This window comes from Pseudomonas sp. SJZ074 (assembly GCF_007828215.1).
GTDB lineage: Bacteria > Pseudomonadota > Gammaproteobacteria > Pseudomonadales > Pseudomonadaceae > Aquipseudomonas.
Window position 1 is genome coordinate 228,682 of sequence record NZ_VIUE01000001.1, and the last position, 115,343, is coordinate 344,024.

The following is a 115,343-nucleotide window of genomic DNA, read 5'->3' on the forward strand; positions in this document are numbered from 1 at the left end:
TGGCGACGATGTACACCGCCAACCACTTCCCGGGCGTGAAGGCGATCATCGCCCTGACCGAAAGTGGCTATACGCCGCTGATCATGTCGCGCATCCGTTCTTCGGTGCCGATCTACGCGTTCTCCCCGCACCGCGAAACCCAGGCCCGTGCCGCCATGTTCCGTGGCGTCTACACCGTGCCGTTCGACCCGGCCGCCCTGCAACCGGGCGAAGTCAGCCAGGCGGCGGTCGATGAGTTGGTCAAGCGCGGCGTGGTGCAGACCGGCGACTGGGTCATCCTGACCAAGGGCGACAGCTACCACACCATCGGCGGTACCAACGGGATGAAAATCCTGCACGTCGGCGACCCGATGGTCTGAGTACCCGGTTGCTGAAATAAGAAAGCCCTGCCATGTGGATGGTGGGGCTTTTTTATTTCTGTCTTCAGGGGTGGGATGGCTGTTCGGACCTCATCGCGAGCAGGCTCGCACACAGGGGCCTTCAGTGGACACAAGTTTTCTGTTCACAGCGGACCATTGTGGGAGCGAGCCTGCTCGCGATGAGGCCCTAACAGCCACCACAAAAACTCAACCCCGGCTAAGAAACACATCCGCCAACAGTTGGTTACGCGGCAACCCCGCCAGGTACAAGCGCTTGGCAAAAGCCTCGACCCGCTCGGGATGGCCGCAGGCCAGGGCCAGGGTCTGCCGGGACGTTAGCCGCAGTTTCGCCAGCGCCGATGGCGCTTCGGCCGAGGTCAGCAACTCGACGGTGAGGTTCTGGTGCTTGGCCGCCAGCGCTGCCAAGGGCTTGTCCAGATAATGTCCCGCCGTGTCATGAGCGACATGCACAAGATGAATCGGCCCTCGATGCTGCTGGCGCAGAGCCTCGCGCAGGATGCCGAACAACGGCCCCAATCCGGTACCGCCAGCCAGCAGCCACAGTGGCTTGTCGTGCCAGGCGGGATCGTAATGCAGCGCACCGCCGCGCAGTTCGCCCAGGCGGATGGGCTCCCCCACGTTCAGGGAGCGAGCCCTGTCGACAAATTGTCCGGGCTGGCGGCAGTCGAGGTGAAACTCCAGGAAACGGTCTTCCTCCGGCAGGCTTGCCAGGGAATAAGGCCGGGCGACATCGCCGAGCCACAGCACCAGGTGTTGCCCGGCCTGGTAACGCAGCGCCCGTTCAGGAGTGACGCGCAAACGCAGCACGTCGGGGCCCAACCAATCCGCCGCCACTACCTGGGCCGCCTGGCCGTCGCGTTGCGGGTCGAACGTGTGGACCTGCACATCCTCGACCACCTGGCATTGGCAGGCCAACCGCCAGCCCTGATCGCGCTGTGCCGGGCTCAGGGCATCGGGCCGAGCGTCGCGCACATCACCGCCGGTGCATTGCACCAGGCAGGCGTGACAACTGCCGGCGCGGCAACTGTAGGGCACCGGCACCCCGGACTGATTCAACGCGTCCAACAGGTTACTGCCGGGCGCGACGGTCCATTGCCGGCCGGCGACCGTCAGCTCAGGCATCGACACTCTCCCAGGCGGCGGCACATCGATTCCGGCCGTCTCGCTTGGCACGGTACAAGGCCTGGTCGGCACGTTGCAATGCGCTGTCCAGGTCATCGTCCATTTCCAACAGTGTCATGCCCGCCGACAGGCTGAGAGGCCCCACCCGTAGACCGGTCAACTCGACGCCGGCAAACGCCAGGCGCAGCCGCTCGCAACAAGCGGTCAGGCGCGCGGGGTCACAGGCGGGCAGGAGCATGACGAACTCTTCGCCGCCATAGCGCGCCAGCACGTCGCCTTCGCGCAGGCAGGATGTGGCAACGCTGGCGAAGGCCTGGAGCACCTGATCGCCGGCGGCGTGGCCATGCAAGTCGTTGATGCGCTTGAAATGGTCAAGATCGATCAAGGCCAGGCCATGGGCCATGTCAGGCTTGAGCGTATTGAGTTCACGGGACGCCAGGCGCAGGAAATGCCGGCGATTGAACAGGCCGGTCAGTTCATCGGTGGCCACCAGGTCTTCGAGCTGGCGCATCATGCCGCGCAGGGTGTCCTGGTGCGCCTGCAAGGCAAAGCGCCGCTGACGCATGCGCTGGCGCGACGTCTGGACATAGCGGGCGTACAGCACCAGCCATACCAGCACGATAAACAGCACACACACCTGCAAGCCGGCCAGCGTGGGGTCAGAGAGCCGGAAGAACCAGGCGTCCCACAAGGTGAGGCCGGTGAAACTGAAGAACACCAGCATCGCACAACGCACAAAGGCATGGCGGGACAGGTGAAACAGCCCGAATAGCAGGATCAGTACATAGAAGACCAGGAACAGGCCCCGGGCCTGGTCCAGGTGCCCCATCATCCAGGTCTGCCAGCCCAGGCCGATCAGGACTTGCACTTCCGTGAGGCTGGGGTCGGCGAACCGCAGGTTGCGACCGCTGATGAACACTGCGAACAGCGCCCCCTGGCACAGCACCACCAAAGCGCTGCCAATGATGACGCCGCGTAACGAATCGAGGTAATGCCCACTGAAAAATGCCAGCCACAGCAACACCAGCGCCAGCGCGTAAGTCGCGGCCGCCAGAGCGAAGCGTTTGAGCAGGAGACGTTGAATGGCGTTATGGGTCAATCGTTGACTCACCATGGGAAAGGAAACTGACAGGAGGCGTCCTACGCTACAGGCCAGACGCCACTTTAGTGGCGTGTAGGACAAATGACCATTCAATTCTGGAGCAGAAAAATGGCGTCAAAGCAATGGCCCGGATTGACGCAGGGGTTTCTTGCTCGACGCCCCCCCCACTTGGGCTGAGGGATTTATCTGTGGCGAGGGGATTCATCCCCTCGCCACAGATAAATCCCTCAGCCCAGATTAATCCCCTCGCCACAGGGCAGCTCGCTCCCACAGGGTGTCCGCCTGCGATATACTGCCGCGCCTTTTTAGCGTCGCGCCAGCATGCCCGGCGTGCCTTGACCTGAAGGTCAGCTGCAAGCCGCAAGCTCCAAGCGACAAGCTCAGAGCAGTACGCATACTGCTTCAGCTTGCTGCTCGAAGCTTGCGGCTTGAAGCTGCCTTATAGAATGTTCCCGTTTTAGAGAGGAGCGCGACTCATGACCGTGATCAAGCAAGACGACCTGATTCAGAGCGTTGCCGACGCCCTGCAGTTCATTTCCTATTACCACCCCGTGGACTTCATCCAGGCGATGCACGAAGCCTACCTGCGCGAAGAATCGCCGGCGGCCCGTGACTCCATGGCGCAGATCCTGATCAACTCGCGCATGTGCGCCACCGGCCATCGGCCGATCTGCCAGGACACCGGCATCGTGACCGTGTTCGTACGGGCGGGCATGGACGTGCGCTGGGACGGCGCGACCATGAGCCTGGACGACATGATCAACGAGGGCGTGCGTCGCGCCTACAACCTGCCGGAAAACGTCCTGCGCGCCTCCATCCTGGCCGACCCGGCGGGTGCGCGCAAAAACACCAAGGACAACACCCCGGCGGTCATCCACTACTCCATCGTCCCGGGCAACACCGTGGAAGTGGACGTGGCGGCCAAGGGCGGCGGCTCCGAGAACAAGTCGAAAATGGCCATGCTCAACCCGTCCGACTCCATCGTCGACTGGGTGCTCAAGACCGTTCCGACCATGGGTGCCGGCTGGTGCCCTCCGGGCATGCTCGGCATCGGCATCGGCGGCACCGCCGAGAAGGCCGCGGTCATGGCCAAAGAAGTGTTGATGGAATCCATCGACATTCATGAGCTCAAGGCCCGCGGTCCGCAGAACCGCATCGAAGAAATGCGCCTGGAGCTGTTCGAGAAGGTCAACCAGCTGGGCATCGGCGCCCAGGGCCTGGGTGGCCTGACCACGGTGCTCGACGTGAAGATCATGGATTACCCGACCCACGCCGCCTCCCTGCCGGTGTGCATGATCCCCAACTGCGCCGCCACCCGTCACGCCCATTTCGTGCTGGACGGTTCGGGCCCTGCCGAGCTGCAAGCGCCACCGCTGGACGCCTACCCGGAAATCGTCTGGGAAGCCGGCCCGTCGGCTCGTCGCGTGAACCTCGACACCCTGACCCCGGAAGAAGTGCAGAGCTGGAAACCGGGCGAAACCGTGCTGCTCAACGGCAAGATGCTCACCGGTCGCGACGCGGCGCACAAGCGCATGGTCGAGATGCTGAACAAGGGTGAAACCCTGCCGGTGGACCTCAAGGGACGCTTCATCTATTACGTGGGCCCGGTCGACCCGGTAGGCGACGAAGTGGTTGGCCCGGCCGGTCCGACCACCGCCACGCGGATGGATAAATTCACCCGCCAGATCCTCGAACAGACCGGCCTGCTGGGCATGATCGGCAAATCCGAGCGTGGCCCGACGGCTATCGAAGCGATCAAGGACAACAAGGCCGTCTACCTGATGGCCGTTGGCGGCGCCGCATACCTGGTGGCTCAGGCGATTCGCAAGTCCAAGGTCCTGGCATTCGCCGAACTGGGCATGGAAGCGATCTACGAGTTCGAGGTCAAGGACATGCCGGTGACCGTTGCGGTCGACAGCAAGGGCGAGTCGGTGCATATCACCGGCCCAGCCATCTGGCAGAAGAAGATCAGTGACAGCCTGGCGGTAGAAGTGCAGTAACCGGCACCTTCGCACCGTTAAAAGGCCGGTGGGCGACAAGCCCACTGGCCTTTTTTGTTGCGCGCTGGAACGCCTACCACTTATCGGCCTGCTCGCACACCTGTCGGATCTGACAGGTTACCCATCGTTCATCTCTTGGCATCCTCATGTTCAGCCGGGTATCCCCTGATATTGCCTAACAAGAAGATTTCCTCGATGGCAGAACAAACGCCTCTTCAGATTGTGACCCCCACCATCGCCAACAGCGCATCCATTGCCACGATGGGTAGCCGGATCGGCCCAGTCGGCACACGAGGGGCGGCCTCTTTCGAATTACCCTTGCCTCTTTCCGGCGCCCGCCACCTGACACCGGCGCTGGCGTTGCACTACAACAGCCAGAGTGGCAACGGCACCTTCGGCATCGGCATGCAGCTGTCCCTCGCCAGCATCGCCCGCCGTACCAGCGAAGGCGTCCCGCACTATGCCGATGACGACGTGATGATCGATGCCGACGGGGTCGAGCGCTGGCCTGAGTTCAACGAAGGCATGCCGGTCATTCGCACCCTGGCCGGGCCCGGCAGCCGGGCCTGTTCGGTGGTGCGCTATTACCCCAGGATCGAAAGTGCATTCGATGTGTATGAACTCTGGAGTCCCGACGATGGCCAGGCGCCGTTCTGGCGGGTCCAGGGCAGCAATGGTCATTTGTATTGCTACGGCAACAGCGAAGCGTCGCGCATCACCGCGCCCCACACCGATCCGCAAGCGCCGATCCGCATCGCCGAATGGTTGCTGCTTGAAGAACTCGGCCCGTCCGGCGAGCACATCTTTTATGAATACGAAGCCGACCCCGGTCCATTCGACGGGCCCCATGATTATCGCGCCCAGCGCTACCTGCGGCGGGTGTGCTACGGCAACGCCACGGCCAGTGACGACTTCTACTGCTTCGAAGAGATCGATCCGGCCAGCAGGCACTGGCATTTCCATCTGCTGTTCGACTATGGCCAACGCACCCTCGACCTTGCGCAGAAACCGGCTTGGCACGTCCCGGAAGAAGCACCGTGGCAACTGCGCAGCGACCCGATCCATACCTACCGGTACGGTTTCGAAGTCGGCACACGGCGCCTGTGCCAACAGGTCCTGATGTTCCATCACTTCCCCGCCGAAGCAGGCACCGAACCTGCGCTGGTCGCGCGGCTGTTGCTGGAATACAGCGCCACCACACTGGGCTACAACCTGCTGACCGCAGCTCATTATCAAGACTGGGACGCCGAGGGCCGGGTCGATTACCGTCCTCCCGTCGAACTGCACTACAACGATTTCGAGCTCAATCTGACACCAGAGCCGTTCTTTGAACTGCAGACGATGCCCGCGATGGAAGACGGCAGGCACTACCACTGCGTCGACTTGTACGGCGAGGGCGTTCCGGGTTTCCTGTGCCGCTACACCCATGGCTGGTATTACCGCGAACCGGAACGCGGCGAGGCCGACGACAAAATTGCCTACGGTCCGTGGTCACGCCTGGATAACGTACCGATCGCCGCCGACAACCCGACGGTGTTGCAGGTGCTGACCGACCTGACGGGCAGGGGGCGCCTCAATTGGCTCATCGTCCAGCCCGGCATGAGCGGGTTCTACACCCTCAACCCGGACCGCAGCTGGTCCACCTTCACGGACTTCAAGCGTTTTCCGACGGAGTTACTGCACCCGTCCGCGCAACTGGGGGACCTGAACGGTGACGGTTTGCGCTCCCTGGCCATGATCGGCCCCAAGAGCGTGCGGTTGTATGCCAACCGCCGCGAAGCAGGGTTTGCCCCTGGGGTGGATGTGCCCCACGAACCGGACAGCGCCCTGCCCTTGTTCAGTGACTCGCATAACGAGCTGGTGATGTTCGGCAATTTGCTGGGCAGCGACGGTACCGAGCTGTGCCGCATCCGCTGCAACGAGATCAAGTGCTGGCCGAGCCTGGGCCGTGGGCGCTTCGGCGCAGGCTTTGTCATGAGTGCCCTGCCCTTCAGCTACAGCCAGTTCGATGCCGAACGGGTCCGCATCGCTGACCTGGACGGGTCCGGGGCGCCGGCGCTGATCTACCTGCAGAGCGAATGCTTCGAGATCTACCTCAACCGTGGCGGCAATGGACTTGAACAGACACCCGTGCGAGTACCATGGCCCGAAGGTGTGCGGTACGACAATCTGTGCCAGGTTACCCTGGCCGATCTGCAGGGCCTGGGATGTGCCAGTCTGATCCTGAGCAAGCCGCACATGACGCCTGACATGAAACCCGGCCATTGGCGCTATGACTTCGTCGCGGCCCGCCCCTATCTGCTCAATGCCATGAACAACAACATGGGCTGCAGCAGCTCCCTGAGCTATCGCAGCAGTGCGCAGTACTGGCTGGATGAAAAACAGCAACGCGTGGCCAGCCGGGAACCACTGACCTGTTACCTGCCCCAGGCCCTGCCGTTGGTGGCGTGGCAACGACAATTGGACGAAATCACCGGCAACTGCCTGACCCAACGCTTCACCTACTTCGAAGGCGACTATGACAGCCATCACCGGGAGTTCCGGGGCTTCGGCCGGCTGTACCAGGTCGACAGCGAAGCGCCCGAAGGCGAGACACCAACCGGTTTCACCGCGCCGGTACTGGTCAAGACCTGGTTCCACACCGGCCGCACCGTGGATCAACCCCTCAAGGACTGTTTCGCAGGCGACACCGATGCGGTGCCGCTGGGCCCGACGCTGCTGACCCGCTTCCATGAAAGCGACGAGGCCAACGAGATCATCAGCCCCGATCCGGACACCGCACGGGAGATGGCTTATGCCTTGGGCGGCCATATGTTGCGCAGCGAAACCCATCCCGCCGAACCGACCAGCACGGCCGGACCTTACACCGTGACCCAACAGCGCTACCTGCTGCGCCATCCCCACATCCACCACAAGAGCCTGCTGGTGCTGGAACTGGAGACGATCACTTATCAATACGACGGGTTTATCGACGATCCGCAGGTCCAGCATGGCCTCAACCTGAAGTGGAACCTGTTCGGCCAGCTTATCCACGGTTTCGCCGTCCACTACGCCAGGCGCCTCACCCCACTCGACCCACCGCCCTTCGACGATGACGACGAAAACGGCTGGTGGCGCGACGCCCATGACGACCAGCAACAGGTGTTCCACATCGTCGAGAAGCGCGCCGAGCACCTGCACCTGATCGATGACGACAGGCAACGGCAGCGACTGAACCTGCCATGGCGCTCCAGGGCCAACGGGTTGCAACGTCCAAAAGGTGACCTGCCGTTGGGGCTCTCCCCCCGGCAGGTCAGCTATGAAAGCTTCCTCGAACATCAGGACTCCCCATCATGGGACGCCGCCCGGCAATTGATCGCGCTTCAGGAACAGAACTATCTGCTGGACGAGCACGACGACATAGCCTTCCCGGCACTGCGTGGCCCACTGGAAGTGGCCGAGTTCGATAAGCATGCGTTGCAAGCCTATGATGATCTGCCTCCCCCCTTCGACATCCGCGAGCAGTTGGAAACCATAGGCTTCGAGCCCATGAAACTGTTTCTGCCGGACGACCCGGACGAGGACGAGCGCGAAAATCTCTGGTCCAGGAAAGTCGGGTTTGCGACCTATGAACCCCTCGAAGGCTTTTTCCAACTGACAACCCTGCAGGAAACCCAAAGCCACGGGGTGACCACCGTCGAACACGACCCTTATCACTTGATGACCACTGCCGTGACCTTGCCGGACGGCTGCACGACCCAGGTCGAGTACGATTACCACGCGTTACTGCCGCGCAAGATCGTCGATGCCAATGACAATATCCAGCAGGCATTCTATGGCCCGGCGGGCACTCCGCTGGGCGTGACCTTCCATGGCACCGAGGGCGGCGCGCCGGCAGGCTTCGACGACATCGCCACTTACCAGCCGCCCGCGGACCTGTCGCCGGGCCATGCCATCGATTATCCACAAGATACCCTGGGCCGGATCGCCAGTGCCGTGCGCACCGACTCACTCAGTTGGATGGGAACGCTCGATCTCGCCCTGGTACTCCCCGCACAGCGCGAGGAGTGGATCAGCGAGCGCTATCTGCTGCCCGACGGCCACATCCGCGCCTCGGCGCGCACGCGCCTGGCGCGACTGAGCGAACGCAGTGCTGCTCAGGAACTCCTGTGGGTGCTGATACAGGGCGTGACCCGGGAACCGATCCACAGTGTCGCGCTGAACGCCGATCGTTACCCGGACGATCCGTTGCAACAGATCCGCATCACCGTCAATGCCGTCGACGGATTCGGCCGTGCCCTGCAAAGCAAACAGCAGGTGGAAGCCGGGCAAGCCTATGCCGTGGCCGAAGACGGCTCGCTGGTGTTGCAGGACGGGCAGCCGCTCCAGCACCTGGCCGAACGGCGCTGGCGGGTGAGCGAAAGGGTCGAGTACGACAACAAGGGATTGGTCACCCGGGTCTACCGCCCCTATTTCGCCGATGCCTGGCGCTACATCAACGACGCTTCGCTGCGCGTGCATGGTTATCACGACCAGCAGTTCTATGATCCGGCGGGACGCCTGGTCAAGGTCATCAATGCCAAGGGGCACGAAGCCTGGCACGTCTATCACCCTTGGTACCAGTGCGACTTCGATTACAACGATACGGATCCAGGGGACTGAAATGTGTACAGGCAGGCCCACGCCATGAGCACGGTACATGTGCGTACGCCGGATCTGACCGTCGTCGAGAGTCGTGGCCTGCCGGCTCGGCAGATCGTTTATTTGCGCGACCAGGTCGCGACTCCGGCCAGGGCGCTGATCTCCCGACGCCGCCACGATGCCGCCGGCCGACTCATCGAGCAATGGGACGCGCGTCTGTTCGATAGCGCGCCCAAACCCAACCAGGCCACCCGCTATGGTATGAGCGGGCATCTTTTGCGCACCGACAGCGTCGATGCAGGTTGGCGCCTGGTTCTACCGGGCCTGGCGAGTGAAATCCGACAACGCTGGGACGAGCGCGGCAGCCACTGGCGCACGAGGCACGATGAGCAACTGCGCCCGGTGGCTCTGGAGGAGAACGGCCAAGCCAATGTGGATACCTTCACCTATGCCGACAGTACCGCGGATGCCGGTCACAACCTGCGCGGACATTTGTTCGAACAAACCGACCCCTCGGGCAGCCTGCGCCTGGACAGCTACGGCCTGCTCGGCCGACCGCTGCGCGAAACACGCACATTCGAGGATGACAAAGCCTTTACCAGCCTCTACCTCTACGATCCGCTGGGCGCCGTCCTGGAACAGACCGACGCCGGCTTGCATCGCAAACGCTGGCGCTACGACCTGGCCGGACAGCTTGCACAGGCCCAATTGCAGCTCATGGGGCAGACCGAATGGCTACCGATCCTGGAAAATGCCTGCTACAACGCCGGTGGGCAAATCATCGAACAACGGATTGGCAATGGCACGGTCAGCCACTGGCGCTACGATCCGGCCGATGCGCGCTTGCAGCGTCAATGGACGCTGAGCAACCAGACAGCTCTGCAGGATTTCGAATATGCGTATGACCCGGTGGGTAACATCACCCGTATCCTTGATCAGGCTTTCACGCCCAGTCATTTCGCCAACCAGCGGGTCGATGGCCACCGCGTGTTCAGCTATGACTCGTTGTATCGCCTGCGCAGCGCCAGCGGATACGACGATCGCCCGCCCTCGGACAATCCTGGCCTCCCGCAGCCGACCGATCCCAATGACCGGCGCAACTACGTGCAAACCTACGAATATGATCACGGCGGCAATCTGGTCAAACTCCACCACGCGCGCGACGGTGCCAGCCACACCCGCCAGATGTTCATCGACCCGCACAGCAACCGGGGCACGCGCTGGGAGCCGGGTGATCCCGCACCATCGTTCGATGCGCTGTACGACCGTCACGGCAACCTCCTGGCACTGCAACCCGGCCAGGACCTGGAATGGAACGCCCGTGATCAGTTGGCGACCGTGACACTGGTCAAGCGTGACGCCGCCCCCAACGACGAAGAGCATTACCACTACAGCCAGGGCCTGCGGGTCTATAAACGCCACGACGCCTACGCCGGCGCCACCCGTCATTTCCATGCGGTGCACTATCTGCCTGGCCTGGAAATCCGCACACGCGACTCAGGCGAGGCGTTGCACGTCATCCAGATCGCCGCCGGGCCCGTCAGCGTACGTTGCCTGCACTGGATCACCGGCAAACCGGCCGGAATTCCCGACGATCAGTTGCGCTACAGTCTGCAGGATCATCTGGGCTCGAGCCTGATGGAGCTTGATCAGCAGGCCCGGTTGATCAGCCACGAAGGCTATTATCCGTTCGGGGCGACGGCCTGGATGAGCGCACGCTCGACCCTGGAAGTCGGGTACAAGACCCGGCGCTATTCGGGTCGGGAAATGGACGTCAGCGGTGTGTATGCCTACAACGAACGCTACTACGCACCATGGCTGCAGCGCTGGATCGCCGCCGATCCAGCGGGGGATGTGGATGGGTTGAACCTGTATGCGTTCCTGGGCAATAACCCATTGTGCTATGTGGACAGCGGAACGAACCGAATCGAGTGGCAGGTCCTGAACTATTCGGATTTCATTTCAGAACTCGGGAAAGAAGCCGCAACGGCGCTGGCGCAGATCGACAACATCATCAACAAGACCAACATCGCCAAGGAAATGCTGAAAAACCTGGCAGGTGAAACCCTCGGCGCCGTGGTCGGTTTTTCGGGTGGCTACGTGGGGGCGGAGGGGCTCGGTTCCATGGTTCCATTGCTCAATGAGGTCCCTTATATGAGTGGCCTCACCGGTGGGAACATAGGCGCCGACATCGCGGACGTGACAGCCGACATCAGCCTCCCGACGGCCCGCCTGCTGCGGCCGCTCATTCCGCAGACATCGGCCATGTCGATCAAGGCGATCGATAGCCGGTTAGGGCTCGCTCGGGACGACTCCCTGGGCGCCTCGGTCCAGGAGTTCTCGAATTTTTTCCTGAATCGCGTCGTAGGCACGGTGGTACCCGGCCTCAACTTGCTGAAACTGGGCGTTCGGGCCCAGGAAGCCGAGGACATCAAGATGGGGCTGACCCCCGTCAAGATCCAGAAGATCGAAGCCATGCTCGCCGAATGGAAAAGCACCGTGCAAGAGCGTTGGAGTGCAACGGACGCCACTTTCAAGGCCCTGGGTCAATCGGTCATTTACCCAGGCGACTTGTTGCCCAACGTCAACCACATGACCCCCCGGCAAACCCTGACACCGATCCACCATTCGGTCTTGCAGAGAAAGACCCAGCTCACGCTCGACTACATCGAACGGGCACAAACAGGCATGACTTGGTACAAAGAGATGAGTACCACGGATAATCAATTCCTGTTGAAGCGCTCCCGCACCAGGGCCGCAAGAGGATGACGCGATGGATCGGCTTGCCCCTGATGGCTTGGATCGAAGCGACGTCCCCTTGGAGGCCGTCGACCGATGAGTTCCGTCCACTACCGTACTCCCAACGTCATCGCCATCGACACTCGCGGCTTGCCGACGCGACAGAATGTCTATTTGCGCAGCCAAGTCGCATCCCCCGCCACCGCATTGATATCCCGCCAGCGCTACAACGTCGCCGGCCACCTGCTGGAACAATGGGACCCACGGCTTTTCGGTCAAGCGCCCAAAGCCAACCAGGCCAGCCTGTATACCCTTACGGGCAGCTCATTACGCTCCGATAGCGTCGATGCCGGGTGGCGCCTGGTATTACCGGGCCTGGCGGGTGAAATCCGGCAATTGTGGAACGAGCGGGGCCATCATTGGCGCATCACTTATGACCCTCGATTGCGTCCGCTGCGCCTTGAGAAAGACAGCCAGGAAGAATCCGAAACCGACACCTTCATTTACGCCGACGCCACGGCCGACGCCACTCATAACCGGCGCGGAGAATTAATTGAGCAGATCGACCCATCGGGTGTAGTGCACCTGGACAGCTATGGTCTGTCGGGCGAATCCTTGCGCCAGGTACGTCGCTTTGCCGACACCACGGCCTACACCACCGAACTGACCTACGACGCCCTTGGCACCCCCATAGGCCGCGCTGACGCCGGCGGCCACCGACAGTCTCTGCAACTGGACATCTGCGGACAGCTCAAGCGGGTGGATTTGCAACTCAAAGGACATGCTCACGCGCAACCGATTCTGCTGGACGCTCACTACAACGCCGCCGGCCAGATCGAGCGGCAAGACACAGCCAACGGGGTGACCTCTCGCTGGACCTACGACCCGGCCGACGACCTGCTGAGCACCTTGAAGACCGGGAAACCCGATGAAGCTTTGTGCCAGAACCTCGCCTATGCCTACGACCCCGTGGGCAACGTGCTGCGCATCGAAGACCACAGCGTCGCCACGGTGTACTGTGCCAACCAGCGCGTGGATGGGCATCGCGATTTCACCTACGACTCGCTTTACCGCTTGACCAGCGCCAGTGGCCTGGAGGGAGACCTACCGCACCTGCAGCCCGGGCTGCCACCGCCGCTCGTTCCCATCGATCCCGGTCGCCGTTTCAACTACACCCAATGTTATGACTACGACACCGGCAACAATCTGACCCGCCTGCGTCATGTGCGTACAGGCAACAATCACACCCAGACGCTCCGGATCGATCCCTACAGCAACCGCGGCGTGCGCTGGGCCGAAGGCGACCCCGAGCCGGTTTTCGACGCACTGTTCGACGCCCACGGCAACCAGTTGCATTTGCAACGCGGTGCACAGCCGCTGGTGTGGGACGCTCGCGACCAGCTCAGTAAAGTCACGCTGCTCAAACGCGACAACGGTCTGCCGGACGATGACGAAACCTACCTCTACAGTCAGGGTGAACGGGTCAGCAAAACCCAGACCCGCGCGGGCACCCGCCATGAGACACGCTACCTGCCAGGCCTTGAAATCCGTCTCGCCCACAACGGCGAAGAGCTGCACGTGATCACCTGTCTGCTGACCCACGGCCAGGTCCGTTGCCTGCACTGGGAAAGCGGCCAACCCAGCGCTATCGAAGCCGATCAACTGCGCTACAGCCTGGATGACCACCTGGGTTCCAGCGCCCTGGAACTGGACCGTAACGCCGCACTGATCAGCCAGGAGCACTATTATCCTTTCGGTGGCACGGCCTGGCACGCCGCCCGCTCCGAGGTGGAAGCCGGTTACAAAACGCTCCGCTATTCAGGTCAGGAGCTGGACGCCAGCGGGCTGTATTACTACGGCGCACGCTACTACGCACCGTGGTTGCAGCGCTGGGTCAGCTCAGATCCGGCGGGAGACCTGGATGGCCTGAACCTCTATGGGTTCGTCGGCAACAACCCGATTATCTTCACCGATTTCAGCGGACTGATGCTGGAAACACCGGCACAACGGGCTGCCAGGAAAGCCCTGGCCGCTACGCAATTGCAGCGCTGGAAGACCCTATCCCGGCTGAACAGGGAGGTCGAAAAATTCATTTACATCATGAAACTGACCTCACGCAGGGCCAGCGAAGCGCAATCTCAATTGGCCAACCACCGCTCGGCGGCGGACCACGCCCAATCCGCCGCGGTACGTATCGGCGCTCATGTGGGTGCCCAGGTCGTCAGCTATGGCATGGGCGTGGCGGTGGGGATCGGCAGCGCCGCGTTGGGCAGTGCCGCGGGTCCCCCGGGCATCGTCATGGGTGCCGCGTTGGGGTTCGTGACCAGCAAAGCCGTGAGCGTTGGCCTGGACTACGCCCTGGAAAGGCTGAGCCTGAGCGCGGCGGTGAATTTCAAATCGCGCAAGCTGGATCCTGATCGAATCGTGAGGAGGGGCGAATACAGAACCATGGACTTGTCGTCCTACGCGCAGATAAAAGCCCGGCACCTGGTCGAAGCCATGTATGCCCCGAGCCAGAAAAACGTCTTGAAGTTGGGTAAGGAAGCGACGGTCATCGGTACCAAGGCAGCGTTGAAAGCCACCGGAAACATTGCCGCCAACGAAGTCGGCGCGGTGGTCAACGCCGTTACGGGCACCCTTGAAATCATTCATGAAATCGGCGCGGCGGGCCAAAGCCTTTCCGAAGAAAAACTGGCCCGGGCAGAGACGCACATTACCGACATGATCAGCGTATTGAACGTGCAGATGGACTATGTCGATACCTTGTTTGACGAAGCGGGGGTTGAAGCGATCGATACCTACCGGCCATTGAGCAAGATGTTCGGCCCCTCTAACGGCATCACACGTCGAGGCCTGCGCAGGGAAATGGAGGCGACGATCAGCCGACTGAGGCAGACACAAGCAGCGCTGCGATAGCCCGGTACGAGGTGCATTACGACACACGGGCGGCATGCTATGGTGCCAGTCCCGTCGGCCCTTGAAGCGCTCACATGCTCGCAATGCCTCGCCCCTTGCGCCTGTCCCTTGCCATTGTGCTGATTCTTGCCGGTGCCGTTGGCGCCGCCGCCCTGGCCATACACCACGCCGAACACCAGGCGCTGGAAGAGGACGCCAGCCGTGCGAACCAGCAACTGGCGTTGTACGCCAATTCCCTGCATACCCTGATCGACCGCTACCGCGCCCTGCCCGCCGTATTGGCGCTGGACCCTGAGTTGCGTGCGGCCCTGGCGGGACCGATCAGCGCGGCGCAACAGGACACGCTGAATCGCAAACTGGAGAAAATCAACGACACCGCGCAGTCCTCGACTCTGGAATTGCTCGACCGTACCGGCCTGGCCGTGGCGGCCAGCAACTGGCGCCTGCCCAGCAGTTACGTCGGCCACAACTATGGCTTCCGGCCCTATTTCCTCCAGACCCGCACCCAGGGCACCGGGCGTTTCTACGCGGTGGGTGTGACCAGCGGCATTCCGGGTTATTTCCTCTCCAGCGCGGTGACCGGTGATAACGGCGAATTCCTCGGGGCAATGGTAGTGAAGCTGGAATTTCCGGAGCTTGAACGTGAATGGCGCCAGGGCAGCGACACCCTGCTGGTCAGCGACGCCCGGGGCATCGTGTTCATCGCCAACCGGCCGGGCTGGCGCTATCGCCATCTGCAGCCTCTGAGCGACAGCGACCGCGCCGAACTCAAGGCCACCCGCCAATACGACAAGCAACCGCTGCAACCATTGAGCTACGAGGCGCTGCGGCGCTTTGACGATAACAGTCATCTGGCCCGGGTCGATTCCCCCGACGGCACGGCGGACTACCTGTGGGAATCCCTGCCGCTGACAGCCGAAGGTTGGACCCTGCATTTGCTGCGGCGCCCGCAGATCGCTTTCGAAGACCGTCGCAACGCCGGGCTCGCCGCCGCCGGATCGTGGTTGGCGCTGGTGTTTCTCCTGTTGTTCCTCAACCAACGCTGGCGCCTGGCGAAGCTGCGTCAGCGCAGCCGCGCAGAGCTCGAACGCCTGGTGGAAGAGCGGACCCGGGAGTTGCGTACCGCCCAGGAAGGCTTGGTGCAGTCGGCCAAACTGGCGGCCCTGGGGCAGATGTCAGCGGCCCTGGCTCATGAAATCAATCAGCCTTTGACGGCCCAGCGGATGCAATTGGCAACCCTGCGCCTGCTGCTCGATCACGGCCGGGTCGACGATGCCTACAAGGCGCTCAAACCGGTGGACGACATGCTGACCCGCATGGCCGCCCTCACCGGCCACCTGAAAACCTTTGCCCGCAATAGCCCCAGCGGCCTGCGCGAACGACTGGACCTGGCGGCGGTGGTGGATCAGGCCCTGCAACTGCTGGACGCTCGCCTGCGCGACGAGCAGGTCAGCACCGTGCTGCACCTGACGCGTCCGGCGTGGGTGCGTGGCGATGCGATCCGCTTCGAACAGGTGCTGATCAATCTGCTGCGCAACGCCCTCGACGCCATGGCCGACCAACCCTTGAAACGCCTGGAAGTGCGCCTGGAAGCCGACGAGCAACTGTGGCGCCTGACGGTCAGTGACAGCGGCACCGGGATCGCCGAGGAACACCTGGCCCAGGTCTTCGATCCGTTCTTTACTACCAAGGCGGTGGGCGACGGCCTGGGCCTGGGGCTGGCGGTATCGTTTGCCATCATCCATGAGTCCGGCGGGCGGCTGACGGCAGACAATCATGAAGGTGGCGCCGTATTCTGCGTGGTATTGCCCATCGATCAGGAGACCCGGTCGCATGCTTGACTCTGTCATGGTCGTCGATGACGAAAGCACTATCCGCAACGCCGTCGAACAATGGCTGAGCCTGTCGGGTTTCCAGGTGCAATTGTTCAGCCGCGCCGAAGAGTGCCTGGCCGCGTTGCCGGCGCATTTTCCGGGGGTGATCCTGAGCGACGTGCGCATGCCCGGGCTCAGCGGCCTGGAGCTGCTGGTCGAAGTACGCAGGCGCGATGCGGATCTGCCGGTGATCCTGCTGACCGGGCACGGCGACGTACCGATGGCCGTGGAAGCCATGCGCTATGGGGCCTACGACTTTCTGGAGAAACCCTTCAGCCCTGAAGCCCTGCTGGGTAGCCTGCGCCGAGCCCTGGACAAGCGCTCCCTGGTGCTGGAAAACCGCCGGCTGCATGAGCAGGCCGACGCCAAGGCCCGACTCGACGGGACGCTGTTGGGGGTCTCCCGGGCGCTGCAAAACCTGCGACGCCAGGTATTGGACCTGGCGGCCCTGCCGGTCAATGTATTGATCCGCGGCGAAACCGGCAGTGGCAAAGAGCTCGTCGCTCGTTGCCTGCATGACTTCGGCCCTCGGGCGAACAAACCCTTCGTGGCATTGAACTGCGCGGCCATTCCCGAACCACTGTTCGAGGCGGAACTGTTCGGCCACGAAAGCGGGGCCTTCACCGGCGCCCAGGGCAAGCGCATCGGCAAGCTCGAGTATGCCCATGGCGGAACGCTGTTTCTCGATGAAATCGAGAGCATGCCCCTGGCCCAGCAGGTCAAGCTGCTGCGGGTCTTGCAGGAACAGAAACTTGAACGCCTGGGCTCCAACCAGAGCATCGCCGTGGACCTGCGCATCATCGCCGCCACCAAACCCGACCTGCTGGACGAAGCCCGGGCCGGGCGTTTTCGCGAAGATCTGGCGTATCGCCTGAACATCGCTGAACTGCGCCTGCCGCCGTTGCGTGAACGGCGCGAGGACATCCCCTTGCTGTTCGAGCACTTCACCCACAGCGCCGCCGAACGCCTGGGTCGCCCAGCCGCACCGTTGAGCGGCCCGCAATTGAGCCATCTGCTGAGCCACGACTGGCCGGGCAACGTGCGCGAACTGGCGAACGTCGCCGAACGCCAGTTGCTGGGGCTGGATCATTATCATGCCCAGGAGACGGCCCCCGGCCAGTCCCTCGCTGCCCAGCAGGAAGCCTTCGAAGCCCAATGCCTGCGCGCCGCCCTGACCCGCCACAAAGGCGATGTGAAAGCCGTGCTCGAAGAACTGCAACTGCCCCGCCGCACCTTCAACGAAAAGATGCAGCGGCATGGGTTGAGTCGGGAGATGTTTGTCTAGCCCGGGGGGTTGCGGCGCCTGGACTAACGCCATCGCGAGCAGGCTCGCTCCCACAGTGTTTTGGGGTGTCTGCAAAAATTGTGGGTCTGCACACATCTCCTGTGGGAGCGAGCCTGCTCGCGATAGCTCCAAGGAATAAGCGGATTTCCGCCCACCCAAAACCCCAAACAAGCAATTTTCCGCTCATCCAAACCAGCCCCCCCCTCTAAACCGGCCCTCAACCAACTGGCACAGCTCCTGCTATAGCCCTGTCAGGCTGCGTTCCTACGCGCTCCACAAAAACAATTAAACGAAGGATCCTTCAATGGATAACTCCAACGCCCTGCCCCTCGGGTCGGCTGCCGTGCCCGCCCGCGAAAGAACCACCGCCAGCCGGATCAAATCGATCTTCAGCGGTTCGGTCGGCAACATGGTTGAGTGGTATGACTGGTACGTCTACGCCGCTTTCTCGTTGTACTTCGCCAAAGTCTTCTTCCCCAAGGGTGACACCACCGCCCAGTTGCTCAATACCGCCGCGATTTTCGCCGTGGGCTTCCTGATGCGTCCCATCGGCGGATGGTTGATGGGCCTCTACGCCGACCGCGCCGGTCGCAAGCGGGCGCTGATGGCCTCGGTCTACCTGATGTGCTTCGGCTCGCTGATCATCGCCCTGAGCCCCGGTTATGAAGCCATCGGCGTCGGCGCACCGATCCTGTTGGTCTTCGCCCGCTTGCTCCAAGGCCTGTCGGTGGGCGGCGAGTACGGCACATCGGCGACCTACCTGAGCGAAATGGCGACCAAGGAGCGTCGCGGCTTCTTCTCCAGCTTCCAGTACGTGACCCTGATCTCCGGCCAGCTCATCGCCCTTGGCGTGCTGATCGTATTGCAGCAGTTCCTCACCAGTGACCAGCTATACGCCTGGGGCTGGCGCATTCCGTTCGCCATCGGGGCCTTGTGTGCGATCGTGGCGCTGTACCTGCGGCGTGGCATGGAAGAAACCGAGTCATTCACCAAGAAGGAAAAAGCCAAGGAAAGCGCCATGCGCACCTTGCTGCGCCATCCGAAGGAATTGATGACCGTGGTCGGCCTGACCATGGGTGGCACCCTGGCGTTCTACACCTACACCACCTACATGCAGAAATATCTGGTGAACACCGTCGGCATGAACATTTCCGACTCCACCACGATTTCCGCCGCCACGCTGTTCCTGTTCATGTGCCTGCAACCGGTGATCGGCGGGCTGTCGGACAAGATCGGGCGCCGGCCGATCCTGATTGCCTTCGGCATCCTGGGGACGCTGTGCACCGTGCCGATCCTCACCACCCTGCACACCATCCAGACCTGGTGGGGGGCGTTTTTCCTGATCATGGCCGCGCTGATCATCGTCAGCGGCTATACCTCGATCAACGCGGTGGTGAAAGCCGAGTTGTTTCCCACTGAAATCCGCGCCTTGGGTGTCGGTCTGCCATATGCGCTGACCGTATCGATCTTCGGCGGCACGGCTGAGTACATTGCCCTGTGGTTCAAGAGCATCGGCATGGAGACGGGCTATTACTGGTACGTGACGGCGTGCATCGCGGTGTCGTTGCTGGTGTACATCACCATGAAAGACACCCGCAAGCATTCGCGGATCGTGACGGACTGATGGTGCTCCGACAGTCACTGCTTGGGTGACTGTCATGGCCCTTTCGCGAGCAAGCCCGCTCCCACAGGATTTACGCTGAACCTGTGGGAGCGGGCTTGCTCGCGAAGGGAACGACTCGGTCTTAGCTCAACTCCGCCGCACGCTCCCGGTCGCCATAACGATTCTGCGCATACGCCGCTCCAGCGATCATCACCACCAGTATCCCCGCCAGCACCGCCGACGAACCGATGGTGCCGAAGTCCAGACCGCCCTGTTCATGGGATTTGGTCATCAGGTCACCCAGCGTTGCTCCCAACGGACGGGTCAGCACGAACGCGATCCAGAACAACACCACTGTCGAGATGTTGGTGAGGTACTTGAGCAGCACGACCAGGGCAATGGTCGAGCCGATCAGCAATGCACCGCCGCCAAACCCAAGACCCGAATCATCCGCTAGGTAGTCGCCAAGCGCCGTGCCCAGGGTGTTGGAAAACAGGATCGCCATCCAATAGAACATCTCGCCACGGAAGGTCTGCACCTTGGTGACATTGAGCGAATCGCCGCTCAGGCGCCAGGCCGCGAAGATCGCCAACAGAATCGCAATCAGGATCATCGACCCGGTGGCGTAGCCCAGTTCCAGGGTGCGATCCATGAAGTCGGACATGGTGGTGCCGGCGGTGCTGGTGGACAGAATCACAATCCAGTACAGCAGCGGCTTGTAGGTCTTGGCCATCAACTGCGTGACCAGGGTCAGGACGAACACGCTGATCAGGATCAGCGAGCTGAGGGCATAACCAACATCGAGGGTCATCGACAGCAAGTCCCCTGCGGTTTCGCCCAGGGTCGTCGCGCAGATTTTCATGACCCAGAAGGCCAGGGTGATTTGAGGCAGTTTATTCATCTCAGGCAAAGCTCCAATGTGAGGCGACCGCCCTTGGGTACAGGGCTTGGAGAAAGGCTGGCGTTCTGCCGGTGAAAAACAGGTCGGCAATACATGAAAAATCTGTCACATCCGTCTGAGCTCGAATTAATCGCCGATTAATGTTGGCTTGGCATCCTCATCTCACTTGAATCGATACGTTCGCGATCTTCGCAGTGGCGAGTAACGCCTGATGCGTCTCGACCTTAATATCGAATTAATCGATTCTTTTTAGCATTATTTTGCGCTTTTTAATCAAGTTTGCATGAGTAGAATTAAACCCATGCAAGACACGCCCCCTCAACGATTCGGAGTTACGACCATGAAAACCAAACTGATCCTTGCCTTGACCCTGTCCGTACTGGCTGCCAACACCTTCGCCGCCGACGGTTTCGAGCGTACCGGTTCGGCTATCGCCGCCGATGGTTACGAGCGCACCGGTGCCGCCACCGTTGCTGCAGATGGTTATGACCGTACCAACGGCGCTACCGTCGCTGAAGATGGCTTCGACCGTACCAATGGCGCTACCGTCGCTGAAGATGGCTTCGACCGTACCAATGGCGCTACCGTCGCTGAAGATGGCTTCGACCGTACCAATGGCGCTACCGTCGCCGAAGATGGTTACGACCGTACCAATGGCGCTACCGTCGCTGAAGATGGCTTCGACCGTACCAACGGTGCCTCCATCAGCTGATTCTCCAAAGGCGTCCTTACAGCCCGGCTTCGGCCGGGCTTAGTCATTCAAGCCCTGGCAAGCGCCATCCTGATGTAAAAGAATTCCTGCCAAGCCCCTGCGGTACTGACAAAAACGACACGGCCCGGCACTATTCTCGAATCCCACCCATCCCCCAGGATTTGAGCACTTCCATGCCCGACGATATCCACTATTACGAACCCGCCAACGGCCATGGCCTGCCCCACGATCCGTTCAACGCCATCGTCGGCCCACGCCCTATCGGCTGGATCTCTTCCCAGGACGCCGAAGGTCGCCTGAATCTGGCGCCCTACAGTTTCTTCAACGCGTTCAATTACGTACCGCCGATCATTGGTTTTTCCAGCGTCGGGCGCAAAGACAGCCTGAACAACATCGAACAGACCGGCGAGTTCGCCTGGAACCTGGCCACACGCCCGTTGGCCGAGCGAATGAACCAGAGCTGCGCGATGGTCGCGCCCGAGGTCGATGAATTCGAATTGGCGGGGCTGACACCAGCGACGTCACGGGTGATCCAGGTGCCGCGGGTGGCGGAAAGTCCGGTGTCCTTCGAATGCAAGGTCACCCAGATCATTCAGTTGCAGCGAGCGGACAAGAGCTTGGTGCCGAGCTGGCTGATCCTTGGCGAAGTGGTTGCGGTGCATATTGCCAAGTGGCTATTGAAGGACGGCGTCTACGACACGGCCGCCGCCGAACCGATCTTGCGCGGTGGCGGGCCGGCGGATTACTTCCAGTTGGGGGCTGAGGCGCTGTTCAGGATGCATCGCCCGCAATAAAGGTACACAACCCCTGTGGCGAGGGGATTTATCCCCTCGCCACAGAAAAGCTCTATGGCTGATTAGGGTTACCAGAGCAACCCACCCTCTTCATTGACGCCCTTCAGACGGGTCAACTGCACAGCGGCAGCTTCATCGGCCTTGGCAGCCGTCTCGAAATGCTGCTTCTCAAGTAGCTTGTTGAAACGCGGCGCACCCGAGCCACCGATGGCTTTAGTGGCGATGGCCGCATAATAGCCGCCACCCTCCCGGGGCATGACGGCGGAAACAGCTTCAAAGGGTCCAAAGACTTTACGTGCCATATTGCGCATCCTGGCGATGAGATGGGCGGTCATTAAACCTTCATCCGGCCAGTTTGTGTACCGTCGCCAAAGTCGCCTGGACGGCGGACACTTCCCTGAACGTATGAAAATCCAGGCTGCTGACCACCAGGTCCTGCACCAGCTCGGCGAAGATCCCCATGGCCGGGGAATCGAAGTACGCATCCATCGCCTGCTGATCGACCCAGAGTCCGGACATCAGCCACAGATCGGCATCGCATTGCGATTGTTGCAAGGCAAAGTGCACACAGCCGGGGGCTTGGCGCGAAGGCGCGATGAGTTTGCTCAGTCGCGCGCCCAATAATTTGGAGCTTCCGGCGCGGGCCCGCACAAAAGCCATGTGACTGACGGGGATCTGTGTAGACATGTTCAACCCTCCCAGGTCATCCATTGGGCAGCCGGGGACAGCTGCGACAGGATTGAAGGTTAAGCGTCGCGACGCCAGGGTCGTTAGTCGATTTCTGCCGACGCCTTGCACAATCCTGCGCAAAAGTAGATCGCGAAGCGGCAGCGCGTCGATTGGAACCGACAAATTTGAGACAAAAGGTTTCAAGCAAGTTTCGGCCCCATTGCAACGATCCGGCACGATGGCCGTGCAGGATCAGGCAAGCTTTCAACAGGATGTGACTACCACCGCGCCTTGCACAAACATAAGCTTTGTCCATCGCTTCTATTTCCGAGGATCCTGGCATGTCGCCGCTCGACCACGCCCACGTCCCCCTGGACCCGCATCTGGAACAACAGCGCGCCGAACTGGCGTCGATCATCGACCGCAATACCTGCGAAGACGGCAGCTACACCACGGCCATCGGCGCATTGAATCTGTCTCGTCACAGCAAGCCCCATAAATTCGCACCGGTGCTGGCGCAACCGGCGCTGTGCATCATGGCCCAGGGCAACAAACAGGTGCGGCTGGCGGACGAACTGTTCAACTACGACCCGCTCCATTACCTGGTGGTCTCGGTGTCGATGCCGTTGAGCGGGTGCATCGCCGACGTTTCGCCGGAACACCCGATCCTGGCCCTGCGCCTGGACATCGACCCGGCGGAAATCACCGCGCTGATCGCCGATGCCGGCCCGCTGGGCGTGCCAACCCGCCCCGCCGGCCGAGGCCTGTATGTCGAACGCCTGGACACTTCGATGCTCGATGCGGTGCTGCGCCTGGTACGCCTGCTGGACCACCCCAAGGACATCACCATGCTCGCGCCCTTGGTGCGACGGGAGATTTTGTACCGACTGCTACGCAGTCCCCAGGGCTACCGGCTGTACGAAATCGCCATCGCCAACAGTCAGAGCCATCGCATCGGCCAGGCAATCAAATGGCTCAACGGTCATTTCGAACAGCCGTTGCGCATCGACGAGCTGGCCCGGGAAGTGAACCTCAGCGTCTCGACACTGCATCATCGCTTCAAAGCCATGACCGCCATGAGTCCACTGCAATATCAGAAACAATTGCGCCTGCAGGAAGCCCGGCGACTGATGCTGGCCGAAGGGCTGGAAGCTTCGGCGGCGGGGTATCGGGTGGGTTATGAAAGCCCTTCGCAGTTCAGCCGCGAGTACAGCCGGCTGTTCGGGGCACCGCCGCTGCGGGATCTGGCGCGGTTGCGGTTGTCGGTTTGAGCTGGGATTTTGATTGACCCTACCGGCCTCTTCGCGAGCAAGCCCGCTCCCACATGGGATCTTCGGCGAACATGAATTCTCTGTTCACCACCGATCAATTGTGGGAGCGGGCTTGCTCGCGAAGAGGCCAGCCCGGGCAACCCATCTCTCAAGAATCAGGCCCCCAGCAACCGACACGCCTCCGCCGGTAAGGTCACCGATACCGCATGCCCGATGCCCAGGTCCATTCCCTGGCAAGGCGTACTCAGCGCAGTGAATGAAACCCCGGAACACTCCACCGTGGTTTCGATGGTCGCGCCAATGTCACGCACGAATGTCACCTTGCCCAGCAAGCGGTTACCTGCCGTGGCCTGGGGCGCAGATAGCTGCACGTCTTCCGGGCGCACCAGCAACTTGATCTTCTCGCCAACTACGGGGCTACGGCTGGCCGGCACATCCAGCGCGTCTCCGCCCGGTAGGCCGACGCGCCCAGGACCCAGGGTGGTCGCAGGAAAAATATTGCCTGAGCCGATGAAGTCAGCAACGAACTCGTTGGCCGGGTGCCGATAGATCTCGATCGGCGTGCCGACCTGCTGCACCCGGTGCTCGCCCAGCACCACCACGATATCGGCCATGGTCATGGCCTCGCGCTGGTCGTGGGTCACCAGAATGGTGGTGATGTTCAGCCGCTGTTGTAGCTGACGGATTTCCACCTGCATCGATTCACGCAGCTTGGCGTCGAGGGCCGACAGCGGTTCGTCCAGCAGCAGGATCTTCGGCCGCGCGGCAATCGCCCGGGCAATCGCCACACGCTGACGCTGGCCGCCGGACAATTTCGCCACGGGCCGGTCGATCATGGCCTGGAGCTGAATCAGTTCCAGCAGCTCCACCACCCGCGCCCGCTGCTCGGCCTTGCCCACGCCGCGCAGTTTCAGTGGATAGGCAATGTTCTCGCCGACGGTCATGTGGGGAAACAACGCCAGCGATTGAAAGACCATGCCGAAATTGCGCAGGTGCGCCGGGGTATGACCGATGTCATCGCCATCCAGGCGGATCTCGCCGCCGCTGAGGCTTTCCAGGCCTGCGATCATCCGCAGCAGCGTGGTCTTGCCACAGCCCGAAGGCCCGAGGAAACACACCAGCTTGCCCTCGGGCAAATGCAGGTTCACGTCCTTGACCGCGCAGGCCGAGCCGTAGTGCTTCTCGACGTTTTCCAGTATCAGTCCAGTCATGTCTTCACCTCGAAATCAAAAGGAAACGCCGCCCTCGCCCACCAGCTTCTCCAACGCCCAGATCAGCACGAAGTCGATCAGCACGATGAGCACGGCAAACGAAAAAACGGTGGGATCAAGCGACGACACGGTGCGGCTGTACATCCAGATCGGCACGGTCATGACGTCGACGGTGTAGAGAAAATAGGTCACGGTGAATTCGTTGAACGAGACAATGAATGCCAGGAGCATCCCGGCAAGGATTCCCGATTTCATCAACGGCACCACCACATCGACGATGGCCCGCTGCGGTGACGCCCCGAGCATCCGCGCGGCTTCCTCGACTTCGCTGCCGATGCCGAGCATGGCGGCGGTGCAGTTCTTCACCACGAACGGCAGGGCAAGGATGACGTGGGCAATGACCAGCCGTGAGGTGGTCATCTGGAATGGCAGGCTGTCGAATACCAACAGCAGGGCCAGGCCCAGCACCACCATGGGGAATACCAGCGGCAGCGACATCAGTTGCAGCGCCACGGCCTTGCCGCGAAATTCACAGCGGGTCAGTGCATAGGCCGCCGGTACCGCGATCAGGGTGGCGAAGATCATGGTCAGGCACGCCACCAACAGACTGGTGCCCATGGCCTGGCCCAAGCTCAGTACGTCACTGGTATCCGGGGAGACGAAGGTCTGCCAGGCGACTCGATACCATTGCAGGCTGTAGCTGCTTGGTGGGAAATCCAGGTTCGCCGCACCGCTGAACGACATGACGATCATGGTCAGGATCGGCAACACCGCCAGCAACAGAATGAAACCCGACAGCAGCCCCGCGATCCGACCGGTTTCACCGGGCAACAGCGACTGGCGTTTTTGGCTCAACGCGCTCATTGAGAAGCCTCCAGCATCCGCCGACGGCGGCCGGTGAAATATTCGGACAGGGTCATGATCAGCAGCGTGGTGACGATCAACACCACCCCGGCGGCGGACGCGGCCGGCCAGTTCATCAGCGGGGCAATCTGGTCGTGGACCATCACTGCCAGCATCGGCACTCGCCTCCCGCCCAACAACAACGGTACGACGAAGCTGCTGGCGTTGTAGGCGAACACCAGTGTCGCGCCGGTGATGATGCCCGGCAGGCTCATCGGTAGCACCACCTGACGAAACACCTGGAAACGGCTGGCGCCAAGGGTGGCAGCCGCCTCTTCATAGCTGCGGGCCACCCCGCGCATGGCGCTGGCGATGGGCAACACGGCCAGGGGGAACGCGGTCTGCACCAGGCCCATCAGCACGCCGTTCTGGTTGTACAGCCACATGATCGGCCGCTTGATCAGCCCCAGGCCCGTCAGCGCCTGGTTGAGCATGCCGGCCGGGCCGAGGATTACCAGCCAGCCGTAGCTTTGCAGCAGCAGGTTGACCAATAACGGCAACAGCACTGCGGCCAAGAACACCCGTCGCAACAATGGCGAGGACAAACGCGACATGGTGTAGGCCACGGGAATCGCCAGTAGCACGGCAATCACCGCGCTGATCAGCGCCAGGCGCAAAGTCAGCAGCAGGGATTTGAGGTAATAGGGTTCCAGCAATTGACCATAGCTGGCCAGGCTGAACCCACTCCACTCCGCGCCCTTGGTGCCGACGCTCATGCGCAATACCAACAGACTGGCGGCAATCAACACGCCGAGAAACAGCATCGACGGCGACAGGAAAAACCACGCCCGCGTCGTGGGCGAAATACTCCGGCTGGAACGCACTGGCGCAACGCTCTGCGGATGAGTTAAAGGTTGGTGTTCCATGGCAAGGTCTCGTCAGTGGAAAACGACAGCACAAACACAACTTTTTACTGTGGGATTACTGTGGGAGCCGAGCTTGCTCCCACATTGGATTGTGGTGAACGCAGTATCCATTAACACCATGGAACCAATGTGGGAGCGGGCTTGCTCGCGAATACGGCGGCACAGGTGACATCTCCATCAACTGATCCACCGCTTTCGCGAGCAAGCCCGCTCCCACATTTGGATCTCCGGACGACCGCAGAATCCATGCGTTCCCAGTCACAATGTCCTTCAACTCATGAAGAGAAAATCTCCGTATACCGACGAATCCACTGGTCATGCACCGTCGCCAGGAAGGCGTTGTCGTGCATGATCGCTTTCTCGGCGATTTGCTCCGGAGTGAGGATGTACGGGCTCTTGCGCGCTTCGGCGGAGATGATGGCCTTGGCGTTGACCGGGCCGTTGAAGATGTCTTCGGCCATCTTGCCCTGCACCAGCGGGTCGAGGGAGTGGTCGATGAAGGCGTAGGCCAGGTCGGTGTCGCCCGGGCGGTTCTTGGGCATGACCGAGAGCATCAGGTCGGTGTAGAAGCCTTCCTTCATGCCGAACGTCGCCCCCAGGCCATAGGCCGGGTCGCGGATCTGCTTGGGGAAAAACGCCGGTGCATACAAGCCGCCCATGTCCAGGGAACCGGTGCGGAACAGTTCGGCGATCTGATTCGGGTTTTCCCCCAGGGTCACCACCCGCTCCTTGAGTTCGGCGAGTTTCTTGAAGCCCGGTTCGATATTGTGTTCGTCACCGCCAGCCAGCCTGGCAGCGATGATGATCAGGTCCATGGCCTCGGTCCAATTCGGTGGCGGTAGGAAGATGTTCGGCGCCAGGTCGGCGTCCCAAAGCGCGGCGTAACTGTCCGGCGCCTGCTTCATGGTGCGAGTGCTGTAGACCAGGCTGTTGCACCACAGCAGGTAGCCGATGCCATGGCCGCCGGCACCTGTGCGGTATTGCGCCGGCACGTCCACCAGATTGGGGATGCGGTTCAGGTCCGGCTTTTCCAACAGGCCCGCCGCAGCCAGGCCCTCGGCGCCGACGCCGGCCAGGGTGATGATGTCGTACTGCGGCCGGTCGCCACCGGCCTTGAGCTTGGCAACCATTTCCGAGGTGCTGCCGGTGCGATCGGCGATGACCTTGGCGCCGGTCTTGGCCTCGAAGGTCGCGGCGATGTTGCGCAACGCCGCCAGCCCGGTGTCGTCGGACCAGGTCAGCAGGCGCAGGGTCTTGCCGACGAATCGCGTATCGCTGGCCCGGGCGCTGATGAAAGGCACACTCATGGCGGCGGCCGCGACCGACACTACGCTTGCGGTCTTGATGAATTGACGTCTGTTCAGATCATGCTTGCCCATGGAGGACTCCCTTTGTTCTTCTAAGTATGAGGTGGCTCAAAACCCTTGCGCCCGCGCCGCTGGAAACCGGTCAAAGCCCCGTATTGCAAGGGCTTGGTCGCTGTCCAGGGCTATCCTGAGGTCGTGCAAAATCCCTGACTATCGAAAAAAACTCATTGAAGCCATGTTCCTGGCGCATGCCTTTTTTCGAGGCATGCGTGACCCGATAACGTGCTGTCAGACCGCCCGGATCACATGCTTGATTTCCTGGAACGCGGCCAGTCCCCACGGCCCCAGCTCGCGGCCCAGGCTGCTCTGCTTGTAGCCGCCCCAGGCCGTTTGGGGAAAGATCACCTGGGGCGCGTTGATCCACACCAGGCCCGCCTGCAAAGCGTTGGCCACCTGCTCGGCAGCGTCGGTATCACGGCTGACCACGCTGGCCACCAGACCGAAACGACTGTCGTTGGCCTGGGCGATGGCCTGTTCCACACCGCTGAAACGCCGTACGCACAGCACCGGTCCAAAGATCTCCTCGCACCACAACGCACTGTCCAAGGGCACGTCGGTGAAGATTGTCGGCTGCAAAAAAAAACCTCGCGCCAGATGCGCCGGGCGCTGACCACCGCAGACCAGGGTCGCCCCGTCACTCAAGCCGCGGTCGATGTGCCCGAGTACCCGCTGGTATTGCGCCTGGTTGACCAGCGCGCCCATCTCCACATACGGGTCGAACGGATCGGCCACGCGGATCGCCTCGGCGCGAGCCTTGAGCCGTTGCAGGAATTCATCGGCCAACTCATCGGCGACCAACACACGACTGGTGGCTGAACACATCTGCCCGGCATTGAAAAAACCGCCGCCACAGGCCAGCTCCACCGCCAGTTCCAGGTCGGCATCGGCCAGCACCAACAGGGACGATTTGCCGCCCAGCTCCAGGCTCACGCCCTTCACCGTTTCCGCCGCCCGTTGCATCACCTGCACACCCACCGCGTTGCTGCCGGTGAAGGAAATCTTCGCCACTCGCGGATCCGCCGCCAACGGAGCGCCAACCGCCAGGCCGGTGCCGCACACCAGGTTGAACACGCCGTCCGGCAAGCCACACTCGGCAATGATCGAGGCCAGTTCCAGCTCCGGCAACGGCGTGACCTCCGACGGCTTGAGCACCACGCAGCAGCCGGCGGCCAGGGCCGGTGCGAGTTTCCAGGCGGTGGTGACCATCGGGAAATTCCACGGCACGATCAAGCCGACCACACCGCAAGGTTCGCGACGCAGGCGGGCGCTGAAATCATCGCTGGGCAGGGCAAGCGAACTGTCCTGCCGGAGGTCCAAGCCTTCGGCCAGCTCGGCGTAGTATTCGAAGGTCGCCACCACATCATCGACATCGATGGCGGCCTCGAACAACGGTTTTCCGTTGTTGCTCGATTGCAATTGCATCAACTGCTCACGACCGGCCCGCACGCCAGCGGCGATTCGGCGCAGGATCGCGCCACGCTCGGCCCCCGTCGTTTTCGACCATGGGCCAAAGGCCTGGATCGCGGCGTCCAGGGCTTGATCGACCGCGCGTTCATCACCGCCCTGAACAGTGGTAAGCAATGCCTCGGTCGCCGGGTTGATCACCCGCAAATACTGCTCACCGCAAGACCACTGGCCGTTGATGTACAGCCCCTCCATTACCGTAGGAAGCGTCATTGCGACACCCCGCTCATCCAGCGCGCCTGATCGATTTCTATCAGCGTCGGGCCTTGCCGGTCTCTGGCCGCGAGCAGTGCGGCTTGCAGCTGCGCCACTTCATCGATGGTTTCGGCCGCGCAGCCCAAGGCCTTGGCGACACCGATGAAGTCCGGGGTATAGATGTCCACGCCCACCGGTTCGATGGCGCGGTTGACCATGTACTTCTTGATCTCTTCGTAGCCTTGGTTATTCCACAGCAGCACAATCACCGGTACCCGCGCCTCTACGGCGCTGGCCAGTTCCGGCAGGGTAAATTGCAAGCCGCCGTCACCGATCAGGCACACCACCGGGGGGCGGCCATGGCCCTGGTCCTTGCCGCCAAGCCAGGCGCCAATCGCCGCCGGCAACGCATAGCCGAGGGTGCCGTAGCCAGTGGACGAGTTGAACCAGCGCCGCGGATGCTCCGGGTTGAACGTCAGGTTGCCGGTGTACACCGGTTGGGTGGAGTCGCCGACGAATACCGCCTCAGGCAGCGTTTGCAAAACGCTGTCAAGAAAAACGCTCTGGGCGCGAACCGCAGCGTCCCAGCTGCCTTCCAGCTCAGTACGCAGCCGCGTAGCACGAACAGCGCCCCAATCGTTGCTGCGCTCGGCCAAAGGCTGTCGGTTCAACTCGTCAAGCAAGGCCCGGGCGGCGGTGCGGGCATCGGCCACCAACGCCAGGCGCGGTGGATAGTTGCGCACGGTCTGGTCCGGGTCGATGTCGATGCGCAGCAGCGCACCTGGGAGCTCGAAGCCACCAGCGAAGGTGATGTCGTAGTCGGTTTCGGCCAGTTCGGTGCCGATGGCCAGCACCACATCCGCTTCGGCGACCAATGCGCGGGTGGCTACCAGGCTCTGGGTAGAGCCGATCAACAAGGGGTGACGGGACGGTAGCAGGCCCTTGGCGTTGATGGTCAACGCCACCGGTGCCCCCAAGCGTTCGGCCAGTTCGGTCAATTCGGCGGCGGCGTCGATGGCGCCACCGCCGGCCAGGATCAGCGGCCGCCTGGCCGAGGCCAGCATCGCCGTCATCTGTTTCACCGCTCCCGGCGCGGCACCGGCGCGATCGATGCTCACAGGCGTGCTGGCGAGCCAGGCATCGGCATCCTCGACCAGGACGTCCAAAGGGATTTCGATGTGCACCGGCCGCGGACGCCCGGCCTGGAACACAGCGAAGGCCCGGGCCAGTACGCTGGGCAATTCAGCGGCAGACATCAGCGTGTGGGAAAACGCCGCGACCCCGCCCACCAGCGCAGCCTGATTCGGCAATTCATGCAACTTGCCGCGTCCGCCACCCAGCTGGCTGCGCGATTGCACGCTGGAGATCACCAGCATCGGGATCGAATCGGCGTAGGCCTGGCCCATGGCGGTGGTGATATTGGTCATGCCGGGGCCAGTGATGATGAAACACACGCCGGGTTGACCGCTGACGCGGGCGTAACCGTCGGCCATGAAGCCGGCGCCCTGTTCGTGACGCGGCGTCACATGGCGAATGCTTGAACGGGCCAGTCCGCGATACAGCTCGACGGTGTGCACGCCGGGAATGCCGAACACCTGCTTCACGCCATAGCCTTCGAGTAACTTGACCAATACTTCGCCACACGTTGCCATTGCCACTGCCCTTCTTCTTGTCTTGGAATGGCCTCATTGAACGGTGTGGCCATAGCGGCAACAATGGATAAAAAGTCATACTAGCCATGTCCCCACGTCATGGCTTGGCTGCAAATGAAACGACTTCCCCCGCTTCCAGCGTTGCACACGTTTCTGATCACGGCCCAATGCTGCAACTTCACCCGTGCCGCCGAACAACTGCACATTACCCAGGGCGCGGTGAGCCGGCAGATCGCCGGGCTGGAGGAGCATCTGGGTTACGCGCTGTTCCAGCGCCAGGCCCGCGGACTGAGCCTGACGCCTGAAGGGGCGGCGTGGTTGCCTCGGGTACAGCAGGTGTTCCGCTTGATCGGCGACGCGGTGGAGCAGATCGGCGAGAAGCGCCAGACTTTGCAACTCAAGGCACCGACCTGTGTGATGCGCTGGTTGCTGCCGCGCTTGCTGCAATGGCAGAAGGAACGGCCGGACGTGCCGGTGGAACTGACTACCACCGTCAGGCACGGCGTGGACTTCCAGCGCGAGGCCTTCGACGCGGCCGTGGTCTATGGCCCGCCACCCGACACCTCATTGGCGTGCTTGCATCTGTTCGATGAGCAACTGACGCCGGTCTGTTCCCGCTCGGTGCTGGAGGGCTCCGTGCCGCTACGCGAACCCGCCGACTTGCAGCAACACCTGCTGTTGCACCCCACCTGCGATGAGCGCGACTGGACGGCCTGGCTGGATGCCGCCGACGTGCACTTGAGCAATGTCAGCAAGGGCCAGCACTTCGAAACCCTGGACCTGGCGATGTCCATGGCCTCACAGGGCACCGGCGTAGCGATAGGTGACTGGTCGCTGATCGGCGATGACCTGAGCGCCGGGCGGTTGGTGATGCCGTTCGAGCTGAAGGTCAGGACCGGGTTGGGTTATCACCTGGTGTTCCCGCGCAGGGCCCAGGCATCGGGGCCGTTGCAGGAGTTGATGGGGTGGTTGGTGGAGCAGGCCCAAACTCGATAGGTGTTGCAGCAAGCCCCTGTGGCGAGGGGATCACTACAACCTTCGAATCCTCTATCAAAGCAGATTCGGCGCCTGCGCCGGTTCGACTTGCGCCCAATGCGAGGTGTCTTCGCGATGCTGTTGCAGGTAAGGCAACACCGCCCCCAGTAATGGTTCCTTGAATGCTTCCTGAAAACGATGGGCCAGGCCCGGGATCAATTTCAACTGACTGCCGCGGATATGCGCGGCCAGATGGACGCCATGCATTACCGGTAATAGCGGGTCGGCGGTGCCATGGACCACCAGGGTCGGCACCTGCAATTGATTGAGCAACTCGACCCGACTCGGTTCGGCCATGATCGCCATGATCTGGCGTTGCACACCCTCGGGGTTGAACGCCCGATCGTAGGCCACAGCCGCCTGATGCAGCAGCGCCTGGCGGTCATCGACCACCATGGGGCTGCCCAGAGCGGCCAGCAGGTCAGCCTGCTGCTCCAGCGCCACCTCGCGATTCGGCGCACTGCGTCGGGACAGCAATCGCACCAGCGTTGCGCTGGGCGCCGGTAACCCAGCGGCGCTGGAGCTGGACATTATCAGGGTCAGGCTTTCAACCCGTTGCGGCGCCATGGCCGCCATGTGCTGGGCGATCATGCCGCCCATGCTTGCCCCCAGCAGATGAAAGTTCTGCACGTGCAACGCATCCATCAATCCCAGGCCGTCATTGGCCATGTCGGTGAGGGTATAAGGCGCGTCGACCGTCAAACCCAGTTTGTAACGAAGCGCTTCGAACGTCAGGTTGGCGCTGCCCGGCGCCTGCCGCCAGGTGGATAAACCCACGTCCCGGTTGTCGTAACGGATCACCCGAAAGCCCTGCTCGCACAGGGCGACCACCACCTCATCCGGCCAATGGATCAATTGCCCGCCCAGCCCCATCACCAGCAACAAGGCCGGATCGGAAGCACGACCGATGCTCTGGTACGCCAGGCTCACCTGTTCCAGATCGACCCGTCGGGTCGGGACGTTGACATCACAACGAGACGCCGCAATAGACTGCAGACCGAACAACAGGACGGCCAGGAAAATAAACACACGCATGAAGAAACACCAAAACGCAGAACCCCAGTAGAGCGCGAGTCTGATGAAATTCGTTGAAGCGCGCTGCCACAGTTGCGTGACAGTTTGATGAAGATTGCCGAAAGGCCAGACACCTCACTTTTGTGGCGAGGGGATTTATCCCCTCGCCACAAAAGTGTTCACCTGCAGAGGAGTCGAACCGCTCAGGCCAACTGCCCACGCAGTTGCCTTGCCGCCGCGACCATGTTCACCAGCGCCGCTTCGGTTTCCGGCCATGCCCGGGTCTTCAGGCCGCAGTCGGGGTTGATCCATAGGTGTCCAGCGGGAATCCGCTTCGCGGCCTTGTTCATCAACCCGACCATTTCGGCCGTGTCCGGCACCCGCGGCGAATGGATGTCGTAGACACCCGGGCCGATATCGTTCGGGTAGTCGAACGCTTCGAACGCCTCCAGCAGCTCCATGTCCGAGCGTGAGGTTTCAATGGTGATGACGTCAGCGTCCATGGCCGCGATAGCCTGGATCAGATCATTGAACTCGCTGTAGCACATGTGGGTATGGATCTGGGTTTCGTCACGCACACCCGATGCGCTCAAGCGGAAGGCTTCCACCGCCCAATCCAGGTATTGCTGCCATTGCTCGCGCCGCAACGGCAGGCCTTCGCGAAAGGCCGCCTCGTCGATCTGCACGATGCGGATCCCGGCCGCTTCCAGATCCATCACTTCGTCACGCAGGGCCAGGGCGAGTTGCTGTGCCTGGACCCGACGCGACACGTCTTCGCGGGGGAACGACCACATCAGCATGGTCACGGGGCCGGTGAGCATGCCCTTCATGACCTTGTCGGTCTGGTTTTGCGCATAGCGGATCCAGTCGACGGTCATGGGCTTCGGCCGGCTGATGTCGCCGTAGATGATCGCCGGCTTCACACATCGCGAACCGTAGCTCTGCACCCAACCGAAACGGGTGAAGGCGTAGCCGTCCAATTGCTCGGCGAAATATTCCACCATGTCGTTGCGCTCGGCTTCGCCATGGACCAGCACATCCAGGCCGAGGCGTTCCTGGATCTGCACGGCGTGACGGATTTCGGTGTGCATGGCGTCCTGATAGTCGTTGGCCGACAGTTTGCCCTGCTTGTAGGCCTGACGCGCCAGGCGAATCGCCGGGGTTTGCGGGAAAGAGCCGATGGTGGTCGTGGGAAAGGCCGGTAATTTCAGGCGTTCCCGCTGCCGTTCGATGCGCTGGGCAAACGCTGAACGCCGCTGGCAGTCCTGCGGCTTGATGGCCGCCAGCCGGGCCTGGACCTCGGGCTTGTGAATGCGCGTCGAAGCGGCGCGGCTCGCCTGCACCTTGCGACTGGCGGCCAGCGTCTGTTGTACGCCGGGGGCTTGCGGATCGTTCAAGGCGTCACGCAACACCGCCACTTCGCCACACTTCTGCACCGCGAAGGCCAGCCAGCTTTTGAGCTCGGGGTCGAGCCGGTCTTCACGCTCCAGGTCCACCGGGCTGTGCAGCAACGAGCACGACGTGCTGACCCAGAGGTTGTCGCCAAAGCGTTCCTGGGCCGGCTGCAATTGCGCCAGCGCCTGTTCCAGTTCGCAGCGCCAGACGTTACGGCCATTGACCAGGCCCACCGAGAGGATCTTGTAGGTCGGCAGGCGATCCAACACCTGGCCCAGTTGCTCCGGCGCGCGTACCGCATCGATGTGCAAACCATCCACCGGCAGGCTCACGGCCAGGCCGAGATTGTCTTGCAGGCCACTGAAATAAGTCGCTATCAGTTTCTTCAGCGGCGAATACTGAAGGATGTGATAGGCCCGCTCGAAGGCACTGCGCCAGGCCAGGGGCAGGTCAAGGGTGAGGATCGGCTCGTCGATCTGTACCCACTCCACGCCTTGGGCCTTCAGGCGATTGAGGATTTCACCGTAGACCGGCAGCAGGCGCTCCAGCAGCTCGAGCTTGTCGAAATCCCGCCCCTTGGCCTTGCCCAGCCACAGATACGTCAGCGGACCGATGATCACCGGTTTGATCCGGTGCCCCAGGACATGAGCCTCGTCCACTTCATCGAACAGCTGTTCCCAGCTCACGGCGAAGGTCTGGTCGATGGAAAACTCCGGGACCAGGTAGTGGTAGTTGGTGTCGAACCACTTGGTCAGTTCCTGTGCATGTTGGGTCTGGCCGTGGTCGGCATCGCAGCAGGTCGGCGTGGCGCCCCGGGCCATGGCGAACAGGGTATCGAGGGTCGGTCGGCCTTGGAGGTTCAAGGTGTCGTGAAATCGCGCCGGCACCGCACCCAGGGTCAAGGTGTGGCCGAGCACCTGGTCGTACCAGGCGAAATCCCCTACCGGCAGCAGGTCGATCCCGGCATCTTTCTGCAGTTGCCAGTGCCGGGCCCGCAGTTCACGACCGACGCTCTGCAACGCGGTCGGTGCCAGATCGCCCTTCCAGTAGGCTTCGAGGGCTTTCTTCAGTTCGCGGTCGGCGCCGATGCGGGGAAAACCGAGGGTGTGGGCCAGGGCCATGGTAAGAGTCCTCCTGTAAAAGATGACGCCATTGTCGACAGCCGACCCCACATGAGACAAACTCAACCTTTTCGTGTTGATCACAAGTTTTCTTCATGGAGCAACTTCGGTGCTTGAACTCCGCCACCTCAAGACCCTGCACGCCCTGCGCGAAGCCGACAGCCTAGTAGAGGCCGCCGAACGCCTGCACCTGACCCAGTCCGCCCTTTCCCACCAGTTCAAGGAGCTGGAAGAGCGCCTGGGGATGCAATTGTTCGTGCGCAAGACCAAACCGGTACGGTTCACCAGCGCTGGCCTGCGCTTGTTGCAACTGGCCGACGCCACCTTGCCGTTGCTGCGCAGCGCCGAGCGGGACATCGCCCGGCTGGCCGGTGGCACCGCCGGCCGTTTGCACATGGCCATCGAATGCCATAGCTGTTTCCAGTGGTTAATGCCGACCATCGACCAGTTCCGCGATGCCTGGCCGGAAGTCGAACTGGACCTGGCCTCGGGCTTTGCCTTCGCCCCGTTGCCGGCCCTGGCCCGCGGCGACCTGGACCTGGTGGTGACGTCCGACCCGCTGGAACTGGCGGGCATCACCTACGTGCCGCTGTTCACCTATGAAGCGATGCTCGCCGTGGCCAACCAGCATCGGCTGGCGGGCAAACCCTATATCGTGCCCGAAGACCTGCTCAGCGAAACCCTGATCACCTACCCTGTGGAACGGGATCGACTGGACATCTTCACCCGCTTCCTCGAGCCGGCCGACATCGAACCGGCCCAGGTCCGCACGTCCGAACTGACGGTGATGATGATGCAGTTGGTGGCCAGCGGCCGGGGCGTCTGCGGCATGCCCCACTGGGCCCTGCATGAATACAGCTCACGGGGTTACGTGAAAGCCAAGCGGCTGGGGGAGAAAGGCCTGTTCGCCACACTGTACGCGGCGGTTCGCACCGACATGCTCGACGCACCGTATATGCGCGACTTCCTGTTGACGGCCAAGGACACGTCGTTTTCGACGCTGGATGGGGTCAGTGCGGTTCGCTGATACAGGAAGGCCGCTATCGCGAACAGGCTCGCTCCCACAGGGAACGGTGGTGGGCTCAGATTCCGAGTACACCCACGATCCCTTGTGGGAGCGGGCTTGCTCGCGAAGAGGCCGTGCCTGCCGCCACAAGTGGCACTGACCCACCGCCTTCGCGAGCAAGCCCGCTCCCACACTGGATGTGTGGTGGGCACAAATTCTGAGTACACCCGCGAGTCCCTGTGGGAGCGAGCCTGCTCGCGATGGGGCCTTAGAGCTCACGCCACATGTGGATCTTGTCGAGATACCCGTCATCCACTCGTATCGCCATCGGCTCCAGGCCATAGAGCACGAAACCGCAACGTTGATAGAGCTTGAGCGCCGGATCGTTGCCCGCGGTGACGGTCAGTTGAACCAGGCGCAAGAAGCTATGCCGACGAGCTTCGTCAAGCGCGGCCTCCAGCAATTGCTGGCCAAGCCCACGGTAACGATGGTCATCGACGACATACATGCCGAACAACGTCGCCTTGTGCCGGGCTTTCTGCCGCGGCTCCAGAGACAGGCCGACGATACCGGCCAACTCATCCTCGACGAACGCCCCCAGCACCACCTCGAACCGGCTGGTCAGGCGAGACTCCCACCAGTTCATGGGCATCGTCGCCCGCTCGCTGACGCTGGAGGTGAAGGCCTGTGGATGCAGCCCATAGGCCTGGAGCATCAGCTCGCGATAGGCCGATGCATCGCCGGCCCGCAGCCGCCGGATGTTCACGCGGCCCGCCGTTGCTCAAGCATCAACCGCAGCGCCAGCGCGCCCAGCACGAACCCCATGAAATAGCGCTGCAGCGCCAGCCAGGTGGGATTGTGGACGAACCACGCGGCAATACCCGCGGCGAACAGGGCAATCAGCAGGTTGACGCTGAAACTGACGCTGATCTGGACCAGCCCGAGAATCAGGCTCTGGGTGAACACTGAGCCATGTTCCGGGCTGATGAACTGGGGAAATACCGACAGGTAGAACACCGCAATCTTCGGGTTCAGCGCACTGGTGAGAAAGCCCATGGTGATCAACTTGCGCGTCGAGTCCGCGGGTAGCTGCTGTGCCTGGAACGGCGAGCGAGCACCCGGTTTCACGGCCTGCCAGGCCAGCCACAACAGGTACAGCGCACCGGCCCATTTCAGGACTTCATAGGCCATGGGCACGGCCAGGAACACCGCCGTCAGCCCCGCCGCCGCTGCGAATACATGCACGAAGAACCCCGCCACCACCCCCAGCAAGGAGGTAACCCCGGCCTTACGGCCCTGGCAGATCGAACGGGAAATCAAGTAGATCATGTTCGGGCCGGGCGTAAGCACCATCAGCAACGCGGCGGCGGCAAACACCAGCAGGTCCGGCAAGGGAATCATGTGAGTCAGTCCTTGAGGCTTGGGTGCGACAGCTCTGAGGTTCGATAAAACGGCAGGATCACCTCACCTGTCAATGGTGCCAGCGGCAACCCGCCGTCGCCGGCCGGGTCGATCCAGCGAACCTCTTCAATTTCGGCAGCAGGGAGCACAGCGGTGTCGATGATCAACAGGAACACCTCGGCCTGGACGACAAAGCCCGGCTCGTTGGCGGCCGGCGCGCTGAACGGGCCCAGGTAGCGAGCCTGTGCCGGATCGATTGTCAGTCCCAGTTCTTCCTCCAGCTCCCGGGCCAGGGCCTGGGCCGGTTGCTCGTGGGGCTCGATCTTGCCGCCCGGCTGCATGAAGGCCCGGGTACCGCGCTTGCGCACCAGCAGGGTCCGACCGTCCGGCCCGATCAGCAGGGCGGCGGCGATATGGATGAGGAGGGTGGTCATGGATGTCGGCCTTGGCGGAAAAATGCCGAGGGAGATTACAGACCACAATGGACTCAACACAAATCCCTGTGAGAGCGGGCTTGCTCGCGAACGCGGAGTGTCAGGTCATATAGATGCAACTGATACACCGCCTTCGCGAGCAAGCCCGCTCCCACAGGTTGATTTGCAGAAGCCCTCACCCCAACATCGGCTTCGGCGCCGAAGGATCCAGCTCCTCCTCGGGTGTCTTGACGAACACGCTGTACCGGGCCCCTTCCATCGCTTCGAAGGCGATGAGTTTCTCCACCAAGGGACCGCTCAATACCTTGCCGGCATTGAGCAACAGCATGCCGTTGTCGGCGTTGAGGTTGCGGGCCAGGACCATGCCGGCGGCCAGTTCGCGGGTGTCCATGACTTTCACCGTCGGGTCGGACAGGGTCACGTCTTCCAGGTACTCGCCACACGCCTTGATGAAGTCCTCCACCATGTTCGGGTCATACAGCTTGCCGGCGTATTTGCGGATGTAGACCAGTGCCTCGTCGCTGTTCATCTGCCGTTCGAGAATCAACCCGCGCTGCAACTCGATGAAGTCCACCGCCAGCTTCAACAGCCTGGAACCGAACGGAATCGCCTCGCCCTTGAGGTGATCGGGGAAACCACTGCCGTCCCAGCGTTCCTGGTGATGAAGAATGATTCGCGCCGCGTCCTTCATCGGGTCCAGGGTCATCAGCAGCGACTCGCTCTGCTTCGGATAGGAGCGATACAGGTCCAGTTCGTTGTGATGCAACATGTCGACCGGCGTGACCATCATGTTATCGGTCCAGCTCAGCTTGCCGATGTTGTAGAGCGCCGCGGCCATGGTCAGGTCGCGGTCGGTGGACTCGTCGAGAAAGTGCAGCCGGCTATAGACCCGGATCAGTTCGATGATCTGCCGGTTGGTCTGCTTGGCCTTGGGCAGGCGCAGGTTGGCGATCAGCGAGAACACCTCGGTGCCGGTCACATAGCTGCGCTTGAGCTCTTCATAGGCCAGGTCGAGCATGTCGGCGGTCTGCTGCAGCTCGGCGGTACGTGACGCCACGCGCTTTTCCAGGGTGGCGTTGAGGGTCTTGAGCTGCTGATTCTGCTCGCGGTTCAGCGCTTCGAGGCGCTGGCGTTCGCTTTCCGAATGCTGGTGGGCCAGGGCCTGGCGCAGGGCCTGTACCAGTTCATCATCGTTCCATGGCTTACTGAGGTAGCGATAAAGCCCCCCTTCGTTGATAGCCTTGGTCATCATGTCCACATCGGCGTAGCCGGTGAGCAGGATGCGCAGGGTCGACGGATAGAGCTTGCGGATCTGGGCCAGCAGCGTCGCACCGTCCATGTTGGGCATGCGCGCATCGGTCATCACCAGATCCACCGGCCTTTCCTTGAGGATTTCCAGGGCCTTGGCACCGCTGTCGGCCAGCAGGATTTCATAGGGCTGACTGCGCAACAACCGACGCAGGCTATTGAGAATCGACTCTTCATCATCGACCAACAGCACCGTCGGCTTCATGACCGGAACGTCCGGCGATTGATCTTCCATTACTACCCCCTCCTGTAAGACGACTACAGTTCTACCTTACCCCCAAATGACAGGCTAGTAGATCGCAAGAATTTAGACATGATTTGCCATCACTGACCGAGCGCATCCCGATCAGACGACTATGCTGTACCCCATGAAGGGCCAAGTACAGGCCAGAATACTCATGCCAGCGAAAGGGATATCAGATGTACCCACGGTTCTGTAGTCAGCATCACCTTGGTGCACGGCCATGAGCCAGCCCTTGGAGAGAGCCAACCGGCGGATCCTGATCGTCGACGACACCCTGACGATTCATGAGGATTTTCGAAAGATCCTCAGCCCCCAGGCACCTGCCGAAGACCACCTGAGCAGTGCCGAAGAGGCCCTGTTCGGCGCACCAGTCGCGGTCGCTACCCAGAGTTTCGTGCTCGATTCGGCCTTCCAGGGCATGGAAGCCTTGAACAAGGTCGAGACAGCGCTGGCCCAGGGGCAGCCCTATGCCATGGCCTTCATCGACATGCGCATGCCTCCGGGCTGGGATGGCCTGGAAACCATCGAAAGGCTGTGGCGCGCCGACCCCAAGCTGCAAGTGGCGCTGTGTACCGCTTATTCGGATTATTCCTGGGAAGACATTGCCGACCGCCTCGAACTGGGCGACCGTCTGCTCATCCTGAAAAAGCCCTTCGACGCCATCGAGATTCGCCAGATGGCCAGCACCCTGACCGTCAAATGGCAGATGACCGAAGACGCGGCACTGAAGATGGACATGCTCGAACAAGCGGTGGAGGAGCGCACCCGGGAACTGGCCGATGCCAACATCATCGTGCAGAACAGCCCGACCATCCTCTATCGCCTGCGCGGCGAACCACCGTTCCCATTGATGTACATCTCCCACAACATCACCAAGTTCGGTCATGTCGCGGCGCAACTGGTCAACTCACCCGATTGGGCGCAGGCGCTGATCCACCCCGATGACCAGTCCAAGATCGACCAGGCCATGGTCCGGGTGCTGGATCGCGATACGGCGGGAGCGTCGATCGAGTTCCGCATGCGCACCGGCGACGGCGCGTTCCGCTGGGTGGAAAACCGCTATATCCCGGTGCGCAACGAGCAAGGCCTGTTGCTGGAGGTGGAAGGCATCATCCTGGATATCACCGAACGCAAGCTCGCCGAGGAAAAGATCGCCCTGCTGGCCCGTACCGACGGCCTGACCGGGCTGGCCAACCGCGCCACGGTGATCGAACGGCTGCACCAGGCATTCGCCGCAGCGCGACGGGGGGCGCCGGCGTTCGCGATGTTCTACCTGGACCTGGACCACTTCAAGCGGATCAACGACACCCTGGGCCATCCCATCGGCGACCTGCTGTTGCAGGAAGTCGCCACCCGCATCAAGGGCTGTACCCGGGAAAACGACGTGGTCGCGCGCCTGGGCGGCGACGAGTTCGCCATCCTGCAGCTGGATGTCCACGAGCCGACCCAGTGCGCCGCCCTGGCGGCCAAGATCCGCGACACCCTGGTAGCGCCCTACTCCCTGGACGGCAACGATGTACGAATCTCCGTGAGCATCGGCATCGCCCTGTACACCCCTGAAAGCCAGAGCGCCGACAGCCTGATGGCCCAATCCGACATGGCTCTGTACCGCTCCAAGGAAAAGGGCCGCAACCAGTACCACTTCCACAACGAAGAGATCAACCAGGAGGTGACGGACCGGGTCGCCCTGACCAATGACCTGCGCCAGGCCATCGAGAACCACGAACTGCATCTGCACTACCTGCCGGAGGTCGACCTCGGCACCGGCAAGATCCTGGGCATGGGCGTGCAGGTTCGTTGGAAGCACCCGGAACGGGGCTGGCTGGAGCCGTCCACGTTCATGCCGGCGGCCGAAAAAACCGGGCTCATCATCGCCCTCGGACATTGGGTACTGGACCAGGCCTGCCAACAGATGCGCCAGTGGCGCGACCAGGGCATGGCGCCGCCGGTGATCGCCCTCGACCTCTCCCTGACCCAGCTCAAGACCGGGCCGGAACTGATCTATGACGTCCTGCGCACCACCGCCCGCTGGGAACTGGCCCCCTGGGACCTGCGTTTCGATGTCACCGAAGCCACCCTCGCCCAGACCAAATGGACCCACAACGACGTATTGCCGCGCCTGTGTGAACTGGGAGTTCAGGTGGCCATCGATGATTTCGGCACCGAGTATTCCTCCTTCGATTACCTCAAGACCTATCGGGTCAATCACCTCAAACTCGCCCAGCGCCTGCTCGACAGTGCCAACGACGACCCTGACAACGCCATGACCCTGCGGGCGATCATCAACTTTGCCCGGGACGTGGGCATCGGCATCATCGCCGAGGGCGTCGAGACCCAGGAACAACGCACCACGCTGATGTCCACCGGCGGAGCGATGCAAGCCCAGGGGCATTATTTCAGCACGGTGGTGGACAGCGGCCAGGCCGCCGAACTGCTCAAGGCCGGTACCATCGTTCCCGTGGTGGATCACTGGACCCGGCCGGCGAGCCAGCTATCGGAGAGCAACCCATGAACCCCATGTCGGTACCTGCCAACCGGCGGATCCTGGTGGTGGACGATACGCCGGCCATCCATCAGGACTTTCGCAAAATCCTCAGCCCCGGCAACGGCAGCGATGATTCGCTGGACGACACCGAGAGCCTGTTGTTCGGCACGCCCCAGGTCAACCGACTGCAATTTCAGATCGACTCGGCCTACCAGGGCGAAGAAGCCCTGGAGCTGGTCAAGCGCGCCCAGGCCGAAGGCCAGCCCTATGCGCTGGTGTTCGCCGACATGCGCATGCCGCCGGGCTGGGACGGCCTGCAAACCATCGAGCGCTTGTGGCAAGCCGACCCGCGCCTGCAAATCGCCCTGTGCACGGCTTTCTCGGACTACACCTGGGAAACCATGTCCGAACGCATCGAGTTCGACGATCAACTGCTGATCCTGAAAAAACCCTTCGATACCCTGGAAATCCGCCAGATGGCCAGCGCCATGACCTGGAAATGGCAGTTGGCCCAGGATGCGGCGAGAAAAATGCGCAGCCTGGAACGCACCATCGAGGAGCGGGTCCAGGAATTGCTCAAGGTGTCCCACCTGCTGCAATACGACGTGCTCACCGAATTGCCCAACAGCATGTTGCTCGGGGATCGCCTGACCCAGGCCATGGCCCAGTGCCGGCGCCATGACCGGCAACTGGCGGTGATGTTCATTGGCCTGGATCGCTTCAAACGCATCAACAATGCCCTCGGCCATCCGGTGGGCGATGAAATGCTCAAGCGCGTGGCCCGAACATTGGCGACGGTGGTGCGTGAATCCGATTCAGTGTTTCGCTACGGCTCCGATGAATTCGTGGTGGTGCTGGGGGATATCACCGACCCGCAGCAGATCAAGGGCGTGGCGGAAAAACTGCTGACAGCCATCAACTCGCCCCAACCGATCGATGGCCATGACCTGACCGTCACCGCGAGCCTGGGTGTCAGTGTGTATCCGGCCGACGGTTTCGACGCCGTAGCGTTGATCAAGAAAGCCGAGACGGCGATGCGCAACGTCAAGGAAACCGGTCCCAACGACTACCGTTTTTTCACCGAAGACATGAATCGGCGGGCCCGACAGCAACAGACCATCGAATCCGGCTTGCGACTGGCCCTGCAACGCAAGGAGTTCGTGCTGCATTACCAGCCCAAGCTGGACCTGCGCAGTGGCAAGGTGGTCGGCGCCGAGGCACTGCTGCGCTGGAACCGGCCGGGGCACGGGCTGGTCCCTCCGTCGGATTTCATCCCGGTGGCCGAGGACAGCGGGCTGATTGTGCCACTGAGCCAATGGGTGCTCCAGGAAGCCTGCCAGCAGGCCTGCGCCTGGCAAGCCCAGGGCATGCGGCCGCTGTACCTGTCGGTCAACGTCTCGGCCATCGACTTTCGTCAACGCAGCTTCGTCGAAGGCATCGCCCGCACCCTCAAGGAAACGGGACTGGACCCGACACAGTTAGAACTGGAGATCACCGAAAGCGTGCTGATGCAAAACATCGATACCACCGTCGCCATCCTCAAGGCCATCAAGCAACAGGGGATCCGGCTGGCCATCGACGACTTCGGCACGGGTTATTCGAGCCTGAGTTACCTGCAGAAATTTCCGGTGGATGTGCTGAAGATCGACCAATCGTTCGTCGGCGACCTGAGCATCGACAGCAACGACGCCAAGCTGGTGAGCACCATCATCAACCTCGGCAAGGGCCTGAACCTGCACATCATCGCCGAAGGGGTGGAAACCCGCGAGCAACTGGAGTTCCTCAAGGTTCACCAGTGCGAGGAGGCCCAGGGGTACTACTTCAGCAAGGCGGTGGAGCCGCAGGCTTTTGTCCAGTGGATGGCCGAGTGGGAACGACGTCCGAATCCACTTTCATGACCCCCTCATCAACCACGAGATTCAAGGAAGCACCCGATGGCGTCATCTGGACTGTTACTCGCTCTCGGCCTGCTCATGGGCTTGTGCGTGACCGCTCACGCCGCACCACTGGACGAGCCGCTCAAACCGCTGCCCCCTGTTCCGGCCCTGGACCCCAAGCGCGTCCAGTTGGGCCAACGGTTGTTCTTTGACCCTCGGCTGTCGGTCAACAACACCCTGTCCTGCGCCAGTTGCCATCACCTGGACAAGGGCGGGGCCGACGACAAACGGTTTTCCCTGGGTTTCGATGGCAAACCGGTGGAAGTCAATACACCCACCGTGTTCAACGCCAGCCTGAACTTCCACCAGTTCTGGGACGGACGCGTCGATACCCTGGAAGAACAGGTGCACACCGTGGTGACCAGCCCCACGGAAATGGGTAATACCTGGGAATCGGTGGTCGAGCGCATCGCCGGTGACCCAGGTTATGCCAAGGATTTCGCCAGCGCCTATCCCGACGGCGTCACCGAGTCCAATATCCAGGGGGCCCTGGCCGATTTCGAGCGCACCCTGCTGACGCCCAACTCGCGCTTCGACCAATATCTGCTGGGCAACACCGACATCCTCAGCCCCCGGGAGAAATTCGGTTACCAACGCTTCAAGGAATACGGCTGCATCGCTTGCCACCAGGGCGTGAACATCGGCGGCAACATGTTCCAGAAGTTCGGCGTCATGGGTGACTACATTGCGGACCGGGGCAATCCCACCCGGGTCGATGAGGGTCGCTTCAACATTACCGGCGATGATGCCGACCGTCAGGTCTTCAAGGTTCCCAGTCTGCGTAACGTGGCCGTCACCGCACCGTATTTCCACGACGGATCCGCACCGACCCTCGAGCGCGCGGTGGAGGTGATGTTCAAATACCAGTTGGGTCGTGAGCCCTTGAAAAACGACACGGAGCTGATCGTCGAATTCCTCAAGACCCTGACCGGCGAACGGGAGGGCAAGCCATTATGAAGACCCTTCGTCGCTTCGGCCTGTTCTTCATCGGCGCCCTGCTCGCCTCGGTGCTGCTGTTCATGTACGTCAATTCGAGCGCGCAGCAGGCTGCCTCGTACATCGAGTCCCGGGACTTGATCCGCCAGCTCAAGCAGCAGGACGCCATCTGGGACAACGAGGTCCTCAAATCCCGGATCGCCTTGAGCCACAACTATGACCCCCTGGTTTCCCCATTGCATGAGATGTCCCGTCTCTGGCAGCGCCTGGACGCCATCGAGTCGGAGCCGGGTCGCCACGCGCCCTCGCTGTGGGAGACCCAGCGCGACGAATACCTCAAGGCCATCAAGGAAAAGACCAGCCTGGTAGAACAGTTCAAGTCGCATAACGCGGTGCTGCGCAACTCCCTGGCGTTCCTGCCCACCGCCGAGGACGACATCCAGGCCGAGTTCACCCAACTGTCGGACGATGAAAAACTGCAATTGCAGAGCGTCGCCATCGACACCTACGACCTGCTGCTCAGCAGCATGGAGTTCTCTCTGCTCACCACCCGCGAAATTGCTGCCGAGGTCCTGCTGGGCCTGAACCGGCTCGATGTCAACAAGGAGCGCATGCCGGTGGGCCTGCATGACTCCATCGATATCCTGAGCCGGCACATCGCCCTGATCCTTCGCGAACAACCGCGGGTCAATGAGTTGCTGGAGGGCATCGAAGCCGTTCCCGTCTCGGATCATCTCGACACCATCACCCGCCTGCTCGAGAAGGACCAGGAAATAGCCGCCGAAAAATACCAACGCAATCACGTGTACTTGCTGGTGTTCGCCACGCTCCTGGTGTTGATATTGATCTGGCTGGCCATCCGGCTGATACGCAGCTTCGCCGAGATCAAGCGCGTCAACAAAGCCCTGCAAACCGCCAACGACGAACTGGAACAACGGGTCGAAGAGCGCACTCGCCAGCTCAAGGATACCCAGAGCGAGTTGATGGACACCGCCCGCCAGGCTGGCATGGCGGAAATCGCCACCAACGTACTGCATAACGTCGGCAACGTGCTCAACAGCGTGAACATCTCCGCCGACCTGGTCAGTCGCAAGTTGCGCAGCAGCAAGGCCCAGGGACTGGGCAAAGCAATGAGCCTGATCAACGAACACCCCCATGACCTGGGGCATTTCCTCACCGAGGACGAGAAAGGCAAGTTGCTGCCGGGCTATCTCAACCAGCTGGTGGAGGCCATGGCGGTGGAGCAGCAGAGCCTGATCGATGAATTGACCCAGTTGAGCAAGAGCGTGGACCACATCAAGGACATCGTCTCCACGCAGCAATCCTATGCCGGGGCCAACAGCATGATGGAACCGCTGGTGATCGGCGAACTGCTGGAAGATGCCCTGCGCATGAACTCCGGCGCCCTGACCCGGCACCATGTGACGGTGATCAAGGAGTATGGCAACTTGCCGCGGATCATGGGCGACAAGCACCGTTTGCTACTGATTCTGATCAACCTGATCAGCAACGCCAAATACGCCATGGCCGGGGTCTCGAATCATGCGCGGAACATGACCCTTAGTGCGCGGGTCGTAGATGGCGAGACGTTGCAGATCAGCGTCAAGGATGAAGGCGAAGGTATTCCGGAAGAAAACATGACACGCATCTTTGCCCACGGTTTTACTACGCGCAAGGAAGGCCACGGATTCGGCCTGCACAGCTGTGCAACGGCTGCCATCGAAATGAACGGTCGCCTCACCGCCCACAGTGAGGGCCCCGGCAAGGGAGCGACGTTTGTGCTACATGTGCCCCTGAAACTTGCGGAAGAGGATTCATGAACAATTTAAGTAACCGGCGAATCCTGTTGATCGACGATACGCCCGCCATTCATGAGGATTTTCGCAAGATTCTCACCCCCGAGGACGACAGCAACGCCGACCTGCAAGACATGGAAAGCGCGCTGTTTGGCGAAGCACCGAAACCGGTTGGCACGGTGTTCGAGCTCGACTCGGCCTATGGCGGTCAGGAAGGCTTGAGCAAATTGCAGGCGGCAGTGGCGAAGGACCGCCCGTATGCCCTCGCCTTCGTCGACATGCGCATGCCAGAGGGCTGGGACGGTGCCAAGACCATCGAGGAATTGTGGAAGTGCGACTCGCAGTTGCAAGTGGTGGTATGCACGGCCTATTCGGATTATTCCTGGGATGAACTGTTGGATCGACTGAACGGCCACGACCGCCTGCTGATCCTGAAAAAACCCTTCGATAACATCGAAGTCCAGCAGATGGCCAACACCCTGACCACCAAATGGGAAATGACTTCGCGCGCGCAGTTGAAGATGAGCAAGCTAGAGGAACTGGTGCAGCAACGCACCCAGGCCTTCAAGCAAGCCAGTACCCTGCTGCAGATGGAAATCGACGAACGCAAGATGCTCGAAACTCAGTTGGTGCAATCGGAAAAGCTCGCCTCGCTGGGACAGTTGGCCGCCGGGGTAGCTCATGAAATCAACAACCCCATCGGTTTCATCTCCTCCAACCTGGGAGCGCTGGACGGCTATTTCAACAAGCTGGAGGAAATGCTCCTGGCCTACGGCAACGCCGAGGAAGCCATCGCCTCGCCGGAACTGGTGCTGTACTTGGTCAAGCTGCGCGAACAAGTGGAGCTGGATTTTCTCGTCGAGGACATTCCACTGCTGATCAAGGAGTCCAAGGACGGCATCGCCCGGGTCGGACAGATCGTCAAGGACCTGAAGGACTTCTCCCGCGTGGACTCCAACCAGGAATGGCAGATGGCGAACCTGCAGCAGGGCATCGACTCGACCCTGAACATCGTAGCCAACGAAATCAAGTACAAGGCCGACGTGGTCAAGGAGTACAGCCCGCTACCAGAGGTCGAATGCCTGCCGTCGCAAATCAACCAAGTGATCATGAACCTGATCGTCAACGCCGCCCAGGCCATCGGCCCCGAACGGGGCACGATTACCCTGCGCAACGGCGTCGACGGTGACACCGTGTGGATCGAAGTTGCCGACAACGGCTCGGGCATCCCGCCGGAAACCCTGCAAAAAATCTTCGACCCGTTCTTCACCACCAAACCCATCGGCCAGGGCACGGGGCTTGGGCTGTCGTTGTCCTATGGCATCGTGAAGAAACACAACGGCGAGATCACCGTGCGCAGCGAAGTGGGGGTGGGTACGACGTTCCGGGTCGAGTTGCCGATGCGGCAGATGAAGCTGGCGGAGTGACGCAGAGTTATCTGTGAATTGAGTCCCTGTGGCGAGGGGATAAATCCCCTCGCCACAGCTAAAGCCCTCAGCACATGAAATCCTCTCATCACCGGTTGCCCAGCCTTTCGCCACCAGCGCAGAATGGCCCTTCGCCCCTCCCCCAAGGAAACCGCATGAGCCTGTCGCTACTGAGCCGTTACGCCTTCTTTGCTGGCTGTGTGCTGTTCACCCTCGCCAGCCTGCCGTTCCTCGCCCATGACTGGCTATGGCCGATCGCGCTGGTGACAGGCCTGCTGAGCCTGCTGGGGTTGTTCGACCTGCTGCAAAAACGCCACGCCGTGCGGCGCAACTATCCAATCCTGGGCAATATCCGCTACCTGGTCGAAGGCATTCGCCCGGAGATCCGCCAGTACCTGCTCGAATCCGACAGCGATGCCCTGCCCTTCTCCCGCGCCCAGCGCTCTCTGGTGTATTCCCGGGCCAAGAACGAAAGTGCCGACAAACCCTTCGGCACCTTGATCGACGTCTACCAGGCCGGCTTCGAATTCATCGGCCACTCCATGCGCCCGGCTCCGTTGAGCGACCCCAGCGGGTTTCGCGTAACGGTCGGTGGCCCGCAGTGCACCCAGCCTTACTCGGCTTCGGTGTTCAACATTTCCGCCATGAGCTTTGGCTCCCTGAGTGCCAACGCTATCCGGGCGTTGAACCAGGGCGCGAAGCTCGGCAATTTCGCCCACGACACCGGCGAAGGCAGCATCAGCCCCTACCACCGTGAACACGGTGGCGACCTGACCTGGGAGCTGGGCAGCGGCTACTTCGGCTGTCGCACCGCGGACGGCCACTTCGACCCGGATCGGTTCGCCGCCCAGGCCCGGGACCCACAGGTGCGGATGATTGAAATCAAGATGAGCCAGGGCGCCAAGCCCGGCCACGGCGGGATCCTGCCCAAGCACAAGGTCACCCGGGAAATCGCCGAAACCCGCGGCATCCGCATGGGCGAAGATTGCGTTTCACCGTCCTGCCACAGCGCGTTTTCCACGCCTATCGAGTTGATGCAGTTCGTACAACAACTGCGTGAGTTATCCGGGGGGAAACCGGTAGGCTTCAAGTTCTGCCTGGGTCATCCCTGGGAATTCATGGGCATCGCCAAAGCCATGCTGGAGACCGGCATCCTGCCCGACTTTATCGTGGTGGACGGCAAGGAAGGCGGCACGGGCGCAGCGCCGGTCGAATTTACCGACCACATCGGCGCGCCGTTGCGCGAGGGCCTGCTGTTCGTCCACAACACCCTGGTGGGCCTGAACCTGCGGGACAAGATCAAGCTTGGCGCCAGCGGCAAGATCGTCAGCGCCTTCGACATCGCCAGCGTACTGGCCATCGGCGCCGACTGGGCCAACGCCGCCCGGGGCTTCATGTTCGCCATTGGCTGCATCCAGTCGCAAAGCTGCCACACCAACAAATGCCCCACCGGCGTCGCCACCCAGGACACCTTGCGCCAGCGCGCCCTGGTCGTCCCGGACAAGGCCCAGCGGGTCTACAGCTTCCACCGCAACACCCTCAAGGCCCTGGCCGAAATGCTCGCCGCCGCAGGTCTCGAACACCCTTCGCAGCTGCAACCCAAGCACCTGGTTCGGCGGATGTCAGCGACTGAGATCAAGCTGTTTTCGCAGTTGCATGTGTTTTTGAAGCCGGGGGAGTTGCTCACCGGTGAGGTGAATGGGGCGTTTTATTCACGGATGTGGCAGATGGCGCGGGCGGACAGTTTTGAGCCTTTGGAGGTGGAGGTTGCGTGAACAATCGCGCAGCGAACCACTTCTAGGCTGCGCAATTTCAAGGCAACCGTAAGAACAGGCGATGATATGACTATCGAGCCAAGTCACCACGTTACAACACGACGAGTGACCCACACAGGCTCTTTCAAAACGATGAAACCATAGTCGCCCAATAGATAAATCCGATAATTCCGGTTGTCCACGACAGGCACATAACCTAAAAAACCAACATAGGTCGCGTTGTGCCGGTCATTTTCCCACGCTACGTTGGTGATACCCATTGACGACAAATTTTCCGGGAGCATGAAGTAATAGACATTTAACAGATAAGGCAGAACAGGCAATTCTTGAAACGAGCCGCGAGCACTTGCCAGCCAGTGATAGGAAGGGGTTGCCGATAGATAAATCCGCTTGGCTTCGTACAGCTCCCGGTGTGAAGTGATGTCATACGCCAGACTGTAAAGCGCACCGTTGCTGAAGGTTTTTTGGAAGGTCAGCACCCGGCCATAAGCGAAGGAAAGTGAAAGCGTTGCCAGAAGCGGGATGATCAGCAACAGCGGCAGGCGGGGATGGATGGGTGCAAGGGCCAGAAAAGCAAGATAAAACAACGACATCAGCAACACACCGAAGCCCATCAAGGTGCGAGCGCATTCGTTGAAATCACGAAAAAACAGCGCGATGCCAGGTATTAACAGGATCAACAAGGGCAACGTCAGCAATCCCCCCAGGATCAACACGGCAGTCTTCCAACGTTGTTCCTTACGCTCCAGTATCCGGCAGCCCAACCGCATGGCACCAATAATTGCCCACAAGATCAGCGCGGCCAATAGCCAGGTGTATCCACCGTGAAACAGTAGCGCGACTTTTTCCACCACTCGCCCGATATTGATGCCAATCTGCAGCAGCGGATCGACTTTCCAATTCAACAATGCAGTTCGCTCCGTTCCCATCAGAAAGACGGCGGAGACCAGGTAAATCAGAACGGCCAAGCCAAATTGAGCCACCTTCCAACCCAACATTTTAAGCAACTGGAAGTATGGTTCCCGTTTGTATGCCGCCCTGAGCAGTTCCAGGCAACACAGGCCCAGGAACACGTTGACGCTGATCTGATAGAGCCCGAATGACACCATCAACAATCCGGCTGGCACGCACCACTGACGCATTCGCGAAGCCCCCTGAAAGGTCACTGCGTAAATGACAGCGACCAGACTTAATGCCATGGCGGGACCATCGTATTGATACGACAGGTTCTGCAACAGGAAGGGGTTGTACCAGATAGGTAACGGGACCAAACAACAGACCAGCGTCGGCTGAGGGAAGTAATGAAAGGTCAGGCGAGTCAAAGCCAGCGACATGGCCAATGCGGCGAGTAATAGCGGCAGCGGGAAAATGTCTGGTGCGGCGCCGGTGAAGGACAGCACTTGGTACAACAGATCAACGAACCAGCGCCCTTGACCAGTCCAACCCATTCCAGCTTCCAACGCTCGCCAGTTATCGTCTATGTAGCGAAAATCAGCAAGGATCAACGGCAGGACGTAAAGCAAGATTGCGGCTAAGAAAAACAGCGCAATCTGGCGACGATTGAGCTCGCGATAGAAAAAATCGTTCACCGTTATTCCTCCCGGGACTTCAATCTGCCTTGTCGGATCATTTCCTTGATGACATACCGAGGCCGATGCTTGGCCTTCAGATAAATTCCCCCGACGTACTCACCCAATACTCCAATACCGAGCAACTGCACCCTGCCCACAAACGGGAGTTGCTTTCATAATCATCATTGTTCTCCTCGTCAGCGACCAGGTAACGATCGTTCCCGCCCGATCAAGAAGACAGCCCCCAGCCCCACCGCCAGCCACAACGTCACCACCCGCAACAGAATCGTCGCGGCAATTGCACTTGCCGTCGCAACGGCACCAGACACCAGTAGAGCCACCATTACCGCTTCGGTACTGCCCAATCCGGCGGGTATGAAACTCAGGGCACCAATCAGCATGGAAATGGCATAAATGAACATGACCGATGTGAGAGGTACGTCCGCTGCCACAGCCCTCAAAATCCAGTCGAACGCCAACACTTCGAGCCCCCAGGCCATGAGACTCAATAACGTCGCGACAATCTGTCGACGTGGGGTATGACATCTGCGTGCCTGGAGCAATACCCGAACGAGATAGCGCAGCATCCGGGAAATCCAGCTACGTCCCTTGCCGATGCGGCGGGCAATGTTGCCTATCAGTTCCGGGTGCACCATCAGCAGTACGCCGCAGACCAGCAACGCCAGAGTGGCCGCCATCATCGGCAGCCATTTGGGGTGAGCACTCAAGCCCAACAGCGCCAAAACAACTATCGCCAGCAAATCCGAAAACCGCTCACTCAATAGCGCAGCAAAACTGTGTGCATAAGGCACATCCCAGCGTTTTAACAGGACTCCACGTAATGCCTCGCCCGCCTTGCCAGGTGTTGTAGTCAATGCAAATCCCGACAGATAGATTTTCAAGCTGGGCCAACAAGGCAATGTATGTCCCAAGGCCCTGAGATAAACCTGCCAGCGCAAAAAACGCAGCCCATAGCCAAGCAGAACCAAAACGATTATTTGCGCCCCGTCCCCCCACCCTACCCGACTGACCGCCCCGCTCACCGCCGCCCACCCACCCCAGAGGGAAATGGCGAGGTAAACCAGGGCGGAGCAGATCGCCGAACCGATCAACAACTGATAGCGCCATCCAGCCAAAGTCGCGGCCTGGTTCACAGGTTGAGCCTTTTGAACAGTGACTGCGGCAATGCCCGTATCAGGTACATGATCAACGCCCAGAACGCCGGTACATAAAGCACCGAGGCCTTGCGTTCGATACCCGCCACAATTCGACGAGCGACTACCTCCGGTTGCGCTACCAGGAAAGCCGGCATCGCCAATCCGCGGGTCATTGGCGTATCGACAAAGCCGGGCTTGATGGTGATCACATGCACGCCGGACTTGGACATCCGCGCGCGCAGACCTTCGCAGAATGTGGAAACGGCCGCTTTGGCTGCGCCATACACGTAGTTGGAGGGACGCCCGCGATCCCCCGCCACTGAAGAAATAACCGCCAGCGTGCCACCGCGCTGAACGATCATCAGACTCGCCAGACGAGTCAGCAAGGCAATTACCGAACTGCCATTGTTGGCAAACTCGGCCATGGCCGATTCAGCACTTCGCTCACATTCGTGTTGATTTGGCAAAGATCCATAAGCAATCAAACAGATATCCATCGATTGCATCACAGCCAGGCACTGCTCCAGCATGATGCTTTGTGCATCAACATTGCCAAGGTCCATCACGCAGGGGGTAACCCTGCTTGCACCTCGCGCCTTAAGATCAGCACAGGTTTGCAGCAGTTTTGACTCATCCCTGGCAACCAGAAAGAACTCGCTCTGCTCAATCGCCCACAGTCGTGCGCAAGCACAGGCAATGGCAGAAGTAGCCCCCGCAATCAGGATTTTTTTCATTGTGTCACTCGCTGCCAAAACCGGGACATCAATGCCGGGTCGCGCATTGCCTCCAAACGCTCCCAAGCGGGATAGGCCTGGCGAAAATCGCGGGCACTCATGTGCGCGTCCTTGGCCGGGTACAACCGACCGCCAGCCTCATGGACAATAGTGTCCAGCCGCGGCAGCAAGGTGGTGTTCAGGGCGCCGTTTTGGGGAAAGTCCAGCGCCAGCGAGGTCCCGGGCATCGGAAAGGACAACAGTCCTGGGGAGGCGATATCACCACAACGCTTGAGTACCGCCAGGAAAGATCCCTGTCCGCTACGGGCAATGACGTCGAGCAATTGCACCAAGGCGTCCTCGGCAACCGCTTGTGGTACTACGCACTGGAACTGTTGGAATCCTTTGCGGCCGTAGATCCGGTTCCAGTGCTCAATGCTATCCAGCGGGTAAAAAAACGGACGGTAAGCAATCGTCTGGTTTTTCCTGCTGGCCGGCTGCATGTGCCAGTAACAGCGGTTGAACAATCCCACCATGAATGGGTTGACCAAGGACGCTGCTGGCTGAGCGTGTAAAGTCATGGCACGGGTCGTCGGCACTTCCAACGGTCCGTGCTCACAGTGGTCCCCTACGATCATGACACCGCGCCCCAACGCAGAGCCCTTGGCCTGGCAATCAATCCAGGCCACGCTGTATTCATGGGAAGCATCAAGCTCTGTCGCCAGTGCGAAAAAGTCACTTAGTCCACCAAATCGCACCCGGGTCGTATCGATCCGACTGGATTGGATTCTGCGCAGACGAATTCTGACCCAGCTGATAATGCCCGTCAGACCTAGTCCGCCGAGAGTAGCCGCAAACCACTGGGGATTTTCCCTTGGCGAACACACCGTCAAAGGTTGCTCGGATCTGTGTAATCCGAAACTCAAGACCGAATGAGCAAACGTCCCACGGCAGTGGTGATTTTTACCATGGACATCGTTGGCCACCGCTCCGCCCAGTGTCACATGGCAGGTTCCAGGTGTGACTTGCAAAAACCACCCGCGAGGAACCGCCAGTTGCAACACTTCACCCAAAGTGACCCCTGCCTCGGCGCAGATCTCTCCCGTTTGCCAGTTGGCGTCGATGAACCGACTCAACGGGCGCATGTGCAATACATGGCCGTTACTGGCCAAGCAACTGTCGCCATAGCTGCGGCCATTACCGAACGGCAATGTCGAGCCATGCATTTTACTGACCCGCAACCACTGATCATCCAGATCATTTCGCCAGGCACAGGGATGAGCGATTTGCGGTTCTGCGGGATATTGCCCCCACGAACTCAACGGTAAGCTCATAGCAGGCACGACTGCGCGGTATCAACGAGCAGGCCCCCGGCATCAAAACGATCGTTCATGTCGCACTCCAGAAAATCAGGCAAAACAACACCCCTACGACAAGGCTCAATCGGTCCTTTAGCGCAAACACCACCGGGTCCTCCTTCATTAATCCGCGATGAGTCAGCATCCAGAGCCGAGTGATCCAGAACAGCAACAAGGGGCACGCAAGCCAGATGATTTGTGAACGCTCATACAGGGCAACGGTTGCGCTGTCGCGGATGTACAGTGCCAAAACCAATACCGCGAGATAGCCGGAAGCCGCGCCTAGCGATGAAAGCATCGCCATATCGCCTGGGTAATAATCCCGACCGCTAGCTTTACCGCTAACCCCGTTGCGCGAGACCACCAGGAGTTCGGTATAGCGCTTGACCAAAGCGAGGCTCAGGAAAATAAACATGGAAAACGCAAGGATCCACGGCGTCAGTTCCAAATCGAAGGCCGCGCCACCAGCGATGATTCGCAAGGTGTAGAGCAACGCCAGAGTGATCACGTCCAGGGGCATGATGTGCTTCAACTTGAACGAATAGACCAGCGTCAAGGCGTAATAAAAAGCCAATACCGAAACGAACCGTGGAGGTAGCCACCACCAAGCGCCGCCAAGCGATATGATCAATAGCACTGGACAAATCGTCAGGCCCGACCTGATCGACAGGCATCCGCTTGCAAAGGGTCTGTTCCGTTTGGTTGGATGCCTTCGGTCGTCTTCCAGATCCAGCAGGTCATTGAGTATATAAACGCCGGAAGCGCATAATCCGAACAATATGAATGCCAGCAAGCCATGCCATAGCAACATTGGGTTGGTGATCTGATGCGCGGCCAGCAACGGCACGAAAATCAGCGCATTCTTTGCCCATTGATGCAGGCGCAAGGCCTTCCGCCATTCGCTAAATCCCGTCGTGTCGGAGCGGATCAGTCGCACCACATTACCCAGCTTCAAGATGGCCAGTTCGACAGGTGCTGAAGGATTGACCACATAAGCAAGCCTGGCCGAGCGCCAGATCACAAGGTCGTCCAGTGCGTTACCGACGTAATCGAAGCCTCGTTGACCGAACAATTCAATCAATCGGTCACGCTTGCGCGGACCTGACAGATTGCATTCCAGGCGAGTCGCTAATATTTCATCGAACACCTGCAAGTGTTCGCCGATCCTTTGCGCCAACGAATGATAACTGGCGGTGGCCAACACGATCTTGCGGCCTAGCCTGCGCTGCTCGTCGATCAGGGTCAGCACATCCTGATCGTAGGGCAATAGGCTGACATCGACATCCGTCGATTGAGCCAGCTGTTTCTTCAGATAGGCCTTTCCGCGGAGCACCCAGGCCAAAACTTTCAGGCAGCGCCAAGTCTGGTTGCGGACAAACGCCATGGCGCATTCAAACATCAGATCAGATTTGAGCAGCGTGCCATCCAGGTCGACAACAAAGGGCAGCGAAACTGAACGGTCCTCCGTCATGGGCTGCAATACCTGGTCGCAGGCGTTCATACTGGATGACGGTCACGAAACACGACAAACCGGAAAAAACTGTAGCCGATTGCCAGGTTCAGCAACGAAAACGAAACCAACACCCCCCATCCAGGCAGGTTTCGGGTATCGCCGACAGCTCCAATGCCGTAGCTCAAGCCAGCTATTGAAGCATTGAGCGGCAAGTAACCACGCCGAGGCGCCCCAGGCTCAAAGATATAGAGCGCATTCACATAGAATGAAAATGCTGTGGCAACACAAAATGCCGTCAGGTTGCTGACCGCCTGGCTCAGCCCGACAGCGCTACGCAACACGAAAAAGACCTGCCAATGGATCAGTCCATTGGCCAGACCGATAACCATCAATGCAGAGAATCCCTTCATCATGGAGCCTGCGTTTACCCGTTGTTAGCGGGTTTCAAAGCTAGGGCCACCATCCAGGATGGTCTACTGTCAGAACTTACAGGTCCGCAGCTGTTTCCGACAGGCGGTCAATTTCTACCGCTTGGCGTCGTTACAACACCGGAAGCACCGCGCCTTGTTGATCAGCCCTTGGCCGCAACTTGAAGATATAAAACAACACCGTCGACAACACCAGAAGCGCCAGCACCACCAGAATCGACTCGACCGTCATCGGTCCGTTGACGAACTGTTCTACCAGTTCCTTCGGAATCGAGGGCAGCTCTTTGATCTTATTGGCCGGTCTTTTTATTTGGCATGGCATGCCCCCCAAACGCATGTGATGCCCGAACACAAAATCACTGACAGTCCCGGCTTCGCCGCTCCTCTCCTGTTAACTCTGACAGTAGACGGCCGCGCCTCTGCAATTGAACATCCCTCAGACGTTCAATTCAGGGAACAGACTATGTTGACCCGACGCGATCTGGTGAGCTTCACCTCGCTCTGTGCAGCTGCTGCCTCGTTGCCCATGCCTATCCCCGCGTTTTCCAGCGACCTGAAGCCGGACACCTCGCTCCCCTTCAGTTTTGACACACTGATCCGGCTCGCCGAAGCGACGGCGCTCAAGCCCTATGTCAAGTCGACCGCCCTCCCCAAGTACCTGCTCTCGAATATCGACTATGAGGCATTGGGCAAGATCCGATTCGACAGCGCACGTGCTCTTTTTGCCAACGGGCCTGGCCTGTATCCCGTCACCTTCTTTCATCTGGGCAAATTCTTTCGCACCCCGGTCAAAATGCATGTCGTCAGCGACGGCGTGGCTCATGAAATCCCTTACGACAAAACGCTGTTCGATCTGCCTGTCGACAGCCCGGCCCAGGCACTCGCAGCCGATAGCGGCTTCGCCGGATTTCGTCTTCAGGAAAGCCGCCTGGGGAATCAAAAAGACCACGATTGGAAAAAAAACGACTGGGTCGCTTTTCTCGGCGCCTCGTATTTTCGGGCCATTGGCGAACAATACCAGTACGGAATTTCAGCGCGAGGTATAGCGCTTGATGTGGCCCTGGCGGACAAGGCCGAAGAGTTTCCGGATTTCACCCACTTCTGGATCGAGACACCGAGCGACGACCAGCACCCCGACATAACCCTGTATGCGTTGCTCGATGGGCCCAGCCTCTGCGGCGCTTATCGATTTGTGATCAGCCGCACCAAGGGTGTGCTGATGGACATCGATGCTGCGTTGTTTCTACGCCAGAACATTGACCGTTTCGGTATCGCCCCCCTGACGTCCATGTATTGGTTCAGCGAAACGGCCAAGCCTGGCGCTATCGACTGGCGACCCGAGGTTCACGACTCCGATGGACTGGCCCTATGGACGGGGACGGGTGAACGGATCTGGCGGCCGCTCAACAATCCGACGCGCACCATGGCTTCGGCATTCTCAGACAGGAATCCACGAGGGTTCGGACTGCTTCAACGTGATCGTTCTTTCAACAACTACCTGGACAATGTGAATTACCAGCGTCGACCCAGCCTATGGGTAGAGCCCTTGGGGGACTGGGGTGAAGGGAGCGTACAACTGGTGGAAATCCCGACCGACGACGAGATCAATGACAACATCGTGGCGATGTGGGTGCCCAAGGAACCCGCCGAAGCCGGTAATCAATACCGTCTGAAATATCGACTGCATTGGCTGGCCGATGAGCCTTACCCAGGCAATCTGGCGCGCTGCGTGGCGACGCGCCTGGGAAACGGAGGCCGTCCGGGCCTGCCGCGCCCCAAGGGCGTGCGCAAGTTTTTTGTGGAGTTCATCGGCCCACCACTGGAAAAGCTTGCCTCAGACACGAAACCGCAAGCCGTACTCTGGGCCTCCAGGGGTTCGTTTGCGAATGTGCACACTGAAATGATGTCCAGTGAAACACCGGGACACTGGAACGCTCAATTCGACCTGAGCGTTGAGGGAAATGAACCCGTCGAACTGCGCCTATACCTGCGTCTGGCAGAACAAACGCTGTCCGAATCCTGGCTGTATCAGTACCACCCCTCCAATTCATTGCCAGCGACGGTGATGCAAGAAACCCTCATTCAATCATCAGCCACCGCACCAAAGGCCTGATGCGATGGATTTCATGCGCGTCACCACCGAAGCCATGCTCGGTACCTTGATTTTCATCACCTGGCTTCATTCAACGGCCCGAGCCGACGCCCCATCCAGGAAGCAGCAGGAAGAGGCTGCTTTTATCGAACAACTGATCGGGCAAATGACCCTTGAAGAAAAAATTGACCAATTGACCCAACTCAATATGCAACAAACCCCCACCGGCCCGGTAGAGGACAACAGGGATCGTCCCCCCATCGGTGTCGCTCATGCCGGTTCAGTATTGGGTGCATACGGCGCAGAAACCACTCGCAAGCTGCAACACGAAGCCGTCCAGGGTTCGCGTCTACATATTCCTGTGCTGTTTTCCCTGGATGTCATCCATGGGTTTCGCACCCTGTTTCCCGTGCCGCTGGCTGAAGCATCGGCTTGGGATCCAGACTTGTCGCAACGCACCGCAAGAGCGGCCGCCGTCGAAGCGACAGCGGCCGGCGTGCATTGGACCTATGCCCCCATGGTGGACATTGCGCGAGACCCACGTTGGGGGCGGATCGTCGAAGGTTCTGGCGAAGATCCATTCCTGGGCGCCGCGCTGGCGGCTTCACGTGTATGGGGTTTTCGCGGCGAAATCGCTCCCGACACCACGAAGATGCTCGCCACCGCAAAGCACTTCGTTGGTTACGGCGCCGCCGAAGGTGGGCGCGATTACAACACCTCGGACATATCCGAGCGCACGCTGGAGGAGGTTTATCTGCCGCCGTTTCGCGCAGCCGTACAAGCCGGGGTCGATGCGTTCATGCCTGGATTCAGTGAAGTAGACAGTACGCCCATGCATGCCAACCAACGATTGATCAAGAATAAATTGCGCGACGAGTGGGGGTTTCAGGGAATAGTGGTCAGTGATTTCGCCGCTATCAGGGAGTTGATCCAACACGGTGTCGCATCTACACCACGAGCGGCGGTCCTGCGCGCGTTCAATGCGACCATCGATATCGAAATGGGCGGTTACGATTACGCCAGTGAATTACCGGTATTAGTACAGAGCGGCCAACTTCAAGAACGCCAGCTGGATGACGCAGTGCGACGGGTGCTCCAGGCGAAACAGCGGCTTGGCCTGTTTGAAGATCCTTACCGTTACAGCGATCCGACACGGGAACGGAATCTACTCGGGACGCCAGAAACCCGCGCGCTGGCACGAGAAGCCGCACAGAAATCCATTGTGTTGTTGAAAAACGATAACGCGTTGCTGCCATTGCCCAAAAACCTGCGCAACCTTCTCATCGTTGGGGCGTTGGCAAACGACGCGCAATCGACATTAGGGTCCTGGTCGGCCGATGGTCGTGCCGAAGAGTCGATCACCGTTCTGGAGGGTATCAAGCGCGCCGTATCGCCCGGGACGCAGGTTACTTATCTGCCCCTGGCCGCTCCGGAAAGCACCGACGTGGCCGGTACCAACGGGCTTCAACACATGGCCAGCAACGCCGACGTGATCGTTGCCGTGCTTGGCGAAACAGGAGACATGAGCGGTGAAGCCCGCAGCCGTGCCGCTCTTGACTTGCCTGGGGCACAGAACGCGCTCCTCACGGAGCTGACCAAAACGAGTAAACCTGTGGTGGTCATTCTCATGAATGGCCGGCCGTTGACCATACCCACCGTGGACGAACAGGCCCCTGCGATCCTCGAAACCTGGTTTCTAGGTTCGGAAATGGGCCATGCGGTTGCCGACGTGCTGTTTGGCGATATCAATCCCAGCGGCAAGCTTCCCACTACTTTCCCCCGGTCGGTGGGACAGATTCCGCTTTACCACGCCCATAAAAATACCGGACGGCCACCGAGCATCATCAGCCCCTATACATCCGGATACCTGGATATACAGTGGACTCCGCTCTATCCGTTCGGCCACGGCCTGAGCTACACCACGTTCACGTATGGAACCCCGATTCTCAGTAAACAGCGGTTGGCCTTCGATGAAACACTGAAGGTACAGGTTAATGTTCGCAATAGCGGTCAAAGAACCGGAGACGAAACGGTCCAGCTATACCTGCGCCAGAATGTCGCGAGCGTGACACGTCCTGTCCGTACGTTGCGTGGTTTTACGAAAGTCCGGCTCGCGCCGGGAGAAGCAAAGACCGTGGAGTTCACACTTGATCAGAATGACTTCGCTTCACTCAGTGCCGACTATCTGCCGGTCGTCGAGTCCGGGACGTTCACGGTGTACGTCGGAGGGAGCTCCGCCACTGATAATCAGGCCAGCTTCGAAGTGACCTCGGGAACGCAACTTAACGAACAACGCTCGGCCATTCCGAGGTCACTGCGGGAGATGTCACAGCGTTAGCGCTCGATCATTCGGAATCGAGCGAGGCTACCGTCAAGCCTGACAATAGCCTCGCCGGACCCATCGCATCACTGCACCGAACTCACCGAACCTTGAGCCTCACCCGTCGGCTGCAACTTGAAGGTGTAGAACAGCACCGTCAGCAGCACCAGAAACGCAGGCCCGACATACAGCGCCACCCGCGTATCCGGGAAGTACGCCATCAGCCCTACTACCAGCACCAGGAAGGCCAGGGCCAGGTACGAGCTGACCGGATACAGCCACATGCGGTATTTCAGGGCGGCACGCTCGGAAGCGCTCAGGCCTTTACGGAACTTGAGCTGGGCCAGCAGGATCATCACCCAGGTCCAGATCGCCCCGAAGGTGGCGATGGAAGTCACCCAGACGAAGACTTTTTCCGGCACCAGGTAATTGAGCAACACGCCCAGCAGCAACGCGGCAATGGACAACAGCAACGCGCGGCGCGGTACGCCGTTGGCCGAGGTCCTGGCGAAGCCGGCCGGAGCCTGGCCATTCTGCGCCAGGCTGTAGAGCATCCGTCCGGTGCTGAAGATGCCGCCGTTACAGGACGACAGCGCAGCGGTGATGACCACGAAGTTGATGATGCCCGCAGCCGTCTTGATGCCCAGGCGCTCGAACGTCATCACGAACGGGCTGCCCTGGGTGCCGATCTCGTTCCAGGGGTAGATCGACAGGATCACGAACAATGCGCCGACATAGAACAACAGAATCCGCCAGAACACCGAACCGATAGCGTTGGGAATGGTTTTCTGCGGGTTCTTCGCCTCACCGGCGGTCAGGCCGATCATCTCCACGCCCAGGTAGGCGAACATCACCATCTGCAGGGACATCAAGACACCCTGCACCCCATTGGGCATGAACCCGCCGTGGGTCCAGAGGTTGGAGATACCCAGGGCCACGCCGTCGTTGCCGAACCCGAAGGCGATGATGCCCACGCCACCGATGACCATGGCGATGATGGTCACGATCTTGATCAGGGCGAACCAGAATTCGAACTCTCCGAAAGCCTTGACCGCGATCAGGTTGATCGAGCCCATGCTGACCAGCGCGGCCAGGGCCCAGATCCAGCGGGGCACGTCGGGAAACCAGATGCCCATGTACACCGCCACCGCGGTGATTTCCGCCACGCAGGTCACCAGCCACAGGAACCAGTAGTTCCAGCCGGTCAGGAAACCCGCCAGCGGGCCGAGGTAATCCTGGGCATACCGGCTGAACGAACCAGCCACCGGATTGTGCACGGCCATCTCGCCGAGGGCACGCATGATCACCAGGATCGCCAGGCCGCCGATGATGTAGGACAGCATGATCGCCGGACCAGCCATTTCGATGGCCTTGGCCGAACCGAGGAACAGCCCGACCCCGATGCAGGCGCCAAGCGCCATCAGGCGGATATGCCGCTCGCCGAGTTCACGTTTGAGCAGACCGCCCTGAGCGGTCTCGCCAGGGGGCAGATGATTGCCGACAGGCATAGGGATACAACTCCATTTTGTTATTGGATTAGCCACCGGGTTTCCAAGGGCACAGGCCGATAAGCCTGCCACCTTGCCGAAACCGGGCCTGACTCGTGGACAGACCGTCGTGTAAACCAGACGCCAACACCGATGGGGCCGTGCAGTATAAAAAGCCGGGGATAGAGAGTTTCACTGTAAAACCTTGGAAATTCAGGGATAAGCCATAACAAAAGGTGGGTTTTGGAGAGGCGTTCACTGGGATTACAGGGAATGGAATGTGTAAACGAGGGTAAAAATTACGCAGATAGGACACTTCAACAACTTACGGGCACCGCTGCCCTTGTGGCGAGGGGATTCATGGTGCCGGCCTGTCCACAATTTCCCCTCCCCCACGCCAACCACCGTCTAAGCTTCAAGCAAGTCCGATCAATCTGCGTGAATGGATCAGTCGACTATGGGCGCTCTATGGCAAACCGATTCGAATAAACCTATGGTCCCGACTGAACGTATGGAAGAAGCGTCTATCCCCCCAAGAAAACGCCGCGCGCGGCATGGCTGGCGTGCGTTCTGGTTGCTGCTGCTGATTGTTGTCGTGGTGGTCGGTCTCGCGGTGGCCAAGGAAATGCGTACTTCCAGGTTCCAGGCCAGGGAGATCAGCAAATACGCTGCATCCCTGAGCTATTCGCTGCAACCGGGGCCCAGCGATGCCATCGTCTACCCCGGTGCGGGTCCATTCGACCGGCGGCTGGGCTACAGCTCGCTGGGGGAGTTCCTGCCGCGACTGCTCAAGCGCAACTATGTGATCCAGGCCCAGACACGGTTTTCGCCGGCCTTGATGGACTACGTCGGCAAAGGCCTGTTCGTGCCTTATCCGGAGAAGATCCAGGCCGGCCTGACCATCACCGATTGCCGCGCCGCGCCGCTGTATCAGTTCAAGTATCCACAACAGCTATATGCCAGTTTCGACGCCATCCCCCCCGTGGTGGTGCAAAGCCTGCTGTTCATCGAAAACCGCTTTCTGCTCGATCCCCGCCAGCCCCAGGCCAACCCGGCGGTGGACTGGCCGCGCTTCGGCATGGCGGCCTGGTCGCAGGTGGCCAAGCTGTTGAGCTTGCCGGGGCAGTCCGCCGGGGGCAGTACCCTGGCGACGCAGCTGGAAAAGTACCGCCATTCTCCCGATGGCCTGACCGTCTCGGGGGGTGAAAAGATCCGTCAGATGATTTCCGCCAGCGTGCGCGCCTATCGGACCGGTCCGCAGACCCTCGAGGCGCGGCAGCGGATCGTGCGCGATTACCTCAACAGCGTGCCGCTGTCCGCCGTACCGGGGCACGGAGAGGTCCATGGCATGGCCGAAGGCTTGCGGGTCTGGTACGGCGCCGATTTCAACCGGGCCAACGAGCAGTTGTTCAGCACCGCCACCGACCCGCGGAGCCTGGCCGAAAAGGGCCTGGCCTTACGACAGATGTTGTCGTTGATGATCGCCCAGCGCCGCCCTTCCCATTACCTGTCCAAGGGCCATGACGAGTTGGCAAGCCTGACGGACAGCCATATCCGGCTGCTGACCCAGAACGGTGTGATCGACGGTGCCCTGGCCGATGCAGCCCTGGCGAGCAAGGTCAGTTATCGCGATTGGGTGCAGCAACCGACGATCCAGCCCAACGAAACCAATAAAGGCATCAGCGCCGCCCGCAGTCGACTCGCCACGCTGCTCGACCGTCCATTGTATGACCTCGATCGCCTGGACCTGTCCGCCACCAGCACCTTGCAGAACGACTTGCAGACCCAGGCCACCGAGTACCTCAAGCGCTTGGCCGACCCGGCCTTCGCGACCGAAATCGGCCTGATGGGAGAACGCCTGCTCACCCCCACCAGCACCACCCAGGTGCGCTACAGCTTCACCCTGCTGGAACTGACCCCGGACGGCTCCCGCGTGCGGGTGCAGACCGACAGCACCGACCAGCCTTTTGACATCAACGAAGGCAGCAAACTCGAACTCGGTTCCACTGCCAAGTTGCGGGTACTGACCACCTATCTGCAGATCATCGCCGAGCTGCACGACCGCTATGGCGCGGAGCCCCCGGCGGCCCTGAAAAAAGTCGAGGTCGCCGAGCAGGATCGCCTGTCCCGCTGGGCCGTCGACTACCTGATCCAGAACAGCGACCGCAGCCTGCCGAAGATGCTCGAGGCGGCGCTGGATCGTACGTACTCCGCCAGCCCCGGCGAGGCATTTTTTACCGGCGGCGGGCTGCACACCTTTCACAACTTCCGCAGCGAGGACAACGGCCGCAACCCCACCTTGCGCGATGCCCTGCGTGAGTCGATCAACCTGCCGTTCATCCGCCTGATGCGCGATCTGGTGCGCTACGCCACCTATGCCGGGCCCGACAACAGCGCCGAGCTGCTCAAGGACGACAGTAACCCGCGGCGCCAGGAATACCTGGCCCAGTTCGCCGACCGCGAAGGCACCTCGTTCCTGCTCAGGTTCTGGAAAAAATATCAGAAGAAAGACACCAGCCAGCGCCTCGAAACCTTTCTCGACAGCATGCACCCCACGGCGATCCGCCTGGCCGCCGTGCACCGCTATTTCTTTCCCAATGACAGCCAGGACAGTTTCAACCGCTTCGTGCGTTCGCACCTCAAATCGGTCAAGAGCAACGAAAAGCTCACCGACGAACGCCTGGAACGGCTCTACCAGAGCTACGGTCCCGGCGCCTACGACCTGCCCGACCAGGGCTTTATCGCCAAGGTCCACCCGCTCGATCTATGGTTGATGGGTTACCTGTTGAACAACCCCGACGCCAAGTTCAGCCAGATCGTCAAGGCCAGTGAATTCGAACGCCAGGAAGTCTACAGTTGGCTGTTCAAGAGCCGGCACAAGAGCGCTCGCGACAGTCGTATCCGCACCATGCTCGAGATCGAGGCGTTCCTGGATATCCACCAGCGCTGGCAGAAAGTCGGCTATCCGTTCGATCATCTCGTGCCTTCACTGGCCACGGCTATCGGCAGCTCCGGTGACCGCCCCGCCGCATTGGCAGAGCTGGTGGGCACTATTCTCAACGACGGTATCCGTCAACCGGCACTGCGGGTCGACAGCCTGCACTTCGCCGTCGACACCCCCTACGAAACGCAACTGGTCAACGACCCGGACAAAGGCAAACGCGTGATGCCGGTTGAAGTGGCCCGGGCCCTGCGCGGTGCGCTGTCCCAGGTGGTGGACGCCGGCACCGCGAAACGGGTCGCCGGCAGTTTCAAACTGGCCGACGGCACGCCGCTGGCCATGGGCGGCAAGACCGGCACCGGCGACAACCGTATCGAAGCCGTTGGCGCCGGTGGACGGGTGATCAGTTCAAAGGCGATCAACCGTACCGCCACCTTCGTCTTCTATATCGGCGACAGCCATTTCGGCACTCTCACCGCCTATGTCCCGGGGGCCTCGGCACAGAACTTCAAATTCACCTCGGCCTTGCCGGTACAGGTGCTCAAGGGCATGGCACCGTTCCTCACGCCCTACTTGCAGCCGGGCAGCCATACCCAGTGCACGCCGTTGGTGGCGGGGCAGCGAGTCACGGCGATGTAGGCAGGTTACCTGTGGCGAGGGGATTTTATCCTCGCGCCACAAAGGTCAGGAGTTGCCCTCAGATCAGGGGTAGACCCAAGATCAGGGGTTGTTTCGAGGCACCGCGTCGAAAATCACCGTGAAGTCGGCGTTGTACATACCAGCAGAGAGTGGGCGTGTAGGCGAGTTCGCAACAACGACACGCATCTCCGCCTGGGTACCCGGTGTGGACGTGGCATCGTCCACGACTTCCTGAGGTCGGTTGTCCAGCGGTACCCCGTTGAAAATAGCCCGCAGGGATACCACATCCACACCGTTGGTCAGATGGATGGCACCTGTCTCGTTAGCATTCTCGATGTAGGCGTGGACCGAACCGTCGGTGTTCTTCACATCATAGGTGTGGCGCAAAGACGTGAATTTGTAAGTGATAGGGTTGTAATACATATATTCATCCTTGCCAAACTCAGGGTCCCGTGGCTGCACATGGAACTGCTGGGTCGGAATGTTCGCCTCGATATGGATGGATGAACGCGCATCATCGGCCCCGAACACCAGTGAAGGGTTCAGAGCAGCCCCCAAAGCAATAACGGATACAACTTTCTTAAACATGCTTGATACCTTTTTATAGTAATGAAAAGCGCGGGAGCACACCTTGCTCCCATCGTCACGGGCCCAACACAACATCCTCGCCACAGGGTTTCGTGTTGTTTCATGATCCTCACCGCAAGGTGAGGCCTCGCTACGGCGCGGTAGCGTCGAACACCATGTGCACCGTGCCGTAGTAGTCACCCGGCTTGTAATCGTCATCGGGCTTGATGGCGGCGATCTCCAACGGCACCTGCCGCCCCGGTCGGGCTTCCGTGGCCGAGACCACCTGGGCCGAATCCAAAGTCAATTCGACGCCGTTGAATCTCACCCGCAAGTCGATACGATCACGCCCATTGGACAAATACGCCTCCTGCCCGAGGCGCGCACCGATGGAACCGTTGCTGTTCTTCACCTCGTAAGTGGCCCGCAACGGGCTCAGCTCCCCGGTGATGGTGCTGAAGGGCAGGCGCTGTTCGCGCTGGACCAGTTGCGGGTCGAGGGGCACCACATGAAAGTCGGCCGTCGGAATGGTCACGTAGAGTTCGAAGGTTTCCCGCTCGACTGCGCCCCAGGCCGCAGCCGAAAGCAATGTCAGGGCGGTCAATGCGAAGGGGCGTACCAGTGTCTTGGACATATTTGATTACCTGTGGCGTCAACGACGACCGTCAACCTTTGATCTCGACGTTTTTTGTCTGGCTCCCTTCAATCAGCGTGAAGCGGTATTCACGCCCCGCTTCCTTATCGAACGAGAACGTACGGCCAGCCATCACGTGGTGCTTGGTGGTGGGGCGGCATTCGTTGTCTTTCTTGGCCTCGCAGTCCTTGAACTCATCGATCACCACGACGCTGTTGCCCTTGTTACGCAGCAGATAGCGGTTGGGGTTGTCCTCGATCACTGACTCGAAACGGGTGTTCTTGGGCCGCACGAAAAACACCGTGCCGTAGCCCGCCAGGACCTTGACCCCGGCGCCCACGCGATCCTTCTTGTATTGCTCGCGCTCTTCCTTGCTGACAGCGAACTCGTCTTCGGCCTCCGGTACCACCGGCACGAAGCGCACACGGAAGTAGCGCTCCTTGTCGCGGTTGCCCATGAACAGCAAGCGCGTTCCCTGCACGCCGTTGGCTGGCACGATCAGGCGCGCCGGGCTGGCCATCAGGCCGTCCTTGGCCTGGGCACTGGCCTGGTTCTGCAGCGGCACTTCCTGATAGGTGCCGTCCTCGTTATAGATAATCTCCAGGATGTTGACCTTGACGAAGGCTGTGGACGTGCCGCCGTTGAACACCCGCTTCATATAGGTAGTCTTGTTGCCGTCCAGATAGTCGTAGACCACCCCGACCCCAATCTGCGGACCGGCCTGGGCCACGCCGCAAAACAGAGAAAAACCAACCCATGCCAATAAATGTTTCATCACTTTTCGAACCTCATGCATTTGACGCGACTCACTAAAAAATCCTGGCCGACAGGCCGCTTAAACTTCCGAATCCCAGACCACCGTGACGTTGCCGCTATAGGCTTTTGCCCCGGAGTCGAGCATTTGTTCGACGTTGCTCTGGCCGACCTCGAAGTGCAGCGTTCCAGCTTTACGGTCGAGGTAGAAACCCGGCTGGAACAGCTCGGTACCGCTGCCGTCACGTAACAACGGGCGCCGGTCGACCGGTTGCCCACCGGCATCCGTCAATCCTTCGGGTAGGGTCACGCTGACGTTCACCGGCACGGCATGACCGGTGCCGGTGTCGGAGATCGCACAGGTGTTGCCGCTGATGATTTGGCATTCGATTGCCATCTTGAAACGCGAGGACGCAGAGATATGGAAGCGCTGGTCGCGAAACAGCCGCGTCGGCTTGCTGCCATTGCTCAACCAGGCTTGCCAGCCCTCTTGAGGCACCAGTTCGACCCGGTTGCCGCCAGGCGGAACCTCCACCTTGAGGGCGTGCTCCACGTTCAGTTTGAAATTGAGGGTAATCACCGAGTCAGTGGGCATCATCACATCGCCCATGTCGAAGTCTTGCCCCGGACCAACACCATAGGACACTGAACCGATGTATTGACCGGCCGACATCCTCAATGGATTGGGCGTGCGCAGTTCGTAGGCAAAGTTCAAGCCGTGGTAGGACATGCTGGGGATCTGGTAACTGGCCCTTTTGGCGCACACACCTTCAACCGGGGTCTTCCAGAAGAAAATGTAGACGAGGTCATTCAAGCCCGAATGACCCGAGGATTGGCAGGGTGAAGGCGCATACTTCCAACTGGAACCTCCCCATAACTTTGCGTGAGCGGTGCTCATATCCACGCCACCACCGACTAGATCAATGACGCTGACAGGGAGCTGGTAGTACGAGCCTATGCCGGCTATGCGTACTTGAACGATCTCGGTTTCACCTGTTCCTGTATGGGTCACCTGTGCCAGACGCCAAGTGGCTGGCATATGGAACATCGCCCCTTGCCGGGAATTACCATGGTCCGCCTGGATAGGTGCATTCGAGTGGGCGTTGAGGAGAAACTGGACACTGGAAATTTTCTCTCTCTCACACAGCGCCGCATAATTGAAGCAATAGCCTGAGACCGGTGTGGTGTTGAGAAAGGTATTGTCGTTGGGCTTCGAAGGATCCGGCCTGTAGACTGCGGTGATGTCCGCGCTCACGGCACTGACCGTCGACGCACAGGTCAACAACCCCACTAAGACCACACTACGCACTGCCATCGGTAAATGTTTCATCGATACCTCACCGTCCTTTCGCCTCAGGCTGGACAATCCATGCCCCTTAAACTTCCGAATCCCAGATCACCGTGACGTTGCCGGTGTAGGCTTTCGCACCGCTGTCGAGCATCTCCTCGACGCTGCTGCGAGCCACTTCGAAGTGCAGCATTCCCGGCCTGCGGTCGACGTACAGCCCCGGCTGGAACAGCTCGGTACCACTGCCGTCACGCAGCAACCGACGGCGGTTGACCGGTTGCCCACCGGCATCCGTCAAGCCATCGGGCAGGGTCACGCTGACGTCCACCGGTACGGCGTGGCCGGTGCCGGCTTCAGAAATCGCGCAGGTGTTGCCGCTGATTTGCTGGCATTCGAGTGCCATCTTGAAACGGGAAGACGCGGAGATATGGAAGCGCTGGTCGCGGAACAGCCGCGTCGGCTTGCGTCCGCTGTTGAGCCAGGCTTGCCAGCCGTCCTGGGGCACCAGTTCCACGCGGTTGCCGCCGGGGGGGACTTCGATCTTGAGGGTGTGTTCGACGGTCAGATTGAAATTAAAGGTAAGGACCGGGTCGGAAGGGATCATGACATCGCCCATGTCGAGGTCCTGACCTGGCCCAATGTTATAGGTCAGTGACCCGGTATATAGACCGCTCGACATTTTCAGAGGATTTGGGGTGCGTAGTTCGTAGGCAAAGTCCAGATAATCGTAGGTAAAGCTGGGGATCAAAAAGCTGGCCTTTTTGGAGCACGCAGCTTCGACCCTGGTTTTCCAGAAAAACCGATATGTAGTCGCATTAAGGCCTCCATGGCCGGTATACCCGCAAGGTGTGCCGGGATTCACCCAGCTATGGCCGTAGCCACCCCACAACCGGTTATGAGCCAATGCAAGGTCAATGTTCGGATTACCTATCAGGTCAAGCACGTTCATTGGAAGTCGATACCTCGACCCGATGCCTGAAAAGCGTACTTCGACGGTTTCGATTTCCCCCGTTTCGGCATGAGTCACTTGTGCGGTACGCCAGTTGGCGGGCACCTTGAAGGTCGCCCCTTGCCTATAATCGGTATGGTTCGCCTGGATAGGGCTGTTCGAATTGAAACTGATAGGCAACTGAATGCTGAATATCTTCGTCGCAGCGCAATCTGCCGGATAGAAAGTGCAGTAGCCTGAAACCGGTGTGGTATTGGTAAATTGATTCAGGTTTGGCTTCGAAGCATCGGGTCTGAATATCGCGCTGATATTCTGACTCGCCGCATTGGCCACCGGCACGCAAGCAAGCAACAACAGCGAAACCACGCTGCGCACGGCTACCGAAAAAGGTTTCATCTATACAACCTCATACATCAATGCAAATCCCTGCAAGTTGGAAGGAAAATCCTTGCGTGAGGAACGACCCTTGCTCCCCACCACACCCAAAAATCAAGAGCGCTGCCAGTCCTTACCGGCCTCGGCCAACGAGCTGTCAGCCAGCGTGTCTGGCGTGCACCGCAGATCGCCGATCATCAACACGTCGCCATCGTCGCTGGCGCTTTCCGGGTCGAGGCGGAAGCGGCAGAACAGCTCGTTGCCGTAACGCACTTCCAGGGTCGGGGACGCGGCGTTCATTTCCATGGAGAAGAACCCGTCCGCCTCGCTGACTCCACGGCTGGCGTGGTTGATCACGTGGTGACCCTTGAGCGGTTCACCGTTTTCGTCCAACAGGCGACCGAGCACGGTCACGGTTTTCATCACGCTGACCTTGCGGTAGTCCACGCCGCCCTTGTTCAGGTGATAGCGAGTGCGAGCAGGCTCAATGTTCGCTGCCGGTGGATGGACGCCTTCGAAGTCGAAGGTCACCATGCTGTTGCGGTAGGCGGTGATCGGAACGAAGTTGCGACCCGGATGCAGGGTGGTGCTGCCGCCTGTCAGATCGTCGGCACGCAGGACGACATTGTCCAGGTCGGTCTCCACGTCGACGATCATCCCCGCGCCACGGCCATGGGGCAGGCCGGTGAGTACAGCCTTCTGCCCGCCCACGGCCACGGTGCTGCTCAGGTTCAGGCCGCCGGTAAGGTTGTCGTTGTAGGACGAGCGCTGCAGGAAGCCATCGCCATAGAGGGACTCGGTGCTGAAGCTGGCGATGCCGGACAGGCCTACGCCATAGGTGTCGGCCAGCGCGGTGCCGGAGACGCTTTGCAACACATGGTCTTCGAGGTCGCGGCGATAGGTCAGCGACGCGTTGTTGTCCCGGTCACCCTCGCGTGAGGTCCGGGTGCCGATGCTGCCGGACCAGTATTCGCCCGGCCCACCCAGGGCCACGCTGACGCTCAGGTCAATGCCGCGGTTGCGTCGGTCGTTGGTGCTCGACGTGCCGGGGCGATCGAACAACGACACCCGCCAGTTGGCGTCGCTACCGCGCAGCTTGCCGCGCTGGGTCCAGCCCAGGTCCAGGCCGGTGCCCTGGACATTGCCTTCGCTGTAGGCAAGCCGTCCGTTGATAGACGTCTTGTTGCTCAAGCGATGATTGACCGACAGCGACGAGTTGCTGGTCTGGCCGACGTAGACGTTGCGCTGACGGATGCGCGTGCCGTCCGGCAGGGTTTCGTAGGTGTTGCGGGTGTCCAGCCAGCTGCGGTTGTGGCTGGCGACGACGCTGCCCTGGCCGTAGCTATAGAGCGCCTGCAAGTCCATGCCATTGCCGTACTGTTCGGTGTGATAGACGTTGGCGTATAGGCTGGTACTGCTGGCAAGCGTCCAATCCACCGAGGTGCCCACCTGCATCTTGTCCTGCACCTTGCGGGTAGAGGCGCCCAGGATCACCCGGGGATGCAGCAGGTAGTTGAGGCCGAACCCTGCCGTCGTGAAGCCTGAAGGCTGGTCATCCCAATTGCTCCAGAGGCGGGTTTCCCGGCCGGCGAACAGGTTGTAGCGCCAGCGGTCCTCGGCGTTGCTCCAATTGTTCGGTTTGTAGACCAGCTCCTGGCTGGTGGCGGTGGTTTGCCCGTCCTCGATCAAGCGGACTTCCACTTCATAGATACCGCCGGGCAACGGCCGGGTATCGAGACTCTGCAAGCCTGCGGCGACGGCCTGGGTGTTGATCAACAGGCCATTGCGATAAATCTCCACCGAAGCCTGGCGGCTGGCGGTGACATAAATGGGGTAGACGCTGGGTTTGGGATTGTCGATCGCCAGGCTGTCGGAGCTGCCGAACATCAGGCCCAGGGCGGTATCCGGGTTGGCGCCGAAGGAGCGTATCTGGCGATTCAAGCCATCGGAGCTGGGGGTGAAGTAACCCAGGCGGAAGAAATTGCCTTCCATTTCCCGCTGGGTGAACAACTCATGGACCGCGTGATACAGCTTGTCGTCCGGCCCGCCAAGACGCGAAAGCTGGAGGTCCAGCGACTGGCTCCAGTTGCCGACGCTGGAACTGGCGTTGAGGCCATAGCGCCCGCCTGTGTCCTGCTCCTGGCCGCCATTGAGATTGAGCTGGTTGTTGAAGATCAGGCCGAGGCTGCCGCCTTCCGGTTGTTCGTAATAACGCTGGGTTTCGATACCACGCTCGATGTCGCGGGTCAGAATCGACACCAACGAATTTTCCAGGCTGTAATGCACCGCCAACAGTCCGGCCGTGCAGTTGGTCTCGCAGGCGCCCAATACCATTCCCTGCTTGAGCCGTTGCTCCCATTGCTCGCGCTCAACGGCCTTGATGGTGCTGTCCTGGGTGTCGTTGAACTCAAGCAAGGTGATGCGATCATCGCGCGTCATGACCACCATGGCTTCACCGAGAAACTGTTGATTGAGTTCAATACGAACCGCGATGGGCACATCGAAGAAGTGGGATTCAAACTCCGCCGGCAGGCCCTTGGCCTGGGACAGCAGGCTTCTCGGCGTCGTACCGGGGGCAGTCGGTGCGGCCAATGCGCTGACGCACATCAACAGCGCGAGCGCACTCGCGATGGGTGTCATCGGTAACATCAACGGACTCTCATAATCAGCGAGCTATCGGGGTGTTTCAGGTACGGGCCGACCCGTCGGGGAGAACCGGTCGACCCTGCATACCCGGGGAAAGAGGTGAAACTCACCGGGCAGCGAATGGCCTTACGGGCGCGGCACGGCGTCGAAGATGACGGTCATGTCGGCGGTGTACAGGCCGTTCTGAGTGTTGAGAGGCTTGGCCGGGAGGATGACCATTTCGGCCTGGGTCCCTGGGGTGGAGGTTGCATCGTCTACCACTTCCTGGGACATGGCGGTCAGAGTGACGCCGTTGAAAGTAGTGGTCAGGGCGATGGCGTCGCTGCCGTTGTACAGCGAAGCCGGGCCGCCTTCGATGTAGGCATTGACCGAACCGACGGTGTTTTTCACATCGTAGGTCTGACGCAGCGAAGTCAAGGTGCCGCTGACCGTGTTGTAGGTCATGGTCTCGTCCTTACCCCAGTTCCCGTCACGGGGCTGCACGTGGAACTGCTCGGTCGGAATGTTCGCGGTGATATGAATGGACGAACGTGCGTCGTCGGCAGCGAAAGCCAGCGAAGAACTCAGGGCCGCAGTGGTCAGGGTGGCTGCGGTTACGATTTTCATGAGCATTGTTTAACACCTGTTCATAGCAATAAAGAGAGAAGGGCCGAAGTTGCGCACCAATACAGCTTGGCGTGCCCCTTCAACGCCGGTGCATGATCGTCGCTCTTTAATTAAAAATAAGCAGGAAAGTTCGCAGAGTCATGTAGTAAAACGCGCACGCGAAACTACGAAAAATATGCATTTTTCGACAAAACGCAACTTTGAATGTAAGAGACTTCCGACATTCTCACTAGTTGCGGTTAAAACACCCAGACGCCCATCCGGTTTCGTCCCGCACCCACAAGGGATTCAGGTAAGGTCTTGTTTCACTTCAAGTATGACGCAACCGAGATATATCTTTTAACAAAGATATATCTATAGTCGAAGATATATCTGAAGTCAAAGATATATCTCGATTCTATTTATGCAGAACAGAGACTAGATAGATGACAGCTCCTTATTACCCTCCCACTCGCGAACAACATCATCGTGATGGTTTCGAACGGCGCCCACCCGGTCGAGAGCGCGGTGGGCGCGGTCCACGAGTGTTCGCTGCGGGCGACCTGAAGTTGCTGTTGTTGGCACTGATCGCCGAAAAGCCTTGTCACGGTTATGAGCTGATTCGGCAGATCGAAGCCATGTTCGACGGCGCCTACACCCCGAGTCCCGGCGTGATCTACCCCACCCTGACCCACCTGGAAATGAGTAAGATGGTCAGCGGAGACGCCGAGGGCGGTAAAAAATGTTACAGCGCAACCGACGCTGGACGTCTGTTCCTTCACGACCAGGCCGAGGCGATGGATGGCGTGCGGATACGCATAGAAGCCAGCAAGCGCATCCTGCGCGAGCAGGATCGACCGGCTGAAATCCACGAAGCGGTGGGTAACCTGCGCCGGGCCCTGCAGAGGCACCAGGATCGCTGGAGCCCGGAAGAAATCCAGCGGATACGCGATCTACTCAACGACACCGCCAAAGCCATCAGTGACGGCGCCGCCCGTCCACCCGTTTCGGAGCCAAGCGATGACTGAAATCGATCCAAACACCATTCACCGTGTCAGCCACGAGATCAAGCGTCGTCGCCTGCAAGTATTGCGGGTGGTAGACCTGACACCACGCATGCGCCGCATCACCGTTGGCGGGCCGGAACTGGCCGGGTTTATCAGCCTGGGCACGGATGATCACGTGAAAGTGTTTTTCCCGCAGAACGCCGAGGAACGGGCCGCCCTGGAAACCTTCGACCCCAGCGCCGGCAAGGCCCAGGGCCCGCTGCCGGAAATGCGCGACTACACCCCGCGTCGCTACGACCTGGAGGCCCTGGAGCTGGATCTCGATTTCGTGCTCCATGGCGACGGTCCCGCCTCGACCTGGGCGGCCCAGGCTGAGCCCGGGCAATCACTGCACATCGGAGGGCCTCGGGGCTCGATGATCGTGCCGGACATTTTCGACAGTTATCTGCTGATCGGTGACGAAACCGCCCTGCCCGCCATCGCCCGCCGCCTCGAAGGCCTGACGCCCAACCGGCGTGCGCTGGTGGTGGTGGAAGTCGAAAACGGTGCCGAGCAGCAAGTCCTGCAAAGTCCGGCGCAGGTGCACGTGATCTGGGTACTGCGCGAAGGCCGCCCGGACAGCCTGTTGACTACCGTGCAGCATCTGGACATGCCGGGCGGCAAGCTCTACGCCTGGGTCGCCACCGAAAGCAAGGTGTCACGGCAGATTCGCAAGGTGTTGCTGGAGGAGAAAGGGTTGGACCAGGACTTTGTGAAGGCGGTGGGGTATTGGAAGGCGGAGGGTAGTGAGGAGGATTGAGAGACTGGCGGCTGAACTACCCTGTCCCTCTGAACGGCCCCCCTGTGGCGAGGGGATTTATCCCCGCTGGGCTGCGCAGCAGCCCCCATCACAGTGGACTCAATCTGCCTGATACACCGGGTTGGCTGGTTTTAGGGCTGCTGGCGCAGCCCAACGGGGATAAATCCCCTCGCCACAGGTTTATCATTCGCCTTCGAATATTTGCTGAGCCAGGTTCCCCATGCTTTTCCTGATCGCCTACATCAGCAGCGTCGTGCTGATCAACTACGCCTTTTCCGCCGCACCGCACCTGGACATCATCTGGTCGGCCTGGGGTGGCCTGGTGTTCGTCCTGCGGGACATGGTGCAGACCAGGTTCGGCCATGGCGCCATCGCAGCGATGCTGGCGGCGCTGGTGTTGTCCTATGTCACCTCGGACCCGACCATCGCTCTGGCCAGCGCCACAGCGTTCGCGGTGTCCGAGTGCATCGACTGGCTGGTGTTCACGATCACCAAGCGTGCGTTGCATGATCGGTTGTGGATCAGCTCGGCACTGAGCATTCCCCTCGACACCTTCATTTTCTTCGGCCTGATCGATGCCTTGACCCCACCGGTGGTCATCACCGCCCTGGCCTCGAAATTCGCCGGGGTCACCGCCGTCTGGCTGATCATGGCCTGGCGCTTACGTCGGCAGGTCATGGCCAATTGAAGCCAAACCCCATGGTTCATGTAAAATGCCGCGCTTTCTCCCTATGGGAAGCTCGCCCGGCGCGCAACCCCGATGATCCGCTCCTGTTTGAGGACCTTCAGATGACCCGTATCGGAACTCCCTTGTCGCCCACCGCGACCCGCGTTTTGTTGTGTGGCAGCGGTGAGCTGGGCAAGGAAGTGGTAATCGAATTGCAGCGCCTGGGCGTGGAAGTGATCGCCGTGGATCGCTACGCCAATGCGCCGGCCATGCAAGTGGCCCATCGCAGCCACGTGATCAACATGCTCGACGGCGCCGCCCTGCGTGCGGTGATCGAGGCCGAGAAGCCGCACTTTATCGTGCCGGAAATCGAAGCCATCGCCACCGCCACCCTGGTGGAACTGGAAGCCGAAGGCTTCACCGTGATCCCCACCGCCCGCGCCGCGCAGTTGACCATGAACCGCGAAGGCATCCGGCGCCTGGCCGCCGAAGAGCTGGGCCTGCCGACTTCGCCCTACTTCTTCGCCGACACCGTGGAGGACTACCGCAAGGCCGTTGAAACCCTCGGTTTCCCATGCGTGGTCAAGCCGGTGATGAGCTCGTCAGGCAAGGGCCAGAGCCTGCTGCGCAGCAGCGACGACGTACAGAAAGCCTGGGACTATGCCCAGGAAGGCGGCCGCGCCGGCAAGGGCCGGGTGATCATTGAAGGCTTTATCGACTTCGACTACGAGATCACTTTGCTGACCGTGCGCCATGCCGGCGGCACCACCTTCTGCGCACCGGTCGGCCATCGCCAGGAAAAAGGCGACTATCAGGAGTCCTGGCAACCCCAGGCCATGAGCCCGGCGGCACTGGCCGAATCCGAGCGCGTCGCCAAGGCGGTGACCGAGGCCTTGGGCGGACGTGGGATGTTCGGCGTCGAGCTGTTCATCAAGGGCGACCAGGTGTGGTTCAGCGAAGTCTCTCCGCGTCCCCACGACACTGGTCTGGTGACGCTGATTTCCCAGGACCTGTCGCAGTTCGCCCTACACGCTCGCGCCATCCTCGGCCTGCCGATCCCGCTGATCCGCCAGTTCGGCCCGTCGGCATCGGCGGTGATCCTGGTGGAAGGCCAGTCGACCCAGACCGCTTTCGCCAACCTGGGCGTCGCCCTGAGCGAACCGGACACCGCGCTGCGTCTGTTTGGCAAACCGGAAGTCAACGGCCAGCGCCGCCTGGGCGTGGCCCTGGCCCGCGACGAATCCATCGAAGCGGCCCGTGCCAAGGCGACCCGCGCGTCTCAAGCGGTGAAGATCGAGCTGTAAGTTTGGCTACTACCCTGCTGTATTGATCGTTCCCACGCTCCGCGTGGGAATGCCTCTGCGGACGCTCCGCGTTCGGCTCTTTGGGACGCGGAGCGTCCCGGGCTGCATTCCCACGCAGAGCGTGGGAACGATCAAGTGAAAATTGGCGCAAAAAAGGCGACACCCGCAAAGGTGTCGCCTTTTTCATTGCTACCGGCCTGGTTTAATCCGGCAGTTTGTAGGCAATCACATAATCCCCCTGCTTCGTCCCCAGGGAACCATGACCGCCAGCAACCACCAGCACGTATTGCTTGCCGTCCTTGCCGGTGTAGGTCATCGGCGTAGTCTGGGCGCCGGCGGGCAGGCGGCCTTCCCACAGTTGCTTGCCGTTTTTCACGTCATAGGCACGCAGGTACTGGTCAAGGGTACCGCTCAGGAACGCCACGCCACCGGCGGTGGTGAACGTGCCGCCCAGGCTCGGTACGCCCATGCTCAGCGGGATCGGTACTGGCGAGCTGTCACGCACGGTGCCGTTCTTGTGTTTCCACAGGGTCTTGTTGTTGGTCAGGTCGACCGCTGCCACATAACCCCAGGCCGGTGCCTGGCAGGGCAGGCCCATGGGCGACAGCAGCGCTTCGAGGATCACGCCATAGGGCGCGCCCTTGTTTGGCTGCACGCCTTCGGTTTCGCTCTTGCGACCCGGGCCACCGGCCACTTCGGCCGCCGGTACCAGCTTCGACTTGAACGCCATGTAGCTCGGGTTGACGAAAGCGATCTGGCGCACCGGATCAACCGAGATACCGCCCCAGTCGAACACCCCGAAGTTGCCCGGGTAAACGATGGAACCCTGCAGCGACGGCGGCGTGAACATGCCGTCATAGCGCAGCGACTTGAAGTCGATCCGGCAGAGCATCTGGTCGAACGGAGTCACGCCCCACATGTCGCGTTCCTTGAGGACCGGCGGCACGAAATTCAGGTCGGACATCGGCTGGGTCGGCGACGTGTGGTCGCCTTCCACCGCGCCTTGCGGCACCGGGATCTCCTTGATCGGGATGATCGGCTGACCGTTGCTGCGGTCCAGCACGTAGATGCTGCCCTGCTTGGTCGAGGCCAGTACGGCCGGTTTCACGCCGTCGGCGGTCTTCATGTCCATCAGGGTCGGTTGACCGCCGACGTCCATGTCCCACAGGTCGTGGTGGGTGAATTGGAAGTACCAGCGGACCTTGCCGGTGGCAATATCCAGCGCGGTCAGGCCGGCGGAATATTTTTCCGATTCCGGGGTACGCAGGCCACCGAACTGGTCGGGGGTCTGGTTGCCCATCGGCAGGTAGAGCATGCCGAGTTTTTCATCGACGCTGAACATGGACCACATGTTCGGCGAGTTGCGGGTGTAGGTCTGGCCTTCGGCAATTGGCGTGGTGTCGTCCGGCTTGCCGCTGTCCCAGTTCCACACCAGCTTGCCGGTGTGCACGTCGTAGGCGCGGATGACGCCGCTGGGCTCGTCGGTGGAAACGTTGTCGGTGACGTGGCCGCCGATCACCACCAGGTTCTGGGTGACGGCTGGAGGCGAGGTCGAGTAGTAACCACCCGCGGTGAAGCCACCGATGTTGGCGGTCAGGTCGACCTGGCCTTTGTCCCCGAAGTCTTCGCACATCTTGCCGGTGTCGGCATTGAGGGCGATCAGGCGGGTGTCGGCAGTCGGCAGGAAAATCCGGCGCGGGCACACCGTGCTGGCCGGCGTGGGGCTGGCGGTGCCGGTGGGGCTCTGCTCGGCAGAGGCATACACCGCGTCATCGTGATAGGTCACGCCACGGCAGGTCATGTGTGCCCAACCCTTGAAGTTTTCCGCCTTCTGCGTGGAAAGCTTCGGATCGAAACGCCAGATTTCCTTACCGGTTTCAGGCTCCAGGGCAATCACCTGACTGTGGGGTGTGCACACGTAGAGCATGCCGTTGACTTTCAGCGGGGTGTTTTCAGCGGTGGTCTCGCCCGGATCGTTCGGCCCCGGCAGGTCGCCGGTACGGTAGCTCCAGGCTTGCTCCAGCTTGCTGACGTTCTGGGGGGTGATCTGCGCCAGCGGCGAATAACGATCGCCATGGGCGCTACGGCCATAGGAGTTCCAGTCGCCGTCGGGCATTGCCGGTGCGGTGTTGGTCATGCCCGCGACGTTGTCGCGGTCCAGTTGCCCCTTGATTTCACCCGGATTGGTGAACTGGCTGGCAAGCGCCGCGACACCGGCGATGACCACGGCGGCGCCCAATGCGCGGGTGCCCATGGGAGACGCGTCGGCCGTCAGCAGCGGGCGGCGGAACCATGGCAACAACATGACAATGCCCAGGGCGAACAGCATCGCCAGGCGCGGCACCAGTTGCCACCAATCCAGGCCCACTTCCCATAAAGCCCATACCGTACTGGCGAACAGCACCAGCGCATACAGGCCCAGGGCCGCCCGGCGGGCCATGATCAGCAGCACACCGGTCAGGGCCAGGCCGATACCGGCCAGCAGGTAATACCACGAACCGCCAAGCATGCTCAGCTTGACCCCGCCGGCCAACAGGGCCAGGCCCATCAATAGAAGCAGAATGCCGAGCAGGCTCGGTAGCAGACGGCCTCGATTCGAAGCACCTTCAGTGCTCATAGTGTGATTCTCCGTGATATTTAAGGAGTCCCGCGCAAGTAATCACTTTAGATGACGATCCTGTGCGGGCATGGTTCAGTAAAAAGTCTCCAGACATTGCAGCGTCCCTTGTGGGAGCGGGCTTGCTCGCGAAAGCGATTTCACAGCCGCCGTTTCAGTCGACTGACCACCGTTTTCGCGAGCAAGCCCGCTCCCACACAAAGACAGCGCTGTCTTATAAAGACGGAGCATTCAGGAGAATTCTTGGAACGCAAGGCCGCAGCGGCCTTGACGCCTTAGAAGAACCGTTTCAGCAGACGGCGCAAGAATAATGTTCCACTCCCGATAGAGAAAGCGCTTTTGCCGACATGAATCTTTTCGAAACCGGTAACAGTGTTGCCGCTAGACTTCCAACCCATGGGCACCTCGGCTAAGGTGCGCGCCTATTCCCTTCACGCACATACCTCCATGACCGAACAGCACAACAACCCCCTGCACGGCGTGACGCTGGAGCAGATCCTCAACGCCCTGGTGCAGCACTACGAATGGTCGGGCCTGGCCGAACGCATCGATATCCGGTGTTTCAAGAGTGACCCGAGCATCAAGTCGAGCCTGACCTTCCTGCGCAAGACGCCGTGGGCGCGGGAGAAAGTCGAGCGGTTGTATATCAAGCTGATGCGTACCAAGCGGCCGGTCTGAGTCATGAACCTTCGACAGCGCTTCGTATCGGTGGCGGCGCTGCTAGGCTGGGCTGGATTGAGCATCCAGCTGTATTTGGTTCTGCTGGGGCGTTGGGAACTGGGCGCGAGCCTGCTGGGCGGCCTGGTGAATGTCTTCAGTTTCTTCACGGTACTGACCAACACCCTGGTGGCCGTGGTGTTGACCTGCGAAGTGACCCGCCGCGAATCGGCCGCCCGGCGCTGGTTCCTGCGGCCCGCCGTCTGCAGCGGTATCGCCGTGAACATCGCCTTGGTCGGCCTGGCCTATAACCTGCTGCTGCGCCATCTGTGGCAACCCGGAGGGTGGCAATTCGTGGCCGACGAGTTGCTACACGACGTGATGCCGCTGCTGTTCATCGCCTATTGGTGGCAGTGCGTGCCCAAAGGCACCTTGCGCCTGGGCCACATCGGCCTCTGGGTGATCTACCCCGTGGTGTATTTCGCCTACGTCCTGTTGCGGGGGAGTTTCCTGGGGGCATACCCCTACCCTTTCATCGATGTGGCGAACCTGGGTTATCCACAGGTGTTCATCAATGCCGGGGGCATATTGCTGGGGTTTGTCGGGATTGCGCTGGGGATGGTGAGGTTGGATCGGTGGCGGGCTCGCTAGAGATTCATCCCCTCGCCACAAGGGTTCCTCATGATTCAGGACCTTCCCGGCAACATCCACACCAACCCGCTGGCCTTCGCCCGTTCATGACACAAGGCCAATACGCTACGCCGTTCATCGTTGTCCATGCTGCGCCAACGGGTGATTTCGGACACGGTGCGCTGGCAGCCGGTGCAGACGTCGTCATCGTCCAGCGAGCAGATGCTCACGCAGGGCGATGGCACCGGACGTTCGACGCTGTTCATGATTCCTGCTCGGCCAGGTCGCGGCCGTAGCGCTGCGCATTGTGGACGTAATGCGCAGCACTGGCCTCGAGCATCTTCTTCTGGGCCTCGGTCAATTCCCGCACGACCTTGCCCGGCGAGCCCATCACCAACGAACCGTCGGGGATTTCCTTGTTTTCACCGATCAGCGCATTGGCGCCGATGATGCAGTTTTTGCCGATTTTCGCACCGTTGAGGATCACCGCATTGATGCCAATGAGGCTGTAATCCCCCACCGTGCAGCCATGGAGCATGGCGTTATGGCCAATGGTCACGCCGGTGCCGATAGTCAGGGGAAAGCCCATGTCGGTGTGCATCACCGTGCCGTCCTGCACGTTGCTGTCCTTGCCGATCAGGATTAACTCGTTATCGCCGCGCAGCACGGCGTTGAACCAGACACTCGCGCCTTCTTCGAGGCGGACCTTGCCCACCAGCGTGGCATTGGGCGCGACCCAGCTCTGTGGGTGGGTTTCGACACGGGCTTCGCCCAGGCGGTATTTCATGAGGATCCTCGGGCTCAGGTATCGATAAAGCTTCTGGGTGGTTTGTGCAGGTCAATGCCGGCGTCGAACAGCAGGTTCACCAACTCTACGATCATGATCGCCGTCAGGCCCCAGATCTTGTACTCGCCAAAGCGGTAACTGGGCACGTACCAACTGCAGCCCTGGTAATCGATGCGATGGGTGTGTTCGCGGGGATCCTTGCGGAAAAACTCCAACGGTACGTTGAAGACCGCGGCAATCTCGGCATCGTTGGCCTGGTATTCGACGAAATCCGGAATCACCCCGACATAGGGGGTGACCTTGATGCCATGCAGCGAAATCAACGGGCTGAGTGGGCCGATCACTTCCACCAGGCCGGGGGGCAGGCCGATTTCCTCTTCGGCTTCACGCAGGGCGGTGAACACCAGGTCCGGGTCCTCCGGGTCACGCCGTCCACCGGGAAAGGCCACTTCGCCGCCATGGGTCGAGAGCCCGCTGGCGCGTAAGGTCAGTACCAGCTCCGGCTCGTCACTGCGGGTGATCGGCACCAGCACCGCGGCTTCAGGGAAACGTCGGTCGACCTGCAGGTCACGCGGGGTATGGTTGCTTACTCGATGCAGTAGCTCGTCCAGCATGAGACTTCTCGATTTATTCGCTACCTTGCATCATGCACCAATCGTTCAAGCCGCCCAACCCCCGGACTGCGTCGTGTCGCGAAACGACAACTTGCCGACACCCGCCCCGCACGCCAAGATAGGCGCAGCATTCAGGAACCCAAGCATGAAATTCTGCAGTCAGTGCGGTAACCCGGTGACCCAGCGCATACCCGAAGGCGACTCGCGCCTGCGCTTTGTCTGCGACACCTGCCACACCATCCACTACCAGAACCCCAACATCGTGGCCGGCTGCGTACCGACCTGGGGCAGCAAAGTCCTGCTGTGCCGCCGCGCCATCGAGCCGCGACGCGGTTACTGGACGCTGCCGGCGGGCTTCATGGAAAACGGCGAAACCGTCGAACAGGCCGCCGAGCGCGAAACCGCCGAGGAAGCCTGCGCCCGGGTGCGAAATCTGAACATCTATACGTTGATCGACGTGCCGCACATCAGCCAGGTGCATGTATTCTTCCGCGCCGAGCTGGTGGACGAGGATTTCGCCGCCGGCCCCGAGAGCCTGGAAGTGAAACTGTTCGAAGAAGCGGACATTCCCTGGGACGAACTGGCCTTCCGCACAGTGGGCCGGACCTTGGAATACTTCTATGCTGACCGACGAACCGAGCAATACCCGGTGCGATCCGAATCGATCCCGCCGCTGGCTCAACCTGCCAAGACCTGAAAAACCATACCGTCACCACACCTCTAGGGATACCGTTTCAATGCGCTGGTTGCTTGTGCTGTTCTGCTTGACGTTCGCTGCTGTGTCCCAGGCTTCTGCGGTGGGAACCTACGACGGCAAGCCCATCGAAAAAGTGCTGGTACTCAAGTCCGCTCATCAATTGCAATTGATCAACGACGGCAAGCCGCTCAAGACCTATCGCATTTCCCTGGGCAAGGGCGCCAAGAAAGGCCCCAAGCTGATCGAGGGCGACAAACGCACCCCCGAGGGTTTCTACTGGATCGACTGGCGCAAGGTCAGCGACCGGTTCTACCTGTCGATGCACATCTCCTACCCCAACATCAGCGACGCCGCCCGCGCCCGCCGTGAAGGCGTGGAGCCGGGGGGCATGATCATGATCCACGGCACGCCGGATTCCGAGGAAAACCCTGAACAGCTGTTCCACACCCTGGATTGGACCGATGGCTGCATTGCCATGCGCAACGTCGATATGCGCGAAGTCTGGAATCTGGTACCGGATGGCACGATGATCGAGATTCGGCCGTAGCCTCTGTCTCTTATGTGGCAAGCGCTTGTTGAGGCATGGAAGCCTTGTTGCGACATGAAAGCTTTTGTGGCGAGGGGATTCATCCCCTCGCCACAGGGGGTCCACACATCTGTGAACACCCCCCTGTGGGAGCGAGCCTGCTCGCGATGACGCCGGCCCTTACGCCATCAAACCCGTAGCTCCACCCGATCCAGCGCCTTGTCCGCCAACAGCGCGCCCAACTCAATCATCTGCGCCACCCCCAGCGCCACATGTCGCCGCGAGCCGTCAAGGTCGAAGGCCAGGTCGCTGAGCATGGCATTGGCCGAGGCCAGGGTTTCGCTGAGGTTGGCCAGCAGGACTTCGGTGTCGACAGCATCGCTCACGTTGAACAATTGCGGCGAGGGCTTGGGTTCTGGCGGGTTGTCCTGGGGTTTGAGGTAATGGTCCAGCGCACGATCAGCGGCTTCTTGCAGCTTTTCGGGGGCGTAGTCGCCGTAGGGGAAGGTGGCTGCGGGCTTGCGAACGTTCGAATCATCTTTCAAAGGGAAACTCCTTAAATTAACGGAGCCCAGGACAAACTGTCCGGGCCAATACCCTGTGATTCTTCGGTCGGTCAAGCCCGGTCACTGAACTGGCAGCGACACCCAAAGGCTAGAGCCCTCGCTTCCGAGGGACAACCCTAAAAACGTGTCAGAAACTTCGATGCGTCTGACAGACCACCCTCGCCGCATGAGGATCATTCACACAACAAAAAACCCGGCCTAAGCCGGGTTTGATCACAACATTTGGATTCAAACAAATGCTGCGCGCTGCTCAGCCTCATAATGCCGAGTCTGAAAAGGCATGAGGACCTGTACCTTCAAACCAAGACCTTCACTCATCCCCCACGAGAGGGCGAGTTCATCACGACGACTGCGAAGCGTAACAGCGGCCTGTGAAGTCACTTCATGCTTAGGTGCCGAACGCCAGAACAGCTCAAGCGCCTTGAAGACTTCCGACACACGGCTATCGGTTACGCATGAAAAACGGGTGAACCGCTCGAGCAAATACCCTGCGCGACGAACCTCGACCTCATCAGCGTGCCGACTTAGAAAAGCCTGAGCGACACTCATCAGGTCCGAATTTGAATACCAGACAGCCTTGGCTGCACTCACAAGCGCAGCGTCATCTGCCTGCTTCAATGGGCTTTTGACCAATGTGTCCAGAGCGGATGAGAGGACGCGGCCGTTAGCAGGCTTTGTCATCTGTATTCTCCAAATAACTTTTCAAAATGTAGGTAAGGACCGAGGTTGGGGGCTCTTTGTTGCCAACATATACATCAATCGCCTGCAATGCCAGTCGGCGCAGCTCGGCGGTCAATATGAAGCCTGCTCTCAGGAGGGCCATGATATCGCCAATGTCCTGATCCGTTGCCCTACCCAGTTTTGAAATTGCAATATCCACAGGTGCAGCAATGTGAACGTGGAGAGGGGACTCTAGCGGAAACTCTTCAAGGGGTAGACTTCGGACCCAGTAGTCCTCGTGAATCGGACCAAAGCTTGTGTTGTATTGCAGGTCGTAGTTTAGCTCCATCAACCGGCCAGACCTCTCATCGACAAATCGCTCGGGTATCTCTGCGAGTAACGTTCGAAGATGGAAGTCTTCCGGGAGGCTGGCCTCATAAATTTCAGCGTCAACATCAGTAGAAACACGATGATTTGTATAAAGGTGCACTGCGCACCCACCGAACACGATGACTTTAACCGCCCCTGGTTTTGCATTTTCGACCGTCAGCTCCGCTTCGACGGACTTGAACATTGAAACCAAAGCCTGCCCCAGAGCGGTGTTCATATTCAGACGGGGGATGATCATGTCCGGCAATTCCATATTGACCTCAGATGCTGATGTTGCTCCTTGGAGCGCAGAGCTGCCACCCTGCCTTGCCACCGGCCAGTGAGTGATAGCTTACACTTGGAGATGTTGGGGCTCATGCCCGAGGGACCGCGAGTTCTGAAAGCTAGAGCCCCTACTTCCGAGGGACAACCCTAAAAACATGTCGGAAACTTCGGTGCGTCTGACAGACCGCAGTTTCTGTGGCGAGGGAGCTTGCTCCCGCTGGGCTGCAAAGCAGCCCCAAAGTAGGCAACTCAATTTGCCTGACACCGTTGTCAGGTTTTAGGACCGCTGCGGCCCCTGCGGGGATAAATCCCCTCGCCACAACAGCGCGTCAGCCCGGGTAGTCTCGGACGACCGCCCGTCAGCATCGAAAAATAAAAATCCTGCCTTCAGAAATTGCCTACAGATGAATACCAGTTCGCACCCTAGGCGTTGTCGCAGGCGGCGATCCTTGCCGTTGAATCCCTGACCTCTAATACCACTTTCATCCCACCCCACCAAACCTCTCCAACAACGCCACTAAACCCTGGGCAAGCAGCGTTGACATGGTATTCAAGTGGTATTAGTTTCCACCCCACTTACCGGGCGACAAACAACTCAATAACCGCATCGGACACCACATGAACGACATCCAGGCCCTACGCCCCGACGACACCCAGCCCACACCGCTGTACCTGCAACTGGCCCGCAACCTGGAAGCCGCAATCCACGCCGGCCAATGGAAAGCCGAACAAGCCATGCCGTCCGAACGCAGCTTGAGCGAGCAACTCGGCATTTCCCGGGTCACCGCCCGCAAGGCACTGGAAGTGTTGTTCGAACAAGGCCTGATCCGTCGCAACCAAGGCTCGGGCACGTTCATCACCCCGCGCCTGGAACAACCGCTGTCACGCCTGAGCGGCTTCAGTGAAATGCTGCGGCTCAAGGGTTTCGTGCCCGGCTCCCGGTGGCTGGAACGGGACATCACCCCGCCGACCCACGAAGAACTGATCCGCCTGGGCCTGTCGCCCGCCGACAAGGTTGCGCGACTCAAGCGCCTGCGCAAGGCCGACGATACGGTCATGGCCATCGAGATGAGCACCCTGCCCGCCTCGATTATTCCCAAGCCACAGGCGGTGGGCGATTCGCTCTACGCGTTTCTCGACAGCATCGGCAAGCCGGTGGTGCGCGCCCTGCAACACATCCAGGCCATCAACGCCTCGGACGAGTTCGCCGCCCTGGTGGGCATCGCCCCGGGCACCGCCATGCTGCTGATGACCCGGGTCGGCTACCTGGAAGACAACACGCCCATCGAAGTCACCGACACCTATTGCCGCAACGACTACTACGACTTTGTCGCAGAACTGCGGCGCTAGACGACCAGAGAATTCCCATGTCCGAAGACAACATCCTCACCTGCGACGGCTGGGTTCGCGGCCGCCTGCTCCATGAGCACGGTAGAGTCGTGGCCATCGAAGGCCAGCCCTGCGACCCGGCGGGTAACGACCTGCCCTACCTGCTGCCCGGTTTTATCGACCTGCATGTCCATGGCGGTGGTGGCAAGGACATCATGCAAGGCGCCCCGGCGTTCGAGACCATCGCCCGCACCCACCTGCGTTTTGGCACCACCGCACTCTTGGCCACCACCATGACCGCGCCCAGCGAAGAGATCGCCAGCGTGCTGCAGGCCCTCGGCGAGTTCTGTGAGCAGCGTCCGAACGGCAGCGCCCGGGTCCTGGGCGTGCACTTGGAAGGCCCTTACATCAACCCCGGCAAACTGGGCGCGCAACCGAACTTCGCCCACACCGCGCTGATGGCTGAAGTGGAAGGCTATCTGGCCCTGGCGCCGATCCGGGTGATGACCATCGCCCCTGAAATCGCCGGCCACGATGCCTTGATCCGCGCCCTCAGTGCCCGAGGCGTGCGCATGCAGATCGGCCACACCCTGGGCAGCTACGAAGAAGGCGTCGCGGCGTTGGCGGCCGGGGCCAGCAGTTTCACCCATTTGTACAACGCCATGAGCCCGCTGCATCACCGCGAACCGGGGATCGTCGGCGCGGCCCTCGCCCATGCGCAATATGCCGAGCTGATCCCCGACTTGCTCCACGTCCACCCCGGCGCCATGCGCGTGGCCTTGCGTTCGATCCCATGCCTGTACTGCGTCACCGACTCCACCGCGGCCGCGGGCATGCCCGACGGCGAGTACAAGCTGGGCAGCCACACCGTGACCAAATGTCTGGGCGGCGTGCGGCTGGCCGATGGCACCCTGGCTGGCAGCACCCTGACCATGGACCAGGCCCTGCGCAACCTGGTGAAAATCGGCCTGCCCATCGCCGAAGCCTCGCAACGCCTGTCTCAGTTTCCCGCCGACTACCTCGGCCTGCCCGAGCGCGGTCGCCTGCACCCCGGCGCCTGGGCCGACTGCGTGCGCCTTGACCGTTCCCTGACCCTGACCGACGTGATGGTCGAAGGAGAAGCCATTGACTTCCAAAATGCTTGAAGAGGCCCTCGCCGCCTGTGAAGCCGTCGAACGCCAGTTACAGCAGCTGGACCCGGCCTTGCGGGAAATCGCCGGACGCTTGCGCCGTCAGCCGCCGCAAGTGGCGATGACCATCGCCCGTGGCAGTTCCGACCACGCCGCCAGCTACTTCGCCTACCTGACCATGCAGCAACTGGGTTTGCCGGTGGCGTCGTTGCCGATGTCGGTGGTGACCATGCAGCAGGCACCGCTCAAGGTCAGCGGCCAAGTGGCGTTCGGCTTTTCCCAGTCGGGACAGAGCCCGGACCTGGTCAACAGCCTGCGCCTGTTACGCAAGCGCGGTGCCTTGAGCGTGGCCCTGGTCAATGCCCTCGATTCGCCCCTGGAAGCGGCGTGTGAATTCAGCGTGCCGCTGTGCGCCGGCGTCGAAAGCAGCGTCGCCGCCACCAAGAGTTTCATCGCCACCCTCAGCGCCAGCGCACGGTTGGTGGCCCAGTGGAAGGACGACGCCGAATTGCTGGAGGCCGGCACTGCCCTGCCCGACGGTTTGCGCGAGGCCGCCCATCAGGATTGGAGCCCCGCCGTCGAGGCCCTGCGCGCCTGTCAGCGGCTGATGGTGATCGGCCGTGGCGCCGGGTTCGCCATCGCCCAGGAAGCAGCGCTCAAGTTCAAGGAAACCTCGGCGATCCAAGCTGAAGCCTTCAGCAGCGCCGAGGTGCGCCACGGGCCGATGGCGCTGATCGATGAGAACTATCCGCTGCTGGTCTTCGCCCCTCGCGGCGCCGAGCAGGCCGGCGTGTTGAGCCTGGCCGGCGACATGCGCCAGCGCGGCGCCCGGGTCTTGCTGGCGGCGCCCGATGACATTGCCGAACGCGACCTGACCCTGAGCCGCGCCGAACACCCGGCCCTGGACCCGATCCTGGCGATCCAGAGCTTTTACGGGATGGCTGCCCAGCTCTCCGTGGCCCGGGGCCTGAACCCCGACCAACCGCGGCACCTGAGCAAAGTCACCCGTACGCACTGACTAACGAAGCCTGATGAGAGCGCGCCATGCCCAACAATAATAAAGAGTTGACCCTCAGCGCCCCGCTCAGCGGCCCGGTGCTCACCCTCGCCAATGTTCCGGACGCCGTGTTCGCCAGCGGCGCCATGGGCGACGGGATCGCCATCGATCCGCTGAACGACACCCTCTATGCACCCTGTGACGGCGAAGTGATCCATGTCGCCCGCACCGGCCACGCCGTGACCCTGCGGGCCGACAATGGCGCCGAACTGCTGCTGCACCTGGGGCTGGACACCGTCGAGCTGCGTGGCGACGGTTTCTCCATGCTGGTCAAGGAAGGTGCACGGGTCAGCAACGGCCAGCCCTTGCTGCGTTATGACGTGGATAAAGTGGCGCTGCGCTGCAAGAGCCTGGTCAGCCTGTTGGTCATCACCAATGGCGAGCGCTTCCAGGCGCTGCCTGTCACCCTCAAGGGCGTAAAGGTCGGCGAGCCTCTGCTGCATATCGTCGCCGCGTCGACAGGCTCGTCAACGGCCGAACCTCAGGACGTCGGCATCGAGGTTTTCGGCCAGATCCGCATCGCCCATCGCGGCGGTCTGCACGCGCGGCCGGCGGCATTGATACGCCAGACCGCCCAAGGCTTCAAGAGTCGCTCGCAGCTGCATTTCGGCGGCAAGTCGGCCTCCTGCGACAGCCTCATGGGGATGATGGGCCTTGCGATCACCGAGCAGGCAGAAGTGCAGGTCAGTTGCCGTGGCAACGATGCCGAAGCGGCGCTGCAAGCGTTGCTGATAACCTTGTCCACCGCCCTGGCCGAGGAAGCCCACGCCGCAGCGCCTGCGCTCAAAACCCATGGCCGCCCAGCCGAAGATGGCGTGCTGCACGGCGTATGCGCCGCCTCCGGCCTGGTGGCCGGGCCGCTGGTCCGGCTCAACGGTATTCAGTTGCCGGAGGATGCGGGCGGCCACGATGTCGAGGATCAGCGCCAGCAACTGAGCCGTGCCTTGGCCCACGTCAGCCGTGACATCCACCTGACGCTGGACAACGCCAGGGCCCGGCGCAACCGCGACGAAGAAGCGATTTTCAGCGCCCACCTGGCGCTTCTGGAAGACCCGATCCTGCTGGACGCCGCTCACCTGTGCATCGACCAGGGCAGCGCCGCGACCCACGCCTGGAGCCAATCCATCGACGCGCAATGCCGGGTGCTGGAGCAACTGGGCAGCACGCTGCTGGCCGAGCGCGCCAACGACCTGCGTGACCTGCGCCAGCGGGTCCTGCGGGCACTGCTGGGGGAAACCTGGCAATTCGACGTGCCGACGGGGGCAATTGTCTCTGCCCAGGAGTTGACCCCGTCGGACCTGCTGCAACTCAGCGCCCAGGGTGTGGCCGGGGTGTGCATGGTCGAGGGCGGCTCCACCTCCCACGTGGCCATCCTGGCCCGAGGCAAAGGGATGCCGTGCCTGGTAGCGCTGGGCGCGGCGCTGTTGGAACAGGAACAGGGTCAGTCGGTGGTGCTGGACGCCGACGCAGGCCGCCTCGAACTGCGTCCCACCGCCGAGCGCTTGACCCAGGTGCAACAGGCACATGCCCAGCGAGCCGCTCGCCGCGCTCAACAACACGCCAGCGCCCACACACCGGCCCGCACCGTAGATGGGGTGATTGTCGAAGTGGCGGCCAACGTCGCCTCCAGCGCCGATGCGGCCGAGGCCTTGGCGAACGGCGCCGACGGTGTGGGGCTGTTGCGCACCGAATTCCTCTTCGTCGACCGCCAAAAGGCCCCGGGCGAAGCAGAACAGCGCCAAAGCTATCAAGCCGTGCTCGACGCCATGGGCGACAAGCCGGTGATCATCCGCACCATCGATGTCGGCGGCGACAAACAACTGGATTACCTGCCGCTGCCGACCGAAGCCAACCCGGTGCTGGGCCTGCGGGGTATTCGCCTGGCTCAGGTGCGCCCGGAATTGCTCGACCAGCAACTGCGAGCCTTGCTGCAAACCCGTCCGCTGGACCGTTGCCGGATCCTGTTGCCGATGGTCACCGAAGTCGATGAACTGCTGCACATCCGCCAGCGCCTGGATGCATTGGCCAGGGAATCGGGCCTGAGCGAACGGCCGCAACTAGGGGTGATGATCGAAGTACCGGCGGCCGCTTTGCTGGCCGAACAACTGGCCGAGCATGCGGACTTCCTGTCCATCGGCACCAACGACCTTTCGCAGTACACCCTCGCCATGGACCGCGACCACGCCGGCCTTGCCGCCCGGGTCGATGCCCTGCACCCGGCACTGTTGCGACTGATTGCCCAGGCCTGCGCCGGCGCGGCCAGGCATGGGCGCTGGATCGGCGTGTGCGGCGCCCTGGCTTCCGATCCGTTGGCGACGCCGGTGCTGGTGGGGCTGGGCGTGCGCGAACTGTCGGTCAGCCCGGCGCAGATCGGCGAGATCAAGGCGCGGGTGCGCGACCTCGATGCCGTCAAGTGCGCTTGCCTCAGCGCCGAATTGCTGAATCTGGGCAGTGCCGCTGCGGTGCGCCAGGCCTGTCATCAACACTGGCCCCTGGGCTGAGTACGTCGAAGAACAATAAGGGAGAACCGCCATGTACCAGCATTTCATCGAAGGACTGCAACGTCTCGGCCGGGCACTGATGCTGCCCATTGCGATCCTGCCGATCGCCGGCCTTTTGCTGCGCCTGGGCGACGCCGATCTTCTGAACATCGCCATCATCCACGCTGCCGGGCAGGCGATCTTCGCCAACCTGGCGATGATCTTCGCCATCGGCATCGCCGTGGGTTTCGCCCGGGACAATAACGGTACGGCGGGGTTGGCCGGGGCCATCGGTTATCTGGTAATGATCGCCACGCTGAAGGTGCTCGACGCCAGCATCAACATGGGCATGCTCGCCGGGATCATCAGCGGCCTGCTCGCGGGGGCACTGTATAACCGATTCAAGGACATCAAACTGCCGGAGTACCTGGCGTTCTTCGGTGGCCGGCGTTTCGTGCCGATTGTCACCGGCTTCAGCGCGGTGGGCCTGGGACTGGTGTTCGGCCTGATCTGGCCGCCGATCCAGCAAGGCATCAACAGCTTCGGCGCGCTGTTGATGGAAAGTGGCAGCCTGGGTGCATTCGTGTTCGGGGTGTTCAACCGACTGCTCATCGTCACCGGTCTGCACCATATCCTCAACAACATGGCCTGGTTCATCTTCGGCAGCTTCACCGACCCGCACACCGGTGCGGTGGTGACCGGCGACCTGACCCGCTATTTTGCCGGCGACCCCAACGGCGGCCAGTTCATGACCGGCATGTTCCCGGTGATGCTTTTCGGCCTGCCCGCCGCCTGCCTGGCGATGTACCGCAACGCCTTGCCCCAGCGGCGCAAAGTCATGGGCGGGATTCTGCTGTCCATGGCGCTGACCTCGTTTCTCACCGGGGTCACCGAACCGGTGGAATTCGCCTTCATGTTCCTCGCGCCGTTGCTGTTCCTGTTGCATGCCTTGCTCACCGGGCTGTCGATGGCCATCACCGACTGGCTGAACATCCGCCTGGGCTTTACCTTCTCCGGCGGCTTCATCGACATGGTCCTGGGCTGGGGCAAATCGAACAACGGCTGGCTGGTCGTCCCGGTGGGCCTGGCCTACGCGGTGATTTACTACACCGTGTTCGACTTCTGCATCCGCCGCTTCGACCTGAAGACTCCGGGGCGTGAAGAGGTGCCGGCAGGCGACAAACCGACCATCACCGAAAACCAGCGGGCTGCGGCCTACATCCAGGCGTTGGGCGGTGCTGACAACCTGATTACCATCGGTGCCTGCACCACGCGCTTGCGGCTGGACATGGTGGATCGCAACAAGGCGTCCGACGCCCAGCTCAAGGCCCTCGGCGCCATGGCCGTGGTGCGCCCCGGTAACGGCGGGAGCCTGCAGGTGGTGGTAGGGCCGATGGCCGACAGCATAGCCGATGAAATCCGCCTGGCAGTGCCCTCTTTCACTCGCCCGGTCACCGCGCCGGTACCGAATGTCCCTGTACCGACGACGCCAGCCGCCCTTTCCAGCACCGAAGCGCAACAATGGCTGGACGCCCTGGGAGGCCAGGACAACCTCCTGCAGCTCGATTGCGTGGCGACGAGCCGGTTACGGGTGCGGCTGGCCGACGACAGGAGCTTGTCGGAAAGTCAGCTCCAAAGGTTAGGTTGTCAGGGTATGAGCCCGCTGGAAGGTGGCGTCTGGCACTTACTGCTGGGGGAGAAGGCGCCGAGGTTATGGCAGGCATTGGATGGTCTGGCGCATGGTCGCAAGATCGATGCAGGGGCCTAGCCCCCTGTGGCGAGGGAGCATGCTCCCGCTGGGCTGCGCAGCAGACCCAAGGCGATCAACCCAAGCTCCCGCCAAGCCGGGGAGGCGCACTTCCAACAGTGCCTCCGCACCGCGCAACCGGGTAGCACAACTGTCAATTCGAAGATATTTCATCATGAGGTATGTGATTCGATTGGCGCCCTCGTTTCAGCTGAGGTGTCCAGATCATGAATAAAGGCAACGGTTTCATACGGGCGACAACTGTCGCGGTGGTGATAATCGGAGCGGCGTGGCAGCCAGGCAATAACGCGTGGGGAGCGACCCAGCTCTCCCAGCACCGAAAAGAAGAACCCTGGTACGAAGCCTGGCTGCAAGTCACGGCGGATCCAAGCGTGGATATCCGCAAGACCCAACCCTTATTGCGTTGGCGGACCGACCTGGACACGCTCTATCGGGGAGACACGACCAATCAAGGCCTGGAGGCTTTCCGGGACGGCTTGCTGCCCAAATCCGTGGCCTTCCCTGAGGCCACGTGGATGTACGACTGGTTCAAGCACGGGGCTGGGGCCCAGCGCTCGGTCTACAGCAGTACCACGCGTAGCCAGCGTATCGCCCAGAGCTTTGCCAATGAATGGGTATTCGAGTTCAAGGCCCCCCATGGCATCGACCAACAGGAATCGGGGGGGCCCATCATCGGCGAGGAAGAGATCAGCTACCCCGGCGGGGTCAAAGGGCAGTTTATCAAGCAGGCCTGCAAAAAAACCGACCTGACCAATTGCGTCGCCAACCTGGGCTATCATGAACCCTCCGGTCACGAGACGATGCTGGAAGTCGCGGCGACGCCCATCGATTGGAGCAAGATTACCCCACCAGAAGGCCTGGCCTGGGTGACGAACAAAGAATCTCTCTGGGCGGTGGGCTCCTTGAGAATCAACCCCGTACAAGGGGCGGATGCACTGACCAGTGGCTTACGGGCAAGAAACTCGCAACCACCGGTCTTGCGCTGGGCGAGCAGCCCGGAGTCTCCTTCCGTTCAATCGGTCATCGTGGCGTTTCGTGACTATAGCGACGCCAAGATCTGGGCGGTCACGGAAGCGGCAAACGGCGGCTGGGTGTATGAGGTCAGGCCCAACAGCGTGGCGGTGGATCTGTCAGGGGAGCATAGCGGCAACCGCCCAGGCGCCTTCGCCTTCATCGGCGGCATCAAGGGCGGGCTATTGATGAATGCTCGCCGGTTCGAGAAAGGCATCACTGAACCAGTCGAGTGCATAGGCATCGAGAAAGAAGCCTGCCGTCTCGAGAATCGGCATCAATAGCCATGCAACCAATTGTGGCCGCGCCTGAGGGTTGATCATTAACCTCGCCCAATAAAAAACCCGCTGATTGAATCAGCGGGTTTTTTATTCGACGAGCGAAGGATCAGAAATCCTCCAACCGCCACACTTCATAGGCCGGCGTCTCGTAGGGATGGCTTTGCTTCAACGCATCCCCCACCCCACCGATCAAATCATCGGCCACCACAAGCTCCACCTTCCATTCCTCGACCTGCTCGACCCGTCCCGCTTCGCCAATGAACGGCTGGCTGCCGTCCAAGGGGCGAAACTGGCCCTGGCCCAGCACTTGCCAGGCGCAGTGGTCATAGTCGCCGATCCGCCCGCCACCGGCAGCGAATACGGCACTTTTGACCTCGTCCACATGGCTGGCCGGGACGAAGAAGCAGAGCTTGTACACGCCTTTAGTTCACCCAGACGCGGGCGTTGCGGAACATGCGCATCCATGGCGCGTCTTCGTTCCAGTCGTCCGAACGCCACGAGTTCTGCACCGCGCGGAATACGCGCTCAGGGTGCGGCATCATGATCGTCACGCGGCCGTCGCGGCTGGTCAGGCCAGTGATCCCGCGCGGCGAGCCGTTCGGGTTGGCCGGGTAGGTTTCGGTGACCTTGCCGTGGTTATCGACGAACCGCAGCGACACGCAACCGGACAGGTCGGCTTCGAGCAGCGCTTCTTCGCTTTCGAATTCCGCATGACCTTCACCGTGGGCAATAGCGATCGGCATGCGCGAACCGGCCATGCCCTGCAGGAAGATCGAGTTCGACTCCTGCACCTGGACCATCGCCACGCGGGCTTCGAACTGCTCGGAACGGTTACGCACGAAGTGCGGCCAGAACTCGCTGCCCGGGATCAGCTCGTGCAGGTTGGACATCATCTGGCAACCGTTGCACACACCCAGAGTGAAACTGTCGGTGCGCTCGAAGAAGCCTTGGAACGCATCACGGGCGCGGCTGTTGAACAGCGCCGACTTGGCCCAGCCTTCACCGGCACCGAGCACGTCGCCGTAGGAGAAACCGCCACAGGCCACCATGCCCTTGAAGTCGTTCAGGTCGACACGACCGGCGAGGATGTCGCTCATGTGCACGTCGATCGCGTTGAAACCGGCACGGTCGAACGCCGCCGCCATCTCTACCTGGCCGTTGACGCCCTGCTCGCGCAGGACCGCCACTTGTGGGCGAATGCCTTTCTTGATGTAGGGCGCCGCCACGTCGTGGTTGACGTCGTAGCTGAGCTTGGCGCTCAGGCCCGGGTTGTCTTCTTCCAGCAGGACGTCGAATTCCTGATCGGCGCAATCGGCGTTGTCCCGCAGGCGTTGGATCTGGTAACTGGTTTCAGCCCACTGGCGTTGCAACAGGCGACGCTGGCCTTCGAAGACGGTATCGCCATTGAAGGTGATGTTGACGTGGGCATTGTTGATCGGCTGGCCGATCACCGAGACGCAATCGGCCAGGCCTGCCGCGCTGAACTGGGCGAGGATGTCCGGAGTGGCGTCCTGGCGAACCTGGATCACCGCACCCAGTTCTTCGTTGAACAGGATGGCCGGGATCTCGGCGGCGGATTCCGCCACGCTGTCGAGGGTCAGGCTCAGGCCGCAGTGGCCGGCGAAGGCCATTTCCATCACGGTGGTCAGCAGGCCGCCATCGGAACGGTCGTGGTAGGCCAGCAGGTGGCCGTCGGCATTGAGGCCCTGGATGACGGCGAAGAACGCCTTCAGGTCTTCGGCATCGTCGACGTCAGGTGCCTGTTTGCCGAGCTTGCCATGCACCTGGGCCAGGATCGAGGCGCCCATGCGGTTCTGGCCACGGCCCAGATCGATCAGGATCAGGTCGGTGGTGCCCTTGTCCATGCGCAGTTGCGGGGTCAGGGTCTGGCGGATGTCGATGACCGGGGCGAAACCGGTCACGATCAGCGACAGCGGCGAGGTCACGCTCTTGTCCACGCCGTCTTCGTTCCAGCGCGTGGCCATGGACATGGAGTCCTTGCCCACCGGAATGGTGATCCCCAGTTCCGGGCACAGCTCCATGCCGACGGCCTTGACGGTGTCGTACAGGCGGGCGTCCTCACCCGGATGGCCGGCGGCGGACATCCAGTTGGCCGACAGCTTGATGTCGGAAATCTTGCCGATGCGCGAGGCCGCAAGATTGGTCAGCGCCTCGCCGATGGCCATGCGGCCCGACGCCGGGGCGTCCAGCAGGGCCAGCGGCGTGCGTTCGCCCATGGCCATGGCTTCACCGGTGTAGACGTCGAAACTGGTGGCGGTCACGGCGACATCAGCCACCGGCACCTGCCACGGGCCGACCATCTGGTCACGGGCCACGAGGCCGGTGATGGTGCGGTCACCGATGGTGATCAGGAAGCTCTTGCTCGCCACGGCCGGGTGATGCAGGACGCGCTCGATGGAATCGGCGATGTCGAGGGTGGACGGATCGAAATCGTCGCCCAGCTCGGTTTCGCGAACGGCCGAACGGTGCATGCGCGGGGCCTTGCCCAGCAGCACTTCCAGTGGCATGTCCACCGGGCTGTTGCCGAAGTGGCTGTCGGTAACGGTCAGTTGCGGCTCGGCAGTGGCTTCGCCGACCACGGCGAACGGGCAGCGCTCGCGCTCGCAGATCGCCTGGAAGCGCTCGAAGTCGGCCGGGCCGACTGCCAGGACGTAACGTTCCTGGGATTCGTTGCTCCAGATTTCGTGCGGGGCCATGCCCGGTTCGTCGTTCGGAATGTTGCGCAGCTCGAAGCGGCCACCACGGCCACCGTCGTTGACCAGTTCCGGGAAGGCGTTGGACAGGCCGCCCGCGCCAACGTCGTGGATGAAGCTGATCGGGTTCTTGTCACCCAACTGCCAGCAACGGTCGATGACTTCCTGACAACGGCGTTCCATTTCCGGGTTTTCCCGCTGGACCGACGCGAAATCCAGGTCCGCCGAGCTGGTGCCGGTGGCCATGGAGGACGCCGCGCCGCCGCCCAGGCCGATCAGCATGGCCGGGCCGCCGAGGACGATCAGCTTGGAGCCGACCACGATCTCGCCTTTCTGCACGTGTTCGGCGCGAATGTTGCCCATGCCGCCGGCGAGCATGATCGGCTTGTGGTAGCCGCGCACTTCTTCGCCACGGGGCGTGGTGATGGATTGCTCGAAGGTACGGAAGTAACCGGTCAGGGCCGGACGGCCGAATTCGTTGTTGAACGCAGCGCCACCCAGCGGGCCTTCGATCATGATGTCGAGGGCGTTGACGATGCGCTCAGGCTTGCCGTAAGGCTTTTCCCACGGTTGTTCGAAGCCGGGGATCTGCAGGTTCGACACGGTGAAACCGGTCAGGCCAGCCTTGGGCTTGGCGCCGCGACCGGTTGCACCTTCGTCGCGGATCTCGCCACCGGAGCCGGTGGACGCGCCCGGGAATGGCGCAATCGCGGTCGGGTGGTTGTGGGTCTCGACCTTCATCAGAATGTGCACCGGCTCCTGGACCGCACCGTACTGGCGGGTCTCGGGATTCGGGAAGAAGCGGCCGGCAACGCTGCCGACGATCACCGAAGCGTTGTCCTTATAAGCAGACAGAACGCCTTCGCTGTGCATCTGGTAGGTGTTCTTGATCATGCCGAACAGGCTTTTTTCCTGGCTCTGGCCGTCAATGTCCCAACTGGCGTTGAAGATCTTGTGGCGGCAGTGCTCGGAGTTGGCCTGGGCAAACATCATCAGTTCGATGTCGTGGGGGTTGCGCTTCAAGCCCTGGAAGGCGTTGACCAGGTAATCGATCTCGTCTTCGGCCAGGGCCAGGCCAAGCTCGGCGTTGGCTTTTTCCAGCGCGGCACGGCCACCGCCCAGCACGTCGATGGCGGTCAGTGGCTTGGGCTCGGCGTGGCTGAACAGGCCGGCGGCCTGTTCCAGGTTGCCCAGCACGACCTGGGTCATGCGGTCATGCAGGCTGTCGGCGATCAGTCGGGCCTCGGCCTCGCTGAACTCACCGGCAACATAAAAGGCAATGCCGCGCTCCAGGCGCTGGATTTTCGCCAGGCCGCAGTTGCGGGCGATGTCGCTGGCCTTGCTCGACCACGGCGAAATGGTGCCGAAGCGCGGCAGTACCAGGAACAGGCGACCGGCCGGCTCCTGGACGGGAACGCTGGGACCGTATTTCAGAAGGCGCGCGAGCACCTGCTGTTCGTCGCCGGTCAAACCGCCGGTGACTTCGGCGAAGTGAGCGAATTCAGCATACAAGCCACTGACAGCCGAAACCTTCTGGCTCAGTTGCTCAAGGAGTTTGCTGTGGCGAAAGGCAGAAAGGGCAGGAGCGCCGCGCAGGATCAACATCTTCGGGACAGCCTCGGGAAGGGGGTGTGCTTTGAGGCCGTGCATTCTAGCCTAAACCGTCGGCAACGGCACCCGAAACGGCATCCGCGATGCGGGCCGAATGTCGGTCTCTGCACCAAAACCCTTGTTGAACGTCCGTTCCAATGTTCGTGCCGAGATTTTTTTAATCGGCACAAAACCCGCCACGCGCCGGCCGGCTTGTGTTGCAGACATGTTTTGCAACCGCTAGCAGACTGGCCTTTCGCTGTCGAGATATGGCGGCAAGGGCCGTTTGCGTATACTGCGCAGATGTTTTCCCCAACGGCTTTGCGTCCGCGGTACGCCAGATGGCTGATCGCAACCGGACTCTTCCTGGTGCTCAGTGGTTGTGTTGAGAAACCCAACACACTGGAGCGCGTAAAGGAGGATGGCGTGCTGCGGGTGGTTACCCGGAACAGCCCCGCCACCTACTTTGAGGATCGCAACGGTGAAACCGGCTTCGAATACGAGCTGGTGAAGCGTTTCGCCGACGATTTGGGCGTGGAACTGAAAATCGAGACCGCCGACAACCTCGACGACCTGTTCAGCCAGATCGGCAAGCCCAACGGCCCGGTACTGGCGGCCGCGGGGCTGGTCAGCAGCGAGGCGCGCAAGAAACAGGTGCGGTTCTCCCATTCCTACCTGGAAGTCACCCCGCAGGTCATCTACCGCAACGGCCAGTCACGCCCCACCGACGCGGCGGCCCTGGCGGGCAAGAAGATCATGGTGCTCAAGGGCAGCACCCACGCCGAGCAACTGGCGCAGCTGAAACAGCAGTATCCAGGCATCGAATACGAAGAATCCGACGCCGTCGAAGTGGTCGACCTTTTGCGCATGGTCGATGAGGGCCAGATCGACCTGACCCTGGTGGACTCCAACGAAGTGGCGATGAACCAGGTGTACTTCCCCAACGTGCGCGTGGCCTTCGACCTGGGCGATGCCCGCAGCCAGAGCTGGGCAGTGGCCCCCGGCGAAGACAACAGCCTGCTCAACGAGATCAACGCCTACCTCGACAAAGTGCAGAAGAACGGCACCCTGCAACGCCTCAAAGACCGCTATTACGGACACGTCGATGTCCTCGGCTACATGGGCGCCACCACCTTCGCCCAGCATTTGCAGCAACGGTTGCCCAAATACGAGCAGCACTTCAAGACCTACGCCAAGCAGGAAAAAGTCGATTGGCGCCTGTTGGCCGCCATCGGCTACCAGGAATCCCTTTGGCAACCGGCGGTCACGTCCAAAACCGGTGTGCGCGGCCTGATGATGCTGACCCAGAACACCGCCCAGGCCATGGGCGTGTCCAACCGCCTGGACCCGAAACAAAGCATCATGGGCGGCGCCAAGTACCTGGCCTACATGAAGGATCAATTGGACGAGAGTATCCAGGAGCCAGACCGCACCTGGTTCGCCCTTGCCGCCTACAACGTCGGCAGCGGTCACCTGGACGATGCCCGCAAGCTGGCGGCCAAGGAAGGGCTGAACCCGAACAAGTGGCTGGACGTGAAGAAGATCCTGCCGCGCCTGTCCCAGAAACAGTGGTACAGCAAGACCCGCTACGGCTACGCCCGGGGCGGCGAGCCGGTGCATTTCGTGGCGAACATCCGCCGCTACTACGACATCCTGACCTGGGTCACGCAACCGCAGCTCGAAGGCAACCAGGTGGCCGAGGGCAACCTGCATGTGCCGGGCGTCGACAAGAGCAAGCCGAACCAGGAAAGCCCGCAGCTCTGATGGCTGTGCACCATCCGATGCTGTGATGAACCTGTGGCGCGGGAGCAAGCTCCCTCGCCACAATGAATCAGGCAAGCCTTAAGTGAGCAGCCACATTGGGTTTATGGCTGCGGTCAGGACTTGGCGGCAGCCAGGATCAGCGCCTTCATCTCCGCCACCGCCGACTTGAACCCGACAAACAAGGCATGGGCCACCAGCGCATGGCCGATGTTCAGTTCGTTGATGCCCTTGATGGCCGCCACAGCTTCGACGTTGTGGTAATGCAGGCCATGGCCGGCGTTGACGATCAGGCCCTGGGCCAGGCCGAACGCGACACCGTCAGCCACCCGCTGCAGCTCATCGGCCACATCCGTGGGGGTCTCGGCATCGGCGTAGCGGCCGGTGTGCAGTTCCACGGCTGGGGCACCGACCCGCTTGGAGGCCTCGATCTGCCGCTCGTCGGCATCGATGAACAACGACACCTCGGCGCCGGTTTTCGACAGCCGCTCCACCGCCGCCTTGATCCGCGTTTCCTGCCCGGCCACGTCCAGGCCGCCTTCGGTGGTCAGTTCCTGGCGCGTTTCCGGCACCAGGCAGATGTGCGCCGGACGAATACGTTCGGCGAACGCCATCATTTCTTCGGTCACGCCCATCTCGAAATTCATGCGGGTTTGCAACACATCCTTGAGCAGCAGCACATCGCGTTCCTGGATATGACGACGGTCTTCGCGCAGGTGCACGGTGATGCCGTCGGCGCCCGCCTCTTCGGCGTCCAGTGCGGCCTTGACCGGATCCGGATAGCGGGTACCGCGGGCCTGGCGCAGGGTGGCGACATGGTCGATGTTCACGCCGAGAAGAATGCGATTGCTGGTGCTCACGAAAAGCGCTCCTTGAATGGACAGAGATTCGGCCCACAGCATACGGGTTGATCAGGGCTTGCGAAACAGCTCGCGACTGACCAGCGGCTTGCCGCCCAGGTGAACCGCCAAGGCCTGGCGCATCAGACGCTTGGCTGCGGACAGCGCGCCCGGCGCACTCCAGTCGGCCTCGGCCATGGCCAGCAGCTCGACACCATTGAACAGGCCGGGCTGCAACAGGTAGACACGCTCCAGGCCGGCATCCACCTGCAAGCGGTACAGGCCATCGGCGGCAATGGGCTCGCCGTGCAGATCGGCGTCGAGAGCGAATCCATAGCCCAGGTCATCCAGCAACCGCCATTCGAAAGATCGCAGCAACGGCTCCAGCGGCCGCCCTTCGGCCAGGGCCAGTAGTGTCGCGGCGTAATGGTCGAAGACGGCGGGATGGGGATCTTCGGCAGGCAACAGACGGATCAGCAGTTCATTGAGGTAGAGGCCGCTGAACAAGGCTTCGCCATTGAGCCAGGCTGCGATCCCACTGCTTTCCATGCGCCCGACATTCTTCAGCTCGCCCCGCCCGCGGAATTCGACCTCCAAGGGAACGAACGGCCGCGCCAGCGTCCCGGCCTTGCCCCGCGCCCCGCGCAATACCGCCCGCAACCGCCCTTGCGGCGTGAGGAAATCCACCAAAGCACTGCTTTCGCGGTAGGCGCGCGAATGCAGGACGTAGGCGGCTTGGGCGATGGGTTGGGTGGGGGACAAGGAAATGAAGTCTCGCTGACGAAGCACAATTTTATAAACGATCCAAAACCAATGTGGGAGCGGGCTTGCTCGCGAATGCGGCGTGTCGGTTGACAATGATGTCGACTGACAGGACGCATTCGCGAGCAAGCCCGCTCCCACAAGGTTCGTGGTGTACCGCTGGGCGAATTACAGGTCGCCGTAACCCAACGACCGCAACGCCCGTTCATCATCCGACCAGCCACCCTTCACCTTGACCCACAGGTTAAGCATGATCTTGGAGTCGAAGAGCAGCTCCATGTCCTTGCGTGCCTCGGTGCCGATGCGCTTGATGCGCTCGCCTTTGTCACCAATGATGATTTTCTTCTGACCGTCACGTTCGACGAGGATCAACGCGTGGATGTGCAGGGTCTTGCCCTGCTGCTTGAACTCTTCGATTTCCACGGTGATCTGGTACGGTAGCTCGGCGCCCAGCTGACGCATGATTTTCTCGCGCACCAGTTCAGCGGCGAGGAAACGGCTGCTGCGGTCGGTGATCTGGTCTTCGGGGAAGAAGTGATCGTTTTCCGGCAGGTGCTCGGCAATTACCCGCTCCAGCGCGTCCAGGTTATGGCCGTGCTGGGCCGAGATCGGAATGATCTGGGCGTTGGGCAATTGCTCCTGCAACCAGCTCAGGTGCGGCATCAGCTCGGCCTTGTCCTCGATGCGGTCGGTCTTGTTCAGTGCCACGATCAGCGGACCGGTCACGTACTGGACGCGTTCGAGAACCATCTGGTCTTCTTCGGTCCACTTGGTACGGTCGACCACGAAGATCACCACGTCGACGTCTTTCAACGCCGCCGAAGCGGTCTTGTTCATGTAGCGGTTCAGGGCCTTTTCGCCACCCTTGTGCATGCCCGGGGTGTCGACGTAGATGGCCTGCACGTCGCCTTCGGTCTTGATACCCAGCATATTGTGGCGGGTGGTCTGGGGCTTGCGCGAGGTGATCGCCAGTTTCTGGCCCAGGATATGGTTCAGCAATGTGGACTTGCCCACGTTCGGCCGGCCAACGATGGCGACATAGCCGCAACGGGTAACAGTTGTATCAGTCATTGCCATTCTCCACGCCCAGGGCGATCAATGCTGCGGCGGCCGCCACCTGTTCGGCGATACGACGGCTCACGCCCTGGCCACGGCTTTTTTCATTCAGTAGGACCACTTCGCATTCGACGAAGAAGGTACGGCAGTGCGGCTCGCCCTGGATGTCCACGACTTCGTAGCGCGGCAGCTCGCAACTGCGCGATTGCAGGAATTCCTGCAAACGGGTTTTCGGATCCTTGTTGGTGTCCACCAGCGTCAGGCTGTCGATTTCCGAGGTCAGCCAGGCCAGCACGCGCTCGCGGGCCTTTTCCATGCCAGAATCCAGGTAGATCGCACCGATCAGGGCTTCCAGGGCATCGGCCAGGATCGACTCGCGACGAAAGCCGCCGCTTTTCAACTCGCCGGAGCCCAGGCGCAGGTAGTCGCCCAGATCGAAACCACGGGCCAGTACGGCCAGGGTCTCACCTTTTACCAGGCGTGCGCGCAGACGCGACAACTGGCCTTCGCGGGCCAGCGGGAAGCGTTCGAACAGCGCCTCGCCAGCGACGAAATTGAGGATGGCATCGCCGAGAAACTCCAGGCGTTCGTTGTTGCGCCCGGCAAAACTGCGGTGAGTGAGGGCCAGGAGCATCAGCTCCGGGTCCTTGAAGGTGTAGCCGAGCTGGCGCTCGAGGCGGCTTAGAGAAACGCTCACGGTTTACCCACGCTGAGTTCGTGGCTGGATTCCACCGCCAGGTCGGCAACGCGCCGTTGGCTTGGGACAATTAACGCTGTGTTCAAAAATGACGTCCTGACTATCGTTGGCGCCTTGTCCAGGCTCCAGAAATGCATTCGGCGCTGTGTTCAACAGCGCCGTGTGTGTTTACTTGATCAGGCCAACCCGCGAGAAGTTCGGCAGGTGTCCGAGCTTGGGTTCCGGCCAGCTCATCCAGACCGCGAAGGCCTTGCCGACGATATTGCGGTCGGGAACCATGCCCAGCATGTCCTTGGGAATGTTCGGATCATCCCAGTAACGGCTGTCGTTGGAGTTGTCACGGTTGTCGCCCATCATGAAATAGTGCCCGGCCGGCACCGTCCACGAATGGTCCGGCGTGGCGCGGTAGCGGCTCATTTCCTTGCGGATCAGGTGCTCGACCTCGCCGAGTTTTTCCTGGTAGAGCTCGGCGCTGCCCAAAGTGCCCGGCTCGGAACCGAGCAACTGTTCGGCTACCAGTTCACCGTTCACGAACAAGCGCTTGTCGGCGGTGTAGCGGATCTTGTCGCCCGGCAGACCGACCACGCGCTTGATGTAGTTGACGTTGGGGTCGCTGGGGAAGCGGAACACCATCACGTCGCCGCGTTGCGGATCTCCAACCTCGATGATTTTCTTGTCGATCACCGGCAGGCGGATCCCATAGGAGAACTTGTTCACCAGGATGAAATCGCCCACGTCCAGGGTCGGCTTCATCGAGCCGGACGGGATCTGGAACGGTTCCACCAGAAACGAACGTAGCACCAGCACGATGAACAGCACCGGAAAGAACGACTTGCCGTATTCGACCAGCAGCGGTTCCTTGTTGAGTTTCTCGACCACCACACCGTCAGGCTGGCTGACGCTGCCCTGATAGGAGGCAATGGCCGCCCGGCGCCGAGGCGCCAGGAACAACAGATCAATCAACGCCAACAGACCGCAGACAAACACGGCGATAACCAGCAACAGCGGGAAATTTAGCGACATAGGACCTAACTATCCAACCTGAGCACCGCAAGGAAGGCTTCCTGTGGAATTTCCACGTTACCGACCTGCTTCATGCGTTTTTTACCGGCCTTCTGCTTTTCCAACAGCTTGCGCTTACGGCTGACGTCGCCGCCGTAGCATTTGGCCAATACGTTCTTTCTGAGCGCCTTGACGGTTGTACGCGCCACAATCTGCCCGCCAATGGCGGCCTGGATTGCCACGTCGAACATCTGCCGCGGAATCAGTTCCTTCATCTTCTCGGTCAATGCACGACCTTTGTAGTGCGCGTTGTCACGGTGCACGATCAATGCCAGGGCATCGACCTTCTCGCCGTTGATCAGCACATCCAGCTTCACCAGATTAGCCGATTGATAACGATCGAAATGATAGTCCAGCGAAGCATAGCCGCGACTGGTGGATTTCAGGCGGTCGAAGAAGTCCAGCACCACTTCGTTCATCGGCAGGTCGTAGGTCACCTGGACCTGCGAGCCGAGGAACAGCATGTCGTGCTGCACGCCGCGCTTTTCGATGCACAGGGTAATGACGTTGCCCAGGTGCTCTTGAGGCACAAGGATGTTGGCCCGCACGATCGGTTCGCGCATGTCTTCGATGGCCGACAGGTCTGGCAGCTTGGACGGGTTGTCGACGTAGATGGTTTCACCGTTCTTGAGCAGCAGCTCGAAGATTACCGTCGGCGCCGTGGTGATCAGGTCCAGGTCGTACTCGCGCTCCAGGCGCTCCTGGATGATTTCCATGTGCAGCATGCCCAGGAACCCGCAACGGAAGCCAAAGCCCAGGGCGTCGGAGCTTTCCGGGGTGTATTGCAACGACGAGTCGTTCAGGGTCAGTTTCTGCAGTGCTTCGCGGAAATCCTCGAAATCGTCGGAACTGACCGGGAACAGGCCGGCATAGACCTGGGGCTGGATACGCTTGAAACCCGGCAGCACATCGACATCCGGGGTTGAGCTCAGGGTCAGGGTGTCGCCGACCGGCGCCCCGTGGATGTCCTTGATGCCGGCGATGATGAAGCCCACTTCACCAGCCTTGAGGTCGGCGGTAGCGGTGTGTTTCGGGTTGAATACACCGACGCTGTCCACCAGGTGGACCTTGCCGGTGGACTTGACCAGGATCTTGTCGCCCTTCTTCACGCGGCCGTGGCGCACGCGAACCAGGGACACCACGCCCAGGTAGTTGTCGAACCAGGAGTCGATGATCAACGCTTGCAGCGGATCCTCGATGTTGCCGGTCGGCGCGGGAATGGTGTTCACCAGGCGCTCGAGCACTTCATCCACGCCCAGGCCGGTCTTGGCGCTGCAGGTGACCGCGTCGGTGGCGTCAATGCCGATGATCTTCTCGATTTCCTCCTTGACCCGCTCCGGCTCGGCCTGGGGCAGATCGATCTTGTTCAGCACCGGCATGACTTCCAGGCCTTGCTCGATAGCCGTATAGCAGTTGGCAACCGATTGCGCCTCGACACCCTGGCCGGCATCGACCACCAGCAACGCCCCCTCACAGGCCGCCAGCGAACGGCTGACTTCGTAGGTGAAGTCGACGTGGCCCGGGGTGTCAATGAAGTTCAGTTGATAGGTGACGCCGTCTTTGGCCTTGTAATAGAGAGTGACGCTGTGGGCCTTGATGGTAATCCCGCGTTCACGCTCGAGATCCATGGAATCCAGGACCTGGGCTTCCATCTCACGCTCGGTCAGGCCGCCGCACATCTGGATGAAGCGATCAGCCAGCGTCGACTTGCCATGGTCAATGTGGGCGATGATGGAGAAATTGCGGATATGACTCAAATCACTCACGGATCAACACTCAAAAAGGCTGCAGGCAGGGCCCGCCGAAAAATAGCCGGGAATTGTACCTGATACAGCGCGCAAGCGTCACGTTCGCCTGTCGATGAGGTTTTTTGCCGGGGAGGTATTCGTGGCGAGGGGATGTATCCCCTCGCCACAGAGCTCCTGGGATTACCCAGCCCGGCGCAACAGCCAGAGTCCGGCCAACGCACAGACACCCGCCGGCACCAGCACCGCGAACAGTGGCGAGAAACCGAACACCAGGCTCGATGGCCCCAGCAGATCCTGGGCAATGCGGAAGGTGAAGCCCACCAGCACGCCGGTAAACACCCGCTGCCCGAGGGTGACCGAACGCAGCGGACCAAAGATGAAGGAGATGGCCATCAGCACCAGGGCAGCGGTGACCAGCGGTTGCAATACCTTGACCCAGAAAGCCAGCCAATAGCGGCCGTTGTTCAGGCCCTGGTCGGCCAGGTAGTGGATATACCCCCACAGGCCGGTAATCGACAGGGACTCCGGCGCCATGACGACTGTGCTCAGCAGCTGCGGGCTGATGGCGACGTCCCAACGCTCCTGCGTGCTCGCGACCACTTCGGTGTTCTTTTCATGGAACAAGGTGGTGGTGACATCGCTCAACTGCCAGTGATCCTCGGCAAACTGGGCGCGCTTGGCGAAGCTCGACGACAGCATGTGGCGTTGTGCGTCAAAGCGATACCGGGTCACGCCATAGAGGATACCGTTGGGCTGGACCGAGTTGATGTGGATGAATTCATCGCCCTGGCGGTGCCACAGGCCATGCTTGGCGCTTTGTGCATCGCCACCACCCTGGGCCAGGGAACGGTTGGCCTGGGCGGTGTTCTCGGTGGCCGGCGCGATGTATTCGCCAATCAGGACGCCGACCAGCATCAGCACCAGCATCGGCTTCATCACCGCCCACACGATCCGACCGACGGAAACCCCGGCGGCCCGCATGATGGTCAGTTCGCTGTTGCTGGCCAGACTGCCCAGGCCGATCAGGCAGCCGATCAGAGCTGCCATCGGCAGCATGTCGTACAGGCGCCTTGGCGCGGTCAGCAGCACATAGCTCGCCACGTCTGCCAGGGTGTAGGTATCGCTGACGTCGCTCATCTCATCGATGAAGGCAAACAGGGTCGCCAGGCCAAGGATGATCCCCAGCACCGCGAGGATCGCCATGAAGACGCTGCTGCCAATATAACGATCGAGTTTAACCACGGGCCACCTCCAGCGCGCTGCGACGGCTCGCCAGCTTCAGGCGCAGCGGCTCCCAGTAGAGCAGCCCCAGGCCGATGGCCAGGAAAATCGAATGCACCCACCACAGGCCCAAAGCCGGCGGGATCTTGCCTTTTTCCAAGGCGCCGCGGGCGGTAATGAGGATGGTCAGGTAAGCCATGTACAGGAGAATCGCCGGGAGCAGCTTGAGAAAACGACCCTGGCGCGGGTTGACCCGGGCCAGCGGGACCGCCATCAGGGTCACGATAAACACCAGCAATGGCAGCGACAGGCGCCATTGCAGCTCGGTACGCGCACGGATGTCATCGTTGCCCAGCAGGGTTGCGGTAGGCATCGCGTCGCGGTCGGTGACTTCCTCGCTGGCTTCGGGCTTGGGCAGCAGCACACCGTAGGTGTCGTACTTGATGGCCCGGTAGTCGGCCTGCCCCGGCTTGCCGTCATAGCGGTAGCCGTTTTCGAGGATCAGGTAGCGGTTGCCGTCGGGATTGATTTCCTGGCGCCCCTTCTCGGCCACCAGCACGGAAATGCCGCGATCCTTCTGGCTGTTGGATGACAGGTTCTTCTGTGTGATGAAGACGCCGCCAAGATTGATCCGGTCATCCGAAAGCTGTTCGGTGTAGGTGACGCGGGTACCATCGCGCAGCGCCTGGAAGCGCCCCGGCACCAGGGTGTCGAATTCGGTCAAGGCGTCCTGCTGGTTGATCAGCAACTGGAACTGATTGGCCCCTTGGGGCGCCAGGCTCATGCTCAGCCAGGCCACCACCAGCGCCACCAGCGTCGCCGGGAACAGGGTAATGCGAAACAGCCGCTGCTGGCTCATGCCGGTGGCGGACAGGACGGTCATCTCGCTGTCCAGGTACAGGCGACCATAGGCCAACAGAATGCCGAGGAACAGCCCCAGCGGCAGGATCAGTTGCAGGAAGCCTGGCAGGCGGAAACCCATGATCAGGAACAGGGAGCCTGGATCCAGCGCGCCGGAAGCGGCCTGGGCGAGGTACTTGATGAAACGCCCGCTCATGATGATGACCAGCAGCACGGCGCTGACCGCGCTCAGGGTCAGCAGGACTTCGCGGGATAGATATCGAAAGACGATCAAACCAGACACTCCAGGATTGTCAGGCTAGGGGCCAAACAAGCAATCGAGCCACTCGCCATCACGAGCCGCCGAAAAAAGAGCCGCATTATCCTGTGATTGGAGGCGCCTGTCACTTCGCACGCTTTAAACCGGCGGCTGAAGCCGCAAAGATAGCTGTCTCAAGGGTTGTCAGCTTCGGCCCCCCGGGTTCAAACTGCGGCCTTTGTCTGCGGCGCGATACCGTGACGTTGCTTCACTCGCTACAGTCGGCGCCCGACATCTTGACCATTCACTCAGGGATCCGGACATGGAACTGGTTGTAAAAAGCGTTAGCCCAGAAACGTTGAAAACCGCCACCCTGGTGGTTGCCGTCGGCGAAGCCCGCAAGCTCGGCGTCGTCGCCTCCCAGCTCGACGCCCTGTGCGGCGGCGCCATCAGCGCCGTGCTCAAGCGCGGCGACCTCGCCGGCAAGGTCGGCCAGAGCCTGCTGCTGCACAACCTGCCCAACCTCAAGGCCGAGCGTGTGCTGCTGGTCGGGGTGGGCAAAGACGCCGAACTGGGCGACCGTCCGTTTCGCAAGATCATCGCCAGCGTCCTGGGCACCCTCAAGGGCCTGGGTGGCAGCGATGCCGCATTGGCGCTGGATGAGCTGGTAGTCAAGGGCCGCGACAGCTACGGCAAGACCCGCCTGCTGGCCGAAACCCTGGTGGACGGCGAATATCAGTTCGACCGGTTCAAGAGCCAGAAGGCCGAACCCCGCGCCCTGAAAAAAATCACCTTGCTGACCATCAAGGCCGCCCAGGCCGAAGTCCAGCGCGCCGTGACCCACGCCACCGCCATCGCCAACGGCATGGCTTTTACCCGCGACCTGGGCAACCTGCCGCCGAACATCTGCCACCCGACGTTCCTCGGCGAGCAGGCCAAGGCCCTGGGCAAGCAATTCAAGGGCCTGAAGGTCGAGGTTTTCGACGAGAAGAAAATCAAGGACCTGGGCATGGGCTCCTTCTACTCCGTCGGCCAGGGCAGCGCCCAGCCGCCACGCCTGATCGTCATGCAATACAACGGCGGCAGGAAGTCCGAGAAGCCCTACGCGCTGGTCGGCAAGGGCATTACCTTCGACACCGGCGGCATCAGCCTCAAGCCCGGTGCCGGCATGGATGAGATGAAATACGACATGGGCGGCGCCGCCAGCGTGTTCGGCACCCTGCGTGCCGTGCTCGAGCTGCAACTGCCGATCAACCTGGTGTGCATCCTGGCCTGCGCCGAGAACATGCCTAGCGGCACGGCCTCGCGCCCGGGCGACATCGTCACGACGATGAGCGGCCAGACCGTGGAAATCCTCAACACCGACGCCGAAGGCCGCCTGGTGCTGTGCGACGCCCTCACCTACTCCGAACGCTTCAAGCCGCAAGCGGTAATCGACATCGCGACCCTGACCGGTGCTTGCGTCGTCGCCCTCGGCGCCCACACCTCGGGCCTGCTGGGCAACAACGACGAACTGATCGGTCAACTGCTCAGCGCCGGCCAGCAAGCCGACGACCGCGCCTGGCAGTTGCCGCTGTTCGACGAATACCAGGAACAACTGGACAGCCCGTTCGCCGATATCGCCAACATCGGCGGCCCGAAAGCCGGGACCATCACGGCAGCGTGCTTCCTGTCGCGCTTCACCAAGAATCTGAACTGGGCGCACCTGGACATCGCCGGTACGGCATGGACCAGTGGCGGCAAGGAAAAGGGGGCCACCGGTCGTCCGGTTCCACTCCTGACCCAATACCTGCTGGACCGCGCCAAGGCCTGACACCCATGATTGCCGATGGCGCCGTCTACGGACGGCGTCACCGGCAGCTCAGGAACCGCAATGACCAAAGTCGATTTCTATATCCTGCCCAGCGCCGATCCCTCGGCCCGGCTGGATTTCGCCTGCAAGCTCACCGAAAAAGCCTGGCGCATGGGCCATCGCATCTACCTGCATTGCAGCGATGCCGCCCAGCGCGAAGCGCTCGACGCACGCCTGTGGGCCTTCAAGGGCGAAAGCTTCGTGCCCCACGGCCCGGCCGAAAGCGAACCCGAAGGGTGGATCGTGCTAGGGCTGGGGGATGACTGCGGCCAACACCAGGACCTGCTGGTCAACCTCGATCTGAAAGTACCGGCCTTTGCCCCACGCTTTGCCCGTGTGGCGGAAGTGGTGGTGGAGGATCCGGCCATCCGACAAGCCGCGCGGGAGAGTTTCCGTTTCTACCGCGAACAGGGCTATCCTCTGCAAGACCACCGTTTACAGCGACTCTGAGCCTACGATGGATACTCCAAAATCACCGCCAAAGCCTCCGCATCTGCTGGATGACCTCGAATCGATCCGTCAGTTGCTCGGCGACGACACCCTGCAGCCGCCGCTGCTGACCGACACGGTCGCGCATGAGTCCGTGCATGAAGAACAGATTCCCCTGCTGTTCGAACCGATTTCCGGCCAGCCCGAGCCCAAGCCGGCACCCAAGGCCGATCCCAAGGGCCCCGATGCCCTGCTGCACCTGGACAGCGAATTGCGCGCCGCCGCGCAGTTGATCATGCAGGACGTGATCGACGACTTCGCCCCGCACATCGAGACCGAAATCAAGCGTCGGCTGGATGCCAGGATGGAGCGGCTGCTCGCCGCAGCTACGAGCGGCAAGCTTTAAGCGGCAAGCTTTAAGCTGCAAGCAAAAGCCAGTCTCTCCTCTTGCAGCTTGCAGCTTGCAGCTTGCAGCTTGCAGCTTATAGCTTGCCGCCGGCCCGGCGGCTATACTTCCCGGCTTTTCCTGAATAAATGCCAATAGGGTCCCGCCGCGCATGGATAAGACCTACCAGCCGCACGCCATTGAAACTTCCTGGTACAACACCTGGGAGTCCGAGAATTATTTCGCTCCGCAAGGCGCGGGCGATTCCTACACCATCATGATCCCGCCGCCGAACGTCACCGGCAGCCTGCACATGGGCCACGGCTTCAATAACGCGATCATGGACGCCCTGATCCGTTTTCGTCGCATGCAGGGGCGCAACACCCTGTGGCAGCCGGGCACCGACCATGCCGGTATCGCCACGCAAATGCTGGTGGAGCGCCGCCTCGAAGCCCAGGGCCAGAATCGCCACGACCTGGGTCGCGAGAAATTTCTCGAGAAAGTCTGGGAATGGAAAGACGAGTCCGGTGGCAACATTAGCCGTCAGATCCGTCGCCTCGGCTCCTCCGTGGACTGGAGCCGCGAGCGCTTCACCATGGACGACGGCCTCTCGGAAGCGGTGAAGGAAGCTTTCGTGCGCCTGCACGAGGACGGGCTGATCTATCGCGGCAAGCGCCTGGTCAACTGGGACACCAAGCTGCACACCGCCATCTCCGACCTCGAAGTGGAAAACCACGACGAGAAAGGTTTCCTGTGGAACCTGAAATACCCATTGGCCGATGGCGCCAAGACCGCCGAAGGCAAGGATTACCTGATCGTCGCCACCACCCGTCCGGAAACCATGCTGGGCGACTCGGCCGTGGCGGTAAACCCGAACGACGAGCGCTACAAGGCCCTGATCGGCAAGTTCGTGGAACTGCCGCTGGTCGGCCGCCGCATCCCGATCATCGGTGACGATTACTGCGACCCTGAATTCGGCACCGGCTGCGTGAAAATCACCCCGGCCCACGATTTCAACGACTACGAAGTCGGCAAGCGCCACAACCTGCCGCTGCTGAACATCTTCGACAAGAACGCCAACGTCTTGCCGGCCGCCCAGGTGTTCAACCTCGACGGCACCCTGAACGAAAGCATCGACGGCAAGATCCCGGCCGAATACGCCGGGCTCGACCGCTTCGAAGCGCGCAAGCAGATCGTCGCGGCGTTCGACGCGGCCGGGCTGCTGGTCAGCGTCGACGATCACGGCCTGAAAGTCCCGAAAGGCGACCGCTCCGGTACCATCATCGAGCCGTGGCTGACCGACCAGTGGTACGTGTCCACCAAGCCGTTGGCCGAGCCGGCGATTGCTGCCGTGGAAGACGGTCGCATCCAGTTCGTGCCCAAGCAATACGAAAACATGTACTTCTCGTGGATGCGCGATATCCAGGATTGGTGCATCAGCCGCCAGCTATGGTGGGGCCATCGCATTCCTGCCTGGTACGACGAGTCGGGCAAGGTCTACGTCGGTCGCGATGAAGCCGAAGTCCGCGCCAAGCACAACCTCGGCCCGGGCGTTGCACTGCAGCAGGATAACGACGTCCTCGACACCTGGTTCAGCTCTGGCCTGTGGACGTTCTCGACCCTGGGTTGGCCGCAGCAGACCGAATTCCTGAAGAAATTCCACTCCACCGATGTACTGGTTACCGGCTTCGACATCATTTTCTTCTGGGTCGCCCGGATGATCATGCTGACCATGCACCTGGTGAAGAACGAGGACGGCACGCCGCAGGTCCCGTTCAAGACCGTCTACGTCCATGGCCTGGTACGCGATGGCCAGGGCCAGAAGATGTCCAAGTCCAAGGGCAACGTCCTCGACCCGCTGGACATCATCGACGGCATCGACCTGGAAACCCTGGTGCAGAAACGCACCTCCGGGCTGATGCAGCCGAAACTGGCGAAGAAGATCGAGAAGGCCACCCGCGAAGAATTCGC

Annotated in this window: 90 protein-coding genes and 2 pseudogenes (2 of these 92 only partly in view); 41 read left to right on the plus strand and 51 right to left on the minus strand. The window is 61.1% G+C overall.

Annotated features, from left to right (window positions below):
• Positions 1-359, plus strand: partial view of a pyruvate kinase gene (gene pyk / locus FBX99_RS01085; protein ID WP_047701234.1) — the 3' portion only. It extends 1,093 nt beyond the left edge of the window; 359 of the gene's 1,452 nt are visible here — the last part of the coding sequence; its start codon lies beyond the left edge, outside the window; the stop codon is at positions 357-359.
• Positions 360-566: 207 nt separating this feature from the next.
• Here pyk and FBX99_RS01090 read toward each other — a convergent pair whose 3' ends face one another.
• Together FBX99_RS01090 and FBX99_RS01095 are read right to left on the minus strand one after the other, a co-directional pair.
• On the minus strand, positions 567-1,502 hold the full coding sequence (locus FBX99_RS01090) for an iron-sulfur-binding ferredoxin reductase (protein WP_144924516.1): 936 nt from the start codon (positions 1,500-1,502) through the stop codon (positions 567-569).
• Positions 1,495-2,601: a diguanylate cyclase gene (locus FBX99_RS01095; RefSeq protein WP_144924513.1), complete on the minus strand. Its 1,107-nt coding sequence runs from the start codon at positions 2,599-2,601 to the stop codon at positions 1,495-1,497. Before FBX99_RS01095 ends, FBX99_RS01090 begins: the two co-directional genes overlap by 8 nt.
• A 479-nt stretch (positions 2,602-3,080) precedes the next feature.
• On the opposite strand from FBX99_RS01095, the gene FBX99_RS01100 reads away from it, so the two are divergent.
• The 7 genes from FBX99_RS01100 to FBX99_RS01130 all read left to right on the plus strand — a co-directional run bounded on the left by FBX99_RS01100 (position 3,081) and on the right by FBX99_RS01130 (position 19,662).
• A complete protein-coding gene (locus FBX99_RS01100) occupies positions 3,081-4,604 on the plus strand; it encodes a fumarate hydratase (protein ID WP_145130421.1) in 1,524 nt (507 codons plus the stop codon).
• A gap of 195 nt (positions 4,605-4,799) precedes the next feature.
• On the plus strand, positions 4,800-9,245 hold the full coding sequence (locus tag FBX99_RS01105; RefSeq protein WP_145130423.1) for a SpvB/TcaC N-terminal domain-containing protein: 4,446 nt from the start codon (positions 4,800-4,802) through the stop codon (positions 9,243-9,245).
• Positions 9,246-9,269: 24 nt separating this feature from the next.
• Entirely contained in the window at positions 9,270-11,993 is a 2,724-nt protein-coding gene (locus FBX99_RS01110) for an RHS repeat domain-containing protein (RefSeq protein ID WP_145130425.1), read from the plus strand.
• 66 nt (positions 11,994-12,059) lie between these two features.
• Positions 12,060-14,879 (plus strand): RHS repeat-associated core domain-containing protein, encoded by a 2,820-nt coding sequence (locus tag FBX99_RS01115; RefSeq protein WP_145130426.1) that lies wholly within the window; start codon positions 12,060-12,062, stop codon positions 14,877-14,879.
• A gap of 74 nt (positions 14,880-14,953) precedes the next feature.
• On the plus strand, positions 14,954-16,720 hold the full coding sequence (locus tag FBX99_RS01120) for an ATP-binding protein (RefSeq protein WP_144924499.1): 1,767 nt from the start codon (positions 14,954-14,956) through the stop codon (positions 16,718-16,720).
• A complete protein-coding gene (locus FBX99_RS01125; protein ID WP_145130428.1) occupies positions 16,713-18,038 on the plus strand; it encodes a sigma-54 dependent transcriptional regulator in 1,326 nt (441 codons plus the stop codon). The genes FBX99_RS01120 and FBX99_RS01125 overlap by 8 nt, the downstream gene beginning before the upstream one ends.
• A gap of 304 nt (positions 18,039-18,342) precedes the next feature.
• Complete coding sequence (locus FBX99_RS01130) at positions 18,343-19,662, plus strand: MFS transporter (protein WP_144924493.1); 1,320 nt, start codon at positions 18,343-18,345, stop codon at positions 19,660-19,662.
• Positions 19,663-19,783: 121 nt separating this feature from the next.
• On the opposite strand, the gene FBX99_RS01135 is transcribed toward FBX99_RS01130, so the two are convergent.
• A complete protein-coding gene (locus FBX99_RS01135; RefSeq protein ID WP_144924490.1) occupies positions 19,784-20,542 on the minus strand; it encodes a hypothetical protein in 759 nt (252 codons plus the stop codon).
• 340 nt (positions 20,543-20,882) lie between these two features.
• Here FBX99_RS01135 and FBX99_RS01140 point away from each other — a divergent pair, with 340 nt between their 5' ends.
• Complete coding sequence (locus FBX99_RS01140; protein ID WP_145130430.1) at positions 20,883-21,254, plus strand: heme utilization protein; 372 nt, start codon at positions 20,883-20,885, stop codon at positions 21,252-21,254.
• A 173-nt stretch (positions 21,255-21,427) separates the two neighbouring features.
• Positions 21,428-22,048, plus strand: coding sequence for a flavin reductase family protein (locus tag FBX99_RS01145; RefSeq protein ID WP_144924486.1), 621 nt, complete (start codon positions 21,428-21,430; stop codon positions 22,046-22,048).
• A gap of 68 nt (positions 22,049-22,116) precedes the next feature.
• On the opposite strand, the gene FBX99_RS01150 is transcribed toward FBX99_RS01145, so the two are convergent.
• Positions 22,117-22,350, minus strand: coding sequence for a hypothetical protein (locus FBX99_RS01150; RefSeq protein ID WP_144924962.1), 234 nt, complete (start codon positions 22,348-22,350; stop codon positions 22,117-22,119).
• A gap of 40 nt (positions 22,351-22,390) precedes the next feature.
• Positions 22,391-22,735, minus strand: a complete 345-nt coding sequence (locus tag FBX99_RS01155) for a putative quinol monooxygenase (protein ID WP_144924484.1) — start codon at positions 22,733-22,735, stop codon at positions 22,391-22,393.
• A gap of 323 nt (positions 22,736-23,058) precedes the next feature.
• Between FBX99_RS01155 and FBX99_RS01160 the strand changes: the two genes are divergently transcribed.
• On the plus strand, positions 23,059-23,988 hold the full coding sequence (locus FBX99_RS01160; protein ID WP_144924482.1) for an AraC family transcriptional regulator: 930 nt from the start codon (positions 23,059-23,061) through the stop codon (positions 23,986-23,988).
• A gap of 155 nt (positions 23,989-24,143) precedes the next feature.
• Here the strand turns inward: FBX99_RS01160 and FBX99_RS01165 are convergent, their stop codons facing one another.
• The 6 genes from FBX99_RS01165 to FBX99_RS01195 all read right to left on the minus strand — a co-directional run bounded on the left by FBX99_RS01165 (position 24,144) and on the right by FBX99_RS01195 (position 31,646).
• On the minus strand, positions 24,144-25,199 hold the full coding sequence (locus FBX99_RS01165; RefSeq protein WP_145130432.1) for an ABC transporter ATP-binding protein: 1,056 nt from the start codon (positions 25,197-25,199) through the stop codon (positions 24,144-24,146).
• Positions 25,200-25,214: 15 nt separating this feature from the next.
• A complete protein-coding gene (locus tag FBX99_RS01170; RefSeq protein ID WP_145130434.1) occupies positions 25,215-26,063 on the minus strand; it encodes an ABC transporter permease in 849 nt (282 codons plus the stop codon).
• The gene (locus FBX99_RS01175; protein ID WP_144924476.1) at positions 26,060-26,968 is read right to left on the minus strand and encodes an ABC transporter permease; all 909 of its coding nucleotides are present in this window, start codon (positions 26,966-26,968) and stop codon (positions 26,060-26,062) included. Before FBX99_RS01175 ends, FBX99_RS01170 begins: the two co-directional genes overlap by 4 nt.
• 275 nt (positions 26,969-27,243) lie before the next feature.
• On the minus strand, positions 27,244-28,347 hold the full coding sequence (locus tag FBX99_RS01185) for an ABC transporter substrate-binding protein (RefSeq protein ID WP_145130436.1): 1,104 nt from the start codon (positions 28,345-28,347) through the stop codon (positions 27,244-27,246).
• Between the two features lie 216 nt (positions 28,348-28,563).
• On the minus strand, positions 28,564-30,012 hold the full coding sequence (locus FBX99_RS01190) for an aldehyde dehydrogenase family protein (protein WP_145130438.1): 1,449 nt from the start codon (positions 30,010-30,012) through the stop codon (positions 28,564-28,566).
• Positions 30,009-31,646, minus strand: a complete 1,638-nt coding sequence (locus FBX99_RS01195; protein ID WP_145130510.1) for a 5-guanidino-2-oxopentanoate decarboxylase — start codon at positions 31,644-31,646, stop codon at positions 30,009-30,011. Before FBX99_RS01195 ends, FBX99_RS01190 begins: the two co-directional genes overlap by 4 nt.
• 114 nt (positions 31,647-31,760) lie before the next feature.
• Here FBX99_RS01195 and FBX99_RS01200 point away from each other — a divergent pair, with 114 nt between their 5' ends.
• Positions 31,761-32,642 (plus strand): LysR substrate-binding domain-containing protein, encoded by an 882-nt coding sequence (locus FBX99_RS01200; RefSeq protein WP_144924470.1) that lies wholly within the window; start codon positions 31,761-31,763, stop codon positions 32,640-32,642.
• Between the two features lie 54 nt (positions 32,643-32,696).
• Here FBX99_RS01200 and FBX99_RS01205 read toward each other — a convergent pair whose 3' ends face one another.
• The gene (locus FBX99_RS01205; RefSeq protein ID WP_144924468.1) at positions 32,697-33,716 is read right to left on the minus strand and encodes an alpha/beta fold hydrolase; all 1,020 of its coding nucleotides are present in this window, start codon (positions 33,714-33,716) and stop codon (positions 32,697-32,699) included.
• Positions 33,717-33,898: 182 nt separating this feature from the next.
• Entirely contained in the window at positions 33,899-36,211 is a 2,313-nt protein-coding gene (gene metE / locus FBX99_RS01210) for a 5-methyltetrahydropteroyltriglutamate--homocysteine S-methyltransferase (RefSeq protein WP_144924466.1), read from the minus strand.
• Positions 36,212-36,320: 109 nt separating this feature from the next.
• Between metE and metR the strand changes: the two genes are divergently transcribed.
• A complete protein-coding gene (gene metR, locus FBX99_RS01215) occupies positions 36,321-37,238 on the plus strand; it encodes a transcriptional regulator MetR (RefSeq protein ID WP_024780930.1) in 918 nt (305 codons plus the stop codon).
• Between the two features lie 247 nt (positions 37,239-37,485).
• On the opposite strand, the gene FBX99_RS01220 is transcribed toward metR, so the two are convergent.
• The 4 genes from FBX99_RS01220 to FBX99_RS01235 all read right to left on the minus strand — a co-directional run bounded on the left by FBX99_RS01220 (position 37,486) and on the right by FBX99_RS01235 (position 40,595).
• Entirely contained in the window at positions 37,486-37,983 is a 498-nt protein-coding gene (locus FBX99_RS01220; protein ID WP_145130440.1) for a GNAT family N-acetyltransferase, read from the minus strand.
• Positions 37,980-38,618: a LysE family translocator gene (locus tag FBX99_RS01225; protein WP_144924462.1), complete on the minus strand. Its 639-nt coding sequence runs from the start codon at positions 38,616-38,618 to the stop codon at positions 37,980-37,982. Before FBX99_RS01225 ends, FBX99_RS01220 begins: the two co-directional genes overlap by 4 nt.
• A gap of 5 nt (positions 38,619-38,623) precedes the next feature.
• Complete coding sequence (locus FBX99_RS01230; protein ID WP_144924459.1) at positions 38,624-39,052, minus strand: NUDIX domain-containing protein; 429 nt, start codon at positions 39,050-39,052, stop codon at positions 38,624-38,626.
• 175 nt (positions 39,053-39,227) lie between these two features.
• Positions 39,228-40,595 (minus strand): HD domain-containing phosphohydrolase, encoded by a 1,368-nt coding sequence (locus tag FBX99_RS01235; protein ID WP_144924457.1) that lies wholly within the window; start codon positions 40,593-40,595, stop codon positions 39,228-39,230.
• Positions 40,596-40,824: 229 nt separating this feature from the next.
• On the opposite strand from FBX99_RS01235, the gene FBX99_RS01240 reads away from it, so the two are divergent.
• The 6 genes and pseudogenes from FBX99_RS01240 to FBX99_RS29420 form a co-directional block, all read left to right on the plus strand.
• Positions 40,825-43,116, plus strand: coding sequence for an EAL domain-containing protein (locus tag FBX99_RS01240; RefSeq protein ID WP_144924455.1), 2,292 nt, complete (start codon positions 40,825-40,827; stop codon positions 43,114-43,116).
• Complete coding sequence (locus tag FBX99_RS01245; RefSeq protein WP_144924453.1) at positions 43,113-44,987, plus strand: GGDEF and EAL domain-containing protein; 1,875 nt, start codon at positions 43,113-43,115, stop codon at positions 44,985-44,987. The genes FBX99_RS01240 and FBX99_RS01245 overlap by 4 nt, the downstream gene beginning before the upstream one ends.
• A 36-nt stretch (positions 44,988-45,023) precedes the next feature.
• On the plus strand, positions 45,024-45,983 hold the full coding sequence (locus FBX99_RS01250; RefSeq protein WP_144924451.1) for a cytochrome-c peroxidase: 960 nt from the start codon (positions 45,024-45,026) through the stop codon (positions 45,981-45,983).
• A complete protein-coding gene (locus tag FBX99_RS01255; RefSeq protein WP_145130442.1) occupies positions 45,980-47,782 on the plus strand; it encodes a DAHL domain-containing protein in 1,803 nt (600 codons plus the stop codon). Before FBX99_RS01250 ends, FBX99_RS01255 begins: the two co-directional genes overlap by 4 nt.
• Positions 47,779-49,185, plus strand: coding sequence for an ATP-binding protein (locus FBX99_RS01260; protein ID WP_144924447.1), 1,407 nt, complete (start codon positions 47,779-47,781; stop codon positions 49,183-49,185). The genes FBX99_RS01255 and FBX99_RS01260 overlap by 4 nt, the downstream gene beginning before the upstream one ends.
• 542 nt (positions 49,186-49,727) lie before the next feature.
• A pseudogene (locus tag FBX99_RS29420) lies at positions 49,728-50,750 on the plus strand (FMN-binding glutamate synthase family protein); the annotation flags it as partial.
• On the opposite strand, the gene FBX99_RS29425 reads toward FBX99_RS29420, so the two are convergent.
• The 9 genes and pseudogenes from FBX99_RS29425 to FBX99_RS01305 all read right to left on the minus strand — a co-directional run bounded on the left by FBX99_RS29425 (position 50,702) and on the right by FBX99_RS01305 (position 57,977).
• Positions 50,702-50,872 carry a DNA repair protein RecO C-terminal domain-containing protein gene (locus FBX99_RS29425; protein WP_371921395.1) on the minus strand — a complete coding sequence of 57 codons (171 nt, stop codon included), beginning with the start codon at positions 50,870-50,872 and terminating at the stop codon, positions 50,702-50,704. The pseudogene FBX99_RS29420 and the gene FBX99_RS29425 overlap by 49 nt on opposite strands.
• A gap of 171 nt (positions 50,873-51,043) precedes the next feature.
• The gene (locus FBX99_RS01270) at positions 51,044-52,555 is read right to left on the minus strand and encodes a glucosyltransferase domain-containing protein (protein ID WP_144924443.1); all 1,512 of its coding nucleotides are present in this window, start codon (positions 52,553-52,555) and stop codon (positions 51,044-51,046) included.
• Positions 52,552-52,692: pseudogene (locus FBX99_RS29085) on the minus strand (glycosyltransferase); the annotation flags it as partial. The gene FBX99_RS01270 and the pseudogene FBX99_RS29085, both read right to left, overlap by 4 nt.
• A gap of 36 nt (positions 52,693-52,728) precedes the next feature.
• A complete protein-coding gene (locus FBX99_RS01280) occupies positions 52,729-53,685 on the minus strand; it encodes a lysylphosphatidylglycerol synthase transmembrane domain-containing protein (RefSeq protein ID WP_144924440.1) in 957 nt (318 codons plus the stop codon).
• Entirely contained in the window at positions 53,682-54,422 is a 741-nt protein-coding gene (locus FBX99_RS01285) for an SDR family oxidoreductase (protein ID WP_144924437.1), read from the minus strand. Before FBX99_RS01285 ends, FBX99_RS01280 begins: the two co-directional genes overlap by 4 nt.
• Positions 54,419-55,735, minus strand: a complete 1,317-nt coding sequence (locus FBX99_RS01290; RefSeq protein ID WP_144924434.1) for an FAD-binding oxidoreductase — start codon at positions 55,733-55,735, stop codon at positions 54,419-54,421. The genes FBX99_RS01285 and FBX99_RS01290 overlap by 4 nt, the downstream gene beginning before the upstream one ends.
• A gap of 55 nt (positions 55,736-55,790) precedes the next feature.
• Positions 55,791-57,230, minus strand: coding sequence for a UbiA family prenyltransferase (locus FBX99_RS01295; RefSeq protein ID WP_145130444.1), 1,440 nt, complete (start codon positions 57,228-57,230; stop codon positions 55,791-55,793).
• A 26-nt stretch (positions 57,231-57,256) separates the two neighbouring features.
• Positions 57,257-57,625 (minus strand): GtrA family protein, encoded by a 369-nt coding sequence (locus FBX99_RS01300; protein ID WP_306085246.1) that lies wholly within the window; start codon positions 57,623-57,625, stop codon positions 57,257-57,259.
• A 127-nt stretch (positions 57,626-57,752) separates the two neighbouring features.
• Positions 57,753-57,977 carry a hypothetical protein gene (locus FBX99_RS01305; RefSeq protein ID WP_144924428.1) on the minus strand — a complete coding sequence of 75 codons (225 nt, stop codon included), beginning with the start codon at positions 57,975-57,977 and terminating at the stop codon, positions 57,753-57,755.
• Positions 57,978-58,166: 189 nt separating this feature from the next.
• Here FBX99_RS01305 and FBX99_RS01310 point away from each other — a divergent pair, with 189 nt between their 5' ends.
• Both FBX99_RS01310 and FBX99_RS01315 read left to right on the plus strand, forming a co-directional pair.
• Entirely contained in the window at positions 58,167-59,753 is a 1,587-nt protein-coding gene (locus FBX99_RS01310; RefSeq protein WP_256662477.1) for a glucan biosynthesis protein, read from the plus strand.
• Positions 59,754-59,757: 4 nt separating this feature from the next.
• Positions 59,758-62,070 carry a glycoside hydrolase family 3 N-terminal domain-containing protein gene (locus FBX99_RS01315; RefSeq protein ID WP_145130445.1) on the plus strand — a complete coding sequence of 771 codons (2,313 nt, stop codon included), beginning with the start codon at positions 59,758-59,760 and terminating at the stop codon, positions 62,068-62,070.
• Positions 62,071-62,138: 68 nt separating this feature from the next.
• Here FBX99_RS01315 and FBX99_RS01320 read toward each other — a convergent pair whose 3' ends face one another.
• On the minus strand, positions 62,139-63,560 hold the full coding sequence (locus tag FBX99_RS01320; protein ID WP_144924419.1) for an amino acid permease: 1,422 nt from the start codon (positions 63,558-63,560) through the stop codon (positions 62,139-62,141).
• Positions 63,561-63,996: 436 nt separating this feature from the next.
• On the opposite strand from FBX99_RS01320, the gene FBX99_RS01325 reads away from it, so the two are divergent.
• On the plus strand, positions 63,997-67,119 hold the full coding sequence (locus tag FBX99_RS01325) for a transglycosylase domain-containing protein (RefSeq protein ID WP_144924416.1): 3,123 nt from the start codon (positions 63,997-63,999) through the stop codon (positions 67,117-67,119).
• An 81-nt stretch (positions 67,120-67,200) separates the two neighbouring features.
• Here FBX99_RS01325 and FBX99_RS01330 read toward each other — a convergent pair whose 3' ends face one another.
• The 7 genes from FBX99_RS01330 to FBX99_RS01360 all read right to left on the minus strand — a co-directional run bounded on the left by FBX99_RS01330 (position 67,201) and on the right by FBX99_RS01360 (position 74,943).
• The gene (locus tag FBX99_RS01330) at positions 67,201-67,707 is read right to left on the minus strand and encodes a CS1 type fimbrial major subunit (protein ID WP_144924413.1); all 507 of its coding nucleotides are present in this window, start codon (positions 67,705-67,707) and stop codon (positions 67,201-67,203) included.
• Positions 67,708-67,837: 130 nt separating this feature from the next.
• A complete protein-coding gene (locus FBX99_RS01335; RefSeq protein WP_144924410.1) occupies positions 67,838-68,320 on the minus strand; it encodes a CS1 type fimbrial major subunit in 483 nt (160 codons plus the stop codon).
• A gap of 31 nt (positions 68,321-68,351) precedes the next feature.
• Positions 68,352-69,095, minus strand: a complete 744-nt coding sequence (locus tag FBX99_RS01340) for a molecular chaperone (RefSeq protein ID WP_178111826.1) — start codon at positions 69,093-69,095, stop codon at positions 68,352-68,354.
• A 60-nt stretch (positions 69,096-69,155) separates the two neighbouring features.
• Positions 69,156-70,388, minus strand: a complete 1,233-nt coding sequence (locus FBX99_RS01345; RefSeq protein WP_144924953.1) for a hypothetical protein — start codon at positions 70,386-70,388, stop codon at positions 69,156-69,158.
• A gap of 61 nt (positions 70,389-70,449) precedes the next feature.
• The gene (locus tag FBX99_RS01350; RefSeq protein WP_144924405.1) at positions 70,450-71,706 is read right to left on the minus strand and encodes a hypothetical protein; all 1,257 of its coding nucleotides are present in this window, start codon (positions 71,704-71,706) and stop codon (positions 70,450-70,452) included.
• A 93-nt stretch (positions 71,707-71,799) separates the two neighbouring features.
• Positions 71,800-74,334: a CS1-pili formation C-terminal domain-containing protein gene (locus tag FBX99_RS01355; RefSeq protein WP_144924402.1), complete on the minus strand. Its 2,535-nt coding sequence runs from the start codon at positions 74,332-74,334 to the stop codon at positions 71,800-71,802.
• 123 nt (positions 74,335-74,457) lie between these two features.
• Positions 74,458-74,943 (minus strand): CS1 type fimbrial major subunit, encoded by a 486-nt coding sequence (locus tag FBX99_RS01360; RefSeq protein WP_144924399.1) that lies wholly within the window; start codon positions 74,941-74,943, stop codon positions 74,458-74,460.
• 419 nt (positions 74,944-75,362) lie between these two features.
• Between FBX99_RS01360 and FBX99_RS01365 the strand changes: the two genes are divergently transcribed.
• The 4 genes from FBX99_RS01365 (at position 75,363) to purT (ending at position 78,693) form a co-directional block, all read left to right on the plus strand.
• Entirely contained in the window at positions 75,363-75,944 is a 582-nt protein-coding gene (locus FBX99_RS01365; protein ID WP_144924395.1) for a PadR family transcriptional regulator, read from the plus strand.
• Positions 75,937-76,722: a siderophore-interacting protein gene (locus FBX99_RS01370; RefSeq protein WP_144924392.1), complete on the plus strand. Its 786-nt coding sequence runs from the start codon at positions 75,937-75,939 to the stop codon at positions 76,720-76,722. Before FBX99_RS01365 ends, FBX99_RS01370 begins: the two co-directional genes overlap by 8 nt.
• 220 nt (positions 76,723-76,942) lie before the next feature.
• Entirely contained in the window at positions 76,943-77,410 is a 468-nt protein-coding gene (locus FBX99_RS01375) for a VUT family protein (RefSeq protein WP_144924389.1), read from the plus strand.
• 101 nt (positions 77,411-77,511) lie between these two features.
• Positions 77,512-78,693: a formate-dependent phosphoribosylglycinamide formyltransferase gene (gene purT / locus FBX99_RS01380; protein ID WP_144924386.1), complete on the plus strand. Its 1,182-nt coding sequence runs from the start codon at positions 77,512-77,514 to the stop codon at positions 78,691-78,693.
• 202 nt (positions 78,694-78,895) lie between these two features.
• On the opposite strand, the gene FBX99_RS01385 is transcribed toward purT, so the two are convergent.
• Positions 78,896-81,310, minus strand: a complete 2,415-nt coding sequence (locus FBX99_RS01385) for a glucose/quinate/shikimate family membrane-bound PQQ-dependent dehydrogenase (RefSeq protein WP_144924383.1) — start codon at positions 81,308-81,310, stop codon at positions 78,896-78,898.
• Between the two features lie 447 nt (positions 81,311-81,757).
• Between FBX99_RS01385 and FBX99_RS01390 the strand changes: the two genes are divergently transcribed.
• Positions 81,758-81,988: a VF530 family DNA-binding protein gene (locus tag FBX99_RS01390; protein ID WP_024780901.1), complete on the plus strand. Its 231-nt coding sequence runs from the start codon at positions 81,758-81,760 to the stop codon at positions 81,986-81,988.
• 3 nt (positions 81,989-81,991) lie between these two features.
• Complete coding sequence (locus tag FBX99_RS01395) at positions 81,992-82,618, plus strand: Pr6Pr family membrane protein (protein WP_144924381.1); 627 nt, start codon at positions 81,992-81,994, stop codon at positions 82,616-82,618.
• A 35-nt stretch (positions 82,619-82,653) separates the two neighbouring features.
• Here FBX99_RS01395 and FBX99_RS01400 read toward each other — a convergent pair whose 3' ends face one another.
• From FBX99_RS01400 to FBX99_RS01410, 3 genes are read right to left on the minus strand one after another with little or no spacing between them, the layout of a single operon-like run.
• Positions 82,654-82,863, minus strand: coding sequence for a DUF1289 domain-containing protein (locus tag FBX99_RS01400; protein WP_144924378.1), 210 nt, complete (start codon positions 82,861-82,863; stop codon positions 82,654-82,656).
• Complete coding sequence (locus tag FBX99_RS01405) at positions 82,860-83,384, minus strand: gamma carbonic anhydrase family protein (RefSeq protein ID WP_144924374.1); 525 nt, start codon at positions 83,382-83,384, stop codon at positions 82,860-82,862. Before FBX99_RS01405 ends, FBX99_RS01400 begins: the two co-directional genes overlap by 4 nt.
• A 14-nt stretch (positions 83,385-83,398) precedes the next feature.
• A complete protein-coding gene (locus tag FBX99_RS01410; protein WP_144924371.1) occupies positions 83,399-83,998 on the minus strand; it encodes a CoA pyrophosphatase in 600 nt (199 codons plus the stop codon).
• Between the two features lie 145 nt (positions 83,999-84,143).
• Between FBX99_RS01410 and FBX99_RS01415 the strand changes: the two genes are divergently transcribed.
• Positions 84,144-84,695, plus strand: a complete 552-nt coding sequence (locus FBX99_RS01415) for an NUDIX hydrolase (RefSeq protein WP_144924368.1) — start codon at positions 84,144-84,146, stop codon at positions 84,693-84,695.
• Positions 84,696-84,735: 40 nt separating this feature from the next.
• A complete protein-coding gene (locus tag FBX99_RS01420) occupies positions 84,736-85,242 on the plus strand; it encodes a murein L,D-transpeptidase family protein (RefSeq protein ID WP_144924365.1) in 507 nt (168 codons plus the stop codon).
• 167 nt (positions 85,243-85,409) lie between these two features.
• Here the strand turns inward: FBX99_RS01420 and FBX99_RS01425 are convergent, their stop codons facing one another.
• The 3 genes from FBX99_RS01425 to FBX99_RS01435 form a co-directional block, all read right to left on the minus strand.
• Positions 85,410-85,766 (minus strand): DUF6124 family protein, encoded by a 357-nt coding sequence (locus FBX99_RS01425; protein ID WP_144924360.1) that lies wholly within the window; start codon positions 85,764-85,766, stop codon positions 85,410-85,412.
• Positions 85,767-86,015: 249 nt separating this feature from the next.
• Positions 86,016-86,468 (minus strand): hypothetical protein, encoded by a 453-nt coding sequence (locus FBX99_RS01430; RefSeq protein ID WP_144931301.1) that lies wholly within the window; start codon positions 86,466-86,468, stop codon positions 86,016-86,018.
• On the minus strand, positions 86,452-87,075 hold the full coding sequence (locus tag FBX99_RS01435) for a DUF6036 family nucleotidyltransferase (RefSeq protein ID WP_256662569.1): 624 nt from the start codon (positions 87,073-87,075) through the stop codon (positions 86,452-86,454). The genes FBX99_RS01430 and FBX99_RS01435 overlap by 17 nt, the downstream gene beginning before the upstream one ends.
• Before the next feature lie 644 nt (positions 87,076-87,719).
• Between FBX99_RS01435 and FBX99_RS01440 the strand changes: the two genes are divergently transcribed.
• From FBX99_RS01440 to FBX99_RS01465, 6 genes are all read left to right on the plus strand, one after another.
• Positions 87,720-88,451 carry a GntR family transcriptional regulator gene (locus FBX99_RS01440; protein ID WP_144931295.1) on the plus strand — a complete coding sequence of 244 codons (732 nt, stop codon included), beginning with the start codon at positions 87,720-87,722 and terminating at the stop codon, positions 88,449-88,451.
• 17 nt (positions 88,452-88,468) lie between these two features.
• Entirely contained in the window at positions 88,469-89,575 is a 1,107-nt protein-coding gene (gene nagA, locus FBX99_RS01445; RefSeq protein WP_144931292.1) for an N-acetylglucosamine-6-phosphate deacetylase, read from the plus strand.
• A complete protein-coding gene (locus FBX99_RS01450) occupies positions 89,556-90,578 on the plus strand; it encodes an SIS domain-containing protein (RefSeq protein ID WP_144931290.1) in 1,023 nt (340 codons plus the stop codon). The genes nagA and FBX99_RS01450 overlap by 20 nt, the downstream gene beginning before the upstream one ends.
• A gap of 26 nt (positions 90,579-90,604) precedes the next feature.
• Complete coding sequence (gene ptsP, locus FBX99_RS01455; RefSeq protein WP_145130448.1) at positions 90,605-93,118, plus strand: phosphoenolpyruvate--protein phosphotransferase; 2,514 nt, start codon at positions 90,605-90,607, stop codon at positions 93,116-93,118.
• Positions 93,119-93,149: 31 nt separating this feature from the next.
• A complete protein-coding gene (gene nagE / locus FBX99_RS01460; RefSeq protein WP_144931286.1) occupies positions 93,150-94,865 on the plus strand; it encodes an N-acetylglucosamine-specific PTS transporter subunit IIBC in 1,716 nt (571 codons plus the stop codon).
• A gap of 206 nt (positions 94,866-95,071) precedes the next feature.
• A complete protein-coding gene (locus FBX99_RS01465) occupies positions 95,072-96,160 on the plus strand; it encodes a hypothetical protein (protein ID WP_145130449.1) in 1,089 nt (362 codons plus the stop codon).
• A 103-nt stretch (positions 96,161-96,263) separates the two neighbouring features.
• Here the strand turns inward: FBX99_RS01465 and FBX99_RS01470 are convergent, their stop codons facing one another.
• Together FBX99_RS01470 and purL are read right to left on the minus strand one after the other, a co-directional pair.
• Positions 96,264-96,575 (minus strand): YqfO family protein, encoded by a 312-nt coding sequence (locus FBX99_RS01470; RefSeq protein WP_145130451.1) that lies wholly within the window; start codon positions 96,573-96,575, stop codon positions 96,264-96,266.
• Positions 96,576-96,579: 4 nt separating this feature from the next.
• Entirely contained in the window at positions 96,580-100,476 is a 3,897-nt protein-coding gene (purL, locus tag FBX99_RS01475) for a phosphoribosylformylglycinamidine synthase (protein WP_145130452.1), read from the minus strand.
• Between the two features lie 288 nt (positions 100,477-100,764).
• On the opposite strand from purL, the gene mltF reads away from it, so the two are divergent.
• Positions 100,765-102,225 carry a membrane-bound lytic murein transglycosylase MltF gene (gene mltF, locus FBX99_RS01480; protein WP_144931278.1) on the plus strand — a complete coding sequence of 487 codons (1,461 nt, stop codon included), beginning with the start codon at positions 100,765-100,767 and terminating at the stop codon, positions 102,223-102,225.
• A 113-nt stretch (positions 102,226-102,338) separates the two neighbouring features.
• Here mltF and pdxJ read toward each other — a convergent pair whose 3' ends face one another.
• From pdxJ to lptF, 8 genes are all read right to left on the minus strand, one after another.
• Complete coding sequence (gene pdxJ / locus FBX99_RS01485; RefSeq protein ID WP_144931276.1) at positions 102,339-103,082, minus strand: pyridoxine 5'-phosphate synthase; 744 nt, start codon at positions 103,080-103,082, stop codon at positions 102,339-102,341.
• A 51-nt stretch (positions 103,083-103,133) separates the two neighbouring features.
• Positions 103,134-103,823 carry a DNA repair protein RecO gene (recO, locus tag FBX99_RS01490; protein WP_144931274.1) on the minus strand — a complete coding sequence of 230 codons (690 nt, stop codon included), beginning with the start codon at positions 103,821-103,823 and terminating at the stop codon, positions 103,134-103,136.
• Between the two features lie 168 nt (positions 103,824-103,991).
• Positions 103,992-104,894 carry a GTPase Era gene (gene era, locus FBX99_RS01495; protein ID WP_144931272.1) on the minus strand — a complete coding sequence of 301 codons (903 nt, stop codon included), beginning with the start codon at positions 104,892-104,894 and terminating at the stop codon, positions 103,992-103,994.
• Positions 104,887-105,576 carry a ribonuclease III gene (rnc, locus tag FBX99_RS01500; RefSeq protein WP_041022961.1) on the minus strand — a complete coding sequence of 230 codons (690 nt, stop codon included), beginning with the start codon at positions 105,574-105,576 and terminating at the stop codon, positions 104,887-104,889. The genes era and rnc overlap by 8 nt, the downstream gene beginning before the upstream one ends.
• A 168-nt stretch (positions 105,577-105,744) precedes the next feature.
• Complete coding sequence (gene lepB, locus FBX99_RS01505) at positions 105,745-106,599, minus strand: signal peptidase I (protein ID WP_144931270.1); 855 nt, start codon at positions 106,597-106,599, stop codon at positions 105,745-105,747.
• Between the two features lie 5 nt (positions 106,600-106,604).
• Entirely contained in the window at positions 106,605-108,404 is a 1,800-nt protein-coding gene (gene lepA / locus FBX99_RS01510; RefSeq protein WP_144931268.1) for a translation elongation factor 4, read from the minus strand.
• A gap of 162 nt (positions 108,405-108,566) precedes the next feature.
• Positions 108,567-109,628 (minus strand): LPS export ABC transporter permease LptG, encoded by a 1,062-nt coding sequence (gene lptG, locus FBX99_RS01515; protein ID WP_144931266.1) that lies wholly within the window; start codon positions 109,626-109,628, stop codon positions 108,567-108,569.
• Positions 109,621-110,742, minus strand: coding sequence for an LPS export ABC transporter permease LptF (gene lptF / locus FBX99_RS01520; protein WP_144931264.1), 1,122 nt, complete (start codon positions 110,740-110,742; stop codon positions 109,621-109,623). The genes lptG and lptF overlap by 8 nt, the downstream gene beginning before the upstream one ends.
• 286 nt (positions 110,743-111,028) lie before the next feature.
• Between lptF and FBX99_RS01525 the strand changes: the two genes are divergently transcribed.
• From FBX99_RS01525 to FBX99_RS01540, 4 genes are all read left to right on the plus strand, one after another.
• On the plus strand, positions 111,029-112,519 hold the full coding sequence (locus tag FBX99_RS01525) for a leucyl aminopeptidase (protein ID WP_144931262.1): 1,491 nt from the start codon (positions 111,029-111,031) through the stop codon (positions 112,517-112,519).
• 60 nt (positions 112,520-112,579) lie between these two features.
• The gene (locus tag FBX99_RS01530) at positions 112,580-113,008 is read left to right on the plus strand and encodes a DNA polymerase III subunit chi (RefSeq protein WP_144931260.1); all 429 of its coding nucleotides are present in this window, start codon (positions 112,580-112,582) and stop codon (positions 113,006-113,008) included.
• 7 nt (positions 113,009-113,015) lie between these two features.
• On the plus strand, positions 113,016-113,393 hold the full coding sequence (locus FBX99_RS01535) for a DNA polymerase III subunit chi (RefSeq protein WP_144931257.1): 378 nt from the start codon (positions 113,016-113,018) through the stop codon (positions 113,391-113,393).
• Between the two features lie 151 nt (positions 113,394-113,544).
• Positions 113,545-115,343, plus strand: partial view of a valine--tRNA ligase gene (locus FBX99_RS01540; protein WP_144931255.1) — the 5' portion only. Its footprint extends 1,048 nt past the window's final position; the window shows 1,799 of its 2,847 coding nt (coding positions 1-1,799); it begins with the start codon at positions 113,545-113,547; its stop codon lies beyond the right edge, outside the window.

Excerpts from the sequence above, each read along its gene's own strand:
- FBX99_RS01295 (WP_145130444.1), bottom strand. The coding sequence starts at position 57,230 with ATGACGGAGGACCGTTCAGTTTCGCTGCCCTTTGTTGTCGACCTGGAT.
- ptsP (WP_145130448.1), top strand. The coding sequence starts at position 90,605 with ATGCCCAACAATAATAAAGAGTTGACCCTCAGCGCCCCGCTCAGCGGC.
- FBX99_RS01315 (WP_145130445.1), top strand. The coding sequence starts at position 59,758 with ATGGATTTCATGCGCGTCACCACCGAAGCCATGCTCGGTACCTTGATT.
- FBX99_RS01175 (WP_144924476.1), bottom strand. The coding sequence starts at position 26,968 with ATGGAACACCAACCTTTAACTCATCCGCAGAGCGTTGCGCCAGTGCGT.
- FBX99_RS01290 (WP_144924434.1), bottom strand. The coding sequence starts at position 55,735 with ATGAGCTTACCGTTGAGTTCGTGGGGGCAATATCCCGCAGAACCGCAA.
- FBX99_RS01530 (WP_144931260.1), top strand. The coding sequence starts at position 112,580 with ATGACCAAAGTCGATTTCTATATCCTGCCCAGCGCCGATCCCTCGGCC.
- FBX99_RS01195 (WP_145130510.1), bottom strand. The coding sequence starts at position 31,646 with ATGGCAACGTGTGGCGAAGTATTGGTCAAGTTACTCGAAGGCTATGGC.
- FBX99_RS01340 (WP_178111826.1), bottom strand. The coding sequence starts at position 69,095 with ATGAAACATTTATTGGCATGGGTTGGTTTTTCTCTGTTTTGCGGCGTG.
- FBX99_RS01250 (WP_144924451.1), top strand. The coding sequence starts at position 45,024 with ATGGCGTCATCTGGACTGTTACTCGCTCTCGGCCTGCTCATGGGCTTG.
- FBX99_RS01235 (WP_144924457.1), bottom strand. The coding sequence starts at position 40,595 with ATGGAAGATCAATCGCCGGACGTTCCGGTCATGAAGCCGACGGTGCTG.
- FBX99_RS01465 (WP_145130449.1), top strand. The coding sequence starts at position 95,072 with ATGAATAAAGGCAACGGTTTCATACGGGCGACAACTGTCGCGGTGGTG.
- FBX99_RS01200 (WP_144924470.1), top strand. The coding sequence starts at position 31,761 with ATGAAACGACTTCCCCCGCTTCCAGCGTTGCACACGTTTCTGATCACG.
- FBX99_RS01365 (WP_144924395.1), top strand. The coding sequence starts at position 75,363 with ATGACAGCTCCTTATTACCCTCCCACTCGCGAACAACATCATCGTGAT.
- FBX99_RS01405 (WP_144924374.1), bottom strand. The coding sequence starts at position 83,384 with ATGAAATACCGCCTGGGCGAAGCCCGTGTCGAAACCCACCCACAGAGC.
- FBX99_RS01225 (WP_144924462.1), bottom strand. The coding sequence starts at position 38,618 with ATGATTCCCTTGCCGGACCTGCTGGTGTTTGCCGCCGCCGCGTTGCTG.
- FBX99_RS01150 (WP_144924962.1), bottom strand. The coding sequence starts at position 22,350 with ATGGCACGTAAAGTCTTTGGACCCTTTGAAGCTGTTTCCGCCGTCATG.
- FBX99_RS01185 (WP_145130436.1), bottom strand. The coding sequence starts at position 28,347 with ATGGGCAAGCATGATCTGAACAGACGTCAATTCATCAAGACCGCAAGC.
- FBX99_RS01130 (WP_144924493.1), top strand. The coding sequence starts at position 18,343 with ATGGATAACTCCAACGCCCTGCCCCTCGGGTCGGCTGCCGTGCCCGCC.
- FBX99_RS01115 (WP_145130426.1), top strand. The coding sequence starts at position 12,060 with ATGAGTTCCGTCCACTACCGTACTCCCAACGTCATCGCCATCGACACT.
- FBX99_RS01355 (WP_144924402.1), bottom strand. The coding sequence starts at position 74,334 with ATGTTACCGATGACACCCATCGCGAGTGCGCTCGCGCTGTTGATGTGC.
- metE (WP_144924466.1), bottom strand. The coding sequence starts at position 36,211 with ATGGCCCTGGCCCACACCCTCGGTTTTCCCCGCATCGGCGCCGACCGC.
- FBX99_RS01325 (WP_144924416.1), top strand. The coding sequence starts at position 63,997 with ATGGGCGCTCTATGGCAAACCGATTCGAATAAACCTATGGTCCCGACT.
- purT (WP_144924386.1), top strand. The coding sequence starts at position 77,512 with ATGACCCGTATCGGAACTCCCTTGTCGCCCACCGCGACCCGCGTTTTG.
- mltF (WP_144931278.1), top strand. The coding sequence starts at position 100,765 with ATGTTTTCCCCAACGGCTTTGCGTCCGCGGTACGCCAGATGGCTGATC.
- FBX99_RS01110 (WP_145130425.1), top strand. The coding sequence starts at position 9,270 with ATGAGCACGGTACATGTGCGTACGCCGGATCTGACCGTCGTCGAGAGT.
- FBX99_RS01395 (WP_144924381.1), top strand. The coding sequence starts at position 81,992 with ATGAACCTTCGACAGCGCTTCGTATCGGTGGCGGCGCTGCTAGGCTGG.
- FBX99_RS01260 (WP_144924447.1), top strand. The coding sequence starts at position 47,779 with ATGAACAATTTAAGTAACCGGCGAATCCTGTTGATCGACGATACGCCC.
- nagA (WP_144931292.1), top strand. The coding sequence starts at position 88,469 with ATGTCCGAAGACAACATCCTCACCTGCGACGGCTGGGTTCGCGGCCGC.
- FBX99_RS01170 (WP_145130434.1), bottom strand. The coding sequence starts at position 26,063 with ATGAGCGCGTTGAGCCAAAAACGCCAGTCGCTGTTGCCCGGTGAAACC.
- FBX99_RS01140 (WP_145130430.1), top strand. The coding sequence starts at position 20,883 with ATGAAAACCAAACTGATCCTTGCCTTGACCCTGTCCGTACTGGCTGCC.
- FBX99_RS01525 (WP_144931262.1), top strand. The coding sequence starts at position 111,029 with ATGGAACTGGTTGTAAAAAGCGTTAGCCCAGAAACGTTGAAAACCGCC.
- FBX99_RS01330 (WP_144924413.1), bottom strand. The coding sequence starts at position 67,707 with ATGTTTAAGAAAGTTGTATCCGTTATTGCTTTGGGGGCTGCTCTGAAC.
- FBX99_RS01440 (WP_144931295.1), top strand. The coding sequence starts at position 87,720 with ATGAACGACATCCAGGCCCTACGCCCCGACGACACCCAGCCCACACCG.
- FBX99_RS01310 (WP_256662477.1), top strand. The coding sequence starts at position 58,167 with ATGCCTATCCCCGCGTTTTCCAGCGACCTGAAGCCGGACACCTCGCTC.
- FBX99_RS01145 (WP_144924486.1), top strand. The coding sequence starts at position 21,428 with ATGCCCGACGATATCCACTATTACGAACCCGCCAACGGCCATGGCCTG.
- FBX99_RS01125 (WP_145130428.1), top strand. The coding sequence starts at position 16,713 with ATGCTTGACTCTGTCATGGTCGTCGATGACGAAAGCACTATCCGCAAC.
- FBX99_RS01160 (WP_144924482.1), top strand. The coding sequence starts at position 23,059 with ATGTCGCCGCTCGACCACGCCCACGTCCCCCTGGACCCGCATCTGGAA.
- FBX99_RS01400 (WP_144924378.1), bottom strand. The coding sequence starts at position 82,863 with ATGAACAGCGTCGAACGTCCGGTGCCATCGCCCTGCGTGAGCATCTGC.
- FBX99_RS01230 (WP_144924459.1), bottom strand. The coding sequence starts at position 39,052 with ATGACCACCCTCCTCATCCATATCGCCGCCGCCCTGCTGATCGGGCCG.
- purL (WP_145130452.1), bottom strand. The coding sequence starts at position 100,476 with ATGTTGATCCTGCGCGGCGCTCCTGCCCTTTCTGCCTTTCGCCACAGC.
- FBX99_RS01255 (WP_145130442.1), top strand. The coding sequence starts at position 45,980 with ATGAAGACCCTTCGTCGCTTCGGCCTGTTCTTCATCGGCGCCCTGCTC.
- nagE (WP_144931286.1), top strand. The coding sequence starts at position 93,150 with ATGTACCAGCATTTCATCGAAGGACTGCAACGTCTCGGCCGGGCACTG.
- FBX99_RS01410 (WP_144924371.1), bottom strand. The coding sequence starts at position 83,998 with ATGCTGGACGAGCTACTGCATCGAGTAAGCAACCATACCCCGCGTGAC.
- lepB (WP_144931270.1), bottom strand. The coding sequence starts at position 106,599 with ATGTCGCTAAATTTCCCGCTGTTGCTGGTTATCGCCGTGTTTGTCTGC.
- FBX99_RS01385 (WP_144924383.1), bottom strand. The coding sequence starts at position 81,310 with ATGAGCACTGAAGGTGCTTCGAATCGAGGCCGTCTGCTACCGAGCCTG.
- FBX99_RS01135 (WP_144924490.1), bottom strand. The coding sequence starts at position 20,542 with ATGAATAAACTGCCTCAAATCACCCTGGCCTTCTGGGTCATGAAAATC.
- FBX99_RS01245 (WP_144924453.1), top strand. The coding sequence starts at position 43,113 with ATGAACCCCATGTCGGTACCTGCCAACCGGCGGATCCTGGTGGTGGAC.
- FBX99_RS01320 (WP_144924419.1), bottom strand. The coding sequence starts at position 63,560 with ATGCCTGTCGGCAATCATCTGCCCCCTGGCGAGACCGCTCAGGGCGGT.
- FBX99_RS01105 (WP_145130423.1), top strand. The coding sequence starts at position 4,800 with ATGGCAGAACAAACGCCTCTTCAGATTGTGACCCCCACCATCGCCAAC.
- FBX99_RS01535 (WP_144931257.1), top strand. The coding sequence starts at position 113,016 with ATGGATACTCCAAAATCACCGCCAAAGCCTCCGCATCTGCTGGATGAC.
- era (WP_144931272.1), bottom strand. The coding sequence starts at position 104,894 with ATGACTGATACAACTGTTACCCGTTGCGGCTATGTCGCCATCGTTGGC.
- FBX99_RS01120 (WP_144924499.1), top strand. The coding sequence starts at position 14,954 with ATGCTCGCAATGCCTCGCCCCTTGCGCCTGTCCCTTGCCATTGTGCTG.
- FBX99_RS01350 (WP_144924405.1), bottom strand. The coding sequence starts at position 71,706 with ATGAAACCTTTTTCGGTAGCCGTGCGCAGCGTGGTTTCGCTGTTGTTG.
- FBX99_RS01285 (WP_144924437.1), bottom strand. The coding sequence starts at position 54,422 with ATGAAAAAAATCCTGATTGCGGGGGCTACTTCTGCCATTGCCTGTGCT.
- FBX99_RS01415 (WP_144924368.1), top strand. The coding sequence starts at position 84,144 with ATGAAATTCTGCAGTCAGTGCGGTAACCCGGTGACCCAGCGCATACCC.
- FBX99_RS01435 (WP_256662569.1), bottom strand. The coding sequence starts at position 87,075 with ATGATCATCCCCCGTCTGAATATGAACACCGCTCTGGGGCAGGCTTTG.
- FBX99_RS01345 (WP_144924953.1), bottom strand. The coding sequence starts at position 70,388 with ATGGCAGTGCGTAGTGTGGTCTTAGTGGGGTTGTTGACCTGTGCGTCG.
- FBX99_RS01420 (WP_144924365.1), top strand. The coding sequence starts at position 84,736 with ATGCGCTGGTTGCTTGTGCTGTTCTGCTTGACGTTCGCTGCTGTGTCC.
- FBX99_RS01430 (WP_144931301.1), bottom strand. The coding sequence starts at position 86,468 with ATGACAAAGCCTGCTAACGGCCGCGTCCTCTCATCCGCTCTGGACACA.
- FBX99_RS01370 (WP_144924392.1), top strand. The coding sequence starts at position 75,937 with ATGACTGAAATCGATCCAAACACCATTCACCGTGTCAGCCACGAGATC.
- FBX99_RS01100 (WP_145130421.1), top strand. The coding sequence starts at position 3,081 with ATGACCGTGATCAAGCAAGACGACCTGATTCAGAGCGTTGCCGACGCC.
- FBX99_RS01305 (WP_144924428.1), bottom strand. The coding sequence starts at position 57,977 with ATGCGTTTGGGGGGCATGCCATGCCAAATAAAAAGACCGGCCAATAAG.
- FBX99_RS01375 (WP_144924389.1), top strand. The coding sequence starts at position 76,943 with ATGCTTTTCCTGATCGCCTACATCAGCAGCGTCGTGCTGATCAACTAC.
- FBX99_RS01090 (WP_144924516.1), bottom strand. The coding sequence starts at position 1,502 with ATGCCTGAGCTGACGGTCGCCGGCCGGCAATGGACCGTCGCGCCCGGC.
- FBX99_RS01300 (WP_306085246.1), bottom strand. The coding sequence starts at position 57,625 with ATGATGAAGGGATTCTCTGCATTGATGGTTATCGGTCTGGCCAATGGA.
- FBX99_RS01335 (WP_144924410.1), bottom strand. The coding sequence starts at position 68,320 with ATGTCCAAGACACTGGTACGCCCCTTCGCATTGACCGCCCTGACATTG.
- FBX99_RS01190 (WP_145130438.1), bottom strand. The coding sequence starts at position 30,012 with ATGACGCTTCCTACGGTAATGGAGGGGCTGTACATCAACGGCCAGTGG.
- FBX99_RS01240 (WP_144924455.1), top strand. The coding sequence starts at position 40,825 with ATGAGCCAGCCCTTGGAGAGAGCCAACCGGCGGATCCTGATCGTCGAC.
- FBX99_RS01155 (WP_144924484.1), bottom strand. The coding sequence starts at position 22,735 with ATGTCTACACAGATCCCCGTCAGTCACATGGCTTTTGTGCGGGCCCGC.
- FBX99_RS01390 (WP_024780901.1), top strand. The coding sequence starts at position 81,758 with ATGACCGAACAGCACAACAACCCCCTGCACGGCGTGACGCTGGAGCAG.
- FBX99_RS01205 (WP_144924468.1), bottom strand. The coding sequence starts at position 33,716 with ATGCGTGTGTTTATTTTCCTGGCCGTCCTGTTGTTCGGTCTGCAGTCT.
- FBX99_RS01165 (WP_145130432.1), bottom strand. The coding sequence starts at position 25,199 with ATGACTGGACTGATACTGGAAAACGTCGAGAAGCACTACGGCTCGGCC.
- FBX99_RS01360 (WP_144924399.1), bottom strand. The coding sequence starts at position 74,943 with ATGCTCATGAAAATCGTAACCGCAGCCACCCTGACCACTGCGGCCCTG.